The organism is Aneurinibacillus sp. REN35 (genome assembly GCF_041379945.2).
Lineage (GTDB): Bacteria > Bacillota > Bacilli > Aneurinibacillales > Aneurinibacillaceae > Aneurinibacillus.
The window spans coordinates 460,884-576,226 of sequence record NZ_JBFTXJ020000001.1; the positions used below are offsets into that span (position 1 = coordinate 460,884).

The following is a 115,343-nucleotide window of genomic DNA, read 5'->3' on the forward strand; positions in this document are numbered from 1 at the left end:
AATCATCCGATTAACGAAGCCGGATATTGCTTTTGTTGACATTCGGATGCCATTTATTAACGGGATCGACCTCATTAAAAAATTGCGCGCTGACAATGAAGCGGCCTGTACTTCATTCATTATTCTCACGGCGTATTCCGAGTTTGAATATGCCCAGCAGGCACTTCGCTACGGGGCGTTTGATTATTTGCTAAAGCCTGTATCTAGAGAAACCCTTGAAAAAACGATGCTGCGTGTGTCCGACCAATTTGCTGGTATGAAAGAAGAGATGACCCATGCGGCAGTGCAGGAGGAAGAAGATACCGCACAGCGGATACGAGCGTTCATCACATGCTATATCGAAGGCGTGATAACAGAGAGAGAAGCCGTACACAGCATTGTTAGACAAGCACTTGAGATCATCCGTGCTGAATATATGCTTCCGCTAACATTAGCCGGGGTATCGAAGCGCCTGCATGTAAATGAAAGCTATTTAAGCCGTCTTTTTTCGCACGATGTGGGTGTAGGTTTTATCAAGTTTTTAAATCATGTGCGCATCAATGTAGCGCTGGAGCTAATGAAGGAACCCGGGCTTCGGATTAGTGAGATTTCTCAAATGGCAGGGTTTGATAATGTAACGTATTTTGGAAGGTTGTTTAGAAAACATACGAAGCAATCCCCGAGTGAGTATAAACATCACCTTCACGCAGTTGGAGTGAAGCATGAAAGGTAAATGGCCGCATCTTTCCTTTCGCCAATCGCTGCTGACCAAATTCGTCTTTGCCTTTGTTGCTTTTCTGAGCATACCGATTCTGGTGTTTCAGTTTCTCCTGTTTCATTCCTGGATGGATACATCGGTAGCGCTTGTTGTAAAACAGCATGAAGTGAACCTATATTATATCAAACAAAAAATTGAACGTACGCTCCATGCGATCGAAGAAGAAAACGACACGCTATATAAAATGACAGGCAATGAGGCCTTTTTGTTTGCGGAGATCGGAAAAGTAGAAACGATCGAGCAATTGCGGGGGAATCCGTATGTTCTAGATGCCTTGGATCGGGTGAAGAACCAGCTTTTTGATCAGTCCCCAGGCAAAAATGTATACAGCTTTCTATCGATGGATGGTCAACTGCTGTATCAGCGTACCGATATGTCTTCTCTTATTTTAAAGGGGGCGCAGAAAAAAAGTTATAAGCAGGAAGCGTGGTTTCAAGAGGTTGTCGCCAGAGGAGCCGCCAATACGGTGCTCCCTGCACATGCGTCTTTTTTTGTGAGCGATGATTCGCGTCGCTATCTTTCATTTGCCCAGGTGCTTCGCAATCCATATACGCTAGAGTCGATCGGCATCAGTATGATTGATGTCGATCTTACGTTATTTGACTCCCTTGTGCAGGACATTACTACAAGCCCTTACATCGGTGTAGAGATTGTTGGCTCCGATGGTCACCTGCTCTACAGTCGTAATGTAGAACAGGCAGGTGACAGATCAGCGGACTATGTGGAGATGGCAGAGGAGATTCGTCCGTATGGATGGCAGCTTAAAGGGAAAGTGATGAAAAATATTCTGATTGATTATTATCAGGCCTCATTAATACAGAACAATATGATCGTCATTATTGCTACGTTAATCCTGCTCGGCTGCTTTGTGTTGTTCCTCTCTCGCCGCCTATCTCCTCTGTCCCAGTTGGCGGAGATGATGAATAAAGCGAAGCAGGGAAATTTCAAGGTGCGAATTCAGATGGATGGCCGGGATGAATTCAAAGTGCTCATTGCCACATTCAATGAAATGACCACTGAAATTGAGAGATTGTTTCAAGAGAAGGAGAAGGTATATCAAGAAAAGTTGAAATATGAGCTTACCAGTATGGAAAAAATCATTAACCCGCATTTTATGTACAATACGCTCGATGTAATTCAATACAAGGCGGCTGATGAAGATACGGATACCGTATGCGATATGATCATCTCTTTATCCACGATCATGAGGTATACCGTGGAGCGGTTTGATGAGCGGGTCAACTGGCGGGAGGAAGTGCAGTGGCTTACAGACTATTTGTATTTACAAAAACAATTATATGAAGAACGGGTGACATGTCACCTTCTCATAGATGAGGAGGTGCTGCGCTTCACAACCCGCAAACTTATGCTGCAGCCTTTTGTGGAGAATGCATTTATTCACGGATTTGAAAACAAGCTAGAGGACGGGCTGCTCTTCATCAAAGGATGGGTAGAGGCTGACTGCCTTGTCTTCCGCATTGAAGATAATGGAAAAGGGTTTTCCAAGCGGGTGGCCTGGAGGCTGACGCGAGATACGATCGATCTTGTTAAACCCCTGGGGTTTGGTATGTATGTTACAGCGCAGCGCTTTTTGCTAGAGGATGCAAACAATGTGATCGTGATTAATAGTGAGCCTGAACATGGTACCACCATTGAATTAAGGCAAAGAATATATGAATAAAGCAAAAGATGTATGATATTTTATTCGTCGTATTTTTCTTAACATTATGAAAAGGAGGTTGGTGTGCAGATGAAAGTAAGAAAGAAGGCGGTCGGTACGTGGCTTGCGGTCCTCCTGCTTGTTGGAAGCACCGTGGGCTGCGGGAAGACGGAGACGGAAGAAGCAGGAAAGGGTGCGGGCTCGCAGCAAACCCAAAAGGTACGTGTGTTTTTAGCGGATTCTTTGCTGGTCTCTAAATCAAAGGCGGAAGAGATCACCAAAAAGTTCGAGGATGAGCACCCTGCGATTGATGTGCAGTTCGAAACAGTACCGGATGGTAATTTATTTGAGCGGCTGCGTGTGATGGTGGCAACCGATGAAATGCCGGATATCTATCAAATTAATACGGGGCATACGTCGGCTGCACTAGCCAATAAAGGCGGCTATCTGTATGACTTAAAAGAGATGGAATCAATGCAGAACTTCTCCCCAGCCATCCAAAAGGCGGTGCAGGTAGACGGTAAAAGCGCAGCGTTTTCTTTAGGAATCGGGGTATTGGGCTTTCATTACAATAAGGAGTTGCTGGCGGAAGTCGGATTTGCACAACCTCCACAAACGTGGGAAGAGCTGATGGAAGCCGGTGAGAAGCTAAAGCAGAAGGACAAGGCGCTCCTTGTATATGCGTCCAAGTGGCAAACCTCGATCGGTAACGTATTTCATTGGACATTCGGACATCACGCCTTAAAAAACCCAGAATTCCGCAAAGCGTATGAGTCCAATTCCGTTGACTGGAGCAAGCCTGAGAACCATGCGATTTTACTTGAGGGCTATAAACGATTTGCAGAGTTAAATAAATACGTGCTGTCTGGCAGCTTCACGAACGAATACCAGGTGGCCCAGCAGGCTTTCGTGAATGGAGAAGCGGCTATGATCATGGGCGGGACATGGGATGGTGTTCAGATTCGCAACATGGCACCTGATTTGAAAACCGCATTTATGAATCTGCCGTATGCGAAGGAGCAGGAGAACCCGGTTATTTTTACTGCTGAAGACGGGCTTGCCATTAACGCCAAATCGCAAAATCTGGAGGCGGCGAAGACATTTCTTAACTGGCTATTCAGCAAGGAAGCGTACGGACAAATCGTAGCGGCCAAGCAGAATTTTTCTGCGCAGCCTGGTGTAGGAGAGTTGGATGAAGTATATGCGCAGGTTCCAAAGTGGTTGGAGACAAATCGTACCGTTCCTTTTGCCAACATCGGTCCGATGCCGGATACCGTATACATTAAGCTCGGTGAGACAGCGCAATCTACCACGTTTGGCAGTGATGTGGAAAAAGCGGTAGAACAATTCGTGAAAGAATATACGACCAAAAAGAAATAAAGAGAGGATGCTGCATGCAAAACCAACGAACATTATCGAATCTCATGTTTTTATTCCCGGTCTCGATCGTGATTTTCACTTTTCTACTGCTGCCGATGCTCCAGACGCTGTATTACAGCTTTACGGATTGGCAGGGCATAGGGGAATACCGGTTTATCGGATTGGAGAATTATACTCAAGTGTTTCAGGATGAGACGTATCTTGATGCGCTGTGGCGCACGCTGTTTATTGGTACGTCTGCGGCGCTGCTTGCCAATGTTTTCGGGCTGGGCTTAGCGCTGGTGCTGAATCAGGCGCTGAAGACGAAGAATATTCTTCGGGCGCTGTTTTACATTCCGAATGTTGTCCCTGTCGTGGTCGCCGCTTTCGTCTGGCAGTTCATGCTGAGTGGAAACGGCCTGATTAACTCCTTGTTCTCGATAAAGATTCCGTGGCTGGATTCCCCGCAATATGTGGTGTTTTCCATTATCGGCATCTCGGTCTGGCAGATGATTGGACCGATTATGATTGTTTATTTGGCTGCGCTGCAGGGTGTGCCGGATGAGCTGAAGGAAGCGGCGATGGTGGATGGGGCTTCTGCGGTTCGCCGTTTCTTCACCGTTACCGTACCGATGATCGCGCCGGGGATCACCGTGAACGTGTTAATCGGACTGGCCAACGGCATCCGCCTGTTTGATCTGCCGTATGCCCTGACGGGGGGCGGGCCTGCCAATGCGAGTGAAACGCTGGCCATCCGCATCTATAAGTATGCGTTCGAGTCGGCAAATCTCACCTTTGGCATGGCAGCGTCTGTCGTAATGACGGTTGTAGTGCTGATCCTTACCTATTTCTTTGTCGGGCTTTCAACTAAATACGAAAGGAGCACATAGGATGGAAAAGCAGCTGCAGACAACCGGGATGATGCAGGAGTCGGTGCTACAAAGAAAGCGGACACGGATGAGGAAAATCAAGCACGTTGGATTTGAGCTGGTTGTGATTTTCTTGTCGGTACTGTTCTGTATTCCGCTGTATTTAATTGTTATCAACGCGTTTAAAACCAGCGCGGAGATCATTCGACATCCGCTGACCCCGCCCCTATCCTTAGAAGGCTGGGATAACATCTGGCGCGCGTTTGAGCAGGCGGATATTCTCCGGTCGTACTTAGTTACCTTTGCAATCGGAGGGATGACCGTTGTCTATATCGTCTTTGCTTCATCGATTGCGGCGTATGCCATTGCGCGGGGACGCTCGTTTTTCTTTAAGGCAGCGTATTGGGTGTTTTTATCCTGTATTTTGATGCCTGTTCAATCTGCGTTTATCCCGCTTATCTTTCTGTTAAAATACTTTGATTTGTATAATAACCTGTTTGGGATTTCGCTTGTGTATATCGCTGTGTTGGCGCCGTTCTGCATCTTTATGTATACAGGATTTATTCGGGGTATTCCGATCGAGTTGGAAGAGTCGGCTTTTCTGGACGGCTGTTCGCCGATTCGAACCTTTTTTCAGATCATTTTCCCGCTGCTGAAGCCGGTCACCGCCACCTTAATTATTATGCAGTTCATTTATGTGTGGAATGATCTTCTGCTTCCGTTAGTTATCCTGAATCCGAATGATTATCCAACCGTAAGCCTTGGGCTGTATAAATTCTTCGGTGCCAAAGGGCAGGGTGATATGAGCTTATTGTTTGGCGGGATTATTCTTGTGCTACTGCCGGTTGTACTCTTGTTCCTACGCTTTCAGAAATATTTTGTCAAGGGACTGTCTTCCGGTGCGATTAAAGGGTGATGAAGGAGAGGAGAAAAAAATGAAAGCGCTGCAATGGATGGAGAGAGGCACGGTAAAAGTAAACGACCTGCCGGTTCCGACGATCAAAAATCATGAGGTGCTGATTCGGGTTAAAAGCGCAGCCATCTGCGGGACGGATCTGCACATTGTCACAAAGGGCTTTCCGGGTACCGCTCCTCCGCTTACGTTAGGGCATGAGTTTGCGGGCGTGATTGAGCAGATAGGCAGCGAAGTAAGCGGCTGGACGGTTGGTGATCGGGTGGCTGTGGAGCCGATCTCGATATGCGGGCAGTGTGAATACTGTCTGGGCAGCAACTATGATCTGTGCGATTCATTTTTAGAAGCAGGCTTTTCTTATGACGGAGGGATTGCGGAGTTTGTTGTGGCCGATGCGGCACACATCTATCCGCTGCCGGATACGATCAGCTTCCAGGAAGCAGCGGTGCTTGAGCCGCTCGGCAACATTGTCCGGGCGGTGGAGCGTGGACGGGTAGCGGGAGCGCAAAGCGTGATCGTGATCGGGGACGGTTTTGAAGGATTGTTGTTTGCGCAGATGGCAAAAAAATCCGGCGTACCTAAGGTCATTGTGGTTGGGAGGCATGACTACAAGCTGGCCATTGCGAAGGAAACGGGAGCCGATTTCGTCATTAACGGAAAGAGTGAAGATGCGGTACAAGCCGCTCTGCTGCTGACGGAGGGCCGCGGGGCAGAAGTCGTATTTGAGGCGGCGGGTACAGAGCTATCGATTCAGCAGGCGCTGACCCTTGTGAAAAAGGGCGGCCGCATGGTGCTGTTTGGTGTATGTGAGGAGCTTGTGCCGCTTGATGTGTATAAGATTATGCAGCAGGAGATTGAGATCATCGGCAGTGTAGGTCACGCCGGCGTATGGGAGCAGAGCATCCAACACGTAGCGGACCGATCCGCCACGGTAGCACCGTATCTTCGTACGCAGGTTCCGTTTGCCAGCGTGGAGACGGCGTTTCAGCAGATGATCAACAAGGAAATAGAAGCCGTCAAAGTGATTGTAAATATGGAGGCGTAGCATAATGAGCAGAGAAGAAGGACAGGGCCGCGGAAGCGAATTTTTTACGGATAGCGGATTGTGGGGATTCATTCACCGATCCTTTACGAAGTCGATGGGCTACACGGCAGAGGATCTGCAAAAGCCGGTCATTGGCATCTGCAATACGTTCAGTGAATTAAACAAGTGCCATTCCCATTTTCGGGAACTGGTAGAGTATGTGAAGCGCGGGGTGTGGCAGGCCGGCGGATTACCGATGGAATTCCCGACTATCTCCATCGGTGAGCCGTATGTGAAGCCGACGACGATGCTTTTGCGCAATCTGATGGCCATGGATACGGAGGAGATGCTCCGGGCTCATCCGCTTGATGGTGTCGTGCTACTCGGCGGCTGCGACAAAACTGTGCCTGCCCAGTTGATGGCAGCGGGAAGCGTTAATATCCCGGCCATTGTATTGACGGGAGGGCCGATGCTGAATGGTCATCTGCGCGGCGAGACGCTGGGCGCGTGCACGGATTGCTACCGCTTTACCCTAGAACACAAAGCAGGGAATATGACAGATGACGAACTGGATGAAGTAGAGGCATCAATCTGCCGCAGCGACGGACACTGCATGGTTATGGGAACGGCGAGTACCATGGCTTCCGTAGCCGAAGCGCTTGGCATGGCGCTGCCGGGCTGCGCAGCTATCCCAGCTCCGGATTCCCGCAGGCGGCACATGGCGGAAATGACGGGAAAACAGATTGTAGCCCTTGCAAAAGGGAATCTTCGTCCGAAAGACATTATGACGCTGCCTGCATTTGAGAATGCGATCCGCGTTGTGATGGCCAGCGGCGGTTCCACCAATGCCATTATCCACCTTGTTGCCATGGCGGCACGGCTTGGTCTCCATATCCCGCTTGAAACGTTTGATGAACTGAGCGCATCGACGCCGTACCTTGTTAATGTGCGTCCTTCCGGAAAGTATCAGATGGAGGAGTATTTCTATGCCGGAGGGGTGCCTGCATTAATGAAAGAATTAGAGCCGCTGCTGCATGGAGATTGCATCACGGTTACCGGAGCTACCGTCCGCGAAAATCTGCGCGATGTCCAGGTGCATGATAGAGACGTCATCTCCCCGCTTCAGCAGCCGCTTGCAGCAGAAGGAGGTATTGCTGTATTGCGTGGAAACTTAGCACCGCATGGAGCCCTTATTAAGCAGACGGCTGTCTCGCCTGCCCTGCGCAAACACAAGGGGAAGGCAGTAGTCTTTGAATCGGTTGCGGATATGAACGCACGGATCGATGATGAGGCATTGGATGTGGATGAGAATAGTGTGCTTGTACTGAAGAATGCAGGCCCCAAAGGTGCGCCTGGCATGCCGGAGGTTGGGCAGATTCCCATTCCGCAAAAGCTGCTGAAAAAGGGCGTCCGCGATATGGTGCGCATTTCCGATGCACGTATTAGCGGCACTTCCTATGGTGCGCTGATCGTGCATGTTGCACCGGAAGCGGCGGTGGGCGGACCGCTGGCGTTCGTGCGTGATGGGGATGAGATTGAGCTTGATATTGATGAACGCAGGCTTGAAGTATATATCTCTTCAGCAGAACTGCAAGCGCGTAAGCAGGTGTGGCAGCCGCCTGTCTCTCCGTATACACGGGGATACGGCTGGCTGTTTTGTGAGCATGTTCTGCAGGCAGATGAAGGTTGTGATTTCGACTTTTTAGTCCCAACCTCGATTCGGGATAAGAGACGGGGAGCAGCGGAGAGAGAAAGGGAGGAACAGAGATGATTTTTGATTGCCATACCCACGTATTCGGACCGGGGCAGGTAGGGGGTGGCGCATTGGCTGCTTCCCGAAAAGCATGGGGGGAAGACTATGAGATGATCGCAGAGCCGGAACAAAACTGGGCGTGTGTCGGACCGTATGATGGCGCGATTGTTTTGGCATTTGACGCTCCGGCTACTGGCATTGAGGTTCCGAATGAATATGTGGCCGCGTATGTTGCCAAGCATCCTACCCGACTCTTCGGATTTGCCAGTGTAGATCCGAATCGGGAGAATGCGCCCGTTCTGCTTGAGAGTGCGGTAAAAGAATTGAAACTAAAAGGACTCAAGCTCGGTCCTATTTACCAAAATTTTTATCCAGAAGAGAAGCAGCATTTTGCGCTGTATGCAAAAGCGAATGAGTTGGGAATCCCGATTTTATGGCATCAGGGTACGTCATTTGTGCCAGAAGGATATTTAGACGCTTCGCGGCCGGCGCAGCTTGACCCGATTGCCCGCCAATTCCCCGACCTGACGATGATTATTGCTCATATGGGGCATCCGTGGACGGGAGAATGCATCTCTGTCGTGCGAAAAAACCATAATATGTACATGGATTTATCAGCGCTTGGCGGCCGGCCGTGGCAGTTCTATAACGCAATGGCCTTAGCGTTTGAATACGGTGTGCTGCACAAAGTATTGCTTGGTTCGGATTATCCGTTCTTTACGACGGAACAGACCATCAACAGCCTGCGGAACATCAATCACATTGTAGAGGGGACGAACCTGCCGCGTATTCCGGAGAAGGCGATCGAAGACATTATCCATCGGAATACACCGGAGCTGCTCGGTCTGGTGTAGAGCGATGCAGGTCGTCTCTGGTATTCAACAGATTTCCGCATCACTGGACGGCATGCTCTTTCATGCCTATTGGCTGGAGGGAGCCAAGCCGATTTTAGTCGATACCGGTACTGCGGCTGTAGCAGCCGATGTGATTTTGCCACATATACAGCGTACCTATGAGTCGGGACCAGCCTGGATCGTGAATACGCACGCGCATGCGGATCACTATGGGGGCAATGGGGTTATTACCGCAGCGTTTCCTGCTTGCTGTACGGCGGCTCATGCAGCCGATGCCGCTTGGATTGAAGATCGGGAGCTGCATATTCAGGAGATGTACGGCCGCTTTGAGTCGAGTGTCGGTTTTTTTTACAGCGAGTCGCTGAAGAATGAGATTCGCACCGCCATTTCTTCCTGTGTGCGCGTGCAAAGGAAAGTGAAGGCAGGCGATACCGTATCGTCCGGTGACGAGACGTATCAGGTGATTCATACGCCGGGCCATTCCCCTGGTCATATTGCCCTGTATCGGAAGCGGGATCGGGTGCTGCTTCTCGGGGATGCGATAGTAGGCAGCGGCCAGTATGCGAATGGGAGACTGAACGCACCGCCCACGTATGATAGCCTTCCACACTACCAGGGGGTGATTGCAGCCATTGAAAGATTGGCACCGCATTATTTGCTGCCCACCCATTTTCCAGTGATGGAGGGGGCGGATGTGCAGCGGTTTGTGAAGGAGACAAAAGAATTTGTTTCCACCCTGCATGCTTTTCTTCTGCATCAAATCAGCAGAAGTACACAGGGACATGCGGTGCTTGAGCTGGCTGAGCTGGCCAATGACCATCTTGCGCCTGCCGAACTGGGGTATCAGTGGATTGTGCCTGTTATGGCGCATTTGCGCACGCTTGAGGCAGAAGGGTATATTACATTCGTAAAAAGTGACGACGGCGTTCTTTATATATACAGGGCATAACATGATGAAAAGACAAAGGAGAGAGAACAGATGATTACGGTACAGTTTTTACAGGGGAAGCAGTGGCGCTTAGGTGTCAAGACAGAGCAGGGCATTGTGGATGTAGCAGCCGCCATGAAGCAAAGCGGTGAACAGGATGCGCGCATTCCTGATAGTGCGCATGCGCTTGTTACAGGAGGTGCGCAGGCGATGGAGGGGCTGCAGTCCCTTCTGCAGTCTATCGGTAAAGAAGCGCTTGCTGCGTGTACGCTGCAGGAAGAGACGCTGCAGTTCGGGCCATGTATTACGCATCCCCAGAAAATTGTCTGCGTGGGACTCAATTACAAGCGGCATGCGGAGGAGTCGGGCATGAACCCGCCGGGTGAGCCGCTGTTATTTAGTAAATTTGCCAATACGTTAGCCGGTCACAAGCAGACGATTACGATTCCTGCTGAGGCAAAACAAATGGATTATGAAGCGGAGCTTGCCATTGTCATTGGACAGACAGTCAGCAACGTAGCAAAAGAAGACGCCTTATCCTATGTATATGGATATTGTACCGCAAACGATGTATCCGCCCGTGATCTGCAGTTTGTAAGCTCTCAGTGGCTGCTTGGCAAGACGTGCGACGGATTTTGCCCTGTAGGTCCTTACTTGGTAAGCAAAGACAATATCGCTGACCCGAATCGTCTGGCGATTACGACGTTGGTGAACGGAGAGATCCGTCAGAACTCGAATACGTCAGATATGATTTTTTATTGCGACGAGATCATTAGCTATATCTCCAAGTATATGACGTTATATCCCGGAGACCTTATTCTAACAGGCACGCCGGAGGGGGTCGTATTCGGTCAGAAGGAAGGGGAGCAAGTATGGCTGAAGGATGGAGATGAGGTGGTTGTAGAGATTGAAGGAGTAGGCCGGCTTGAAAACCGATTTGAGATGGCGAAATAAATAACGATACAAAAGCGGCATCTTCGCTATAGCGAAGATGCCGCTTTCTCTTTATCTTGGCAGGGTAAACGTTGCTGTATTATTTGCAAATAAGGCCTTCCCATCTTTGCCGTGGAATGGACCGAATTCAAGTTCGAATGTCTTAAACAGCCCAAATTCGTCTTTTCTAAATAAGAATACATGATACTTCTCGCCCTGTGCTCCGGCCTTAATCTCCTGCGGCGTACGCGGCTCGGCCATGCCGTCTGAAATCGCGGTTCCTCGGTTCTTATCGACATGTAATTTGGAGCTAAGGCTAGATACGCTGATCGGAGCGCTTGATTTATTATCAAGCTTGAATTTGACCGTGACAGCCACAATGCCGCTATCTCCGAAGTTGCGGAAGCGTTCTTTATTCGCGGATGTAGGGAGTATCTCCGTATATTGTACACCGTCAAGAGTTACGCTGACATCACCCACTTGTTTTGTTTCGTTAATTCCTGCTTTCTCAAAAATCATTTTCTTATCTGCTAGATTATCTGTTGTTAGCCGATCCGGATAGAAGGCAGGCTGATTGGCCGTTTGCTGCTTTTGTTCCTCACTGTATGTAAAATCAAAGATTGCATTTCCTTTAAAGCTGCCTTTGAACTTCGGATTGTCCGCTGCGCCGCCTTCAATAATGAATTTAGGTTTAACTGTTTTGAGAGAATCGAACTCCTGATTGGTTAAGGTAAAGGTTACGAGCCCTGTAATTTTCTCACCTGAAGCAAATTTAGATGCTTCGGTCTCTATTTTAGAGCGCAGCTGCTCCTCCTTTGGTACAAAGGTTTTGTTTATGTCAGACGATATGTAATCAAATTCATTAGTGACCTGGATTCGATATGGATTCGTATAGTACATGGCTTTGCCTGTGCTGTTGTCAAGCGTAACTTTGGCTGTGACCACATAGCCATCGGTTTGGTCATCAAACGGAATCGTTGCTTCTTTTTTCATATTGGTGACTTTAACGATTTGATATTCATCAACAGATACAGTAAACCCGTCCATGTTGTGTACATAGTTCGGTTGTTTGTTTGTATATACGATAGTAACAGTGCCGCCTGATTCTTTAGCGATATGAGGATTTAGTTCTTCATCAGCACCTGTTGAGGTAGAGGTTGCACTTGCGGGTGGTTCCGCTGTTTTTTCCGGACTGTTCTGGACTTTTTCCTCCGTCGCCGCCTGCGGCTCATTCGCTTCTTTTACACCGGCCGCCGGCTCTTCTTTTCCACATGCCGATAGCAGTAGGGCTGCAGAAAGAAGGGTGGTTCCTAGTAGTTGCTTTTTTCTCACATTGTCACGACCTTTATTTTTGTATAGTTTACGTACCCCTATAAAATAAAATATACAAAAAAAACCTTTCTAGCTATATATTTATTCATTTTCAGGAATAAAAACCCATATATGGAACGTATGATTGCTGCATGTGTAAGGTCTCAATGTCTACAAATGATAAAGCAATATGCTTGAACTCCTACTATATTTTGGTTTTGGATTCATAGAAAAATAGGGCTTTATACAGTCTGGCTATCCCTTCTTGTATTTCCTCGTGTGTGAGATGTCCGTAGCCCAAAATGAGTCGGTTGGGATGTGTGTCTTTTACGATGGTGTGATCTTCAACCGGATAGACCGCGACATCAAATTGGTCGATCACTTCAAGAATCTCTTTTGTGAAGCGGATGTTCTTATGCTCAATCACCAGGTGCAGCCCCGTTGCATGACCAACAATGCTGACGCTGCCTGAAAAGGTTTTTTGTAAGCAGTTAATGAGACAATTCCTTCGGCTTTGATAGATTTTCTTCATCCTTGCAATGTGCCTCTCCAAATGTCCCTCAGCGATAAAGCGGGCAAGAATAAGCTGATTTAGCGACGGGGTATGCAGATCCAAGAACCACTTCAGCCTGCGTCCTTTTTCAATGAGATGGGCAGGTAAAATGAGATAACCCATTCGCAGAGCCGGTGACAAAATTTTGCTAAACGAGCCAACATAGATGACACGCTCCGGGTCTAGTCCTTGAAGTGAGCTTACGGGCGACCCTTCATAGCGAAACTCACTATCATAATCATCTTCAATAAGATAGCAATTGTTCTCGCGTGCATAGGTAATCAATTGAATACGCCGTTGGATGGGTAAGGCGCCTCCGATCGGAAACTGATGAGAAGGAGTGACAAACACAAACTTTGGCTGGGCTTGTACGGGCAGCAAGGATGTCTTCATCCCATGCTGATCAACTGGAATGGGATGGAGTACAGCACCGGCGGCTGTGAAGATGGTTTGGATGTCATTCGTAATCGGGTCTTCAATCAGTACGCTGTCACCTGATGACAAAAGCAGCGTAGCGACGAGCGTTAAGGCCTGGGTGGCGCCGGAAGTGATCACAAGCTGTTCCGGCTGGCAGTCTACGCCCCTTGTTTTGCGTAAGTGATGCGAGAGTACGTGCCGTAATTCGGGCCGCCCCTCGGGCATATCGTAGCCAAATGCGGAAGCAGGAGCATCCTGCCAGATCGCATGTGACAGCTTGGCCCATGTTTTACGGGGGAATAGCCCCAGTGCCGGTATACCTGAACGAAAGCTGATACGATTGCCATTTTTCTTGTCAGGTTCGTGCCAATGCAGGGATGGGGGGCTTGGGAGTTTTTTGGGTGGCTCTAAATAGGCACCGCAGGCAACAAATGTACCCGCACCTCTTCGTGTCTCTGTAAACCCTTCGGCGAGCAATTGATCATACGCTTCTAAAATGACATTCCTTGATACCTTTAATTCAGCCGCAAGCTCCCGCGTTGAGGGGAGTTTCTCTCCTGCATGAAGCTCTCCGCTTAAAATTTTTTCCCGTATTTGTTCATAGACCTGTCGAAGCAGCGGCAGATCCAGCGAACGATCAAGGGGTATCCACAGCATACCGTATATCCTCCTGATAAAAGTGGTACTATCAAAGTTTATATGAAGTGGTACTCATATCGACCATTTTATCATGCTACCTTTTACGTATGCAGATAAAAAAAAGGAGATGAATAACGTGATGACAGCAGAAGTTCAAGCCGCTCACGCCCTTAGATCCATTGCGCGAAAGGAGTCGATGAAGTCCTATGTACAGCAATCATCTGAACTCTATCCGCTATTGTTGAGAGCAGCCAAACGATTTATCAGTGGTGAAAGCAGAGAGGAGGGAATCGCAGCGGCACAGGAGCTGAATGCAAAAGGATATGGTGTTTCGCTGGAATACATTGGGGAGAATGTGGCGGAGAAAGAGGAGTGCCACAAGGCAAAAGATGAGCTTTTGCTTCTGATAGAAGAGCTCGGCTCGCTGTCTATGAAACAGGTCGTTTCATTTGACTTATCACATATCGGCCTGCTCATACATCGTGAAGCGGCGTATGCTCATGCAGTAGAGCTGGCAGAACGAGCAAAAAAATACGGCATGACGCTTATGATCAGCATGGAGGAATCAGCGAAAACAGATGACATTCTTTGGGTCTATAAAAAAATCGTGGAGAAATATTCCCATGTGGGAATCACGATCCAGGCCCATCTCCACCGTTCGGTGAACGATATGAAGGAGCTGTTGTGCCTGCCGGGGAAGATTCGTATTGTTAAAGGGGCTTTTCAGGAGCCGACCGATACGGCGCTGCCAAGATCTGAAGAGTTGAATACCCGCTATCTTATGCTCGTAGAACAAGCCATAAAAGCGAATCATCCCATATCAATAGCCACTCATGATGAGGAGCTTATGAAAGAAATGAAGCGTCGTCAATACGTTAGCCATCCTCATGTAGAAGTGGAAATGCTCTACGGAGTCCGTCCGGATCTGCTGCGTGATGTAAAAAATGAAGGGCATGATTGCAGAGTGTACATAACATATGGAACAGACTGGTATTTATACTTGTGCCATCGAATCGCTGAATATCCCGAAAATATATATCGTGCTCTTGTTGATATGACCCAACCATCCGCTGCAGAAGGAAGTACATTCTATTGAATGAACAGCACCTTGCCCATGTGAAAATTGTGGTGGCGATGTCGATTGTAGGAAGCTCTGTTGTAGCAGGAAAGCTGGTTGTACAAAGTTTCCCCGTATTTTTAGCGGCGGAGCTCAGATTTCTTATTGCAGCTATGTTAATGGTGCCGTTATTGATCAAGCTTGAAGGCTTTCCTTCTGTGACGAAGCGGGAGATGTGGCTGTTGTTTTTGCAAGCGGTATGTGGTGTGTTTTTATTCAGCATTTTTATGTTATATGGACTTACGCTTACAACAGCGTTAGAGGGAGGGATGATTGCAGGTACGCTTCCTGTGGTAACCGGTGTGCTTTCCATCCTACTATTGAAAGAAAAAGTAGACAAGAATGTACTCATCGGCGCTGGATTCGCGGTTGTAGGGACTGTAATTATGCATGTTTGTGGGGCGGATTCATCTATGGAACGAGGAGCTTCTTCGCTGCTCGGGAATTTGCTTATTTTTGGTGCGGTGATAAGTGAGGCACTGTTTATCATATGTGGGAAGTTTGTTTCGCAGCGAGTGACTCCGCTTGCCATTTCAACGATTGTAAGTTTCTTTGGGGCGGTTTTATTTTTGCCCTTTTCTCTTTATGAAGGTAGCCGGTTTGCGTTTACGGAAGTAACCCCGGCGGAGTGGGGATATATCTTGTATTTTGGAATCGTGGTCACTGCTATTGCGTTTATCCTTATGTATCAGGGAATCACAAAGGTTTCTGCAAGCACAGCAGGCGTGCTTACAGGCGTTGTACCCATTAGCAGTGCCATGCTTTCTGTTTTTCTCTTAGGTGAGGAAGTCTCGTATGCCCATCTCATCGGCATCGGATGTATAATCGCAGCGATATATTGGCTTGCCAGACAATCGGCGAAGCATACAGAGAGTGTGCATGGATAAGGAAAAAACGCGGCCGGACGGGATTTTCCCCCATCTGTCGCGTTTTTTCTTTTTCGTCGGCTGCTTATTTCACAAAATGATGTGTCTCATAATATTGCTCTATGATAGCGGCACCTTCCTGATACAGATCGCTCTCTACACCGCCTTCAACCAGGGCCTCTGTAAGATCGGCAAGTGAATCGAGCGCGTAGGCCAACGGCCAATGCACACCCGGATCAGCCTTCATGATCTCACCGTAGTGGTGTAAATACTTCACTAAGAAGCGTTCAAGTATGAAATGGCGCACGAGATTGTGTTCAAGCAAATAGTCACGCAGATGCATATCGGTAGTGAAGGCTGCGAATTGCTCCAGGCCGTGCTGGCCGCATGCAATGCCAGCGCGCACCGCTGCGATGTCCAGCGTTTCATCGCACCAGCCGTATTGTGTGATGATGTCATACATATCTTTTGCTTCAAACACTTCGTGCTCCATGTCATGCCATGTGATATAGCGGGTATACAGGGGGAGATAGGTGCTTTCATACGCTGCCAGATGGAAGGCCGGGTTGCGGGCGGCCGGATTTTCTTCATCCAGCCATACAGGATGCCCATTTCTAGAAAGCTGAATGAGCGCATCTGCATAGTGCGCAGCCGGTTCGGTTAATCCATAGACAAAAATTGCTGTTCGCCAAAATTCCCGCTCTGCAATGCATGTACCATGAAAAGAAATATCGAGCGGGAATGTTCCGTATTCTTCCGCGTGATTTGTTACATACGGAATGTACTCATTGATGAGCATGTCAATGGCCTGCGCATAGGCATCCGCATGTTCTTGATTTTCAATATGCAGTGCTGCGGTATGCGTACCGGTACGTGTATCAATGATAACGTCCATATGTATGTATGATCTCCTTTTTTGAATGGTGCTCAATTACGTATGCGTTTCTACATCGTCCCATTCCTGATCCATGAATCGTATCAGCCAATTCAAGGCATAATGCCGCTCCATGACCACGCCTCCATCGAGATTTCCGGATGCAGCAGTTCCATCGAGGTGGGCCTGGCGCACCGCCCAATGCAGCCGGAAAATCAGATCCCCTTCGTCCAACAGCTCCTCTTTTGTTCGCAAAACAGCCTGCTGTATGAAGCTTTCCGTTGTACGATCCGCCATTTGCTGCACCGCAAAGGGAACATCACAAATCGTATCAGGGTAGGCTAGAGTATCGACATAGCCGAGCGACCAGAGCAAAACCCAGTAACACTCATACTTCCATGTGAATTGAATGCGGTCATGCTTACTTGGGTTTTCCTCGTATATAAACGCTTTTTCACCCGGGGTGAACGAATCTGCCAGATTGTACTTTTCTACTAAATCCAAAACGGTTTCCTGTTCTAACCCTTCTCCTTTCACAGCGGTAAGGCATACACACAGCGCCCGCTTAGCAACCTCCTCGACGGATCGCATGGGAAAGTCATCCTCGATCACCGGCAGATGGGGATTGATCCGAACACCATGCTGGGCGAGGACTTTTTCTGACCGTTTCTTTCTTTTGGATGGTTTGCTAAGAAAAACATTCATAGAATATCTCCTTTAATATATTTCTGTATTTTGCGGCTTGCCGTAGATTGGTTAATCCCCAGCATATCAGCAACTTTATATGAGCTTGTATTGATGTCATACGCCATGCGAATCAACTGCTTTTCCATCTCTTCCTGTGCCTGTTTAAGCGAACAGATTTCCATTACTTTCACAACGCAGCCGCTGTCTGTTTCTTTATATAAAATGTCTTCCGGCAGATCGTCAAGTGTGATGCTGTTTTCTTCGCAGGTCACAACCATTCGCTCGATTGCATTCTCCAACTCCCGGACATTGCCGGGCCAACCATAGTGAATCAGCGCATTTTCTGCTTCTAGGGAGACGCTGATCGACAGACCGTATTTTTCATTATATTTTTTGAGAAAATAGTCAATCATGTAGGACACATCCTCAGGCCGAGTTCGCAGAGGCGGGATGTGGATGGGGACAACATGCAGGCGGTAAAATAAATCCTCGCGAAATTGTTTGTTTTCAACCAGTTCTTTTATGTTTTTGTTCGTCGCAGCAATAATGCGCACATCAATATCGATCGATTTTGTGCTTCCCAGAGGATCAATTTTTCGATCCTGAAGCACCTTAAGCAGCTTGACCTGCAGATGGAGCGGCATTTCCGCGATTTCATCGAGGAAAAGCGTGCCGCCGTTCGCCTGCTCGATGACTCCTTTTTTTCCTTCTTTTTTGGCGCCGGTAAAGGCTCCGCTATCGTACCCGAACAGCTCTGATTCAATCAGCGCCTCAGGAATGGCCCCGCAGTTAATGTGCACAAACGGGCCGTCTTTGCGCAGGCTTTTGTGATGAATATTTTTGGCGAATACTCCTTTGCCTACGCCGGATTCTCCGGTAATCAGAATGGTTGAATCGACAGCGGCGATTTTAGTAATCATCTTCATGATTTTTCGCATATTGGGCGAAACCGCGATAATGTCTGCAGGCTGTTCATGAAAGCTCTGCAGCTCTTCCAATTCAGATTTGTATGTCTGGACGATTGCTGCACTGCGCTCTATTTTTTCTTTGAGGTGCCTGATCTCCGTGATGTCCCGCGAGTTAAAAATAATGCTCGTCATCTCGCCGTCCGCATCAAACACCGGGTTTGCAATCACATGGACAGTCTTTCCCGTTTTGGTGCGCTGAATCATGGATACCTTCTCTTTCCGCTCTTTTACAATGGGATAGAGAGCGGGGGAGAAGAGACCGTTTCGTTCAAGTTCATTTACGTGCTTCCCGATGAGCTGGCTGCGTTCAAGACCGTACAGCGCTTCACCGGTTGAATTAACGAACAATGTTTTTCCGGAACCATCCGTTATAAAAATCTCATCCAAAGAAGAATCCAGAATCTGTTCAAGCTGTAAGGGAAGACGAATGAGAGTCTCGAATTGATTTAGTATAGGATCGTTCATAACAACCCCCCTCTTTTCTATGGAGCTTGATGTTCTATCAGCGCTATTTTTCAGAATTATTATAACACACATACCCTTTCATACAGCAGATATGCTTTTCTGTGTGCATGACATTCCTCTCGGATTACCAATGGGCAAAAGCATTACCAATCATGCATTCATGCATTACTTTGCGGTATGGCCGGGTGCGTGGTTGGTTTTTCTATGAGAAATACGGTTGGCATGGAATTTGAATGGAGTAATAGAGTGAACAGATGCATGCACATCATTCAAATATGTCGAGGGAGGAATAGCGTGATGGATATGATGCAAACAGCCGCTGCCGCGGCATCAAAAAAGAAATACGACGAACTTGTTGAGTTGGACAAGAAACATTTTCTACATCCCACATCTTCGATCCAGCAGCAGCAGGAACGAGGTCCCGCTTTTATTTTTACGGAAGGGGAAGGGATTTATTTAAAAGATATAAATGGTCATACGGTCATTGATGGCTTCTCGAGCCTATGGAACGTAAACATTGGACATGGGCGGGAAGAGCTGGGGAAAGCAGCGATGGAACAAATGACGACATTAGGCTTCAGTTCCAGCTTTGCAACGTTCAGCCATGAACCAGCGATTCGCCTTGCCGCTAAAATTGCAGAGATTACGCCAGGCAGCCTAAATACGATCTTTTTTACGTCCGGTGGGTCGGAATCAAATGATACCGCATTCAAATTGGTACGCCATTACTGGAAGCTGAAGGGACAACCGGAAAAAAAGAAGGTGATTTCCCGTACAAGATCCTATCATGGGGTCGCGATGGGAGCGACGAGCGCGACCGGCCTTCGTCCATTCCGAGACTTTAGCACATCACCGGCTCCCGACTTTCTCTATGTCGACCACTTTTCCACTGAGGCGCTGCGCAAGCTGATTGAAGAGGAAGGTCCGGAGACGATTGCTGCATTTATTTCAGAACCTGTACAAGGAACCGGAGGAGTGATTCTAGCTCCGGAAGATTATTTTAAAGAAGTAAGAAACATTTGTGATGAGTATAACATTTTATTTATCGCAGATGAGGTCATTACCGGATTTGGTCGGACAGGAAAATACTTCGGTATGGAGCATTACGGCGTGATTCCCGACATGATGAGTGTTGCAAAGGGAATTACAAGTGGATACGTTCCGCTCGGCGGCGTCATCCTATCAGAGAAGATGCATCAGGAATTATGCCAGCTTTCTACAGGTATGTTCCTGCATGGCTACACCTATAGCGGCCATCCGACCGCATGTGCCGTCGCATTGAAAAATATAGAGATTATTGAACGGGAGAACCTTATAGAGAATGCACGGGTTATGGGCGAAGAGATGCTGCAGGGCTTTCAGTGGCTGAAGCAGGAGCACGATATAATTGGAGAAGTACGGGGCTTGGGTCTGATGGGTGCAATTGAGATCGTGAAGGACAGAACAACGAATGAAAGGTTTGCGGAACCGGTTACGCCAATGTTGGTGTCCGAGTTAATGACACGCGGCCTGATTTGCCGGGGAGTTACGTATGAAGGAGCGGATACGCTTGTGTTTGCCCCGCCATTAATTATCAATAAACAGCAGGTAAACAAAATGGTAGAGCTCATTCATGAAGCGCTGCTTGCTGTAGAGAAGAAGCCGTTGGTCTAATTAAGAAAGGGAGGGAGTCGTATGATATTGTGTATCTGGGCGGCTCCCTTTTAATCTAAGCAGTTCTAATAAGGATAGGGAGGGAACTATGTACGCTGATGTAGCCTTATTAAATGGGAAAGTCATCTCTATGGATTCGCAAAACAGACAATATGAAGCAATCGCTATAAAAAACGCGCGAATTATTCATCTTGGAACGAGCGAAGAAATACAAGAAGTAATCGGCAGGGATACGCAGGTCGTTGATTTAAATAAAAAAACGGTGCTGCCCGGTTTTATTGACGCGCATCAGCACATGCTTTATTTTGGCTTCTATTTATCACATGTTGACTGTGATAAGACATCGATTGCAGATATGATAGAGGCCATCAAAGAGCGAGCAGCCGAGCTTGCGCCGACTGATTGGATTATCGGTATCGGTTTCAATGAAGTAAAATTCGCGGAAAAAAGATGGCCTGTAACAGAAGATTTCACAGGGATTCAAAATCCTGTGTTTATTACCAGGTATTGTGGTCATGCGGCTGTAGTAAATGATGCCGCGCTTGCTTTAGCGGGCATTGACCGCAATACGATCGCTCCGTTCGGCGGGGAAATTATGAAGGATGGGAATGGAAATGTAACGGGCGTGCTGCGGGAAAAGGCGGTTGACCTTGTTAAGAGAGTAATGCCGCCTTATTCCATAGAAGCGATGAGGAAGGCCATTACGTTAGCGGATCGTCAGTATGTAAGTGAAGGCATTACAGCCGTGCATGAAGCCGGTATGGGTTTTTTTACCGACTCGCTTGCCGAGTTTCGCGTCTTGCAGGAGATGGCATTGGATGGGTCGCTTCGTGTGCGGGTATATGGCATGATTCTTGATCCGTTTTTTCCGCTGTTTAAAGAGGTTGGACTTAGAATGGGATTTGGTCATTCACGATTGAAGCTTGGCCCGGTTAAATTATTTGCGGATGGCACGCTAAACGGCAGAACGGCAGCGGTATCAGAAGAATATCTAGACCCGGCCGGCACATACGGCATGATGGTCCTTACGACAGAAGAGCTTGAAGAGAAGGTGGTGCGTGCGCATGAGGAAGGGTATCAAGTCTCCATCCATGCGATCGGTGATGCGGCTATTGATAAGGTGCTTACCGCATATGAAAAGGCGCTTGCAAAGCATCCCCGTTCCGATCATCGACATCGGATTGAGCACTGCTCTATATCCACGCCTTCGATCATTCAAAGAATAAAAGAACTTGGCGTTATTCCTGTACCGCAGCCAGGTATTCTCCATATTGCGGGGGATGTATATCGAAACGTTCTCAAGCCTCATGTATTTCAAGCTGTCTATCCATTGAAGACATTTATCGAAGAGGGAATTAGCGTCGCAGGGAGTTCAGATTGTCCGATCGTGCCAAGCTCACCGATGTTTGGCATGTATACAGCGATGACGCGCCAGACATCCGAAGGGGTAAGCATCACGCCGGAGCAGCAGATTTCACTGTATGAAGCGATAAAGATGTATACAGTCAATGCTGCTTACGCTTCGTTTAGTGAAGGGGAACAAGGAACATTAGAGCTTGGCAAGCTTGGCGACATAGTGGTGCTGCCGCCTGAATTTATGTCATTTTCAGCAGAAGAGGTTAGAGATACGAATGTGGAGATGACCATTATCGATGGAGAGGTTGTATACGATAAGAGCCGTGTACAGTCATACGCTTCTGCCCTAAGGCAGTAAATACATTCTATGATCATTCGAACAAGGAGGACAAACATTTGGCGGATCAAATGAATACGACCGATTCCACTGACGCCGTTCGCAAACAGCAGGTTCGAAAAGCAGCCATTGCCAGCATTGTTGGGACGTCGATTGAATGGTATGACTTCTTTCTTTATGGAACGATGGCCGCCCTGGTATTTCCAAAGTTATTTTTCCCTCAGTCTGATCCGTATATCGCTATTTTGCAATCGTTTACCGTGTTTTTTATTGGTTTTCTGGCCCGTCCGATCGGCGCGATGATTTTTGGACATTTTGGTGATCGGATTGGCCGAAAGACAACATTAGTAACGACCCTTCTGCTCATGGGAATCAGCAGTACCCTGATAGGTTTGCTGCCCACGTATCAAAATATGGGGATTGCAGCTCCTATTCTTTTGGTGCTGCTGCGGTTTTGTCAGGGAATTGGCGTCGGCGGCGAGTGGGGCGGCTCGGTTGTCCTATCAACGGAATGGAGCTCTAAGAAAAGACGCGGTCTTATGGGGAGTATGACACAATTGGGAGTTCCGATTGGTCTTTTATCGTCGACGCTTGTCGTATCGTTATGCATCTACCTATTTGGCGATCACTTCTTTTCATGGGGCTGGCGAGTGCCTTTCCTAATTAGTATTCTATTAGTAGGTGTTGGACTGTATATTCGGCTTGGTATTATGGATTCGCCGCAATTCTCAAAAATGAAACAGGAGCAGCGTACAGCAAAGAAGCCCGTGCTGGAAGTGATAAAAAAGCATCCTAAAGAAATTGCCTTATCAGCCTGTGCGCGTCTCGTAGAGCAGGTTCCGTTTTATATTTTTACAACCTTCGTAATTTCCTATGGTACAGAGCAGTTGAAATTAGATAAGCAATTTCTTACCAACGCTCTATTAGTGGCTCCGTTCGTTGAATTGTTTACGATTCCGTTTTTCGCTCACTTATCAGATAAAATAAACCGCAAAAAGATATACGTTGCAGGCTGTATCGTAACGATGTTATGTGCCTTTCCGTTTTTTGCTCTGATTAATACAACCATCCCCGTGTGGGTGGTGCTTGCCATCGGCTTCTCCATTGTGGGACCCACGATGGCGTACGGCCCTCAAGCGGCTTTAATTGCGGAGAACTTCCCCGTCCATCTCAGATACAGTGGAGCCTCGCTGGGCTATCAATTAGCTTCGATTATTGGTGGGGGGCTCGCCCCGTTAATCTCGGTCTACCTATTGCATAAATACAACAGCACCGTCCCGATCAGCATCTACATCATCATTGCGTGCCTTATCTCTTTAGTGGCTGTCACGATGCTAAAAGATCGTTCCAATCAGGAACTTGAGGAAGATGCAGACGACAGTCAGACAAGCAAGATGGAGTTGTCTCTAAATAATAGACAGAAAAGTGTGTGAAATGTTATGAAAAGAAAGAATCCCGGGCTTTGTAAAGCCCGGGATTCTTTTATGCGTCCATTTTATAGTTAGATACAGGTTTTTCACCAGGTTTAGGAGCCAAATGTTTTAGTTTGTTTTTCAAATAATCTTTTAAAAATTCACGTTTTTTCTTCTGCTTTTTTTCGCGGTTTTTCATAGGAAATCACCACCCTTACGCTTCTAGACAGAGACGGGTTATCTTCATTATACCTCTTTTATTCGCTCGAATCTATATAAATTGACAAAATAGATCGACAGTTTGATTGATAAATAAAGTGAAGAAGCGTTGACATTCCTATTCGAAATTGATAATCTTTCTCAATGAAACAAGTTGTGTTTTTGTACATAATGCTGAGGTGCAAAAATTTGAAAACACTAGACAAATTAGAAACATTTATCGTATTGGCGAATTGCCGTTCCTTTACGGAAGCTGCCAAGCATCTATACTGTTCGCAGCCAACTATCAGCAATCACATCCAGCAGCTTGAGGAGATGCTTACAGCCACGCTTTTTTACCGTTCGGGGAAAACGGTTGAATTAACGAAGCAGGGTGAGATTTTGCTTACATACGCTAAACAGATTACCCATCTTTTCGCGGAAGCATCGGATAAAATAAAACACGCAGCCCGTCAAGAGCATCACATATTGTCTGTCTATGTTAGCAACTACATTGCAAGCTATTACTTCTCGGATATTTTTACGCAATTTCATCATCTTTTTCCGGAGCAATTTTTGGAGATGAATACGTATTGCTATGATGAGTTAAAACGCTGTCTGCTTGAAGAAAAGACTGATTTTGCACTCATGCTCCTTTATCCTGAGGATAGCTATATTAAGCCTCATTTCGACACGTCTGTTCTATTTGAGGATGAATTTCCGCTTGTGCTTCCCGCTGATCATCCATGGACAAAAAGAAAGCTTCTGTATTGCCGCGATTTACAGCATGAGACCATTCTTCTGCCGCAAAGCCTGTATTTGCAGCAATATATTATCACCCAATTGCAGCAGCGCCAAATCAATGTTCGTTTTTTGCAAATGAGTAATTTTGAAATGATTAAAAAAGCGGTGGCATCCTATCATGGTATCGCATTTCTTCCATATGGATCGGTAGCCGATGAAATCAAAGCGGGGAAGCTGGCTATACAGGCCGTTTCATCGCTGCAGATGACGCGAAAAAATGGCTTTGCGGTACGTAAAAATGCACAACTTACCGAGGCGGAAGCCGCGTTTTGCACAAATGCGGCACACTATCTTCGCTCTGTATGAAAGACGCTCTGTTGAGGGTCTTTTTTTGTTATATCAATAGTAGACATGCGTTATTACATACTATAATCAGCCTATTTAAAAATATAATAGAAGGCATTAAAGAGCGATGATACGGGCAAATATCAAAAATCATGGAATTAATTGATATTGATTTTTATTATCAATAATACTAATATATTCACGTATTTACTATGCAAACAAGTTTTAAATTTAGAAGGCATTGAAAATATGGAATCAGACATCAGTGCAGGAAAAGGAGGGAGACGTCTGTCTTATTATAAATAATAATGATTATTAATATCATATATTCGAAGGGGTAACACCGAACGATATGACATTCAACAAGGGAGTTGCAGGCTTTTTTGCGAGAGGACACCACCCGGTTCCAGAAGGTGCTGATGTATTGCTTACGCTGCCGGGAGGAGAGCCTATTACATATATTGACCGCACAACTACGAGGGGCACGATCCTTGTTCATTCCGGAAACGATTTGTTTGGCTATCGCGATTCCTCCACAACGACGGGGCGTATCGGCCGTCAGCTGCTGGCATGGATTAGACAAGAGCATAGAGAAATCGAGGAGAGGAGCTTGAAGGTATGAGGAAAATTGCTGCTTTATATGGAGGAACCTCACAGCATTACCGAACGCTGCATGAGCCCAAATATCATCGTTACTTCGATACACTCATTTATCTCCCTGATCTCAAGCACACCTCGCTTCATACATTTGATGTGCTGCTACTGCCCTCCCAGCTTCATATGGGGCTGGTTGTGGAGACCAAAGAGCAAATCAGGGAATTTGCTGAGCAGGGCGGTGCTTTATATTGATAAAGTTAGCACGGCAGGGATATGGATTGTAACAACTCTTGACCCCAACTATCATTATGGTTCCTATTTTATGCCGACAACAGAGCGTTTCCTTGATGGTTTTCTGCCCTGGCTTGCAGAAGGAGAATTCTAGTGATTCGCATTTACGGTCTGCATAAGCAATACGGGGAGCATACCGTTCTCTCGGATGTAAACCTGCATCTCAAGGCGGGAGAATTCGCTTTTCTGAAAGGATGTTCGGGTTCAGGGAAAAGCACACTGCTGAAGCTTTTGTATCAGGATATAGAAGAGTATACGGGACGCATCGAAGTGGAGGGCGAGGTGCTTGGAAAAGGCCAGCAAGAGATTACAGCGCGTGGCGATTGTCCGAGCGCTGCTTAACCGTCCGGGCATTCTTCTGGCAGATGAGCCTACGGGAAATCTAGACACAGAAACTTCGATGAGGATTTTACAATTGCTTCGGGAGCTTCAGCAAGAGGAGAAGATGTCGATGTTGATCGTGACTCATTCAAAGGCTTTGATTCAAGCATTTCCAGCTATAATATGGCGCATGGAGAATGGACAGGTACAAAGACATGCATATAGTTAAGTATTATCTACGGGATGCAAGGGAAGGGATACGACGAAAAATGAGGGCCACCGCAGCTGCGGCCGCCCTCATTTTTATAGCAGCCGCTCCTTCAGTACACAGGAAGTGGCACATATTGTCAATGATCAGAATCTGTATAAGGATATACAGCTTTCTGCAGCAAAGGATGAAATTGTGTACTTACACGGGCTTGGTGTTATTGCCGCTGATCATGGCACCCCCTTATTCAAACCACAGGAAAAATTGACACGTGCTGACCTGGCGTATTGGATTGGATCGTTCCTGCATCTAATGGGCGATGACCGTCATGTGAAGCCAGAGGATCTTGCAAAAGAGGCAGTAAAACAGGGATATGTATCTTCACTGCAGGGAAATGCAACGTATAAAGATGTGAATCATGCGTATTTTGAAGGGCAATTAAAAGTTGAACAGCCTGACGGCGAATTGACACGAGAGGAATTTGCCTTGTTCGTAGCCAAGAATCGTACGCAGAACGTTAATGGCAAAACATTATACGATATAGCTGAATATGAGCCGGGCCCAGCCGGTATCGTAGAGGCGGTTAGCGTTCAAGAAGCGAAGGGGGCTGAGGGAAGCACAGGGAAAATCTATTCCTTAAAGGTAAATGGAAATAGGTTCGTACTAAGTGCTCATCCAAATGTTTTGCACGGAGCCGTTGATCCGTTTACTTGGGAGGGAAAAAGAATTACAGAATCCTGGCTGATGAAGGTGGACAAAGGGGAGCAGCATATTCAACTGCTTACTTTTGCACAGAATTCTACGGTGTCGCATTCAGTAAAGGAACAAGGGACAGCTGGTATTCAGGAGAATCATGCTGTAGGCGTGCAAGCCGATTCCAAAACAGCATCTCCACTTATACTGGCAGTGGTGGGCATATTTTTTGTTTGCCTCGTATTCTTATTATTTGTAAAGAAAAAGAGAAGAAATGAATGAAGAGTGTCGGAGAGGTAGAGCGTTCATCTGTTCTGCCTCTCCTCTATGTCTTATCATTATGCCTATTACTATCTTCGTGTAAGTAGAAAGGAGGGTGTAAACATTGGTTATGGCAGACTTGGTAGCAAATTAAGCATCATTGCTGCTTGTAGGGCAAGCCAAAGTTCGGCCACGTTGCCAGTATCATCGAGTCGACGTCCTGTGATTTGTTCAATTCGGTTAATACGATAGACTAGTGTTTGCTTATGAATATGTAGTTTCTTAGAGGCGCTTTGCCAGGAGCGATTTTCATGTAAGTAAATATATAGTGTCATGGCTAATTGGCTGTTATTTCTAGCATCATATGCTAGCAGGTCACCGATAACCTGTTCTACAAGTTCCCGACATTCATTCCTGCTTCGTGGTAAAAAAGGAGACACTGGTGATTCTTCATTATAGTAGACGAGGGACTTTTCGTGCGTCTCTGCTGCGCGTAATGCCCATAGTGCCTCTTGATATGCTTCGGATATACGAGAAGGACGTCCGAGAACATTACTAACTCCTATGCGTACGTGCGTCGGTAATTCAGCCTGCAAACCAGAAATCGTATCTGTAGCGGCAGGTAGGAGGAACAGAAGGATAGAACCCCGGCGAGTTAACAGATGAGGAATACTCCGAGCATGCAATTGCAGATGAAGCCACGTATGCTCAAATGGCTCTGCTCCTGCTGAACAGGCGACAATACATTGTGGTTCCTCTCCAAGTTCATATTCAGCCAATAAAAGATGGGCAGCATCAGCGCTAAGCCGACCGTCTATGAGGCCTGTCATGATTTCAGATCCTAATCGCCGCTGACGTTCATGCAGCGCTGTATCCTTCTCAACGACTAATCCGACAATGGTTGCGATATGGCGTAACACGAGGTTGTCGGGAATATCTGTTGACCTAATAACAGCATGCAGAAGTGCAGGCCGAGAAGCGGGGACGGACAGCTGCATAACAGTGGTTTCTCCCCATTCTATACGTTGAGGAAACGAATGAGAAATAGCGTTTATATGTATGTGCTCAAGTAATTCCGCCATTGTATTTGGTAGTTTGATATCGCGAAATAATGATTGTCCGTTAGTCGGGTCGAGTACATATAATGTACAGTTAATCATTTCACCTAGCATTTTCAATATGGTTATAGGAGAAGTGTTGTGAATAGACTGACGAGCCATCTCGTATATGCGCAATGTTTGAACCACTCGTGCATGCTCTTTATGCGTATTTGCATTTGCTACAGCTCGTGAAAGGGCAATCCATGGAACCTCATATGCTGTCAACAAAACAGGAAAGGCGTTGCGATCGGCTTCAGCTAACAAAGAATTAGTTAGCTCAGGGGCATACAAGCCTTCTGCGATAGCAATACCGCTTGCACCTGCATGTGCCAAGCGCTGTAAATATGTCTCTTGCTCCTGTGCAATTCGGGGAATAGCGAGACCAGTAGTCATAATTAACTCGCCGCCGGTTAGCCATGGGGTAGGATCATGCAGTTCACATACGTGTGCCCATGTAATCTCGCGTTCTAAGCCGGTAGTGCCTGCGATAACTTCCGTATACAAATGTGGATCATTAACTAATTCACGTACAGTGATTGTCATAAGCATTCATCCTATCGTATGAAGTTGGTGATAAAGTTTGTTCTTCTAGCGTATTGTTTGCATCTTATTCCACGTACTATACTGAATTTACTGATTATACTGATTTTTATATGAAAGTATATCAAGTATATCATTTTGGAATTGGAGACGAAAGGAAGCAGTATCCATACGGCCTAGTGCTGTAGTGGATAGTAGAGGTTGAAGAGAAACGAATGAAGAAGGAGGAAGACAGATGCTACGAGTTGGAATTGATGTTGGAGGAACCTTTACTGATCTTTTTGCGTGGGAAGAAGGAGCAGAGGGGGCTACTCGCATACGTACAGCGAAGGTGCTATCAACCCCACATGATCCTGTGATTGGATTTATGAATGCGCTTGCAGAGGCGGGGATTACGCCTGCTGAGATCGGTACGATCATTCATGGCACAACGATTGGGACGAATGCCTTAATTGAGCGAAAATATCCTGAACCGGCACTCGTGACGACGGCAGGATTCCGCGATACCTTAGAAATTGGGCGCCAGCGCCGCCGCCACCTTTATGATCCCTACCAAGTCAAATCTCGTCCTCTCATTCGTCGAAGTCGCCGCTTCACAGTGAATGAAAAGCTAGGCGCTGATGGAACAACGGTAAAGCCGCTTGATCATGATGAAGCACAACAAGTAGCTGAGCATATCGCTGCCCTTGGTATCCAAAATGTGGCCATTTCTTTTATTAACTCCTATGTTGACGGTCGGCATGAACAGGAGATGCGTGATATCCTGTTGCAGTTGATTCCGGATGCGCGTATCGCCTTATCTTCCGAAACACGTCCTAAGGTCCGTGAACTAGGCCGTTTTGTTACAACCGCTGTACGAGCTGCTTTATTTCCTGTTGTGAGTGACTATTTTACCCGCTTGGAAGCACGCCTGGCTGAGGCAGGGTCAACCGCACCACTCTTTATTGTTAAGAGTAATGGAGGAATGATGCGAAGCACAACTGCCAAAGAACGCCCTGAAGAACTAATTGAATCTGGACCTGCAGGCGGTGTTGCCGCAGGCGGCTTTCTCAGCACGCTGCTGGGTATACAAAATATGATTGTTACAGACGTAGGTGGTACTAGTTATGAGGCCTGCCTGATGGAGAACGGCCGTGGCTTGGTAACAGACGAATACGAGCTTGAATGGGAAATGCCAATTATTACTCCAATGCTTGATATTCGGAGTATTGGTGCAGGGGGTGGTTCGATTGCATGGATTGATCAAGGAGGATCGTTACGTGTCGGCCCACAAAGTGCGGGAGCGGACCCAGGTCCTGCCTGCTATGGTCGTGGCGGAACTCGACCAACTGTAACAGATGCAAATCTTGTGCTTGGACGTCTAAATCCGACATTAAGCGGCAAATTCCAGCTGGATTATGAGGCTGCGGTAACGGCTATTCGTACGGTTGCAGAACCGCTTGGCTTATCTGTTCTCGATTGTGCGGAAGGTATCATTGAGATTGTATGTGAAAATATGGCAGGTGCCATCCGTATGGTGTCAACTGATCGTGGACGTGACCCGCGAGATCAAACACTGGTATCTTTTGGTGGAGCAGGTGGGTTGCATGCATACAATGTTGCACGTGCCGCCGGCATTAATCGAATTCTGATCCCTCCTTTTGCGGGTGTTGCTTGCGCGTTTGGCGCTACTACGATGGAGGTGCGACATGATCTTGAAGCAACCTTCTATATGCCGGTTGAGGGACTTAATCCAATTGAGTTAACGCGAGCATTTGACAAGCTAGAGAAAGAATGCCGCCATTTGTTGGAGACTGATGGGATAACAGCACAGCAGATGACATTTGAGCGCAATGCCCTGATGCGCTATATCGGTCAATCGTATGAAGTGCCTACACCGGTGCCCATTGGTGATCTTGATGCCGCTATGGTCGCTGAGGTTGCTGCTTCCTTCCACGGGGAGCATGAACGTGAATACGGCGTCTCATCGGAATCTTTCCCAGTTTCTTTTGTCACCTTGCGTGTGACAGGATATGGACAAATAGTTAAACCGGAGGCTAACGATCTGGCAGAGGTGCTTGGAGAGAGCGGCTTAAGCAAGGAACATGCGGCTAAAGAGCAGCGGGAGGTTTACTTTGGGGGACAGCATTACATGGTAGAAGTCTATGACCCAACTCATCTAAGTGAAGGTCAACTCATATATGGACCGGCAGTTATTGAACAGCCTGACAGTGGAATCGTTCTGCCGCATCATGCATTGGCACAGGTAGATCAGTACGGCAATATTATCATCACTACAGAGGAGGGTATACGATGACAACCATTAATACAGGAACTGTTCAGCGTCAGCTTGATCCCATTACCTTTGAAGTTTTGCGTCGGTCGTTCGAGTATACATGCGAACGAATGAGCTTGGTGTTACAAAAGGCGTCATTCTCACCAATCATTTATGATATGGTTGATTATTCCAATGCTATTTTTGATCCGGATATCAATTTAATTGGTCAGACGGCTAACTGTCCTGTTCATATTGCGGCCATGCATTTCAGCGCACGTGCTTCACTTAAGCGATTTCCAATTGAAGAGCTCGGCCCTGATGATGTCATTATTCTTAATGATCCTTATGAAGGTGGTACCCATACTCCTGACGTTACAATGACGATGCCTGTATTCTATGAAGATGCGCTGCTTGGCTTTGCGGTAAGCCGGGCGCATTGGACCGATGTCGGCGGTGGTTTTGATACGCACATTGCCGGAGAAGGGCTGCGTCTGCCTCCATCGATGCTGTATAAGGGAGGCGAGCCTAATACTGAATTGATTAATATTATTAAGAATAGCACGCGTACCCCTCAGTACATAGAGGGCGATATTCAAGCGCAATTAGGTGCGCTGCGGGCAGCGCGTGATGAGTTTATTCGCCTTGCTGATAAATATGGGGCTGATGTTGTGCGACAGGGCATGCGTGAAGTTCTTGATTATACTCAGCAGATGACGAAAGAAGCAATTAGCCAAATTCCTAACGGTGTTTACAGGGCAAGTGATTATATTGATAGCGACGGATTTACTGATACGCCTATCCAACTGCACGTCACATTGACTGTTACTGAAGATCGGATTGAGGTCGACTTTACAGGGAGTGATCCTGTTGCCGTTGGTCCTATCAATTCGCCGTATGCGAATACAGCCTCGGCTGTCTACTACTCGCTCAAGTTCTTTCTCAACCCGGAAGCACCAGCCAATGCCGGTATGTATCGTCAGATTGATTTGATCATTCCAGAGAACACTTGGTTAAACCCGCAGTGGCCAGCTCCAACGCTCGGATGTACGACGGTCGCTTCTTCTAAGGTCACGGCAGCGCTCTGGATGGCGCTCGCTCAGGCGATCCCTGATCGCATTGTGGCTCCAACCTGTTCTGATGCTAACTGGTTTGTAGCAAGCTCGGTTGATCCTGCTACTAATGAACTGCATGTATTTACAGATTTGCCTGCAGGAGGATGGGGTGGTACGCCAACACATGATGGTATGCATGTAACGATGGATCCACTTGGGAACTGCCAGAATCTCCCTGCTGAAATTGCTGAGCTTCTATTTCCAGTGCGTTATAATGCCTATGAAATGCGGACCGATTCGGCCGGCGCAGGGCGCTACCGTGGTGGCGTGGGAGTGCGACTAGAAGTAGAATTTCTTGGGCGTGGGGAGATGATCTGGATGGAGTGCTCGCGAACACGTGAAGGATCTCCAGGCGTTAACGGAGGATTGCAATCGGCACGACAGCGCCAAATGCGCAAAGACAGAACAGGTGTGCTAGAAACAATTGGTGGATTAGCGGAAGATGGCACGTGGCATCCGCAAATGTTAGGTGGTATTCACTTTCAGCCAGGTGAGTCGTTCGTCTTCGAGAGTACCGGTGGCGGGGGATGGGGCGATGCCCTAACCCGTGACCCTGAGCTTGTTGCCCGAGACGTACGAGATGATATTGTTTCAAGGGAGAAGGCTGCCAGCCTATATGGTGTTGTGCTTACAGATGATTTGTTGGTTGACGAACTGGCAACCAAAGTGAAACGAACACAGGCCCGTAGTCAATCATAGAACAGGTTAGCTGTGTATCATTTGCAGTCTTACTATATTGATGTATTTATTTTATATGGAGGTAGGGATAATAATCTCTACCTCCTTCATAATAGCTGCATTGTTGTATAAGCATCTTATTTGTGAAGGGATGAAAGAGCAATGGCTCATTTTAAACACTTATTTACAAAAGTTATCATTGGTAATACAGAGTTGAAAAATCGAATTTTGAGTACCGCTCATCAGACGAATCATGTGATAGACGGCATACCTACATCAGAGATGACAGCGTATCATGTTGCCCGCGCTAGAGGAGGAGTGGGGCTTATCTTTCTTGAGGCAGCAGCGGTGCATCGATCAGGGATGCTGACCAGCCACACGATTGCAGGGTATGACAAAAAAGTAGTACCGGCTTATTCAGCAATTGCTGAACAGATGCATTCATATGGAACAAAGGTATTTGCTCAACTGTTTCATGGGGGTAGAGAAGTAATATCAAGTGAGTATCGCCATGCAGCGTGGGCGCCCTCAGCGGAACCAAGTCTGCGCTTCGGAGCGATGCCTAAGCCAATGAATCTGGAAGAGATTGAGGAAGTAATCGCTGGGTTTGCGTTATCAGCCAGATTAGCTAAAGAGGCCGGGCTTGATGGAGTGGAAATCGCCTGTTCTCATGGATATCTACCCGCGCAATTTTGGTCTAGCCATACGAATCATCGAACCGATCAATATGGTGGTTCCTTTGCGAATCGTATGCGTTTTATTCTTGAAGTATTGGAGCGCGTATGGAAAGCCGTAGGTGAAGATTTTACGGTAGGAATTCGGATCAGTGCAGAAGAAATGACCATGGATGGTACGACGATAACAGATGCGATAACGATCGTTGAGTACTTGGTAGAGCGAACGAGAATTGATTTTATTAATGTCACATCTGGAGATTCCAGCACGTATGCAGGCTCTACTCATATTGCTCCTCCTTCACCTATGAAGCATGCATATAATTCTCCTCATGCGTTTAAAATTCGGATGGCTGGCGCTGTCCCTGTCTTTGTAGGAACGCGGATTGTTGATCCTGTAGAAGCAGAGCAGATCGTAGCTGCGGGAAAAGCGGATGTTGTAGGGATGACACGGGCGTTAATTGTAGATCCAGAAATGCCAAACAAAGCACGAGAAGGTCATCTTCAATCTATCGACGCTTGTCTGGGCTGTCTTCAGGCTTGCATTGGGCATTATCACAAGGGTCTTGCCATTGGATGTGTTCAAAATCCGATGGCTGGTAAGGAAGAAGGATTGCTGCCACTGCTTGAGCAGTCGAGAATGAAGCAGGATGTAGTTGTGATCGGAGCAGGACCAGCCGGACTGCAAGCAGCTTTATCTGCTGATGCTTACGGTCACAAGGTTACCCTTATTGATCAAAACGAAGCGATTGGGGGGTTGCTGCGAACCATGCGCCGGGCTCCGATGCGCCAAGAAGTTGCAGAAACCATGCTAGATAACTACGCTCGGAAATTGGCACAAAGTAATGTGAATATGGAATTGGGTCGTATGATCAGCCGAGAAGATATGATAGAAAGAAAGCCGGATGCTATTATTTGTGCTGTAGGCTCTAGACCTTATTTCCCCCATGTGGAAGGCGTCAATGATTCACGTGTTATAACGGTGGACAATCTTTTTGGTAGTGATCCGTGTGAAGTAGGACACCGGGCAGTCGTGTTTGATTTTGGAGGCGATTGGCCTGGAATCGAGGCTGCGCTATTTCTAGCAGAAAAAGGCCATGCTGTAACGCTTATCTCTGCTAAACTTTATATCGGTCAAGAGATACATCAGTATCTTCGTAATGAATATCTAAAGAAACTCTATCAATTACGAGTTCAACTTCGACCGCATTATGATTTTGGCGGGATTCGTGATAACCATATAATGATTCGAAATCTATTCTCACATGAAGTAGAGATGGTGGGAGAGTGGGATACGGTTATTTTATCGCTAGGTCGTGTGCCGAATGTTGAGCTGTATGAACAAGTCAAGGACGCAGCTCCCATTGTCCGGCAGATTGGCGATTGCCTCGCACCTCGTACGATAGAAGAAGCGACCTACGAGGGTCTTCTATCGGCGTTAGAGGTGGGGGTTGTTTCAACTACAGTTCAGATCTAGGAGGAAATACATCAAAGACAGTCGCAAAAAAAGTAAATGATATGGTCGGAGAGGTAGAGCATTCCTGTGTTCTGCCTCTCCATCTGAGCTATTTAACCGTATGTAACGCTTGGGAGAGAGAAGAGGTAATGATCATGTTTTCAAAAGAGAGCCCTAATTGAATGGCTGTCTGTGCAATTTCCGGTCGTATCCCAGATAATGTAGAGGTAACGCCCAATAGTTTGAGCGCTTTAATTATATTAAAAATCTGATCGGCTACCATCGTGTCAATAATCGCTACCCCTGACAGGTCGATAAAAAGGTGTGCAATACCCTGACTTGCGCACTGTGAAAGTGTGTTTTCTAGAATTAATTTAGCTCGTGCTGTATCAATATCCCCTACTAAAGGAAGCAATGCGGTGTTGTTTTGCAGCTTGATAATGGGGGAACTAAGCTCGTTTATCACTTTCTTTTGAACGAGTAATTTGGTCGATGTATTCTTATGATATTCTTCAATAAAAACACCGATGGAGAGGTTGAACGCTTTAACCGTGATATCATACCAGGAAAATATTTGATGCATCTCCACGCGATCTTCTTGTAAAAGGATAAATCTTTTAATGTACTTCAATACAATTTCTTGGCACTTCATATATTCTCTAACAACATAATGGAGGGGGGTATCTAAGTGTTTGGGATCTTTTGCTATATTTTCTGACCATCGTTTAAAATCGGAATAAAGATAGTTTTCATCTTTAATGAAGATTTTATAGAAATGAAGAAAGTAGTCTTGGTTTTGTTCCTTTAACTCATTAATGATTCTAGTGTCTGAGGAGACATACATGGACTCAGGGTCATTATCTTCGACCGAATTATACCAATCCTCTGTTAGCTGAGGAGAGTGTGCCAGTAAAAAGTCATATAATTCTTGATTTTTCTGCATGTCATTTCTCCTTGATTTTTATGTATGGAAGTGAGACAAGATACTTTCTATCAGTGTAATTCTTTTTCTCTTTTATCTCAACAGGAATACGAATACAGCAAGTGTTATGTTGACATTTTAAACATTTATGTTTAGTATGTTGGTATATTGATGGTGTTGTACAATGCTACATAATCTTTTAAAGGGAAAAGGAGCTGTTGAACATGTACGATATTGCCATTATTGGAGCGGGTCCTGCTGGAGCGAGTGCTGCGTTATTTTCTGCAAAGGCCGGGAAAAAAACATTGGTGCTTGATTCGGATAAAGGTATGACAAAACGAGCATGGATTGAAAATCATTATGGAGTAATGGAACTTACGGGGCCTGACATGGTTGACATAGGGAAAAAACAGGCGAGTAAATTTGGCGCCGAAATCATTGAAGATACGGTAACAAATATCGTCAAAACGGATACAGGCTTTCAGGTTGAGGCAGAGCAAGGTTCATTTGAAGCACAGCACGTAGTCCTTGCCACAGGAATTCTTGTTGACCTGGCGGAAGCCGTCGGACTCAAAACAAAGGCCGGCACAGAACCGCGTATTAAAACGGTATTGGATGTAGATGCGGCAGGTAAAACAAACATTGATGGTATTTGGGCAGCAGGAACCGTTGCTGGTGTGAGTGTCCACAGCATTATTACCGCAGGAGACGGTGCTAAGGTAGCGATCAACATCATTTCGGAAATAAACGGAGAGCGCTACGTAGACCATGACGTATTAAAAGCGTAATTTTTGATAGCGAACTCGCTTTTTTTAAAGGCCGACCTAGAATCAGGTCGGCTTTCGTTATCTATTCTATTTGAGGAAAAAGAGGTTGTATAATGTGTTCATATCAGCGGAAATGCCGCCCTATTTTTTGTTTCCGCTTACATCGCATGCGTAACATCATCTTATCTATCGGTACGCTTCAAAGGTAATCGTTTGATTAGCAGCAATCGGCTTGCTTCCATAGTTGTAATCAGCAGACACGATGATAGAGGAGAAGCCTATTTTTTCGAGCAGAAGTGTAAATTCTTCAATACCATACCAAGCGAGTGGAAAGCGTTGAAGCTCGGTTTGCAAAAGTTTCCCCTTTCTCCATTTTTCATAGCGTAAATAAGAAACGGAGTGTTGGGTAAGATAATCCACGTCAATAAGCTTAGATTCAAGCGTAATGATGTCATTTTGTGGTGTTGTCCATGTCTTGGTTGTCGTTGTGCCTATTTGAAAAGTGGATGGTAGAAAAAGATCCATGATAACACGTCCGCCTGGTGCAAGATGCTTGTAAAAGCGTGTTAGCGCATCGATTGCCTCACTGCGTTTTTCCAACAGAAGAAATGAACCGGCAGGAACGATAATAGCTTCGTATAGGCGCGGAAGAGAGAACGATTGCATCGTTGTGTTATGTAACGTGGGGTAAAACCCCCTTTCGCTACAACGGGCATAGCATTTTTCCATCATTTCAGGCGAGTTGTCGAATCCCTCTACATCAAGTCCGGCCTCGAGAAGGGGAATAAGCATACGGCCTGTTCCGGCGGCTGGCTCAAGAATTTTTCCTGTGCAGTTTTTGAGCCGTTCTCTGTAGAACTCCACATCTCCAAAAGAATGTCCGATCGGTTTATCGATATCATATACCTCTGCAGCAAGTTCACTGTATGAACTAAACATTGTACAATCCTCCTGTGTTCGTTGTGAGATTGTTTTATTGGATGTGTAGATTGTAAAAAAAGCGCCTCTGGTACCCAGGGCGCTCGCTTTATGTATCTAATTATAGCATCATGGAGTGGTTGCTGGAAGCGGAGCGATTGTATACCCGTTTGTCTTTAGCCACTGAATAACTTCTGGCAGTACCTTAGCGCTTTGCGCGCGTTCATGCATCAGAATGATTGCGCCAGGTTTTACATTGGTTTTGATATTGGTTAGAATTTGCTCCGGATGTTTTGCTAGCTTCCAATCTAGGCTATCAACCTGCCAATACATAATATATTTCTTCGTTTCTTGGGAGGCTTCTTTCGTAGCGGCATTGACAGAGCCGTAGGGCGGACGGAAATAGGTGATCGGATGCCCGATTTTCTTAGCAATAAAATCAGTAGATCCGCTCATTTCCTGCTTTTGTGCCTCTTTATTTTTATTGCCTAACCGTTCATGATACATCGTATGAGAGCCGATAATGTGGCCGTTCTCTACTAGTTGTCGCCCCCATCCCCCGGATTCGTCAGTCATATTTTTGCCTACCCAGAAGAATGAGCCCCGCACATTATTTTTTTCTAGAATCGAAGCAATTTCTTTCGTATAAGGGCCTGGGCCGTCATCGAAGGTTAAATATACAGTTTTTGAGTTGTTTACGGGAATGTTGCTGATTAGCTTTCCGAACGGCAGTGCTGCCGCAGGCTGGCTAACGGGAGGTTTGGTACCCGTTTTTTCGCTAGGAGTCTTCTCGTCTGCCGGCTTTGCTGCAGGCTGATCGACTGTTCCCGCATCATTTTTTTCTTTGTTCGTGGGTTCTTCTTTTGTAGCGGGTACATCAGTTTCCTGTGGCTGCTTTTTCTCGGCTGCTTCTGCAGCATTCACACTTGCCGTTGAAGCCGGGTGAGATCCGCGAGCATAGGCAAGAGATCCGTCGCTTGCGCTCGTAACTAGGTAATTTACAATGATAGTAATGATGCATAAAAAAGAAAGACAGAAGATGACAAGTAGTTTTGTCTGCTGGTGCCTTTTTTTCTGCAATTCTTTTTTTCGTTGCTGTAACAAAGCCGTTTCCCTCTCTCCGTACAATTTTTCTATGATGAAGTCTATGAAAATTGATGGAATAGATGTGCTATTCATCAAGTATAGTGTATATATGTATAGTAGGTAATGCAGGTAAAAAAAGGGTTACAAAAAAGTAACAGGTTGTACACGATAGAATGAGAATGCCAATCCTTTTTGAAGTTTTTGGCTGCGATATATAGTGTACCACGGATGGGTGAAAAGCAGCGCAATAAATTCTAGTTTATGGATAAATATAAGTCGATGGTAATACACTGGTTCTATGATAAGCTCGGCCGATGTCCTTAAAAAATAGTTCGAGCCTGACCGCGAAGATAGACGCATGCAGGCGCAACCGTAGCGGGTGGAGCCTGTGACGTGGTGTAAAGTAGTAAAGGAAGCTGTTGCTTTGCTAGAGTGAATTTGATAGAAATAAGAGTAGTGTTGAATGAAAAGAGAGGCGGGTGACTCAAGTGAAATTGGCAGAAGCGATTTTAGAGCGGGCGGATGCTCAAAAAAGACTGGAGCAGTTACAAGAACGCTTAATACGGAACGCCTACGTTCAAGAAGGCGACCGTCCACACGAGAATCCGGCCGATCTGCTGCAGGAGATTGATCAGGTTGCAGAGAAGCTAGAAGCGATGATTAAAAGAATTAATCAGACAAATGCAAAAGAAATGCTCGCTCCATACGGTACGATCAGTGATGCGCTTGTACATAGGGATGCGATTATGCGAAAACGCAGCATTCTTGAATCGCTAGCAAGAGAAGCGGCGATAACGAATACACGCTACAGCCAATCCGAAATTAAGATGGTTGCGACGGTAAATATCAAGGAGCTGCAAGCAAGCATTGACCAGTTATCCAAGCAGTTTCGTGAAGTCGATACGGCGATCCAGCAGAAGAACTGGACGGCGGATGTAGTTTCATAGATTTAAAGAGTAGAAGAAAGAAGGTAGCCGACTGAAATAGTGTGTGCAAAACAGCTCAATTACATGGTGGCAGCGTGGGGCGCGCTCGGGTTCGACTCCCGAAACAAATTATGCCCAGTACATGTTACAGGCGTACCATTTTTGCTAACATATTATAACCATGCACAGGATTTGAGTCGGTGAGGGCGGGGATGGGGTTTACAGTATAGTTTTTTGAAAAGGCCCGGACAATGGACACGCATAAAGTGTCCGTTGTCCGTTTTTTATTATGATGATGTAAATAAAAACGTCAGCTATGGGGGAGTAAGAATGGAGATAATTGAAGCCTATACGCTTCGCGCATTTACAAAAGCGCAGCAGGGAGGGAATCCGGCCGGAGTGGTTCTTGATGCGGATGCGATGAGCGAAGAAGCAATGCAGCAGGTGGCGGCTCGCCTTGGATTCTCAGAGACCGCATTTATCCTATCTTCTGTATGTGCCGATCGAAGAATACGGTTTTTTACGCCGAATGCTGAGGTAGACTTATGCGGCCACGCTACAATTGCTGCGTTTTCTTTATTGACAGCACAGCAACTGATTGGTTATGGCTTGCATACGATTGAGACGAAGGCTGGCGTATTACAGGTTGAAACACAGGAGGGGGGAGAGATCTTTCTCGCGCAGGCATCTCCGTGTTTTGCAGAAAAAGTGGACCGAGCCCGAATTGCGGCCTCATTACGGATACAACAAGATGACCTTATCCATGATCTTCCGTTACAAATTGTTTCCACAGGATTGCGTGATATTTTCATTCCCGTGAAAAGTCTTGCTGTGCTGCAGGCAATTGAGCCCGATTTTGCGCAGATTGCGGAAGTAAGCAGAGCCTATGCTGCGGTGGGATACCATGTGTTTACATTAGATACCGGGACGGAAGCGATAGCCCGGTGCCGAAATTTTGCTCCACTGTATGATATTCCAGAAGAAAGTGCGACCGGCACGGCAACAGGGGCGCTTAGCTGTTACTTGTATCAGTATGGCAAGGTTGAGGCTAAACAATTGCCGCGTCTATTATTCGAACAGGGATACACCATGAATTGCCCCTCGGATATTCAAGCGAAGATAGCGGTAGATTCGCAAGGAGAGATTGTCAGCGTACATGTGGGTGGCATGGCGTCTACTGCTGAGCGGAAAAGTATTCTATTGGTATAGCTGTAGTGTAAAATCATAAACGAAAAAATGATGGTAGATAACCTCACATGAATCCCTGCTGCTGCGAATGGTTTCGCTATAATGAGAATACATAGCCGACGCGTTATGGATAAATACACAAAGGGGTGTCCGTGATGAGGATGTGGAGTGCATTCATTCTTTCCGTGTTATGTTTTATGCCGCAAGAAGTGTTTGCGGCAGAGGAAGTCGAGCAGGTAGCCAAGTCAGCTGATTACCTGTGGATTATTCTATCTGCCATACTGGTTATTCTCATGCAGCCGGGATTTGCGCTGTTAGAGGCAGGCTCAACCCGCATGAAAAACGCGGGGCATGTAGCGGGTAAAACGGTCTTCGCCTTTGGACTTTGTTCCCTTATCTTCTGGCTCGTCGGCTTCGGTGTGACCTTTGGTGAGGGCAATGCGCTAATCGGCCTCTCGGGATTTCTTTTGAGTGGAATGGAGGAAGTAGCCGGTATACCGGTTGAAATTTTCTTCTTGTTTCAATTGGCATTTGCCGGTGTATCGCTGGCGATTACGTTCGGTGGGTTTGCAGAACGTGCGAAATTATCCGTATATCTACTATTTGGTACATTGTTTACCATCCTGATCTATCCGGTTATTGGTCACTGGATTTGGGGTGGCGGCTGGTTGGCAGAACACGGCAAACAGGATTTTGCAGGTTCGACCGTAGTGCATCTGACAGGAGCTACGGCAGCGATTGTTGCTACGATGTTGCTCAAGCCGAGATTGGGTAAATTCAATGCAAACGGACGCCCGAATTTGCTCCCGGGTCATAATCAAGTGTATACGGTCCTCGGTGTCTTTATCCTCTGGATCGGCTGGTTCGGGTTTAATGCGGGCAGTACATTGAGCGTGGGCAGCGGCCTCTTCGGTCATGTGGCGATGATCACACAGTTGGCTACAGCGGCAGGTGCGGTGTTTGCGCTCTTGCTTTCCTGGATGCATACGGGTAAGGCCGATATCACAGCGATGCTAAACGGGACGCTGGCTGGTCTTGTGGCTATTACAGCTTCGTGCGCATTTGTTGAGACCTGGGCAGGTGTCGTGATTGGTGCGATTGCTGGAATGCTTACGTATGCAGCTTCCATCTTCATTGAGCGAAAAGGGATTGACGATCCGATTTATGCAGGTTCCGTACATGGTGTGGCTGGAATCTGGGGAACGCTGGCTAATGGATTTTTTGCCTCACCTCGTCTGGTAGAGACAGTGGGGGTAGGTCAACCAGGTCTATTCTACGGTGGTGGATTCCACCAATTAGGTGTGCAAGCAATTGGCGTGCTGGCATGTCTGGTGTATGTGGCGGCTGTCTCTTATGTATTGATCGCGGCGATGAAAGCGACGATCGGTATCCGTGTATCGGAAGAAGAGGAGATTCTAGGACTGGATCTAAGTGAACATGGGGCGTACGGCTATCCAGAGCACTTACAGGATAGCGACCTGCCGTCTAGGTCTTTTCAAGCTTCAACCGCCCCATTAAAAAACAGCGTATAATTAAGATGTGGTATGCTGGCCCGGGATTGACGGTATGTACCGTCAATCCCGGGCTAGTTTAGGTTTATGCGAATAACTTTTTTCTTATTTTGAATTTTCCTATATAATGAAAAGGATGGATTAGCCACATACATAGAGAGGGAGTGGAAATGATGGCGATAGATACGAACGCAGTGATTGGGTTTGTCGGTATCGGCGTTATGGGGAAAAGTATGGCAGGTCACCTGTTGAATGCGGGCTATCGAGTGCATGTGTACAATCGTACAAAAGCGAAGGCTGAAGAGTTGGTGAAGCAGGGGGCAGTATGGAATGATACGGTAGCTGCGCTATCGGCCGAAGCGGATGTAATCATTACAATGGTTGGCTACCCAAAAGATGTGGAAGAGACGTATCTGGGTGCAGAGGGCATCCTAGCACATGCCAAAGAGGATGCGCATGTGATCGATATGACGACATCAAGTCCGCTGTTGGCGCGTAAAATCTATGAAGCGGCCAAAGAGAAGAATATCCATGCGCTTGATGCACCGGTATCCGGCGGAGATATCGGCGCTCGCGAAGCGCGGCTTGCTATTATGGTCGGTGGTGATGAAGCAGCGTTTGCTTCTATGTACCCGATTTTTGAGAAGATGGGTGCCAATATTGTGCATCAGGGGCCGGCAGGTTCCGGACAGCATACGAAGATGTGCAATCAGATTGCCATTGCGTCCGGGATGATTGGTGTGTGCGAAGCGATGGTATATGCCAAGCGAGCGGGCCTTAACCCGGAGAATGTGCTCAAAAGCATCGCTACCGGCGCCGCCGGAAGCTGGTCGCTTAGCAATCTTGCGCCGCGTATGCTGCAGGGCGACTTCGCACCTGGTTTTTATATTAAGCATTTCATTAAGGATATGGGCATTGCGCTGGAGGCAGCAGAAGAGATGGGCATGATGACACCGGGATTAAAGCTAACGAAGTCTCTGTATGATGAGCTGGCCGAGAAGGGTGAAGAGAACAGCGGTACGCAGGCATTGTACAAGCTAATTGACGAACAGATATAAAGTAAGAGTGGAAAAAGGCATGCCGTTTTGCAAATGGCATGCCTTTTTTGGTACATCGGCTACACAATATAGACGTATTGTAGTTTCGGGTTTTTGTTGTTCTTCTCATTCGGGTATTCGAAGCCAAAATAGACTGAATGTGTGCCGGATTTGTAGAAGACCATGTAATCACCGTCGCTACCGTATTCTTTGACCGGCTTGCCAAGTGCTTTTTTCACCTGTTCTAGCGTGTATGTCTTCAACTGCGGATCATAGGATGTGATCATACTGACTGTTTTAGCCGGTTCATCAATGCTGAACATAACCCCTTTCTTTTTATAGAAAAGAAAACCCGTATCCTGTTCTTCCGGCTTTCCCCATTGTGAGAGAATGGTGTTCTCCTTTGCGCCGAGAGCGAATTCACTATTGGTGACTTTGCCTGCAGCCGCACGATTCATAACCTGCTGCAGAAGGGTTTCTTGTTTGGTTTGTTTAAGCTCGATATAGCGGACGATTTTGTCACTGTCATCATATACATAAGCCAGCGTATAGCTGCCTGCCTGATAGATGGCTTGGATGAGGTTTTCATCCGGAATGCGATTCTCCTGAACCGGTGCGCCCAGTTCCTTTTTCACTTGCGTAATGTAAATCATCTGGAATTTAGGATGATCGGAAGAAATAAAGGTCACCTGTTGGCTGTTTGGATCAAGTAGGAACGTGACAGAATGCTGTTGATAGGTTAGAGATGTGTCGCTGCTTTCGGCATCCGGTTTGCCCCATTGTTTGATAATGGTTTCCTTTTTCGTTCCAAGACCGAAATCGTAAAAGAAGACCTTGCCCAGTTTGGCTTCTTGATAGATTTCGCTTGCCAGCGTTATTTTTTCGCTTTGTTGTGCGCCATTTGCCCCTTGTTTAGGCGATTGTGTATCAATGCTTGTTTGATCAGCAGATGGTGCTTCCTTTTGCACCGGATTGCTTGGCGCAGCTTCATTCTGCGGCGGATCGACGACAGGCTCCGTGCTTGCTTGCTGATCAACTGTAGTAGGTGCAGCGGCAGGTTCTGCAGCGGGTTGACAGGCTGGCAGGAAAAGCATCGCTGCTAACAGGGCGGCTGGCATGCTGTTTTTTCTCAACATGGGTATAAAACTCCCTTCGTTTGTTGTTCTTCTTTTAGCATTACTTTGTTTTCCCGCTAACAGGGATGGCTTGATTGAAATATTCTTCTAGTGTAATGCCGCGGCGGACAATTTCCTTTGCCGCCTCTTTACCGACGTAGCGGATGTGCCATGGTTCATAGGAGTAGCCCGTGATTGCTTCTTTCTCTTTAGGGTAGCGGAGAATAAAGCCGAATCGGTGCGCATTTTTGGCTAACCATTTCCCTTCCTTGGTTTTTCCGAGACGCTGCTCCAATGCATAGCCGACGCTGGCGCTTGAGATATCCATGGCCAGGCCAGTTTGGTGTTCGCTTTGACCTGGGTATGCGCTTGTACGGTTGGCGGCTGCTTCGCCTTTTTGCTTGGCGTTCCGAGTGAAAATAGCCTTCTGGGTTGCATAGGATCGATAGCCTGAGACGGCTTTCAAGTCAATTTTTTCTCGCTTAGCCTGTGCGAACAACTCTTCAAGTGCGCGGGCGGCCGAGCGGCGAAGCTGTTTTTTTGGATGGTTCCCGGCAAAGGAAAAAGGCACATTCGGTACAACGAGGTCGGCGGGTTCATAATTTTCCGGCAGGTTCCGTTTTTTATTAACGAGAACCATCACGCTTGCTGCATTCGTGACGATGATTTTATCTGAAGAGGAATGGGTTGCTTGCTTTGCCGGTTTTGTATGTTGCTCTGTATTCCTTGAAGAAACAGTGGAAGAAGCTGGCTTATTCTCCGGTTTTGGCTGTAGTGTTTTCGCTTGTTGCTGCTCGCTTGAAGCCGGTGTCGACTGTGCTGACGCTGTCAGTGGAGTTTGAGCTTCGTTCGCGTTTTGACTGGTTGCAGCGGGCGGTGTAGACTCTGGGATGGCCTGACATGCTGATAGCATGAGAGCAGGCAGGAGAAGCATGGCAGGCCATTTTTTCTTGTATCGCATAAAATAGTCTCCTTCACTCGTTGTTCTAGGGCAGCATGCAGTACCCTCTCTTTCTATGTATGCAGACGTACGATGTGCAAAATAAGTTCCGATTCATAAGGAAAAACGTTCCTATTTCCTATTAGCTAACTAGCTATAAGTAAGAGGCGGCTTTCTTACTATAGGAAGGTAAATTCTAATACTTAGTTTATCTAGAAAAACAAACGTATGAAACGGTTTGCATGTCGGTGTATGTGTAGATAGAAGTGACACTCAACACGCGTCTGGTGCCGGGTTTATCTCCTTATGATGTTATGGAGCAGATCAAAAAGGTCATTGATGATCCAAGTATAGAAGTGAAGCTTGCTACGGACATGAGTGAAGAGGAAGCAAAATACGCTTGTTCAAGTAGCGCAAAAACAAAAAAAGTGAGGGTTATACAATAGATAGAAGAAGGGGCTGTCCCATAAGTGATGGGCAGCCCCTTTCGTTGTTGTCTTATCGTTCATCGATAGCGTCGTCGAAACGGCACTCTTCAAGAGGAATAACCTTTGTCTTTTTCACTTTTTTATAGCCAAGCCACAGCAGAAGAAATAGCGGCAGACCGATATAGGAGACCAAGACACCGTTCCAATCGATCTGATCTCCCATGAATGCTGTGTAATTCTGTCCGAGAATGACGATCATACAGAGTACAAAAGCAAAAATCGGGCCGAATGGGAACCATTTGGCACGGTAGGGCAGATCACGCAAGTCCCGCCCCTGTACAACGTATGCACGACGGAAGCGATAATGGCTGATGGCGATGCCAAGCCAAGCGATAAAGCCGGACATTCCCGAGGCATTCAGCAGCCAAGTATATACAACTCCGTCTCCGAAGAAGGAAGCAAGGAATGCTACCATACCGACAGCGGTAGTCGCCAATAATGCATAGACCGGAACGCCGCGACGATTGAGATGACTGAATAGCTTCGGCGCTTTGCCTTCCTTGGCCAGCACATAAAGGATGCGGGTGGAGGCATACATACCTGAGTTCCCGGCAGAGAGAACGGAAGTCAGAATTACCGCATTCATTACAGAAGCGGCAAAAGCCAATCCTGCTTTTTCAAAAATAATTGTAAACGGACTTTTTGCGATGGTCTCGATATCGCTGCTGACCAGGCTTGGATGCGTGTACGGCAGCAGCAATCCGATCATGAAGATGGCGAGAACATAAAACAGGAGGATACGCCAGAATACCTGCCGGATCGCTTTTGGAACATTCTCCTTTGGATTGTCGCTCTCACCGGCAGCAACCCCGAGCAATTCCGTTCCCTGAAAGGAGAAGCCGGCTGCCATAAAAATACCCAGCAATGCCATGAAGCCGCCATTGAACGGCGCGTTATCGACAGTAAAATTCGAGAAGCCGACCGCTTCACCGCCCATAATCCCAAATACCATCAAGAGACCGATTCCGATAAAAATAATAACCGTAACAACTTTAATAAGAGCAAACCAATACTCGGATTCACCATAGGCCTGCACGGACAGATAATTCAGGCCGAACATAAGAAGCAGGAATAGTGCGCTCCATAAAAATGAGGAGCTATCCGGAAACCAGAACTTGATCAGCAGCGTACTTGCCGCCAGTTCGGCTGCAATTGTAATCGACCAGTTATACCAATAATTCCAGCCGAGTGCGAAGCCAAGCGATGGATCAACAAAACGGGACGCGTACGTACTAAAAGAGCCGGGTACCGGCATGTACGTAGCCAGCTCGCCTAAGCTGGTCATGAGAAAATATACCATAATGCCAATGGCGACATAGGCTACCAGCGCTCCGCCCGGTCCCGCCGTACTGATGGCACCTCCACTGGCAAGAAACAACCCGGTTCCGATCGATCCGCCAAGAGAGATCATAGTGAGGTGGCGCGCTTTCAGTCCGCGCTTCAACTGCCGCTCAGAAGAATGCGAGGCATTCGGGGTAGACTCTGCCACGGTTTGTTGCGATACATTGTCTTGCACGTAGAAACACTCCTTCTGTAAAGATGAATAAAGGGGAAGGAAAGGAGTGGGAAATATAAAAAAATACCGCCAAGGAATTGTCGGCGGTATTTCTAAATAACCCGCATCATACCTTCCATGAAGATAGCACACCACGTTTGCCCGGAAAGCAAACATGACAGTCCCGTTCCTGTTCGATAACGGACCCAACCGATGTACTCGAAGAAGTACACCAGCTTCGGCGGCTGTTCCTTTCCGGGGATTTCACAGGCAATCTTCGTGCCTCCTGCCCCGTACTGATAACAGTCGCGACCTCTACCTCACCGTTGATGATGAGGATTGTCGTGTATTTATTTTGAAAACAATGTGTTAAGTATATAAAAGATTAGGTGATTAATCAACAAGTTTTATTTTTCTATCAATTTACTTTTATGCGGCATGCCTCTCATTGTGCTGTGCCTTTACGCCGCGAATGCGGTCTGTAATATATCCGATAAGCACACCGGCCAACGCCGGAAGCACCCATCCGAAACCTTCCTTGTACAGCGGAAGAAAAGTGAAGGCGCTAGACAATTTACCGGCAAAGAATAATGTGTTACAAGTATCCAGTATGCTAAAAAGTCCTACAAGTACAACAGATACTGGATAGATAGACGGCGCATTGGCGATATAGCGATGCGTCAGCGCGAGCAGAATAAGTGTAATCGCTATTGGATATAAAATACCTAGAACAGGAACCGATACGCTGAGGATCTGTGTCAGTCCGAGGTTAGCGATACCAAAGCTTACAACCGTAAGTACTGTAGCCCACATGCGATAGGATAGCCGGGGGAATACAGAAGCGAAGAATTGGCTGCAGGATGTGATGAGTCCGATGGATACACATAAGCAGGCAATCGTAAACGTAAGGCCAAGCAGCAGTGTGCCGCCTGCTCCGAACAGATGATTCATCATTAACGTTAGAATTTGAGCGCCATTCTCAGCTTCTCCGGCGTTTGGAGTGACTGCTCCAAGGTATCCGAGAACCAGATAAATGACGGAGAGCAATAGCCCGGCTCCAAGTCCTGCATACATCATCGCCCGTGATAGCGCGCGTCCTTCCTGTACACCGCTTGCCTTCAAGGTATTGGCAATTACGATGCCAAAAGCCAGTGCGGCGAGTGCATCCATTGTCAGATAGCCATCAAGGAATCCTTGAAAAGCAGGAATCGAGCCATAGTTTCCTTTAGGGGTCGACAGCGTATCCATCGGCGTTAGAAAGCTTTTGACAAAAATCAGTGCAATAAGAGTAAGCAGAAGCGGCGTAAGCAGCTTGCTGAAGCGGTCGATCAACTTCGACGGAGATAAGCTGAGCCAATAGACCAGGCCGAAGAAGACGAGTGTATAGAGTGCCATTGACAGCGTACCTGTCTTAAGAGCTTCCGGCAAAAAAGGCGCGGCTCCCATCTCGTAAGCCAAGCTTCCGGCGCGTGGGATGGCTAATCCAGGACCGATCGATACGTAGATAAGAAACGGAAATAAGAAGGCGAAGGATGAGTGAACCCGCCCGGTAAGCGTACGAAAACCACCGGCTTTAGCAACAGCCATTACGCCAAGGATCGGAAGCCCCGCTGCTGAGAGAACAAAACCGGCAAGAGAAAACGCGAGGTGATCACCTGCGGATTGGCCGAGGAACGGTGGGAAAATTAAGTTTCCCGCTCCAAAAAACATGGAAAAGAGCATGAAACTTACTAACAGAATGTCTTTTTTTGATACGTGCGTCATAACAAATTCTCCTTCTCGTGGTGCGTATATAATTGAGTAAAATAAATATACCGATGTGCCGTATGCGGCAGGAAAGACTTGACATTTATTTTTGTTTCTGCGTAGACAGATATGAAAGGCATTGTACCAATTTCGTATCCAAAAAACTAGTTGATTTCCTAAATTCGAAATAGTAGATGTAGTTAACGGTTTCATCGCACGTCTTTGGAACCAGGAAAATGATAAAATGGCAGAAAAACGTATGGTTTGATACAATGCAACGAGATAGCGGATGGACGTACAGGCGGCTTCAGATTCGCAGGAGGGTGTATGTTCCGTTATATGGTATTTTATAAGGAAGAAGAAGGTGGACATGACTTTACGTTTGTAGAGGCAGACAGCTTGACGCAGGCGGTAGAAGAAGCGTATGCAAGCCTGCCGCAGCAGGTCGTCATTACAGACATTGGTCAAGTTGGCTGTGGAAGGTCATAGAGTAAAGGGGTAGGTGGAAGTAACGCCTGCCCTTTTTTATGCGAATGCACATACATTATGCGAATCTACATAATGGATAGTGTTTGTAGTCAGCAGATTATATGTAAGACTTCCTATTTAATCGACTGATTAGATTAAATATTTGAAATAAATAGAAGTATAAGTCTATTTTGGCATAAAACTTGCTTTTTAAATTAAAGTGTGACAACAGGTAGAGGCAATTGCAGAAAAGGAACGAGAAGGGGGATTGCAATGGCAGACGAAACAGCTAACCGGACAAAAAGAGACACATCTTCAAGCACAGAATTTTCCCGCACACTAACGTTATTTCCGCTCGTTGTGCTGGGGCTTGCTTATATGGCCCCTATGACGGTGTTCTCTACGTATGGGGTTGCTGCGCAGGCGACGCATGGCATGGTGCCTGCCGCTTATGTTACAGCACTTGCAGCGATGCTGTTTACCGCTTACAGTTATGGGCGCATGGTGAAAGTCTATCCATCAGCCGGATCTGCGTATACGTATACGCAAAAGACGATCAGCCCACATCTCGGTTTTCTTGTAGGCTGGTCGGTGCTAATGGATTATTTGTTTTTGCCTATGATTAACTTTTTGCTTGCTGGAGCCTTTTTACATGCCGCTTTTCCTGTTATTCCGGCCTGGGTGTGGACGCTGGTCTTTATTGCAGCCATTACGGTGGTCAATGTATTTGGCATTCGGTTAGCTGCTCGGCTCAACCTTGTTTTGATCTCGTTTCAGTTTCTTGTCACCATTATTTTTCTCTCGCTGTCGATACGCGGACTAACGCAAGGCATGGGAGCAGGTACTTTGTTCTCTGCCCTTCCGTTTTATGATCCGGACGTGTCCTATTCGTTTGTGCTTGCTGGAGCCTCGATACTCTGCCTGTCGTTTCTAGGTTTTGATGCGGTCACAACGTTATCCGAAGAGACGGTGGAGCCAAAGAAAACTGTGCCTAAAGCAATTTTTCTTATCGCGCTGATTGGTGGGCTGTTGTTTACTTTCGTTTCCTACATCACGCAGCTGATTTATCCGAATTTTACCTCATTTAAGGTGGTGGATTCTGCTGCATTTGAAATTGCTCAGTATATTGGCGGGTCGCTGTTTGCAGCGATTTTTCTAGCCGGGATGATTACATCCTGTGTGGCTTCTGGTTTGGCTTCGCATGCGAGTGCCGCACGCTTGCTCTATGCGATGGGACGGGAACGGGTTCTTCCTGCAAAAGTATTTGGCTTCATTCATCCACGGCTGCAAACACCGCTCAATAATGTGCTGTTAATTGGCGTGTTCTCTCTCTCGGCGCTCGTAATGGATTTGGTCACAGCTGCTTCATTCGTCAACTTCGGCGCACTGGTTGCCTTTACCTTTGTGAATGCATCGGTTATTTTTCATTATTACATTCGTGAGAGGCGGCGCAGCATGGGAGGGTTTATCTTATATCTGCTGCTCCCGCTCATCGGTGTCGGATTTAACATCTGGCTGTGGAGTAATTTGGATCGTAACTCGTTGATGCTTGGTGGGCTGTGGGTTGCTGCCGGTCTTGTATACTTGCTCATCTTGACAAAAGGCCTAAAAAAGCAGCCGCCGCAGTTTCACTTTGAAGAAATAGAAGAAGGGGCTGATCATACACGGACACAGATTTCATAAAATATATCAATCATCTAAGGAGGGCATAGCATGAAGCCAAGCGGTTTTGTATTTCACGAAGATTATGTAAAGCACGATACAGGCACTCAAACGTATACACTGCCCAATAAAGAGACCGTTCAAGTCGGTCTGGAGTTCGAGAACCACTATCGTGTTCGTTATATTAAAGACATGCTTGAGAAGAGTGGTTTGCTTGCACAGATGGAAGCGTTCACGCCAAAGCCAGCGAGTGAGGAAGATTTGCTGCGTGTCCATACGCCAAGCCATATTGCACATGTGCGTGAGGTTGCACAAAAGGGACTTCGCGTCTTCGGACCGGAAGCATACGGCTGCCCGGTCTCAGAGGAGATTGCCCGGCTGTCGGCAGGCGGTGCACTAAAGGCGGTTGATATTGCGATGGGAGCAGAGCCGGGACTTTCGCAGGCCTATGCGCTGATTCGTCCGCCGGGACACCATGCATCTAGCGATCAGGCGATGGGTTTTTGCCTGTATAATAACGTGGCGATAGCCGCTCGCTACGCGCAGGATAAGTATGGACTAAGCCGGGTTGCGATTGTTGATTGGGATGTACATCATGGTAATGGAACGCAGGATATTTTCTATGAAGATGAGAGCGTTCTCTTCATCTCCCTGCATGAAGCGGAGTATTTCCCGGTGGATACCGGCGCTGCCGAAGAGGTCGGTGCAGGTGCTGGGACTGGATATAATGTTAATATTGCGCTTCCTTCTGCGACCGGAGAGGAAGGCTATCGGCACGCATTCGAGCATATTGTTCTCCCGGTGCTGCGTGAATATAAGCCGGAGCTTCTGCTTGTCTCAGCCGGTCAGGACCCGAATGGGCTTGATCCGCTGTCCCGCATGATGGTCATGCGTCCCGGCTTCCGCTATATGGCAAAGGTGCTGCGGGAGACCGCCGAAGAAGTATGCGGCGGACGCATCGCTGTTCTGCAGGAGGGCGGCTATAGTCTTCCGTATTTGCCCATAGCCACACTTGGTGTGATCGAAGGATTGCTGGATGTTGAGACACACATCGAAGATCCGCATGTCATTCCTGCGCGTCCGCTTACGGAAGAGGCGAAGAATGCTGTATCAGCGAGCGCTGCCGCACAAGCGGCCTACTGGAACTGCCTGCGGGATACAATGCAGGTGAAATCATAAGCGATACAGAGAGTGGATCGGAGGGTATGACATGAATACCAAGGTAACGATCGGATTGATTCAAGCTGCATGCGGAGAAGACAGAGAGGCGAATGTGGAGGCTGCCATATCTTCTGTACGGGAAGCAGCCGTCCGTGGAGCGCAGATCATCTGCCTGCAAGAGTTATTTGATGCCCAGTATTTTCCCCAGACGGTTGATGTTAAGGGCTATGAACTAGCTGAGCCAATCGGTAGCGAGACGCTGCAGCGGATGGGGCGCTTAGCACAAGAGCTTGCGGTTGTGCTGATTGTACCGGTCTATGAAAAGGCGGCCCGCGGCTTGTATTTTAATAGTGCGGTAGTATTTGATGCGGATGGAACGTATTTGGGAACAACACGAAAAAATCATATTCCTGACGGCCCGCAGTATCATGAGAAGTATTATTTTGTTCCGGGCAATACAGGCTATCCGGTATACAAAACCCGCTATGGAACGATTGGAATCGGCATTTGCTGGGATGAATGGTTTCCTGAGGTAGCGCGAATTCTGGCGCTGCAAGGAGCCGAGATTTTGTTCTATCCGTCCGCGATTGGCTCTGAGCCCGACCATCCTGAATTCTCAACCCGTCATATTTGGGAGAAGGCGATCTCGGCCCACAGCATTGCCAACGGCGTATTTGTGGCCGCTGTAAACCGGGTCGGTATTGAGAGGGAGATGACATTTTACGGCGGAAGCTTCATCAGCAATCCGCTCGGTGAGATTATGCAGTCACTGGACGCTGACCAAGGAATTCTGCTGCAGGAAGTAAACTTAGCAGAGATTGACTTTGCCCGTAACCTGCTTCAGTTCCTGCGCGACCGACGACCCGATACATATGGTTTGCTGCAACAGCAGGAATCTATCCCCGTCCGCTGTTCACCTGCCAGTCGAATAATGGAGAGGAATTAAAGAGAAAACCCGGTTCAGCCGTCTAAGCTGATACCGGGTTTTGTTGTGTGATACAATAAAAATGAACAACACGTCTTCTATTTATACGATCACTTGATTTCTCAAGGTTTTCTTCAACTCTTTTTTGAGGCGTGGATCGACAGTTTTAGCATCCATAATCTGTCCGTATGCCCGGCGCAAGGCTGGCCAGTAAAAGGCGTTATTGCGCTCAGGTTCCGTCTCCAAAAATTCGATGTAATGCTTAACTGCTTGGTCGGTGAGCGGTTTTTTCAGCATTTCATCTGTGACGTATACCATCTTTCTTTTTTGTTCATCTCTGTACGCGACATATGAGAAACCGACAATGATACTGAACATTAAAAGTATGCATAGGAACTGCATCATCGCTTCTTACCTCTTCTTTCATCTTGACATGATCTTTGTATTAGCCATGCCACAGCATAGCAGAAAATATACGTTTTTGCACGCTAAATTTCATTATTTAACAAAATCTTCAAGAATACGTTATCGTGGGAAGTGTGGTAAATCCATTATGTTTATACCCAAGAGCCATTTTACTCAGACAGCCATTCGAAAACGAGTCAAAACTCAGAAGATTTCGCCTGAGCAGGCAGCCGTGCGCTTACGTTCGCTACAGGCACAGTTTGTACGGATTGGAGATAACGTGCGGATGAAGCGCTGCGAGGAATTGCTGCAGAAGGCGGAGAGCGCGGAGTTCACCATTGCTTTTTGCGGGCATTTCTCAGCAGGCAAATCAACGATGATCAATGAGTTGATGGGCGAAGACCTGCTGCCGACCAATCCGATTCCAACCAGCGCCAATGTGGTGAAAGTAAAGACGGGGCCTGCATATGCTGCCGTGACATTCAAAGGACAGGGGAGCAAGGTATTTCCTTATCCGTATGATCATAAAGAGATTCAAGCATATTGTACGGACGGTGATCAGGTGAATCGTGTTGAGATTTCCCATCCGAATGACCAGCTTCCAAAAGGGGTGGCGATTCTTGATACACCTGGCATTGACTCTACAGAAGATGCGCACCGTGTAGCCGCTGAATCCATGCTGCATACAGCAGATATTGTATTGTATATGACCGACTATAATCACGTACAGTCCCGGTTGAATGGCGAATTTATTGCTATGTTGCAGGAAAGAATGAAGCCCACATGGCTTTTGGTCAACCAAATTGATAAGCATGTGGCATTCGAAGTGGATTTTGCTGCGTTTGCCGACAGGATCACCACAGCGTTTGCAGGACGAGGCATCGCTACAAATGAACTTTTTTTCACAACCGTTCGTGAACCCAAGCATCCGCATAACGATCTGTCGCGTTTGAAAGAGCGTCTTGCCAGCGCGATTGCCGAGGCGCCTGTTAGAATCGTAGACACCGTGCTTACGGAGGCGCATCTGCTTGTGCGTGACCATCTTGCCTGGCGCGAGGCCGCCAGACAGGAGGAAATCGACGGATACAAGATGACGCTTGGGGATGATCGCTTCTCGGATGAGGAACGACTTGCTCGTGAGCAGGCGGAGACAGCCGCACGGGAACAGGCGCTAACCGATGAGATAGAGCGCTTCGAACAGGAATTCTGGGCTCAATTTGACCAGTTGTTTGCGAATGCAAATCTAATGCCATATCATACGCGTGAGCTGGCTCGTTCGTTCGTCGAATCCCAGCAGTTGAGCTTTCGTGTCGGACGACTGTTTTCAAACCGGCGGACCAAGGAGGAACGTGCGCGGCGCCTGACCCGTTTTCATAAGGAGGTAAGTGAGAATGCGGCGACATATATTGATATTCATTTAAAGAAGCTGCTGCTTGATCATTTGCTGCGCTTTGAGATTGAAGAGGAGCATCTGCGTCGCTCGGTTTATGAGATGCAGGTTCCACTTACGGAGGAGCTGCTGCTTAGCGTTATAAATCGCGGTGCATTGTTCAGTACGGAATATATGGTCCGCTACGGCTCTTTTGTGATTGAGGCGATACGTAAGCAATATGCTGAATCGACAAAGCAGCTGATAGCGGAAGTGGTACGGTATTTGCAAAAGCATCAGCAACAGAAAAAAGAGAGACTGGCCAATAAACGATGGGAGCTGGAAGAGAAACGGGCAGCGCTGCAGGCGCTTCGCTCTATTGAAGCTGGACAATGGCGTGCCTATGAGGAGCTGCTTCATGTCCTTGCCGGAGCAGAAGAGACAGAAGAAGGGCCAACCTCCGGAGAAATGAAGGAACAGGGGAAAGCCCGTGCCTTTCAAGCGTCTGAACAGGCGTCGCGGACATCTCGGGTGCTGCCGCGCGTACATATTGGACGTGTGCAGGAGAAGCGGCATACGAAACGGACACCACATAAAGATATGCGAGCCCATGTACATCAAGCAATAAAGGCCCTTAAAGCAAGCGCGCAAACGCTGCATCCCCTTCCTGGATTTCAGCGGATGGCAGAAGACATGCAGGAACGTGCGCGGCGCATGGATGGACAGCAATATACGATTGCATTATTCGGGGCTTTCAGTGCCGGCAAATCCTCATTTGCGAATGCGTTGTTAGGTGACAGTGTACTCCCCGTCTCGCCGCATCCAACCACTGCCGCGATTAATCATGTGCTGCCGCCGACAGCTGAACATCCGCACGGTACTGTTCTTGTTGTATGTAAAGATGAAGCACAAATCCTAAACGATATGAATCAAGCGCTTGAAATTGCGGAGCAGCAGGTACGTTCGATAGAAGAACTCGGCGTGCTGCTTGATGCGCATGAACAATACATACAGCAGGCAAAAGAAGCGGAGCAAGAGGAGGATTCGGTAGAGGGAGAGGGCGCAGAGAATGAGGACGAGGAGCTGCGCGACCCGTTGGAGTTGCTTCGGGACGAACAGCTCTACTTTCTCCAGGCAGTATATCGTGGCTGGCCGCAGATGCATGAAGGATTAGGCACGGAGCGAGCGGTCACACTCGATGAGCTGTCGCCGTTTGTAACTATAGAAGAGCAGGCATGTTTTGTAGAGCGGGTGCTGCTGTATTATGATAGTCCGCTGACGCGTCAAGGCGTTATCCTTATCGATACACCAGGTGCAGGGTCCATGAATGCCCGTCATACGGACGTGGCGTTCAGCCATATTAAGCATGCGGATGCGGTCGTGTTCGTGACATACTATAATCATGCCTTTTCGCGTGCTGACCGTGAGTTTCTTATTCAGTTGGGCCGCGTAAAAGAATACTTTGCCAAAGACAAGATGTTTTTCATTATCAATGCCTCTGATTTGGCTGCGACGGAGGAAGAGGTTAACGGAGTGCTTGCCCATGTGGAACGCAACCTGCTAGCCTGCGGTATCCGAAATGCCCGACTCTATCCTGTATCCAGCCAGATTGGCATGCTCTCAGCACGTCAGGCGCAAGGGGTATTAACCGATGAAGAGGAAGTGTTGTATCGGAAGCTGACAGGCGTCGCTCCTGACGCTGCATTGCTTGCACCTGAGGCCGGCCGATTTTTCTCAGGTGTATCACTGTTTGAAGAGGATTTCCGCTCCTTTGTGGCTGATGAGCTGGTAGCCGCGGCAGCAGGAGCAGCGTATGAAGAGGTAGGACGCGCTCTTCGTATGCTTGGCTCTTGGCGCAGTGAGGCGAAAGCGGAAGAGAGGGAGCGTATCTACAGAGAAGAGCAGACACGCCGGGCTTATGACAAGACCCGAGCAGCGATAGAAGCTGTAGACACCGATATTGAACGAGGGCTGATCGCACAGGAGATTGAAGAGCTGACCTATTATGTGAAACAGCGGGTATTTTATCGGTACTTCGATGAATTTAAATTAATCTTTAACGTTCCGGCATTTTCAGATAAGACGCAAAGCATGGAAACGCTGTTGCGCCGGTACACAAATGAGATGATTCGGTTTGTGGCATTTGATTTGGCGCAGGAGATGCGGGCGACGTCGCTGCGCATGGAGACGTTTCTTACCCATACGCTTGCGGGCATTCATCGGCGCGTGGAGCGGGAGGTTGGACGTCATGATGAAGGGCTTGTTTTTTCTTCCTATACCACATGGGATGTTGCTTCTCCATCCTTTGCACCAGGTCTGCACGAATGGAATGCGACAACGTTTGCAGACTTGTTAGCGCCATACAAAGACCGTACGACATTCTTCACCGAGGATGGCGTCGTGAAGTTGCGTGATGAGTTAGAGGCGCGGCTTCGTGAGCCAGTTAGCGCGTACGTTACTGCATGTGAGCAGCAAATGAAAGAAGTCTATCTTCCCTTATTTGATAAGGAAATAACCCGGATGCATAAAGAATGGGAAAGGCTGGTGCACGAATACTTCGAAGGCAAGCTCTCCGTATTGGCGGAAGCAGGAGATGCCCGTGCGCTTGATGAAGCATATGAGGCAGTGCGCAAGCATTATGGGAGTCAAAACACATAAATACTGTACAAATATTGTCTAATTCGCTATACTAAAGGGGAATAAAGTATGTCCCCTTTTAGCCATTCTATCGTGGTAGTTAGTGTGGCTTGGTGATCGCCCCGGATTCGGGGCTTTTTTTGTGCGCGCAAAATGATAGGAGGAAGAGGTGAGAGGATGCAAACGATGATAGAAATATGGGGGAGTATGCTTGCTCTGGTATGGACGGTATTGGCTGTTCTTGCCCTGCCCGGCTTGCTGCGTATTCCAAGGCTGCCGGATGCTGTCGAGAAAAGAGAGGAAGGCCCATTGATCTCGGTAATTCTTGCTGCTAGGAACGAAGAAGACAAAATTGAGCAAACACTCTTATCTTTACTAGAAAATAATTATGTAAACTTTGAAATCGTTGCTGTAGATGATCGATCTGATGATTGCACCGGTGAAATAATGGAGAAGGTGTGTCAAAAGTCTCCACGGCTTACTGTGATCCATGTTACGGATCTGCCGAGCGGATGGCTGGGCAAAAATTATGCCCTCTACCTTGGCGCGCAGCAGGCGCGGGGCAAGTGGCTGCTGTTTACAGATGGCGACGTATGGTTTGCATCGGATGCGTTGTCCCGGGCTGTCTATTATGCCGAGAAGCATGATGCTGATCATTTGGTCATACCTCCGCGTATGAAGTTGAGGGGATATTGGCTGATGGGGCTTGTCGCGTTCTTTATTTTTAATCTTACGCTCTTTTTTCGTCCGCAAAATGCCATCAATCCACGCTCCCAAGCACATATGGGGGTAGGAGCATTTAATATGCTGCGGCGTGATGTATATGAAGCAGTTGGAACGCATCAGGCGCTTGCGCTTCGTCCTGATGATGATTTACGGTTAGGACGATTGGTAAAAGAAAAGGGGTTTCGTCAGCATTTCATCCCAGCCCGTCACTTTGCTGAGGTGGAATGGTATCCGACGCTTACAGAAATGGCACATGGGCTTGAGAAAAATGCATTGGCCCCATTTCGCTATTCCATCCCTCTGCTTCTTTTTGGCATGCTTCCTTTGTTCCTATTGTATGTCTCCCCGTTTGTTGCGCCGTTCGCTACAGAAGGGGGACTGCGGCTGATATACTTGTATTGTTTGGGAGTGATGTTTGCTCTGTACGTGCTCACTGGCGTATTCACGCAGCTGCCTGTCCACCATTTTCTTACACTTCCGGTTTCGGTTCTGTTGTTTATTTATATGCTCGTTCGGGCAGCGTTGCTTGCCTGGCGTCGCGGAGGGATTCATTGGCGCGGTACGTTTTATTCGCTTAAAGAGCTGCGCAAACAGCGGTAATCTAACCATAGAGCCAGAGCATCTCTTCGTCAGCCATCGAAGGAATGTGCTGGCTTTTTTTGGCATCGATATTGCATATATCTAATGAGTAGCAGCAGAATACTAGGAGGGATAGCGTGTCTGTCGGAAAGAAAGTCATTATGGCTGATGTATCGTTATTAGGAATTGCTCTTGCGTGGGGGTATACATTTGTTTTGACAAAGGATTTATTGAATGAAACATCTCCGTTGTTCCTTACGGGAGCACGATTTCTTCTCGCCGCATTACTTCTTTTATGTTTTAAGTATAATGCCTTAAAAAAGGCAGGCTGGAACGTCTGGAAAAGAGGCATACAGTGCGGGATTCCACTATGGGCCGGCTTTGCGCTGCAGACAGTGGGAATTGCGCATACAACACCGGGCAAGGCAGGCGTACTTACCGGCACGGTAGTCATTATCGTTCCGCTGCTTTCTTTTATTATCATGAGATCTGCTGTACCCAAAGGGGCTGTTATCGGAAGCTTGCTGACATTCTGTGGTCTGGCGCTGCTTTCGTGGGACGGAGGTACACTGTACATGAGCGGCGGGGATTTGCTGGTTCTCTTATGTGCCGTATGTTTTGCCATCCATATTTTATTGGTGGATCGTATATACAAGCAGAAGGAGTCGTTTGATGATCTGATTTTTATTATGATTCAGCTTCTCGTCGTAGGTGTCATCAGCTTACCGCTTGCCTTTTGGTTTGAGCCGCTTCCGCAATTGCTGAGTGCGTATGGCTGGTTTGCCTTCGGATTTGATCTATTGATTGGCACGCTGCTGGCCTATATTGTCCAGATCAAGGCGCAGCAGTATTCACCACCTGCCCACGTGAGCCTGCTGCTTTCACTGGAATCCTTTTTTGCCTTTCTATTTTCATGGCTGCTGTGGGGTGAGGTGATTACCAGCTCGATTATCATCGGTATTTTTCTTATTCTGTTTGGCATCCTTGTTACGGAGGCGTCTAGTATTTTTCGTCCACTAAAGGAAACGTCTGCAGGAAAAGAGGCAGACATCAGATAATTGTCTTTTGCCTTGGAGTGGCGTAACATTGATAGATATAGGATGTGTCATGGCGGCAGTGGAATCGCAAATTGCAAAATTATCGCTAAAAAGTGTTGACTCTGAGGGCTGAATGTTGTGTAATGGTGTTACCAAAATACGGAAGGGTGAATAGAGTACATGATTCAATAATCCTGACTTACGAAAACAATCGTGATAGATAATATGAATAGGCTCAGCAGGCTTATCTCTTCTGTTATACCTGCCTGTCTTCTTTTCTATTATTTATAGCGAACGTTTCTCTGAGGTAGGATTATGATGATGTACATTACATAGAGGTAAAGATAGGCCGCTGCATGAAGAAAATAAAGCGCCTTCTTTCGTCTATAGTTACGTCGCCTCCTGCCTCGGAAATGAGCGTAGGAGGCTTTTTTGTGTGAGCATGAACAAAATACAAGTGAGGGGGATGTAACATGAGTTTCCATATGAAAGAATACAGCGTGCCAACGTCTGATTCGGGACCTTATGGTATTGCTGTAACACGGGATGGAACAGTATGGTTTACCCAACACAAGGCGAACAAAATTGGCTGTATAACCGAGAAGGATGAAGTGAGAGAATTTGATATTCCGACACCGAATGCTAGAGTGCTGTGTTTAGCTGCTTCATCAACCGGTGATATTTGGTTTACGGAAAATAACGCTAATCAAATAGGGAAACTGACAAAGTCAGGTGATATTTTGGAGTATCCGCTTCCTCAAGTAGACTCTGCTCCTTATGGAATAGCCGAGGGGGCAAACGGAGAGATCTGGTTTACAGAAATGAATGGCAATCGCATAGGTAGATTGACTAGCGAAGGGGCGATTGAAGAATATGAACTGCCAACGAAAGCTTCCTATCCTGCCTATATTGCGCTAGGTTCAGATGGGGCGATGTGGTTTACACAAAATCAAAATAACATGATCGGGCGAATTACAGCAACGGGAGAGCTGACACAATATCCTTTGCCTACGAGGGGAGCGGCCCCTGTCGGTATTACCGGCGGACAGGATGGTGCGCTTTGGTTTGTGGAGATCGCGGGAAATAAGGTCGGGCGCATTGCTGCTTCCGGTGAGATTGAGGAGTACGAGATTCCAACGCCGAATGCTCGTCCTCATGCGATCGCAGCCGGAGCAGAAGGGGAACTTTGGTTTACAGAATGGGGAGGAAATAAAGTCGGGCGGCTTTCAGCCGATCGTGTGATCACTGAATATACAATCCCAATAGAAAATGCGGAACCGCATGGTATTGTATGTGACGCAGAGGGAGCGATATGGATTGCTTTAGAATGCAATAAAATTGCTCGGATACAGATACACAATCCAAGAGAAATGTAAACTATGCAGAACGGGGCTTTCTCATGAGGAATGGGTCAGCCCTGTTTGATTGAAAATTACACGTTCAAAAAACAGTAGTTGCAGAATTTTATGGTCTATCAGGTGATGAGTTCTGGGATGATAATTAGGAAGTAATTATTTTTATTATATATTGTACACACGGTACATGTATATGCTAATATTCAAATATACATTTGAATATTTGAAAAAAGGGTGTGTCGTATGAACAACGTATGGAACCGAATCATTTATAAAGCGTGGTCTCCTTTTTATGACCGCATTTTTAATCAAGGAGTATTTTTACATGCGCGGCGCAGCGTGTTTGAGCCGATCATGTTTCCTCCGGGAAGCAAGGTTCTGTTTGTCGGGGTGGGAACAGGCGCGGATTTGCTGCTGCTAGACAAAACAAACATCAGCATCACAGCGACAGATATTTCTTTGAGTATGCTTAGCAAAGCCAAAGAAAAAGTGAAGCAGCATCCGTCTATCTCCTTTTTGGAGATGGACGCACAGCAGCTTCACTTTGAAGATGGGACATTTGATTTTGTGATCGCATCATTGATTCTTTCGGTAGTCCCTGATGCAAATCGATGCATGCAGGAGATGATCCGAGTCGTTAAACCGAGCGGGAACATCATTATTTTTGATAAGTTTATGCCAGAGAGTGGGCGCATCTCTTTTGTGAAGCGATTGATGATACCGATAGTCAGGCTATTAGGAACAGACATTTCACGCAGCTTTGAAGCGATAAGCAGTCCCCATGCAGACAAGGTAGTGATCAAGGAAGATACCCCGATTCTCTTCAAAGGCATGTATCGAAAAATTGTCTGTGAACGCCTAGCTGATGCTCCACTTCTTATTCACGATTTGCGAGCATAGAGACACAGGAATTTTCGCTATGCTTCGCTTTGGCAGTAGTAGATTCAGTGGCTCCGTCTTTTGTGATATCTTTCTCACAAAACTGGTCGAGACTGCCATGTAGTTTCCTTTTACCATAATAGTAGGTTACCGTTGGCTCATCCTTAAATATAACCATATAGTGTGTATGATAATAATCCTTATTGATTGACATTTTGGGTGCGATCGTATGTTGTTCAAGTATCGCTTCTGGATTATGTCCCATGTTGTGTAAATGTTTTACTGTCTCTTGTTTTATAAAATAATTCATCCAGGGAATTCCATGGTTTAGTATATAGATCAAAGCAAAGGGAGAGAGAAGAATCATTCCTAATATGAAAAACAAAATAACCTTCCAACCGCGTCTTTTCATTGTTTGCTCCTCTGGTTTGGTTCTGTACCCTCATTGTAAAGTAGAATGCGAGAAGGATAAAGAGTATAATATCCTCATTTTTACAGGTAAACATTGTAATTATTAATTTTCTGAATATAATTAATATTATTCTCTTTGCATGATTTACCATGAGACGTGCATACCATAAATAACTGGAACATTTCGGAAAGGGGATCACGCATGAAGCGAAAGGTAGTAACCGCAATGACAATTGCAGCCGTGACCGTATCAACTTTATCTGTACCGTTTCTTCCGCTGCGTTCAAGCATCATATATGCGGCTGAAGCCACACAGAATGGACGAGCACCCGAGTATAAGACGCGCGCAGAGATTCCGGCGCAGTACAAGTGGAAGCTTGAGAATATCTATGCGAATCGAGCAGCCTGGGAAGGGGATCTTGCGAAGCTGACCCAACTGGCGAACAATTTTTCGAAGCATCAGGGAAAGCTGAGGCAATCAGAGGACGCATTGTTGAAAGCGCTGCATGATCTAAGCGAATTGCTGCGACTTCGTGACAAGGTATACGTCTACGCTTCGATGGGCTTTGATGTGAATTCGGCTAATTCGTCATTAAAAGAAGTGCTGGACAAGGCGGAAGGGGCGAGTGCGCTGACGGGAGAGAAGACTGCCTGGTTTACCCCGGAGCTGCTTACCATTCCACAGGAGAAGATAAAAGGGTATCTGGCAAAACAGGAGTTCGCTCCTTACAAAGTGTTCATAGAAGATGTGGAGCGAACCAAGCCCCATACGTTACATAAAGATATGGAAGAACTTCTGGCCCAATTCTCGCCGCTGGGACAAAATCCGGAGAGTGTATACTCTGCGCTCAGCAAGGATGTTACATTCCCAAAAATTAAAGACGAATCAGGCAAAGAGGTGCAGTTGACCCGCGCTAATTTTGTTTCCTATATGGAAAGTAAGGACCGCAATGTCCGTAAAGCCGCTTTTGACGCCTATTATAAAGCGCTAGAAGGATTCCAAGATACATTTGCGCAGACGCTCGCCGGTCAGGTGAAATCGAACAATACATACGCAAAAGCGCGCAAGTATAAGAGCGCATTAGAAGCAAGCTTAACGCCCAACAATGTACCGCCTCAGGTGTATGAGCAATTAGTTGCCAGTGTCAATAAGGGATTGCCGCAGCTGCATCGATATATGGAATTAAAAAAGAAAATGCTTGGAGTAAGTGAGCTGCATATGTATGACATCTATACACCGATCGTCAAAGCGGATCATTCGTATATTTCATATGAAGATGCCAAGAAGCGTGTCATCGAAGGATTGAAGCCAATGGGAGGGGAATACGGAAGCGTGTTATCATCTGCATTCAAGAACGGATGGATCGACGTGTATTCAACGGATGATAAGCGTTCCGGTGCCTATCAATCCGGCGCGTACGATACGCATCCGTATGTGCTTTTGAACTATCAGGGAACAAATGATGATGTATTTACGCTTGCGCATGAACTTGGGCATGCGATGCATACGTATTATACGAACAAAAGCCAGCCTTATATGACATCTAACTATCCGATTTTCACAGCGGAGGTGGCGTCTACGCTGAATGAAGCGTTGTTGTTTGACAGCCTGTATGCAAAGGCGAAGACCAAGCAGGAGAAGATGTATTTGCTCAATCAGCGCTTAGAGAATTTCCGTACGACGCTGTTCCGTCAGACACAATTCGCTGAATTCGAGAGATTGATTCATGAGAAAGAGCAGGCAGGCGAATCTCTCAATGCGGAAGCGCTTAAGAAAATGTACTTTGATATCAACAAAAAATATTATGGCAAAGCGTTAGCTGATGATGAGGGAATTGCCATGGAATGGGCTCGCATTCCGCATTTTTATTACAATTTCTACGTATATCAGTATGCGACAAGCTTCGCGGCATCCGCCTCGCTTGCTGAACAAGTGCAGGGCCACGGTCAGCCAGCTGTAAAGCGGATTCAAGAGAAGTTCCTCTCGGCAGGGAATTCCGCAGCGCCAATCGATGTATTAAAAGCGGCAGGGGTTGATGTATCCACATCAAAGCCGGTCGATGATGCGATAAAAGTATTTGAAGAAACACTAAATGAATTGGAGAAGCTGGTAAACGAAAAATAATGAAGGAATTTACAGTGGACCCTCCGTGCCTTGTGTGCGGTGTGGTCCGTTTTTTTGCTATACTATGAATAGAATATATCACCAGAGTTTAGGAAAGGATGGAAGTCCGTGAAAAACATTGCAGCCCTGCTTGTACTATTTGCGCTTGTCGGTGGCGTGCTGTATGGTACGATGGGCAAAAAGGAAACAGATGAACAGACACCACCGACGGCTGCATCCAGCGGAGAGGTTAGCGCAGAAAAAGCAGAACCCGCTGCAAAAGTCGGAGTAAAAAAGGGCAATCTGGCACCGGATTTTACGTTGGATACGTTAGACGGCAAGACAATACGTCTCTCGGAGCTGCGAGGTAAGACCGTCATTATGAATATATGGGCGACATGGTGTCCGCCATGCCGGAAGGAGATTCCAGATATGGTGGCGTTCTATGAGAAGGCAAAGGGTGAGCAGGTGGAGATTTTAGCTGTGAATCTGACAGAAACAGAAAGCAGTATACCCAATGTCAAGCGCTTTGTGGAAGGGATGGAGATGCAATTCCCAATATTATTGGACAAAAAATCAAAAGTCGCCAATCTGTATGAAGCGACGGTTGTACCGACCAGCATCATCATTGATAAGGATGGGATCATCCAAGACATCGTGACCGGACCGATGACCCAAGCCATGATGAAGGAGCTTGTCGCAAAATCAAAGTAATACATATCCCATCTTCTCACGATGGCAGGACTTCGTGAGAAGATGGGATTTTTATTTGGGATGAGCCGATAGCTACTAACAAAAAGATAGTGTGAAAAGGAAAAAGCTGATATGCTTAGGAGAATAAAGTAAAAGAGAGAAGAGGAGATGGGCGGGGTGTGGAAGTTCTATCTGCTGCTTTTATGCACGAGTGTGCTATGGGCGGGGAATTTTGTTGCCGGAAAGTTTCTTGTGGGTCATGCGTCGCCGCTTGTGCTGACCGATATGCGTTGGATTGCGGCTATTATTTGCTTGATACCGATCGTATGGTGGAAAGATAAGAAGCTTTTGCCGGCGCGTCAGGCGCTTGGATCGTTGATCTGGATGGGATTTACGGGTATTGTTCTATTTAATTTATTTATGTTTCTTGCGCTTGAACGTACAACAGCCGATAATGTCGGGCTTTTATCTGCACTCAATCCGGTGGCGATTGCCATCGTTTCGTTTTTTTTGCTGAAGGAGAGGATGTCAGGGCGTCAGATTATTGGCATGCTCGTATCCTTGCTTGGTGTTGTGGTTGTAATTTCGCATGGGGATATTGGTCGTATCCTGCGGTTTCATCTTAATGTGGGTGATGTATACATGATTTGTGCGGTGGCGAGCTGGGGTTTTTACTCAGTGGCTGGACGGCGGGCGATGCAATACGTATCTCCGTACATGTCTACGCTATGGGCCGGTATATTTGGTGTGATGATGCTGATTCCCTTCACCGCCACATCGTTTACAATTGTGAACCCGGACCCCGCTTTTTGGATTGCGACCGTGTATGCGAGTGTCGGGGCGACAGTGCTTGCGATGCTGTTCTGGAATATTGGCGTGCAACGGGTGGGAGGAACGAAGTCAGGCGTCTTCCTGAACTTTAACCCGATCTTTACCGCCATGCTATCCTTCTGGCTGCTTGGTGAGGTGATGACGGCAGTGCAGTATGCCGGAGCCGTTTTGGTGATTTGCGGCGTCTACTTGTTTACTGCGCCGTCACGCAAAGTCAAGCCAAGGGCGTCAACAGAGCCTGTGAAAGCAGAGGTGTAGAAGGTGAATACAAGTCTGGTTACAAATTATAAAATTCTTTGGATTATTTGTTTCGCTCATCTGCTCAATGATATGGTGACAGCGATTGTACCTGCGATGCTGCCGCTATTCAAGCGTTCGATGGATCTGTCTTATATGCAGCTTGGTGGAATCGTCTTCGTTGCTACGGTTAGTGCGTCTTTTTTACAGCCGTTGATCGGCCTGTTCACAGATAAACGTCCGATGCCGTACCTGCTGCCGGTCGGTGCGCTGATTGCCGGTTTTGGCGTCGTAGGAATTTCGCAGGCGATGACATATGAATCTGTGCTGTTGATGGTTCTCTTGATTGGGATTGGTTCGGCGGTATTCCATCCGGAGGCTTCAAAGGTTACACATATTGCTGCCGGTGTGCGCAAGGGAATGGCCCAATCGATTTTTCAGGTTGGCGGCAATGCCGGACAAGCGCTTGGGCCGCTTGCCATTGCCATGCTGTTCATTCCGCTGGGGCAGGCTGGTGCGCTCTGGTTTATTATTCCGTCGATGTTGACGATTGTTAGCCTGTCTATGGTAGCACGCTGGTATCAGCTGCGTATTCCCGAGATTGCAATCAAAGGAAAGGCCATGGACGGGGAGAATCAATACGGGGCGCTCACATTGCTGGTGGTTGTGGTGATGATGCGTTCGTGGATTCACAGCGGGATTGCCAGCTTTCTGCCGCTCTACATTACAGAAGCGCGCGGGCTGTCGATTGCAACGGCGCAGTATTACGCATTTGTTTTCTTAGTGGCCGGCGCGCTTGGTACATTCCTTGGTGGTGCACTATCCGATAAATTCAGCGAAAGGAAGATCCTTCTGTTTTCTATGGCAGGTTCGATCCCGTTTACGCTTCTGATCCCGTTTTTGGACGGATGGCTGTTATATGTGAATACGTTCGTGCTAGGCTTTATCAGCTTAAGCAGCTTTGCGGTCACGGTGGTATATGCGCAGCGGCTTGCACCGGGCAAGATCGGTCTTGTATCGGGCCTGATGATTGGGCTTGCGATTGGCGCGGGCGGTGTCGGTGCGACGGTGCTCGGATTTCTTGCAGATAAGATCGGATTGATCACAGTAATTGAATTGCTTATTATTTTCCCTATTCTCGGTGTCGTGCTAGGGTTCAAGCTTCCCGATATGGGAATACGAGGAAGCAAACCGCCTGTACAAGTAGACAAAGCCGACAACGTACGCAATTTTGGATAAGTAGATAGGACGTGCCGATCAATATTCTGATCGGCACGTTTTTTAGTAAGAGAGAAAAGAAATCCTGCTTACACAAGACTTTTCCAATACGACCATGCGGTAAGATAGTGCGACAAATCTTGCGGATGATGCTTCCTGCATGCTGCCAAACGACAATAGAGAGCAATCAGCACTTCCTCCCGCAGCCATGCAGGATCGTTAGCTCTTGCGGGATACAGATGGATAGCGGCAGGTATGATCGCATCAAGAACCAGCTCATCCGGTGAGGAACAGAATGCGAATGTAAGGTCATATATAGGTGGACCAAGTACCGGGATGGGGTCGATGATCCCTTGCAGGTCTCCCTGACTATCAAATAAAAAGTTATGGATGCCGCAGTCTCCATGAAGCAGATAAGGATCAGCATTCCCGCATAGTCTTGAGGAATCTTGTGCTGCTTTTTGTACCATCTCAAAGTCTGTGTCAGGTACACAACCTGAAACGAATGGCTTCGCTTCAGTAATGCGTTTGATGAGAAAGTCAGACCATGATGAAGATGGCTCATCTGCCCAGCCCCAGCCGTATAAACTCCTGCACGGCTGATAGAAGTGAAACAGATGGGTAGAAAGAGTATGCAATAACTTGGTTTTTGCGCCCGGATGGTAGTTATGGTTGTCTGGTATGTATGTATAGATAACGTATCGCTGCATTGGATCGACATAGTATAGATCCGGCAGGATAGAAACATGTTTGTATGCAGTAAGAAATGCGGAAGTGACTTCAATTTGTTTTCTGTCCTCCGTTTTAATTACAAAAAGCGCATTGTTATCACATGATAGGATGCCAACTATGCTGGCAGTCGTTCCAGACATGGAGGTAAAGGTAACATTTTCTTGCGGGAGTACTTTTTTTTGCTGCAGTTCTTTGATGAAGGTTTGGATAGCGCTGTCCATGCTTGCGTCCTTCTTTCTAATGGATTGTTTTATAATAAAAGAACGCAGCCAAAAAGGATGCGTTCATCTTTGTATACTTATTCGTGCTGGCTGATGCATGTCTTGACTAGCGTGACAGGGAGTGCGGCGTAAGCAGAGAAGCACGCGTCGATAAGAGGAGCAGAATGACCGCACTATTAATCAAAATCTCCGGCACAAGATAGGAAATGTTATACAAAAGAGAATACCAGGCGACCGGCATGCCTTCAGGTGCAAAACTCCCGAACCAGATGACACCGGAAGCGAAATGGCAGGTGAAGCGAAGCACAGCGGCAAGCGTAATGCCTGCTACCGCGCGTGCAAGCGTGGTAGTTTTACCTGCGATGCGGGCGGCGAACAACCCGGACAGCCCAATTGCGGCATACGGGATTGGGTAGTCAAGCAGCACCTGAATCGGGTGATAGATGGAGCCGCCAATCATCAGTTTTAGCAGACCAACAATTAGTCCGGCGATCAATCCGGCCTTTATGCCGCGGCGAAAAGAGAGCAGCACAATCGGAATCATCACAAGTGAGATGGAACCGCCCTGCGCCCAGAAACCGCCAAATTGGATAAAACTCAATGCATATGCCATTGTAGCCATGATCGCTGTCTCTACCATAATAAGCAATCGTTCATTTCTCATTATTTGATCCTCCTTCTATGTGTAATCAATGCAAAAAAAGCGCCCTTCCCGCTGTCGAGAAGTGCGCATGTGCACATCGTTTGAACTTTCCTACGCTGGCATCATCCAGATCAGGTGAGTAAGGGTTCTGAGTGCGGGAACTCAATCTCAGCCGACAGGCGGCACCCCCAGTTCAATATCGTATGGAATTATAACGTAAAAGACTGGATTTATTGTAGCATATTCTATACACCTGGCAAAGTCTGTGCTGTGAAAAAAGAAGTGTACAGAAAGAATTTAGAAAAATCTATATGATACATCAATTAAAAAAAGTTAGGATTTGCTTGTCAGAAATCCTTTAGTATGGTATAACTTCATCTGTCTACCACACTAAAGGGGGAACCGGAGTTGTTTAATGCAGTTGTTGTGTCTGTGTTCGTCGTTGTGGTGTTGTCTCTGCTGCGGATCAACGTTATATTCGCGTTGATTGCCGCTTCAATTACGGCTGGTCTGATTGCAGGATTGCCGTTGACGGAGACGATTTCTACAATGATTAATGGAATGAGCGGACAGATGGAGACCGCGCTTAGCTATGTACTGCTCGGAATGTTTGCGGTCATGATTGCGCGTTCGAATATTACATCGATTCTTGTAAAGAAATTAATTGGCATATTGCGAGGCAAGCGGGGAGTGTTGCTTGTGACGATCGCTGTTGTGGCGAGTTTATCGCAAAATGCGGTCCCTGTGCATATTGCTTTTATTCCTATTTTAATTCCACCGCTGCTCTCTTTATTTAACCAGATGAAGATTGACCGCCGCGCGATTGCCTCTGCGCTGACATTCGGCCTGCAGGCACCTTATATTATGATCCCGGCAGGATTCGGTCTGATCTATCATCGTATTGTCGTCAATGAGATGGAGAAGAATGGAATGAGTATGGGGTTATCCATGTTTCCTAAAGCGATGCTTATTCCGGGTCTGGGGATGATACTAGGCCTTCTTGTTGCTTTATTCATTACGTATCGTAAGCCAAGAAAATATATCGATAAAGAAAATGTACTTGCTCCTTCAACCAATCAGGAAGAATCGACCACATTTACTTATAAGCATGCGTTAACGCTTGTATCGATTGCAGGGGCATTGAGCGTTCAACTATGGACAGAATCGCTTGTGCTTGGCACACTCTCAGGTATTCTATTAATGTTTCTCTTCCGTGTGGTTCGTTTGCCGGAAGGTGATGACGTAGTACAGCGGGGCGTAGCGATGATGGGATTCATTGCTTTTGTTATGCTGCTTGCATCCGGCTATGCTTCGGTGCTTCAAGAGACAGGTGCGGTGAAAGAGCTGGTCGCAGCAAGTGGAGATGCGCTGCAGGGCAGTCAATTGATCGCTGCTGCACTTATGCTCTTGATCGGGCTGCTTATTACGATGGGAATCGGTTCTTCATTTGGAACGGTGCCGATTATTGCTGCCATTTTTGTTCCGCTCTGTTCTGAATTGGGCTTCTCTATGCTGGCAACGGCTGCGTTGATCGGTACAGCGGGCGCGCTTGGCGATGCGGGATCACCTGCTTCAGACAGTACGCTTGGGCCAACTTCAGGGTTGAATGCTGACGGACAGCATCATCATATATGGGATACGTGTGTACCGACATTTTTGCATTACAATATTCCGTTATTTGTTTTTGGTCTAATCGCAGCTATGGTATTATAAGAAAAGCGTCGAGTCCGCTTAGGCGAGACTGCGACGCTTTTTTATAACGTAAGAAGCAGGCTATGCGATTTTTAAGCTAACAACGAGAACAACACCCAATACAAGGACGGCAGAACCAGCCATCAGGCGTACATAATTGGCAAGCATTTTCTTGCGCAGTTTCGCATTGTCAGCCCCTGCTTGATTGAGCACTTTTTTCTTAAAGCGATTGCCGTAGAATGTAATCAGACCGATGGAGAGCAGAACGATCAGCGATCCGGTATCTTGCATGAAGCGCAGCCAGAAGGCGGTCTCTTGTCCCATCAAGCCTAAGTTGAGCATCATCATAAGACCGCTTACCATGACGATGAGTGCACTTGGATTTAACAGCCAGTTAACGATTGTAATGAGGGAGCGAACAATGCCTTCTGTTTCTTGTGAGCCGCCTCGCTTATTAAGGGTGTACAGAACGAGAGCTAAAGAAAGCAGTCCGCCGAACCAGATGGCAAGACTTCCAATATGCAGGAAATAATAGAGCGAATGCATAAATGTCCTCCTTCGTATACTATGAATAATCAAACCTGACTATTTTTACACTATTATTATAAGGTTAATTGATTTCTATAGTCAAGCTTGATTATAATGAGAATAACTAGGAAAAAGGGGATGTAGAAATGGATGAAAGAGCGTTGCTGCTGCTGGGGCTATTAAAGAATCAGAGTCAGCACGGCTATCAAATTAATGAATTTATTGAAAGAAACCTAGGAAAAGTTATGGATTTGAAGAAAGCAACGGCCTATGCAATTCTGCATCGTTTGCATGAGGCCGGTTATGTTGAGTTCTATACGGAACAAGAAGAAAATCGCCCGCCACGCAAAGTGTATTCCATTACCAAAGAAGGCGAGGAGCAGTTTTATCGGCTGCTGCATGATGATCTAGCGCGCTTAGAGCATGGGATGGCGCTTCCAGGAGATATAGGTTTGATGTTTCTTGATTATCTTCCGCCAGAAGAAGCGCTGCGCAGTCTTGAAGTGGGGCTTGCCCATATAGAAGAGCAGATTCAATCATATAAGCAGGTACCTGAGCATAAGCACCAGCCCAGTGTGGACTTGGCGATTGACCGCCGTCGCAGGCTGATGCAGAGCGATCGGGATTGGCTTTTCGATACGATTGAGAAGCTGCGTGAGCGCACAAAGGCATAGAAAAAAGGAGTGGATTTACCGCTCCTTTTTTCTATAGCTTGGTAATGAAGTTGCATTATCTTTTATTCGTAGGATGCTTCGAAAATACGCAGCACTTCATCGGCCGAGAGATTATGCGTGCTAGCGATTGAATCGGTGTCATTTCCGTTTACTCGAATGGTTTCGTCAGCCAGAAGGCGTAAATCTTCACGTTTAATTCCAACACCTTTTAGCGTATCATAAACGCCGATTTCTTTATACCAGTGTATAAGTGACTCAATCCCGGCCTTTGCTGCAAGGGTATCATCCTCCTCGGTGATGCGGAAGACGTTGCGGGCCAGCCGCGCCAGTCGGTGCGGTCTGTCCTTGAGGATGATCTGCTCGAAATACGCAGGTGTGATGATAGCAAGACCGCGTCCGTGTGAGATATCATAGTGAGCCGATAAGGTATGCTCCATGGCATGAACAGGGAACGGGCCGCCGCGCCCTGCGCTGGCGATTCCGATAAGGGCAAGCGTGCTCGTCCACAAAAGATTGGCGCGCGCCTCATAGTTTTCCGGGTCATCCAAGGCTTTTTTGGCGTAGATGAGCGTATTGCGCATCAGGCCTTCCGTCAGCTCGTCCTGTACGTTCGCATGCTCATCCCCTGTCATATATCCTTCATACAGGTGGGTAAACATATCCGCTGCCCCGTCTGCTGTATAGGAAGCTGGTACAGTATAGGTCAGCTCCGGATCAAGGATGGCCGCTTTCGGGAAGAGAGCGGGTCCGCCAATACCTGCCTTTTCCTTTGTCTCCCAGTTGGTAATGATGGCGCCCGAGTTAGCCTCCGAGCCGGTTGCCGCCAATGTAGGAATCGTAATAATCGGCAGCGCTTGTTTGATTGGCAGCAGTTCCTTCCATTTGCTTGCTTTGCTGCCCCGAATATATTCATGTATGGGTCGGCCAGATAACGTTATAGCAGCAATTGCTTTGCTCGCATCCATAGCGGACCCGCCGCCAAGCGCAAGAATAAGCTCACATTGTTCCTCGCGTGCAATGCGACCTGCTTCGTCAATGGTAGTCGCACGCGGATTCGGTTCGATACGATCGAATAGAACATAGTCTATTCCTGCTTTTGTTAGCGAGGCAACTACCTTATCGAGTGAGCCGGTTTTCTTTGTAGAGGAGCGTCCGGTTACCAGCAGTACCTTTTTGGCATATTGCGCAACAATGTCCCCGGTTTTTTCTACTTCCCCTTTTCCGAAATGGATGCGGGTTGGCATATTCAATGTGAAATTTAGCAAGATAATGGCCTCCTTCATATATAATTTTGCTAAGATAGTGGCATCATAGTATCTTTCCCTTTTTGAACACCATTTCATCGTCTCATACTTACTTTTTCATAGCAAGTTTTTCCTCAATTCGGATAGGCTAAAGACAAAGGAGGAATGCATCGGATGAATTGGATCTATTGGATTGCGCTGTTCAATACGAAGTTTCAAGCGAGCTGTCTTGTGAAACGGATGGAAGAAGATTGGTGGACAAAAGGGTATCGCAGTCCGCGGATTGTTGAGATTTTCCGGGTAAAAGATGGACGATATGGAGTTCGGTATATGTGGTAATACAGATGAGCTATTCTATACAGCGAATGGCTTGTCCATGTTGTACCAGAGATAGGAGGTAGTATCAGCATGAGTGTGCTGCGTCAGCTAATTCAAGTAGAGACATATGAAGGGGAGATGGGTATTGCCAAGCTTGCCTTATATGAAAGGGACAAAGAGTATAAGCTGGTGCGCTATCACGTGAGCGTGGAGGGAGAAGAGGAGAACTTCCTTCTTTATAGCGGCACGGATATACAAGTAGGATTCGAAAAGTTTACGGGCGAGAGACGCTTGCTCCGCTTTAGTGGATATACTCCGCTTTATCCAGGGGAAGCAAGCCGGACTCAGACGGAATGGAATCAAGATATGTTAGCCTTATCACAAGACTATTATAGTCCCGATGCCCTGGGTCTGCTTAAAGAATGGCGGAGAAAGAAGGCTGAAGAGCAGCATACAGCACCGTATATGGTACTTGAAGATAAGGTGCTTCTGCTGCTTGCCACCTTTATTCCCCGAACAAAGGAAATGTTTTTGAGTTTGCCGCATTGCGGTGAAAAAAGATGGGAGCAGTATGGTCCAGAGTTACTTGCACTGCTAGAAGGGCAGACGGCATCGTTTCATATTCCACAGGCTGTCGCAGAGAGTGCCAAGCCTAGTCGCAGTCAGAAGCAAGAGCGGCAGGTTCTCTTGCTGACACGCATACAGGAAGGGGTACCGGAATTGGATACGTTGGCTAAGGAGCTTGATGTATCTCCCAATACGGTAATCGGTTACTTAGAGCAACTTATTGAAGACGGATATGATATTGGTGCATATGTGTATTCTCTCACCGAATCGGTACCGTATGAGGCGATTATGGCTGCGGTAGAGAAGATAGGAGCAGAGAAGCTAAAGCCGATCTATCTTGAGCTGAACGGCGATGTTCCGCCATATGAAGCTGCGATTTCTTATCAGCAGATTCGGCTTGCGCTTGTAAGAAGGAAACTGGAGCATAGTTCGCCTGCCTAATTTACATACGTTCATTTACCGGATAGCCTTCACGCAGCAACCGATTGGTAATGGCGTGAATATGCGCTCGATCATTTGTTTCGAGTTCTAGTTCGATTTCTGTCTGTCCGGGTACGATGCGCGGGCTGATACGACGATGATGGATGGATATAACATTGGCTTTTTCTTCAGCCAGCAACGCAAGTAGGTGGTTTAGGCTGCCGGGTCTGTCGTGGACGGTTGTTGCGATGCGGATATAGCGGCCGGACTCGATAAGGCCATGCTCGATGATGCGAGACATGAACGTTACATCGACATTGCCGCCGCTTAGGATGACAGCGACCTTTTTACCGGCAAGCGGCAGGCGTCCGTAGAGAAGCGGTGCAAGGGCGATGGCGCCTGCCCCTTCTACCAAAAGCTTGCTTCGTTCCAAGAGATAGAGCATGCTGCGTGAAATCTCAATATCCTCTATCAGAACGATGTCGTCTACATAGCGTTCCACCAGACTATAGGTAAGGGCGCCTGGCTGCTTGACGGCAATACCGTCGGCAATTGTACCGGTGCTGGTTGTGAGCGTGGGCTGTCCGCTGGCAAGCGACGTACTCATGCTGGGACAGGCAGCCGCTTCCACACCGTATACTTTTACGTGTGGTGCCAGCGTTTTGACTGCTGTGGCAATGCCCGCAATTAATCCGCCCCCTCCAATAGGACAGAGGATGGCTTCAACATCCGGGAGCTGCTCGAGTATTTCGAGTCCGATTGTTCCCTGTCCCTCAATCACATGTGGATCATCGAACGGATGCAGGAGAATGGCGTTCGTTTTTTTTTGTATAGCCCATGCGTGAGCAAGCGCCTCATCGAAGGAATCTCCGTGAAGAAGTACCTGTGCGCCGTATTTTTGTGTCGCTTGAATTTTGCTGAGCGGCGCTCCCTCTGGCATGATGATTGTACTTGCCATGCCCGCCTGCGTGCTGCTGAATGCCACCCCCTGCGCGTGATTTCCAGCCGATGCGGCTACAATACCCCGCGCCTTGTCCTGCGGCTGTAGAGCCGCAATTTTATTGTAAGCCCCACGCACCTTGAATGAACCGGTCTTCTGCAGATTCTCAAGCTTCAAATGGACATGGGAGCGGGCGATTTCGCTGAAGGTGGTGGAGTAATCAAGCGGAGTATGGTGAATGATGGGTGCGATGATTTTTCTTGCCTGCTGTATGCCTGCGATTGTAACCATACGAACCCCCTTCTCGTATAAATGTACTTTATTATAATGCGATTGTAGTGAAAAACGTCCGTCCATGATTTATTTGTTTAAAAAATGGGAAAAGGATGCATTGGAGTGCAGAAGAGATTGCCGTATGTTTTATTTCTCTGTTTATTTTTGGCATAATGGAGGAGAAGAGAGGGAATATACATCAGGAAGACCACATTCACGAAAGGGGATATGGAACGGAATGAGCAACAATACACTTGAACAACGCGCAATTAATACCATCCGCATTCTTTCAATTGAGGCGATCGAGAAGGCGAATTCGGGACATCCGGGACTTCCGATGGGAGCTGCTCCGATGGCGTACGCGCTGTGGACAAAATTCATGAACCATAATCCGGCAAATCCAGCTTGGGTGAATCGTGACCGTTTCGTTCTGTCGGCGGGACATGGTTCGATGCTCTTGTACAGTCTGCTTAACCTGACGGGATATGATGTGTCGCTTGATGATTTACAGAGTTTCCGTCAATGGGGCAGCCGGACACCGGGTCATCCGGAATACGGACATACACCGGGAGTGGAGGCGACAACAGGGCCGCTTGGTCAAGGCATCGGCATGGCGGTTGGTATGGCGATGGCCGAACGCCACCTGGCAGCCACATATAATCGCGAGGGCCATGATATTGTTGATCATTATACGTATGCGTTATGCGGGGACGGAGATCTGATGGAGGGTGTGGCAGCAGAAGCCATCTCTCTTGCCGGTCATCTGCAGCTTGGCCGTCTGATTGTTCTATACGATTCCAATGATATTAGTCTTGATGGTGAACTTGCCCATTCGTTCTCCGAAAATGTAGGAAAGCGTTTTGAATCATATGGCTGGCACGTGCTGCGTGTGGAAGAAGGCAATGATGTGGAAGCCATCTCGCAGGCCATTGTCGAAGCCCAGAAAGAAATAGAACGACCGACTCTTATTGAAGTGCGGACGACCATTGGTTTTGGCAGTCCGAACAAAGGCGGCAAGTCGGCGGCGCACGGTGCTCCGCTCGGCCTTGATGAGGTAAAGCTGGTGCGTGAAGCGTACGGTTGGGAACATGAATCATTTGAGTTCCCAGAGGACGTACGTGAGCACTTTATCGAAGTGAAGACAAAGGGTCAGCAGGCAGAGAAGGCCTGGCAGGAGCGTTTTCATGCCTACAAAAAGGATTATCCAAAGCTTGCTGAACAATTTGAGCAGGCGATGCGCGGTGAGCTGCCCGCCGAGTGGGAAGCGGCACTTCCATCCTTTACACCTGCTGATGGCAAAATTGCAACGCGCGAGGCATCAGGCAAAGCGATCAATGCCATTGCGAATGCGGTTCCATTTTTTTTAGGCGGATCTGCCGACCTGGCCTCGTCCAACAAAACAGCCATTAAAGAGGAAAAACACTTTAGGAAGGGGCAGTATGAAGGCCGCAATATCTGGTTCGGAGTGCGTGAGCATGCGATGGCAGCCGCATTAAACGGCATGGCGCTGCATGGCGGCGTAAAAGTATACGGCGGTACGTTTCTTGTGTTTGCTGATTATTTACGGCCGTCGCTGCGCTTATCTGCACTGATGGATATACCAGTGATATATGTCTTCACGCATGATAGCATCGCGGTTGGAGAAGATGGTCCGACGCATGAGCCGATTGAACACATACCGTCTTTGCGCGTCATTCCGAATATGACTGTGCTGCGTCCTGCTGATGCAAACGAAACCGTTGCTGCATACAAGCTTGCGGTAAGCCACAGTAAGGGTCCGGTGGCGATGATTCTCTCCCGTCAGGGGCTTCCGGTATTAGAAGGTACGAGGGAGAGAGCGATGGAGGCTATTGCACGCGGTGCGTATGTCCTCTCTGATACGGATGGTACGCCCGATGTGATCTTGATTGCGTCCGGCTCTGAGGTAAGTCTTGCGGTGGAGGCGAAGCAAAAACTAGAAGAAAAAGGGCGTCAGGTTCGCTTGGTTAGCATGCCAAGCATGGAGCTCTTTGAGCAGCAGCCGCAGGCATATAAAGACGAAGTGCTGCCACCTAATGTAAAAGCGCGGGTAGCGATCGAGATGGCTTATCCGCTCGGCTGGGAACGCTATGTCGGAGATATGGGCCTCGTGCTTGGCATTAATACGTTCGGTGCCTCTGCACCGGGTGAGAAGATTATGGAAGAATATGGATTTACCGCAGATAATATCGTTACACTGGCAGAACGTGTAATAAAACAATAGTCCTGCTTTTGGCACCTTTCTCAATAGTGGGAGGGGTGCCGTTTTGTTATATACAAGTGAAGATTACGTAATTTTGCTTTACATTCCGAAACGGGGTGTGATATTTTAGCGAGGTAAAAGACAAGCCGTGCTGTTTGTGTAATAGTATAAGGGGGAGACGAAACGGTGGAACAGCTGCTTACTATTTTCACGATTAACATTGTATATGTGTCTTTTTTCACGGTTCGCATGATTATGGTGATGAAAGGCCAGAAGCTGCTCGCTTCATTGCTCAGTACGGTAGAGATTTTTGTATATTTAATGGGCCTCTCGCTCGTGTTGGATAACCTGGATAATCCGCTGAATCTGGCTTCTTATTGTATCGGCTGGGGAACCGGCGTATATGTAGGCAGCAAAATTGAAGAGAAGTTGGCGCTTGGTTATGTAACCGTGCAGATCGTGCTTGATTCTGCACAGACAGATATCAGCCGGGTACTGCGCGAGAAAGGGTATGGTGTAACCAGCTGGGAGGCAAACGGTAAGGACGGACAGCGTGTTGTCATGCATGTGCTGGCTAAGCGGAGAAATGAGAGAAAGCTGTATGATGCCATTAAGGATTTGGCACCTAAAGCGTTCGTCATCTCCTATGAACCCAAATTTTTTCATGGTGGTTTCTGGACAAAACGCATTACTAAATAAATGTACAATGAGCAGACACAGCCGGGATTCTCTTTTAATAAGAGACCCGGCTTTTATCATGATAGGCCGTTGTTCCATGAAGAAATCAAGTATAAAATAGGGAAGAAACGTATTCGTAGGATGATGAATTTAACACGATACAAGGAGTCGACAACGTGAAAGTTATTATTGCGGAGAAACCGGATCAGGCGACGAAACTGGCCGCTCCATTTACATCTAAAAAGCATCAGGGGTATATCGAAGTGCAACCTAACGACATATTTACGGACGGCGCCCTCTTCACATGGGCAGTGGGGCATATTTGTGAGCTTGTAGCGCCAGAAGAATATGATCCGGCATGGAAGAGATGGAATCTCGCGGCACTTCCGATGATTCCCGATCAGTTTAAATATAAAGTAATGAAAGCGAAAGCACAGCAATTCCAGATCATCAAGAAGCTGCTTGCGCGACCGGACGTCCATGAAATCATTCATGCGGGCGATGCCGGGCGGGAAGGTGAGCTGATTGTTCGGGTGATCGTGCAGCAGACCAGAGTAAAGAAGCCGATGAAGCGTCTGTGGATTTCCTCCCTGACAGAGAAAGCAGTACGCCAGGGATTCATGCAGCTGCGCGATGAGGCGGATACCCGCGATTTATACTATGAAGCGTACAGCCGGGCCTGTGCCGATTGGGTGGTCGGTATGAACGCCTCCCGTGTATATTCGCTGCTGATGAAGGAGAGAGGCATCCACGACGTGTTCTCAGCCGGGCGTGTACAGACCCCGACACTCGCGCTGGTGGTAAAGCGAGAACAAGAAATCCGTAATTTTACCTCAGAGCCGTTCTGGGAGGTATTCGCCCGTTTTGATATAGAAGGCAAAATCTATGATGGACGTTGGGAGAAGGAAGGGGAATCAAGGCTTAGCGACCCGAAGATGGCGGAAGCGATTGCGGCTTTCTGCAAGGGAAAGCCTGCGGCCGTGAAAGAAGCACAGACAGAGCGAAAAGAGTTTCAACCGCCGTATTTGTTTAATTTGTCCGGCCTGCAGGCGACCGCCAACAAGGCATATAAATTTCCACCGAAAAAAACGCTCGATGTAGCCCAGCAGCTGTACGTCAAAGGCTACATCTCCTATCCGCGCTCGGATTCAAGCTTTGTTACCGAAGGAGAGGCACAGACCTTTCCAGAGATTTTGGATAAGCTGAGCCGCAAGCCAGACTATGCGTCTTATTTTCCGCTGCCGGTTGCTTCCCTGCTGTCGAACAAACGCTATGTCAACGCAAAAAAGGTAACCGATCACTATGCGATCATTCCAACGGAACAAGTACCTGCGTTAGAGAAGCTGGGAGAAGATGAACGAAAAGTGTATGACTTGATCGTACGCCGTCTTATCGCCGCGCATTATGAATCGGCGATTTTTGATTATACTACCGTGCACACGCTTGTGGATGAACGGGCGGACTTCGTCTCCAAAGGCAAGCAGCAGATTCGCGAAGGGTGGCGTGTCGTACTGTTCGGTGAAGGAGCGGAAGAAGAGGATGAGCCTCTTTTGCCCTCTCTTCTGGAGGGAGAGCGTGGAGTGGTGAAGCGTGCTGCAGTAAAGGAAGGAAAAACGCAGCCGCCGAAGCGCTATACAGAAGGACAGTTGATCACACTGATGAAAACTGCCGGCAAGCATCTTGAAGACCAGGAACTGGAGAAGGTGCTCGCAAAGGCGGAGGGACTTGGCACGGAGGCGACACGGGCCGGCATTATTACCATGCTTAAGGACCGGCGCTACATTGAGGTGAAGAAAAATCAAGTATCCGCTACATCCAAAGGGATGCTCTTAATCGAAGCGATCGGTGATAAAATCCTTGCTTCCCCGGAGATGACGGCACGCTGGGAGCAGCGGTTAAGCGAGATCGGACAGGGCAAGGCGTCAGCGGGGGAGTTCATGGAGCAGGCAAAAAGGCTTGCTGCCAAAATCATTGAAGATGCGGTGGAGCAATCCAAAAGCTGGACATTTGAACATATTGATATTGATGAAGTGAAGGCCAGCGCGGACAGCCGCAGGGGAAAAAGAAAAGCACCTGCCATCGTCGGTGCCTGCAAGCTGTGCGGAGGTGAAGTGGTGGACAAAGGCACCTTTTACGGCTGTTCTACTTATGCGAAAACAAAATGCAGCTTTACTTTCTCGAAAAAAATTCTCGGAAAAACCATTTCACAGGCGAATGCTAAAAAGCTATTGAACAGTGGGACGACCGATATAATCAAAGGTTTCAAAAAGGGAGACAAGACGTTTGATGCTCAACTGACATTGGATGAAAAAAGCGGGAAACTCACATTTTCTTTTCCTGCTTCCCCTTTGTATAATGATAGGAAAATACAAGGTGAATCTAAATGAGAAGAGAGGGATGAGTATGCCAGGAGCGCCGAAGCAGCCAATCGTAATCATAGGCGGTGGAATGAGTGGGATGATGGCGGCCCGCACGTTGATGGAAGCCGGAGAGGATCAGGTTATTGTGTTGGACAAAGGGCGCAGCGGGGGCGGCCGATTGGCAACCCGACAGATTGCGGATGCAACATTTGATCATGGCGCTCAGTACTTTACGGTGCGAACGCAGGAGTTCGCAGAGCACGTTGCCGCATGGAAAGCAGAAGGGTGGGTGAGTGAGTGGTTCGGCTCTCCCCATGTACGCTATCGGGCGGAAGGCGGCATGAATCGTCTGATGCGACACCTTGCAGAGCCGCTTGATATTTGTGTGCGCGTACGGGTAACAAGCATTGAGCCGGAGGCCGGTGGGTGGCTGCTGCATTGGGTGTCAGAAGAGAATGAATACGTACCGCAGACATATGACGAAGTGCTTCCAGAGGAAGTATATGATCCGGGTAATAAAGCAAACATCCGCGCCCGCGCTATTATCGTGACGGCCCCGCCGCCTCAGGCACTGTACTTGTTAAAGCAGGGCGGATGCCAGGTAGGAGAAGAGGTGGCCCAACAGCTCGCGCAGGTACGCTATCTTCCATGTCTAGCCGCTCTGCTTACACTTGACGGTCCATCTGCGATAAAGGCACCGGGGTATGCGCGAGCCAACGATCCAAGCGATGCCATTCAGTTGGTAGTGGACAACTATCAGAAAGGCGTCTCTTGTGAACCGGCCCTTACTGTATATGCATGCGGTCGGTGGTCACGTACTCATTTTGATGAGCCTGATGAGAAGATTCTGGCGCAATTGATTCAAGAAGCACAAATGTTTCGTGGGTCATCTCAAATTATCGGCGCCCAGTTAAAACGGTGGCGCTTCTCGCTGGCGGAAACAACCTATCCGGGACGATTTGCGGATCTAGGCCTTCCATCCCCGGCTATCATAGCGGGAGATTCGTTCATTGATCCGCAGGATGCGGGACAGCATGCTCGGATAGAAAGCGCTGCACTATCGGGTATTGCCGCTGCAAAGAGGTTGTTGGAAGCGCTGTAAGTATACTAAGTTTTCCTTAGACTGCATACCTACTAATATAGACATTTTTTGCAAATTTTAATAAAATAATGTGTGACTATAGAACTAATGGTAGTTAATGAGATTTGCAAATAGAAATATAGAGGTGGGGGAAGCCCATGCAGAACAAAATGACAGCTTCGCCACAATACACAGAGCAGGACTATAGAAATCTATTAGAGATTCTGCATAACGTAGTGTATAAAGTGCGTCGTGAACCAGACACGGAAGCAAGATTTGTTTACACGATGTTTGGCGGCAAGGTAGCAAAAGTGCAAGGGCTGACAACCGAAGTAGTATGGGGGCGCACACCGCAGGAGTTATTTACACCGCAGATGGCGTCTTATTTGCAGCAGCAGTATGAGAAGGCTTGGGCGGATCAGAGTGTGATCCATGAATGGTCCTGCGGAGACGAGATGCATTATGTTACGCTGATGCAGACGAAGGATGAAGCGGGCGAGAAAGAGCTGATTGGCTGCTCATTCGATCTTGGATTATGCCGTCAGGCGCAGCGGATGGTCGAGCATATGAAGAAGTATGATACGCTAACCGGACTGCCGAATCAGCTTGCATTTGATGAATATTTTACCCAGGCGGTCCGGGATGGAGAGAAAAGCGGGCAGACATTTACGTTGATGATCTTTGATATTGATAAATTCAAGATGCTGAATGCTGCCATTGGACGTACGACAAGTGATGAAGTGCTTGCCCATGTAGCGGAGAAGCTGTCGCGAATTTTTGATGAGCGGGCCACGCTTGCGCGGATGAGCAAGGATAACTTTGCTGTGCTGTGGAGAAATACCACCCGCGAGGAAGCGCGAGTAAAGGCGAATGAAATTATCGCATTGCTTACGACACCGATCCAAACGTGCACGACAGATATCCATGTAACGGCAAGTATTGGACTTAGCTTCTATCCAGAGGATGGCAATGACCCCGAAGAGCTTCTAAAGAAGGCGGAGATGGCGATGTATCGTGCCAAAGAGGTTGGCGGCAACTGCCATTGCTTCTATTCAGAGGATCTTCTGCGCATCGGAGAGCAATGGGTGCTGCGCAGTGAGCTGCGTAATGCGGTACAGCGCGATGAACTGTTTTTGCATTATCAGCCGCGTTATGCGGCCTGCGGTACGAAGCTGGTTGGTATGGAAGCGCTTGTTCGCTGGCTTCATCCTGATAAGGGAGTGTTGTTTCCGGGAACATTTATTGATGCTGCGGAGAAGACGGGGCTTATTCTCGACGTCGATCGCTGGGTATTGGAGAAGGCATGCACACAGATGAAACAGTGGAAGGAAACGGGGCAGGTGGAAGCTTCCGTTTCGGTGAATCTCTCTTGCCTGCATTTTAAGGAACCGGGTTGCGTTGAGATGATTATGGATATATTGCGCAAGACGGGGCTTGAGCCGGAGTGCCTTGAGGTAGAGTTGACCGAGAGTATTTTTGTTGAGGATGCAGACATTGTGCTTGAGGTGATGTGGCAGTTGAAGAGCTTAGGCGTTCGCATTGCCATTGATGATTTTGGCACAGGCTACTCCGCTCTGCATTATCTTAATAAATTCCCATTCGATACGTTAAAGATTGATCGCTCTTTCCTTGAGAATGTGACGGTATCTGAAGTCGATGAGATCATTCTTCTCACAGTTATCGAGATGGCGCAGAAGCTTCAGTTGAAGGTTGTGGCTGAAGGTGTAGAGACCGAAGAGCAGCTTCGGTACTTGTGCGCTCATGCCTGCGATGAAGTGCAGGGGTATTTGTTGAGTCGTCCCATTCCAGAAGATGCAATGGAAAAACTATTGTTTTCCGCATACAATTGATTCATTTCTTCCCTCTAATCAGGTATGATGAAGAAGATACGCCTCTTTCGTATTAACTTCGATCTTGAGTAGGGGGATTTGTTTTTTTTATGAGTCTGTTAACTGTGGAAGGGTTAAGCCATACATTTGGCGACCGTACGTTATTTAAAGATGTATCGTTCCGCCTGCTGCCGGGTGAACATGTCGGTTTGGTCGGCGCAAATGGCGTAGGTAAATCAACGTTAATGAATTTGTTAACTGGACAGCTTGTACGTGATACCGGCAAGGTGGAGTGGACGCCGCGCGTTCGTTACGGCTATCTTGATCAGCATACTGTGCTAACGCCGGGCAAAACAATTCGTGACGTGCTAAAAGACGCATTCCTGCCGCTTTTTGAGCTGGAAAAAGAATTGATGACCATCTCTGAAAAAATGGCGGAGGCCACGCCGGAGGAGCTTGAGAAGCTGCTCGAAGAGATGGGAGATATCCAGGAACAGCTTGATGCGAGCGGCTTTTATTTGATTGATGTGAAAGTAGAAGAAATGGCCAATGGCTTAGGTCTCAGTGCAATCGGTCTGGATCGTGACGTGGCATCTCTCTCCGGCGGCCAGCGGACGAAGGTGCTGCTTGCTAAGCTGCTGCTGGAGAAGCCGACCGTTCTGCTGCTCGATGAGCCGACAAACTATCTAGACGTGGAGCATATCAATTGGCTGAAGACGTATCTGAAAGAGTATCCGTTCGCCTTCATTCTGATCTCTCATGATACGGAATTCATGAATGATGTGGTACGTGTTATCTACCATCTTGAATTCTCAAAGCTGACCCGCTACAGCGCTACGTATGAGAAGTTTCTAGAGATGGCGGATATGAATAAGAAGCAGCATATCAGCGCGTACGAACGCCAGCAGGAGCACATTAAGAAGACGGAAGATTTTATTCAGCGCAACAAAGCGCGCTACTCGACCAGCGGCCGGGCCAAAAGCCGACAAAAGCAACTGGATCGGATGGATCGCATCGACCGTCCGGAAAATGCGCCGAAGCCGACCTTCATCTTCAAGGAATCGCGGGCAAGCGGCAAGACGGTATTTGAGGCCAACGATCTGGTGATCGGCTACGACCGTCCGCTGCTGCCGCAGATGAACGTTACGGTGGAGCGCGGGGAGAAAATCGCGATCGTGGGCTGCAACGGCGTAGGTAAATCTACACTGCTCAAGACGATCCTTGGCAAAGTAAAGCCGTATGCGGGATCTGTGTATCAGGGCGACTTTTTATACCCGTCCTATTTTGAACAGGAAGTAAAGGCGGGGGGCGTTACGGCGCTTGATGACGTATGGAACGAGTTTCCAAGCATGAACCAGCATGATGTACGGGGCGCGTTGGCACGCTGTGGGCTGAAGAATGAGCACATTAACCGCCCGCTCAATATGCTGAGCGGAGGAGAGCAAGCGAAGGTGCGCCTGTGCAAGCTGTTGATGAATGAGAGCAATTGGCTTTTGTTTGATGAGCCGACCAATCACTTGGATGTTGTGGCAAAAGACGAGCTGAAGCGGGCGCTCAAAGAGTATAAAGGCACGATTCTTCTCGTCTGTCATGAACCGGAATTCTATGAGGATTGGGTAACTCGTGTATGGGATGTCGAGGAGTGGGCGACAAAAGTAAACGCATAATGACGATGACGGTTGTCTTTAAGGGAGGGGCGGTCCATAGGGCTTGTCTCTCTCTTCTTGCATTGTAGGAGGAAAAAGGGGAAAATGAAGGAAATTACTGCGGGCAGGGAGTGGCGGAATTGAAAGAACAGCAAGAACGATGTGTGGCCTGTGGTATGCTGGTTACAGAATGTGTCTATGCCGTCTATGCCGGCAAGTCAACCGGGAAAAAAGGCGAAGATGAAGATGTGGCTGGATTCCTGTGTGAGCCATGCGGCCGCAAGCATAAAATGAAACCAATACGACCTAAAAATCCGTTCGCCAAGCTTGCAGGCCTTACATTGGAAGAGAAGGCGGATTGAACAAAGACGTAGAAAAGGGGTGAGTGGTTGTTGCGAAAATGGATCGAAGAAGAAGGGAAGCGCTGGGTAGAGAAGGGCATTATCACTGAGGAACAAAAGGAACAGATTGCCGCGCTGTACCCATATAAAAAGAGTGCGGGGGAGCGTCTGCCTATCTTTGCCGCCATTTTGGTTGGCGCAGGGATTTTGACGTTTGTCGCGTCGAACTGGTCGGCGATTCCCCAACTGCTGCGTCTCTGCATTATTCTTGCGGCGTTGGGTGGATTTTATGTGGCGGGCTACCGGACCGAGCAGAGAGGATCACGCTCCCTCGGAGTCTCGCTGCTCTCTCTTGGTGTTATTACATTTGGGGCAGGTATTTTTTTGACCGGACAAATGTTTCATCTGGTCGCATACGACGCGCGCGCGTTCATTATCTGGTCGCTGCCTGCGGTGATCCTGGCTTTGCTGTATCGGGGTCATCTGCTGTATTTTCTTACCCTGTTTATTTTGCATGCGGGTCAGTTGTATAGCACGGTGTCCTTTGGGCAGTTCAGCTGGCTGCTGTTGATTATTCTGGTGGTGGGCGCAGGTGCATATGCGCTGCGCAGCAGGGAGCGTACGATTGTGGCGGTATGGACGCCCAGCGTGCTGCTTCATGTCCTCCTGTATTTGATTTCGGCAGAGCATGCGCTCGGCTGGTTCCTGCTTGTGGCCGCGGTGCTGTATGCAGGCTTGGATTTCCTACCGGATCGCCATGTGCGGATCGCCGGACAGTTGGGAACGCTGACGTCGTCCTTTTTCCTTGCCGTATTTTTTATCTTTTTCCTCGGAGAGATGGACAATGAACCTGTGCCGTCTGTGCCGCTGTTTTTCGTCCTGTTCATTGGCTCTGCGGCGCTTTCGCTGCTGGGCAAGCGCAGGCATGGCGAGACGGTCTCCATGTATGAATGGGTGATCTTTCTGCCCTTCTTCTACTGGCCGGGAATTGGGGATGTGCTGTATTTACTGGCGCTGTTTGTGCTCTCAGGCTATCTGTTGTGGTCAGGCTATCGGGAAGAGTGGAGCGGCAAGGTTACGATGGGAACGCTGCTGTTTTTATTGAGCACATTTATCGGCTATATTCAAGTGGCATGGTCCTTCCTGCCGAAATCGCTATTTTTCCTCGTGGGAGGCTTGCTTTTATTCGCGTTGAATGCGTTTTTGCAGAGACAGCGGCGCAGGCTGCTTGCAGATGAGGAGAAGGGAGGTGGCCGGCTGTGAAGCAGAGAAAATCGCTGGCATTTGGAGTGCTTCTAGTGCTGCAGATCCTGTTTCTGACAGGAATGGCCGCCTCATACTATGCTGTGGATTCATTCGGCACCGAGGTTCGGCTAAAAACTGCTCCGGTCGATCCTAGGGATTTGTTTTATGGTGACTATGTTCAGCTTTCCTATGAGATCAGTGAGCTGCCCTGGTCCATGTGGAAAGGGACAGAAAAACCGGCGGGCGGGCAGACTGTATACGTAGTGGTGCACCGGGAAGGTGAGCATGATACGGCGGTCGGTGTATATCCGGATAAACCGGACACTCAAGCAGGCGAAACCGTGCTTCCGGCACGCGTTCAGCGCTGGGGCAGCGAAGAGCAATTGAATCTTGTCTATGGATTTGAACGCTACTACGTTGAAGAAAATACCGGCAAAGAGCTAGAAGAAAAACGGGAACAGGCCACAGTGACGGTAAAGGTTGCCCCGTGGGGACAGCCAAAAGTGACCGGTCTGACATTTGCGGGAGAAAAACGATAAGAAGCGGATGCGCTCGCTTCGTTTCTATGGTATACTAAGAAAAAATGCGCGGCAATGAAGCCTCTGTCTATTAGACAGGGGCTTTTTGCGTACATAACGAGGAGGAAGATGGCACGATGGAGGAGAAAAAGCGCTTCATTCAAGAATTTGTACCGGGCAAGCAGATTACGTTAAGTCATTTAATTGCCAATCCGGACCCTGATATGTTTGAGAAATTGGGAATTCCTCAGGCGGGTGCGATCGGTATTCTAACATTAACCCCGAGTGAGACGGTGATTATTGCAGGTGATCTTGCCACGAAGGCCGCACATGTAAGTCTTGGATTTCTTGATCGATTCACTGGAAGTCTAGTATTGGTTGGCAGCGTCTCTGAAGTGGAGACGGCGATGCAGCATATTAATGACTTTCTTGAACACAAGCTGGGTTATACGCCTGCAAGAATTACGAAATCATAGCGGAAGGAGATAAGAGATGCCAAAGCAACACCGCGCCATGCTGATTGGAGCCATCGGGGCAGGGAAGTCAACGCTGACGAATGCACTGCTTGGGCGCAAACAGCCTGCTGTAAAGACACAGGCGCTCAGCTATCAGGATTGGATTGTGGATACACCAGGTGAGTATACAGAAAATCCAATGTTCTATAAGAATCTGATGGCTACAGCGCTCGAAGTCACTCATATACTATTTATTCAGGATGCAACCAATTCAAAGCCGGTCTTTCCTCCGGGATTCGCTACGGGCATACCGAAGCTTGCAATCGGGGTTGTTACCAAGGTGGATGCACCGGGGGCTGACGGAGCCCGTGCCGCTGTGCAGCTGCGCCAAGCAATGCCAACCGGACCGATTCTCCTGGTATCTGCTTATACAGGTGAAGGACTAGAGCACATTCGCTCGCTGGTAGAGTGCGCCAATTACTTACAGATGAAAGAGTATTGCTTGAATTCCAAATCAATAAATATTTCCGATATGTAACCCTTTACATTAATAATAATCTCTAGTATGATAATGGTAGTAAATGAATAGGAAACAGGCAAAGGCGCCTATCAACAGGGAGAAAGTGTGCATGTTGAAGGAGCCTTTTTTGTTCAAAAAGGGGTCTTTCATATGACGAGTGCACTCGATACGCAGCATATACAGCAGTTATGCGAGCAGTATACTTCTCTTACGGAAGAAGAGATTCGCATAATTATACGTAAAAGCGAGGCGCTGCAGATGATTGCGGACGTGTCGCAGGCAAATGTATTCATCGATTGTCCAATGAAGAATGAGAATGCCGTCATCGTTGTCGCTGAAGCGGTGCCTGCGACGACACACTCCTTATATCAAGAAAGTGTTGTAGGCAAGGAGGTGTTCGCATCATACGAACCGGCCGTGTTCCGCACGTACCGCACCGGAAAGCCAGCTCTGATGAATCGGGCGCTTACCCAGGAAGGACAGCATGTTAAACAGAATGTCGTGCCTATAAAAAACGATAACCAGCAGACGATTGGCATGCTAATCCTTGAGCAGGATATCACCTTGCAGGTTAAGCATGAGAAAGAATTGGCTCTTCTATCAGAAACGACGCAGGATTTCAGCCGCACTTTCTGGGATTTGATCGCAAAGGAGCAGTCCATTCCCGATGTGATTGAAGAAGCGCTACTGCTTCTGAATGAAGAGGGCATGCTTTTGTATGCGAACAATTCGGCAATCGGTTTGTTTGAATCGTATAGTGAGAGAACGCGCGAAAACTATCTGCATGTCGATATTGGAACGATTTTGCCGTTCATGGAGAAGGGCGATTACCTGCATGATGGGGTGATTCAGCGCGAAGTTCATACACAAAAGGCGGTATACATTCTGCGCAGCATCTGTCTTCAGCAAAAAGAGAAAAAACGGCGCCTGCTCGTATATTTGCAAGATATTACTGATTTAAGGGACAAGGAGCGCCAGCTAATGGTCAAATCAGCGGTCATCCAGGAGATTCACCACAGGGTCAAAAACAATTTACAAACAGTTGCGGGTCTTCTGCGTTTGCAGATGAGACGGGGGGTGCCTGATGAGGCAAAGGGGCTGTATCAGGAGTGTCTAAACCGAATCGTGAGCATCGCTACTGTGCATGAAGTGCTCTCATATAACGGGATTGAGAGAGTAGCTATGCATCAGGTAATTGAGAAGATTTCGCGCATGTTGGTCTATAATATGACATCTGAAGAATGCCGTGTAGACGTACTGATGGATATTGAAGAGATTGCGCTGCAATCGAAGCAGGCGGTATCACTTGCCTTAATTCTGACAGAATTAGTGCAGAATTGCTTAAAGCACGGATTTACCGACCGGACAAGCGGGAGAGTATGGATCGAGTTTAAGGTGGAGGGCGAGAATATCCGGCTGCGTGTAGATGACGACGGCAAAGGATTTGAAGCACAGTCTGCCACTGACCAACTGGGGCTTGAGATTGTCCGGAACTTAACACATTTTGATTTGGAAGGGACATTTGAGATTATGCAGAACGCTGAAGGCGGCACGCGGGCAAGCGTAACGTTTCCGGCAGAACAGGGGGAATGACACGGTGAGCAAAGGCCGGATTATGGTCGTTGATGATGAATCGATCCTGCGTATGGACATTAAAGAAATGCTGCAGGAAGCCGGGTATGAGGTTGTCGCCGAAGCTAATAACGGAGAAGCTGCGATTGAGTTATCCGCCCGGCATGTTCCCGACCTGATTGTTATGGATGTAAAAATGCCTAAAATGAACGGAATGAAGGCGGCCCGGATTATCAATCGCTCGTTTGAGATTCCTACGCTTCTTTTGACCGCTTATACGGAGGATGAATTGATTACAGAAGCCAAAGAAGCGCACATTTTTGGCTATTTGGTCAAGCCGATTACGGAAAGAGACCTTATTCCCGCAGTCGAAGTGGCGATTGGCCAAGCCCAGCGTGTGCAATCGCTTATGGGCAGCATCAAAGAAATGGAGCGGAAAATAGAGGTGCGCAAACAGGTAGAACGGGCCAAAGGTGTGCTGATGGACGTCTATCAGCTCAGCGAAGAACGCGCTTATCAGACGATGCGTACGTATTGCATGAATACGCGCAAAACGATGGGGGAAGTGGCTGAGCATATTCTAACAAATCGTACGCTTGATGTACGATCGGTACTATAAAATGATGAAGGAAGTAAAAAAGCATATCACAGGCAAAGGCGCCTTATGTAATAAGCGGAAGCGGGCTTATTATATAAGGCGTCTTTTTGTATAAAAATCTCGTAGGAAGGAGGGGCCTAATGCGCCAGCTACATCGGGAAACAGAGCAAATCATCAGTGCAGGCATCGATATTGGCACAAGCACAACGAAGCTTGTCATTAGTCGTTTTTCTTTAATGAATACGGCAGGAGCGAGCCATGTACCGCGCATCGAGATTGTCGATACAGAGATCATCTACAAAAGTCCGATTCATCGCACGCCGCTTGCTACGGGAGATGATATCGATATTGCAGCCGTCTTCGCTTTAGTACGCAAGGAGTATGCACAGGCGGGCATTCATGAACACGAGATTGAGACGGGTGCAGTTATCATCACAGGCGAGAGCGCAACGAAGCGCAATGCCGAGGAGATGGTGCGACGTCTCTCCGATGAGGCCGGTGAGTTTCTCGTAGCAACGGCAGGTCCTGATCTAGAAGGTATGATCGCTGCAAAAGGATCGGGCGCCTATGAACATTCAAAACGGAGCGGACGCACTGTCGCTAATATTGATATAGGCGGCGGTACAGCGAATATTGCTGTTTTTCAGGCCGGTGTGTTCAAAGGCACATGCACGCTCCACATCGGCGGCCGCTTGATTGAGTATGAGCAGGGGCGCATCCAAAAAATTTCAGCACCGATTCAGCAACTGCTTGCTAGGAAGGGATGGGAGCTTACGGTAGGCGATTTGGCCGCATCCCCTATCATAGGGCAGTTGGCAGAGGCGATGGCAGAGACGCTTGGCCGTATTCTAACTGGCCATGTTTCTTTAGATGACGAGGTGCTGCTCGTAGGTCATCCGCCGAATTGGAATGCGACAGTAGAAGACGTTATGTTCTCCGGCGGTGTAAGTGAATGCATCTATCATCTTGAGCCTGTGGAGAGCGGGGGGGAACAGCTCTTCTATGAGGATATGGGTGTGCAGTTGGCTGAGACGCTGCGCAATCATCCATCGCTTCAAGCGTGGAAATGGATGCGACCAGAAGAGACTGTCCGTGCAACGGTGCTTGGAGCAGGAACGCAGACGACGGAAATCAGCGGTGCGACGATTCAAGTAGCCAAAGAGGCGCTGCCGCTCAAAAATCTGCCTGTTCATCGGATTTCCTTTGATAAAGAGACGCATCATTTGCGTGAGAAAGTATTGCGGGGATTTGATTTGGCGGTGGAATTATATGATCCACACCATGAAGGACGGAATTTCGCCGTGTATCTGTCTGATATTCCGTATATTCGCTTTCGTGACATACAGGAGGTGGCAGCTTCCCTGCTTGAAGGGCTGCATCAGCGCCCAAATACTGCCGAGCCGCTTGTTGTTGTAACAGAGAGCGACATAGCCAAGGTGCTTGGCCAGTCTCTGCTGGCTATGCAGGCAGAGCGCAGGGTTTTATGTATTGATCAAGTACGGGTGGAGAATGGCGATTACCTTGACATCGGACGAATGCTGCACAGCGGCGTGGTGCCGGTGGTCGTCAAGACGCTCGCGTTTCATTCGTAAGAAAGGAAGGGGTAAGGATGAGGCTTACAACAATGCTGCAAGGACAAACTTATGAATTTGCGAACCTCAAAGAATTATTCGCCAAAGCCAATGAAGAAAAATCCGGAGACCGGCTTGCAGGCTTAGCGGCAGAAACAGTGCAGGAGCGCATTGCCGCTAAGCAGGTGCTTGCCGCAATTACGCTTGAAGATATAAGGAATCATCCGCTTCTTCCGCCGGAGGAAGACGAAGTGTCGCGTATCATTGACGAGCAGATCAACGATACGATTTATGCGGACGTTAAAGGTTGGACGGTTGCGAAGCTGCGTGAATACATTCTTGATGACCGTACAGGTGAGCGCGAGCTGAATCGGCTGAGCCGGGGAATAAGCAGTGAGATGATTGCGGCAGCAGCCAAGTTAATGTCTAATCTTGATCTGATTCATGCTGCCAGTAAGATCGAAGTAATTTCCCGCTGCAACATTGCAATCGGGCAGAGAGGGACGCTGGCATCAAGGCTGCAGCCGAATCACCCGACAGACAGTGTCGATGGAATGCTCGCATCTTTAAAGGAAGGCTTGTCCTATGGCGTAGGTGACGCGGTGATCGGCATTAATCCGGTGGATGATTCTATCGAAAGCGTTAAGCGGCTTTTGCATGCGACACATGAATTTATCGAGAACTGGAACATTCCGACACAAAACTGTGTGCTCGCCCATGTCACCACACAGATGAAGGCGGTGGAGAGAGGAGCGCCTGCTGCAATGATATTCCAAAGCATTGCCGGAACCGAAGCGGCAAACCGCTCCTTCGGTATTACCGCCTCCCTGCTCGATGAAGCCAAGCAGATGATTATGGAAAAAGGAACAAGCCGCGGTCCACAGCGCTTGTATTTTGAAACAGGGCAAGGTTCGGAGCTGTCCGCCGAAGCGCACCACGGCATTGATCAGATGACGCTTGAAGCCAGAAATTACGGATTTGCCAAGAGGTTTGATCCATATATTCTCAATACGGTTGTCGGCTTTATCGGACCGGAGTACTTGTATGACAGCAAGCAGGTCATCCGTGCGGGGTTGGAAGATCATTTTATGGGCAAGATGCATGGCATTCCGATGGGCGTTGATATTTGCTATACCAATCATATTCGTGCTGATCAGAACGATATTGAGGATCTCGGTGTACTGCTGACTGCAGCCGGCGTCAATTTTATTATTGCAACACCGATGGGAGATGATTGCATGCTGAACTACCAATCGATGAGCTATCACGATATTGCAACGCTGCGCCAGACGTTGAACAGGAAGCCGGCGCCAAAATTTGCCGCTTGGCTTGAGTATATGGGCATTACAGAAGACGGTAAGCTAACGGCTCGCGCAGGCGATCCGACAATTTTTGCTGAATAGGAGGGATGGATATGGATCAGCAGCTAATCGAAACTGTGACCCGCTTGGTAATGGAGAAGCTGAAAGCTGCAGAGGGCAAGGATGCACCGGCCTCCCCCACTTCATTGCAGACGATGGAGAAGAAACGTACCTTCGGCTCCGTAAAGATATGGAATCATGTGGAAAGCGAGCAGCAAGCAGCACCGCATACGCCACCCTCCAGGACCTCTCCGACCCCGAAAGCCGCGCCGACAAAGGTGTCAGAGACGGAAGCTTCAGGGGTTGAGAAACCAAAGAATACAGAGCAGCTACGAGAGCTGATGAAGCAGACGCCGGCACGTATCGGGATCGGTCGGGCTGGACTGCGGCCAAAAACGAATGCATGGCTCACCTTTCGCTATGATCATGCGGCCGCTGTTGATGCGGTGTATGGGACGGTAGCAGAAAATGTTCTAAAAGAGCTTGGCGTATTCACTGTCACGACCCAGGTGGACAGTAAGGAAGAGTACATTTTGCGCCCGGACCTTGGGAGGCGTTTAAGCGATGAAGCCAAGGAGGCGCTTCGCAAGCGCTGCAAGAAGAAACCGAAGGTACAGATTGTCATCTCGGACGGACTTAGTTCGCAGGCGGTTGAAGCCAATGTAGAAGATGTGTACCTGGCACTTACACAATCACTCACTACGTTAGGAATTGAGATGGGTACCCCGTTTTTTGTGGAGCGGGGACGTGTAGCGGTTATGGATGACATCGGCGAAGTGCTAGAGCCGGATGTTGTGGTCCTGTTGATCGGGGAGCGCCCGGGGCTTGTAAGCGCAGAATCGCTAAGCGCGTACCTGTGCTATCGTCCGCGCAAAGGCGTCGTAGAAGCAGACCGGATGGTAATCTCTAACATTCACGCAGGCGGCATTCCTCCGGTCGAAGCTGGAGCGTATTTGGGAGAAGTGATCCAGAAGATTTTGAAATACGAAGCGAGCGGTGTGTCGCTCATTCAAAAAGAACAGTAGGGAAGGAGGGAGAGAACGTATGAATCTTCAGCCGATTAAAGCGGATGTGCTGGCGGTGCGCATGATTCCGAATGTGGACGCAGCGCTTGCAGAAAAGCTCGGACTGGTGTCTGGACAGCGCAGTGTAGGCATACTGACGGTTACGATTGATGATATCGGCTATACAGCGCTTGATGAGGCTACCAAGCGGGCGGAGGTGGATGTCGTCTATGCGCGCTCGTTCTATGCCGGGGCGGCCCATGCTTCAGGTCCGCTTTCGGGGGAATTTATCGGAATGATTGCCGGGCCTACTCCAGATGAAGTAGAAAGCGGACTTGAGGCCGCGCAGCATATCATCCAACATGACGCGCATTTTGAAGCGCTCAATGAAGATGGTTCGCATGCGTTATATGCTCATGTGATTCCTCGGACCGGCACGTATTTGTCCAAGGTTGCAGGCATTAATGAAGGTGAACCGCTGGCTTATCTTATTGCCCCGCCGCTCGAAGCGGTATATGGCCTCGATGCAGCACTCAAAGCAGCCGATGTACAATTGGCCGCCTTCTATGGACCACCTTCGGAAACGAATTTCGGCGGCGGGCTGTTGACAGGTTCGCAATCAGCGTGCGAGGCGGCTGCCGCAGCCTTTCGCGATACGATTATTCGTGTGGCCCAGAATCCCTTGGTTTGGTAGAAAAGCGGAAAGGAGTGATCAATTGTGCAGCTAGATAAGGATTTGCAATCGCTGCAGCTTATGCGGCATGCGGTTCGCCGGGCGAAGGCAGCCCAGCAGGAATTTAAGGGCTATTCACAAGAACAGGTGGACCGCATCGTCAAGGCAATGGCCGATGCAGCCTATGAGCAGGCCTATGAGCTGGCGCGGTTGGCGGTGGAAGAGACCGGACTTGGTATCGTCGAGCATAAGGCGATTAAGAATCAGGTTGGCTCAAGGGATGTATATGAATCCATTGCAAGCGTCAAAACAGTTGGCATCGTCCGTGAGATTCCGGAAGAGAAAGTGGTAGAAATCGCTTCACCATTCGGTGTGATTGCAGGCATTGTTCCAGTAACCAATCCCACATCCACTGCCATTTTCAAGAGCCTGATTGCACTCAAGGCACGCAATGCGATCGTATTCAGTCCTCATCCGTCAGCGGCACGCTGTACGATTGAAGCGGCGCGTGTCTGCCTGAAGGCGGCTGTGGCGGCAGGAGCACCGGAAGGTATCATCGGCTGGATTGAAGAGCCGACGATGGAAGCAACGGAAGGGCTAATGAAGCATAAGGATGTCAATCTCATCCTGTCGACCGGGGGAAGCGGTCTGGTACGGGCCGCATACAGCTCGGGTAAGCCGGCTTATGGAGTTGGTCCCGGCAATGTACCGGTCTATATCGAAAAAACAGCAAATACAGCTAAAGCCGTACAGCGCATTATTGACAGCAAGACGTTTGATAATGGCACGATTTGCGCATCAGAGCAAGCGGTTATTGTCGATCGCAACGTGCGGGAGCAGGCGCTTAGAGGATTTCGCAACGGCGGCGCCTATATCCTGAGTGAAGAAGAGAAAAAGAAGGTGGAGAATGTCATCTCCCCGGTGCGCGGGAAGCTTAATTCTGCGATTGTAGGCAAAAAAGCAGCCGTAATTGCTGAGATGGCGGGCATTCGTGTACCGGCAGGGACGACTCTTCTGCTTGCCGAGGAAACGGAGGTGCATAAGGAAGTTCCTTTCTCCATCGAGAAGCTATCTCCTATCCTTGCCTTATATACGGTAGGCGGCTGGCAGGAAGCGAGTGATCTTTGTGAGAGATTGCTTGCGCTCGGCGGCCGCGGGCATACGCTGTCACTGCACACGGAAGACGAAGAGATAGCTCGTGCAATGGCGCTTCGTCTCCCTGTCTCCCGCATTCTCGTCAATACCCCATCTTCTCTTGGTGCTGTTGGGGCAACGACAGGACTTGCCGCTTCCATGACGCTTGGCTGCGGTACATTCGGTGGTAACATTACCTCCGATAACCTGAGCGCACACCATCTGATGAATCTCAAACGCCTCGCCTATGGAATCAAGGACATAACGGTTCCAAAGGCAGGCAGCGGTAGTGGAGGTACGAAGCAAACAGCATCCTCCATCCAGAGTGAAGAGGAACAAATTCAGGAAGTGGTTGCACAGGTGCTTGCTAAGACTGGACAGATTGGCCGTGTGGATAAACACACTGTCGCGGCACTGGTCGATCAGGTGCTTGCAAAATTATAGTAAGCAAATAAAATAATGATCCAAATGAGGAGGAATAAATCATGGCAAGAGAATTAACGGCACTCGGAATGATTGAAACGAAAGGACTGGTTGCTTCCGTAGAGGCGGCTGACGCGATGGTAAAGGCGGCAAACGTACACTTGGTTGGAAAAGTACATGTAGGCGGCGGATTGGTTACCGTATTGGTCCGCGGCGATGTAGGTGCGGTCAAGGCTGCTACGGATGCGGGTGCAGCAGCGGCGCAGCGCGTTGGAGAACTGCTGTCTGTTCACGTCATCCCGCGTCCGCACAATGAGCTTGAGAGCATCCTGCCAAAATTTGAACCACAGCAATAATGTCATACGATACAGCCCTCATTGAACGCATCGTTGCGGAGGTGCTTGGCCGACTTCAGCCCGGGGCAGGCGGGAGGAGTGAAGTCAAGCCTGGACTGTTGCTTGTCTATCCGAGTGAGTTTGAGCCGCAGGCTGTGAGCGTCGTAGAGAAAGAATTACAGACAGAATGGAATGTCTATCATGCCAATGTAGCGGAGGTAGAACAGGTTTCGCTGCAGCGCGATGTCAAGCGCTTGGTCTTTTTGCAGGCTGACCAGGATTTGCTTATGCGTGGTGCGCTCGGATTAACCGGAACAGTAGAGAGCCAATTGTTGGCTGAAGGTCTGCTTCAAGGCATTCCTACTTTATTGGTTCCCTGTGCCTCGCTGAAGTGGCTCTTGGATCAAAATACAGGCATGGCCGTGCTTCCTGCAACGGCCAAGCGCTACCGGCAGCATTTGCGCACGCATGCAGCGGAGTTGGTGTCATTTGGTGCAGCGCTTGGCTCTATGGCTGATGTACTCGCTCTCTCCGCAGAAGCGATACAGGAGACGGAGGCAGAAGGCGATGGCGGTAAAGTACGCAGGGAGCGAAGCGCGGTCTTTGCGGGTAAGGTGCTGACGCACAGCGATATACAAAAGACAAGAGAACATACTTTGTACGTGTCGCCGTCTACAGTTGTTACACCGCTGGCGAGGGATGCGGCACGGACCAACGGCGTAAGCATTCAAGTGGACGAGGGGTGAGCGCGTCATGCGCATGGGAACGGTCATTGGAAACGTATGGGCAACGCGCAAGGAGGATGGACTGACAGGTCTTAAATTTCTTTTTGTTCAGCTCGAAGATACAGCCGGCGCGCCGATTGATGCGCCGGTGATTGCCGCTGACCGCATTGGCGCAGGCATTGGTGATACGGTAATGATCACGACGGGCAGTGCTGCCCGGTTCGCCATTCCCGAGCGAGATGTGCCTGTGGATGCGGTCATCATCGGCATAGTGGATTCAATTGATGTGGAAAGCAGGTGAATGAATCATGGCAAAAGCGCTTGGTATGATTGAAACAAGAGGACTCATCGGTTCGATTGAAGCAGCCGATGCGATGGTTAAGGCGGCTGATGTGCGATTGCTGTCGCAGGAGAAGGTGGATGCTGCGCTTGTAACGATTTTTATTGAAGGCGATGTGGGCGCGGTGCAGGCTGCTTTGGAAGCGGGAAAGGCAGCGGCTGGGCGGGTAGGCGAGCTGGTGTCAGCCCACTTTATTCCCCGTCCGGATGATGAGGTGCATGCTGTATTAAAAAAGCCTGAATCGGCTGAACCCGTATCTTCTATATCTGAAACAGTAGAGAAGAAGGTGGGGAGAGGGGCCGGAAATCGCCGCAAAAAAAATGAGGAAGATACACCGACCTTGCCCGCACCATCTGAAGTGGAAGAAGAAGCGGATAAGCGTCAGGATTGATAGGATAAGGGAGGGGGAAGGTAGTGGATGAGACTCTCGTGTATTGTGAAAGGCACACGCTATTCATTCACATCGGTTACGGAAGTGCTGGCCAAAGCCAGTGAAGAGAAGTCGGGCGATCGGATGGCGCGCATCGCAGCGGAATCAGCGCTTGAACGCATGGCGGCCAAAGTCGTGCTCAGCGAGCTGACGCTGGCGGATATGTATGAACATCCAGCTCTTCCGTATGAGCAAGATGAAGTCACACGTATCATCTATGATGATTTGAATCTTTCTATTTATCATGACATAAAGGGTTGGAGTGTGGGAGAGCTGCGCGATTATATTTTGTCGCATGAAAGCGGTACGCATGCACTCACCCGTCTTGGGCGCGGGCTGACAAGCGAGATGATTTCCGCCGTAGCTAAGCTTATGTCGAGCATAGATCTGGTTATGGCATCACAGAAAATTAGGCCCACAGCACATTGCAACACACTGATTGGGGAGAGCGGACGCCTGGCTTTTCGCTGCCAGCCGAATCATCCGAATGATGATCCGGAAGGGATTCTCTTCTCTATGAAGGAAGGCTTATCTTATGGCTCGGGTGATGCGGTCATCGGCATCAATCCGAATGTTGATACGGTAGAATCGGTCTCCCGTCTTCTTCATATGTCACACGACTTCATACAAAAATGGCAGATTCCCACCCAGAATTGTGTGCTGGCACATATTACCACACAGATTCATGCGCTGAAGCGCGGCGCGCCGATTGCTCTTATGTTCCAGAGTCTTGCAGGTACACAGCAGGCAAACGATGCGTTTGGGGTCAATGCTGAGCTGCTTGATGAAGGGGTAGCTCTTATGCGGCGTCAAGGTACATCAGCGGGTCCTAATGTAATGTACTTTGAAACCGGCCAAGGCTCTGAAGTCTCACTTGCAGCGGATAGCGGTGTGGATATGCAGACGCTAGAAGCCCGAACATATGGATATGCGCGCCGCTGGCAGCCGTTTATGGTCAATAATGTGTCTGGATTCATCGGGCCTGAGACACTCTATGACGGGCGTCAGATGATCCGCGCCGATCTAGAAGATATATTCATGGGCAAGCTGCACGGTCTGCCGATGGGAATCGCCCCAACGTATACGAATCATATGCATGCCGACCAGAATGATCAGGAGATCGCGGGCATGCTTACAGCACTTGCGGGCGCTAACTTCTATATGGGCGTACCGGGCGGAGATGACGTCATGCTCAATTATCAAGATACAAGCTACCATGATGATGCCAGCCTGCGTGAGATGCTGGGTCTGCGTCCGTTAAAAGAGTTTGAGAAATGGTTGGAGACAATGGGGATTATGGAAGATGGGCGTCTAACTGATCGGGCAGGAGACTTATCGATTTTTGAGTAGAGGAGGTGAGTGGATTGAACGAGGCAAGGGTAGAACAAATCGTAGAACAAGTACTGCGCGAGCTTACGCGCAAGTTTGCGGCGTCACGCGAGGAAAACGTAAATATGGCAAAGAATGAATCGGACGTGCCGCCAATCGATGATGTGATCTTGTTCCCGGAGGAAAAGGAGATGGGCGTTTTGCATCCGCATATGCTGCAGACGATAGAACGAGCGCAGCGGAGTACGCCGGCCCGCATCGGGATCGGACGCGCCGGTACAAGAATGCGCACGCGCAGCTACCTGCAATTCCGCATCGATCATGCTGCGGCGCAGGATGCAGTTATGAAGGATGTAGCGCATACATTTGCTGAGGAACTTGATTTGCCTATACTAACAACGCAGGCAGAAGAGATGGATACGTATCTAATGGATCTAGATAAAGGGCGCAGGCTCTCCGATGAGTCGGCGCGTTGGCTTGCCCAACATGGGGATAAACAAAAAAATGTGCAAATTCTTGTCTGTGATGGACTTAGTTCATCTGCTATCGAGGCAAATGCCCGTGATTTACTAGGATCGCTCATGCAGGGGCTGAAGTTAAAAGGCGTAAGTGTCGGTCGTCCTCTTTTTGTCAAAAGGTCCCGTGTCTGGGTACAGGATCATGTTGCGTCGATTGTCGATTGCGATGCTGTTATCTCCCTCATAGGGGAGCGGCCGGGACTTGCTACGGCGGAGAGTGTAAGCGCCTATATCATCTATCGACCGGGACAGCATACTGTAGAGGCGGATCGTACGGTAATTTCAAATATTCATAAGGGCGGCTTTCCTCCAGTGGAAGCGGGTGCGCATCTAGCAGACCTGCTGCATGACATGATTGCCGAGCAGGCAAGCGGCGTCACATATATGCGAAAGAAGAATAGTCGAAATAGTTAGTTAATACCCATTTTCGTATCCATGTAAAGGAGGGTTGGATGTGGCACAATTCGGGAATTATGTGATTTATGTAATGATGGTGGCGGCAGTAGCGGGTGCCATTGCGGCAATTCGTGACAGTGAAAAAGGGCTGGGCCGTGAATTTATGGAGGGTTTGCATTCCGTCGGATATATTTTTGTTCCCGCTGCGGGGATTATGGCGTCCATTCCGTATCTATCGCAGCTCATTCAAGCCGTATTCGGCCCTTTATTTCATGCAATGGGGGCTGACCCATCCATCGCGGCAACCTCGATCATTGCCATGGATATGGGCGGATATCAGCTTGCAGAGAAGCTTGCCCAGACCAAAGAAGGCTGGATTATGGCGACCATGACAGGCTATATGGCAGGAGCAACCATTGTATTTTCCATTCCGATGGGGCTTGCCATGCTCGATAAGCGCGACTACAAATATATGGCACTTGGTGTCATGTCAGGGATTTTGACCGTACCGATCGGTGTGTTTATTGCCAGTATCTTAATGCTTGTATCCGATGCGAAAATTCGTGAAGTCATTGCAACAAATGGAGAAGCGACCTATCAGCTTGCCCTTAGTTTCGGACAAATTATGTTGAACTTATCCCCACTTGTCATACTTGTGGTACTTATCGCTCTTGGGCTGCGTTTCTTCCCGAATGTGATGATCCGAGGATTTATCTGGTTTGGTAGAGGCATTGACGCCTTTATTAAGCTGGTATTAGTCGCGTCCATTGTTGAATACTTTACCGGCTTCTTCAGCATGATTTTTGGCGGCTGGGGCTTTGATCCGATCATTGCAGACGATGAGAATCCGGTACGCGGTCTTGAAACGGCAGGCTTTATCGGTATTATGCTGGCCGGTGCCTTTCCGTTTGTGTATCTTGTCCGTAAATACCTGGCCAAGCCGCTCGAAGCCGTTGGCGGGAAGCTGGGACTAAGTCCGGTAGGCAGCGCCGGTTTTTTGGCTACAATGGCTAATATTCTAGCCATGTTCCGTCTTGTAAAATCTATGCCTCCCAAAGATAAAGTTGTTAATATTTCATTCGGGGTGTGTGCAGCGTTCCTTTTGGGAGACCATCTTTCATTCACAGCCAATTTTCAGCCTACGATGATTCTGCCAATTATTATTGGCAAACTTGGAGCTGGAGTGATTGCTGTACTTTTCGCCTATTGGCTATCGGTGCCAAAAGCCTTGGAGTTGGAAGCGCGTGATCGCGCGGAAGGAATCATTGGCGAGCGAGAATATTTAGACCCGAATGAGAAGGTAAACATCCCGCTAGAGGGGGATGAACAGCCGTACGATCCGAAGTTGAGCGGACTGTAGCGCATTGAATTTGCATGGAGTAGCAAGCGGCCTTATTGAACCGTTACGGATGAGATGAGGTGCGCTTGCTATTTTTTTCGTGTAAATTCGGGTGCAACCATTTGAAAGAAGCGCGTAGAAAATGTTAAAATGCAATGTAAGTTGATTTTGGGCAAGCTTTACAAGGCAGCATTTTTAGGAGGTTTATGGATGGAAATCACGGTTAAAGTGAACAGGTACGTTGATTCATTAAAAGAAGTTACATACTATCTTGTATCAGTAAATGCAAAAGAAGGACTTCTTCGCAATGATAGCATCGATAAGGTGCTTGGTACGAGCTATCGCGATCTTGCCCTTGAGCATGGCGGGTTTATCGAGAACGGAAATGAAGTATACTTTCATACGCACGAAGAAGCGGAAGAGATGCGCGGGATTTTAAGAGAAATGCTGCAGGCACGCTACAATCAGACGATGGATGAAGAACTGGCAGAGCATTATGCGGAATGGGACGTATTGGAGACAAGCGAGGGCGTCGCCATTATTGCAAAAGATTTTCTGGATCAGAACGAGCAGCCTGTTATGGTAGTCATGAGTGATGATGTATATCTGCTGCAAATGCCCGGAACGGATACTATGTATGTAAATCTAGCAGGATACCGCGAGAATGAAGAAACATATCGTGCGGAAAGCGAGCAGCTCAAACATCCGATCATGTCGCTTGGCGATAAGGACATTGTGCGGGTGGAAGAGGATGCGGACGAAATTCTCGATTGGGATCGGCTTGAAGAAATCTCTGAGATATATAAGCAATATGTAAACACGCGTAAACAATCGCTGCGCTACGTAAAATAATGTAAACATGAAATCCCGTCGATGTATGGCGGGATTTTTTAACAGGAGGAAGATGCGATGAAGGTTAGCATTCTATGGGAGTATAAAGCGCCGCGGCAGAAGAAGAGCACTGCATTTACTTCGCAGATTATAGAAGCGACAGAGGCATTGCAGCTTGCTAAAGACATCGAGAAAACAGGCCGCATGGAGTCGATAGCTTTTGAAGATGAGAGTGGAGAGTTGTGGACGAAAAAGGAACTTGAAAAGCTGCTCAAAGAAATCGAGACGGAGCCGCACCATATCGTTGTGTATTTTGACGGAGGCTACAATAAAGAATATCGGGTAGCTGGTCTTGGCGCGGTGATTTATTTTGAGCAGACAGGAAAATCGTATCGAATTCGGAAGAATGAATCGGCAGAAGCGATCGAATCGAATAATGACGCCGAGTATGCGGCCTTCTGGCTTGCGCTCCGTGAACTTGAAGCGCTCGGTGTGCATCATCTGCCCGTTGTCTTCCGCGGTGATTCGCAGGTTGTGATCAATCAGTTGGACGGCGAATGGCCCGTGTTTGAAGAAGGGGAGAATCGCTGGGTGGATCGCATTGAAGCCAAGCTGCGCGAGTTGGGGCTGAAGGCGCGCTATGAGGCGATCGGCCGCGCTGAGAACAAGGAAGCGGATATGCTTGCAGGGCAGGCGCTTAAGGGTGAGTTGATTTTTAGCCGCAAGCAATTATAATATAAGCCCAAAACGTGTACAGGTATTTTCTTTTTTGTCGCAAAAGTATAATATATGAGTATTCGAAAAATAGAAAAAAACGTCAAGGACAGCCTTGCAATACAGAAGTGGGGGACAGAGAGATGAAGGTAGCAAAATTCGGAGGTACATCTCTGGCCAGCGCCGCACAGATTAAAAAAGTATGTGATATTGTGCTCGCTGATCCAGAAAGAAAAATTGTGATTGTTTCAGCACCGGGAAAACGGGACAAGTCGGATACGAAAGTGACAGATCTGCTCATTGCATTAGCAGAGAAGTACGTTGCGGAAGGTGAAGCGGAAGCGGAACTTGCCGCTGTCGTAGATCGGTACCGCGACATCGCGGAAGGATTATCGCTTCCAAGAGATATTGTGGATTTGATTGAAGCTGACTTACGGGAGCGCCTTACGCTTGACCGCAGTCAGCCAGACATGTTCATGGATGCAATGAAGGCGAGCGGAGAAGACAATAACGCAAAAGTTGTAGCGCATTATCTTGTAAGCTTAGGCGTGCAGGCAAGCTATGTTAACCCAAAGGAGGCCGGTCTGTTCGTAAGTGAAGAGCATGGCAATGCTCAGGTCTTACCGGAGTCCTATGAGAATCTAAAGGCGCTTCGTGATCGAGAGGGTCTGTTGATTTTCCCTGGCTTCTTCGGTTATGCTCCGTCTGGTGAATTGGTGACCTTCTCGCGTGGCGGCTCCGACATTACGGGCTCTATTCTTGCAGCGGCTGTCAAAGCTGATTTGTATGAGAATTTTACCGATGTGGATTCCGTGTTCGCCGCTAATCCGAATATCGTAGAGAATCCGACATCCATCCAGAAGCTTACGTACCGTGAGATGCGTGAGCTATCCTATGCAGGCTTTTCTGTATTCCATGATGAAGCGCTTATTCCTGCGTTTCGGGCTGGCATACCTGTCTGCATAAAAAATACGAACAATCCATCTGCTCCAGGGACGATGATCGTATTTGAGCGGGAAGGCAATGGCAATCCGGTGGTCGGCATCGCCAGCGCATCAGGTTTTTGCAGTATTTATGTCAGCAAATACTTAATGAACCGTGAAATTGGTTTTGGACGCCGTCTGCTTCATATTCTTGAAGATGAGCAATTGTCTTATGAACATATTCCATCAGGAATTGATGATATCTCTGTTATTTTACGTGATGATAAAATTGACGATGCGATGGAAGCGCGTATTACAGAGCGCATCCGCACAGAGCTTGCCGTCGATGATCTTGTGTTCGAACGCGAGATGTCGATGATTATGATTGTAGGAGAAGGCATGCGCCATAATGTAGGGACGACAGCACGCGCAGCCGGTGCGCTGGCGCGAGCTCGTGTAAATATCGAGATGATTAATCAAGGCTCTTCTGAAGTAAGCATGATGTTTGGGGTTAAAGCGATGGATGAAGAAAAAGCGGTACGTGCCATCTATGAAGAGTTTTTTAATGAGAAAGCACTGGATGCAGAGGAAAGCACTAAAGAAGCGTTCAGCTTGCGCTAGCTATGATTATATGGTGAGGGGGGAAGCGCAAAGCTAGAGTCTCGTATAGAGACTTGGATGCGGCTGCGCACGGTGATGATGTATATGGTCATTTATGATGCCATGACGGATTTTGGTTTTTTGTACAAGAAGGTCCAAGAATTCGCTTCGCTTGAAGAAGCCAAGGCCTTTGCGTCCGAGAAGAAAAAAGAAGGCGCACAAAATATTAAAATCGCACAGGAAGTTATGAGTCTGTGAGACACAGCAATGTCCCTCTATCGGGCCGAATCAGCTTTCTGGTGTTGTTGATGTGCCTGTGTGCAGTACTTCTTGTCGGGTGTGGAGATAAAAAAGAGAACATCATCTATGTAGGTCAGTCAGATAACTGGAAAGCGATTCTGACAGCAGTGCATACGCCTGGTACAGACCGTGAACAGCAAATTCTTCGCCTCTCTTACAAGTCAGCAGATATTGATTCTGTATACAATGTTCGTTATCAAATGTCGGGACTTACCCAAGAAGTAAACGGCAAGGAAGACAACATGAATAATAAGAGCGGCATTGTATCTCGTATGGAATGCACGGCATGTAAGCTAACGGACGAGAATCAGGCATTTACAGTAACAGTGGAGTGGAGTCCGAACCGCAAAGAAACGTTTCCACTCACGTTTATACGGAAGGAATAGAACGCTCCTTCTTCACATATTTTGTTCGCCCGTGGACAAAATAAAAGTGAAGGAGGGGCTTTTTTTATGATTGAAGTAAAATTACAGCCAACTTGTTCTCATACAATGTACTTTGATGCGGTAAAAGGGGGCCGGACATCTTTTGTGCTTGAAGATGAAACGCTCACCGCGCACCTTTCCGAAGCTGAGTTCTCTACATTTCTTAAAGATAATAATTTAATTTCGTATCGTGATGCCTTAAAAAGTTACGAAAGCGGTGAAATCGTCGGACGCTTTGCAAGCGTTGAATGATTGTCACATCCTGCTTGAAGCTCCTACTTGAGCCCTTGTCGGGGCTCTTTTTGCTATATATTAGAAATTTACACCTTTTATACAGTGTAAAAAGATATGGAAAAATGATGGATAAATCATTATTATGATCTTAAAGGATTAATTAATGTATTAAAATGAGTATAAAAGGTCTATTGAAGGAAGAAACAGGAAGAGAGCGAGGGAAGCATGGTGACGTCAAGCTATATTGATTTTTTTACAGACCGTCGCGGTAAGGTTACCGCCTGCATGGTTAATACATACATAAACGATCAACAGCATTACGCCGTCAGAATTGAGTTGGGCAAAGAGTACATTGTACGTCCATTAAATGCGTTGAAAAAAAAGCATCGGGACCGCCGCTGCATCGTAATCGGCTTCATACAGGATGACACAGGTGTACCTATTGATGCCCGTGTTAAATTTCTCGATACGAATCGGACAGGGAGAGTAAGCATTCGCGACCTGGCTGAACCGTCTGGAGAGGAAGTGGAGCGAGGGGAAGACTCCTGAGCATTAGTGAGGGCGTGCGCCATGCGCACGCTCTTTTGCTGTGGAGAAAAGGGATTTGACAGCCGAACAGCGAAAAGGAAACAAGAGAGAAAGAGAAAAAGGAGAGAGCTATGTATAAGACAGTGATTACACCGCGTATGTCCGAGACAAATGGAACAGGTCATATCAGCAACACAGCACTTCCCGTTTGGTTCGAAGCTGCGCGTACTGACATCTATAAGCTGTTTAATCCGACAGCAGATATGCGAACGTTCCCGCTGATTATTGTTACGATGCAGATTGATTTCCAGCGACAGTTGTACTTCGGGGAAGATGTGGAGGTGCGCGGTTGGGTGGAACGTATCGGCAGCGCGAGCTTCACGCTTTATGAAGAAGCGCATCAGAAGGGACAAGTGTGTGCCACAGGAAAAGCAACCTATGTATATTTTGACTACGAAACTCAGAAATCGTGTCCCATCAGCACGGAAATACGGCAGGCGCTGGCCGTCCACCTGCTTTCTACGAAGCCGGAGAAGATAAAGCCTTGATCATTTCCTCTACGCTGCCTGCGATGGTAGCGTAAGGCCGCCCCTGCTCTATTTGACTGCACAGCAGACGAATGCGTGAATAGAGTGTCCGACTGGACGTAATATATACGGAATAGCCAGGGAATTGACGAGATACGGCCGTTTGTACATCCTGCTCAATGGATTTTTTGCTGCGTGTATAATTACTCAGACGAAGGCCAACGATAATATCCTTCTCGTAGACGATTGCAGATGCGCTTGCTACGCCAAGAATGCTGCGCGCTGTTTGCTCGGCAAGCACGCTTGCATTCATCTGTGTCTCATTTATAGGGTTGGCATTCACATGACTTGGGCCGACAGGACTGCTTGAGCGAATACTGCAAGCACCCATAATAAACAAGCACCAGAGAGCGGACAAAACAATGAATGTACAGGTTCTCTTTTTGCGCATGATTCTCACCTCTTCCCCATTTTGTCCGTTCTTTCTGGCTTATAGTCACAAAAGTATGTGCTATGTCATTTTGCTTGTATAATAAGTAGGGTGAATATACACTGGAAATCGTGGGTATGTAAGTAAAGTAAAGAGATTGCAAAAAAATGGAGGATCGTATGCGTTCAATAGCATTACACACATTACAGGCGGTACGCGATGAGCTGCTCGCTCATCCGATGTATAAACAGATGACAACCCCTGCTCGGGTACGGGTGATGATGAAGCATCATGTATTTGCGGTATGGGATTTTATGACGCTATTAAAACGGCTGCAGCGTGAGGTTACATCCGTGGAAGTGCCGTGGATGCCGTATGAGACACCTGCTTATACGCGTTTTATCAATGAGATCGTATTAGGCGAAGAATCGGATGAAGATGGTCGAGGCGGGTATGCCAGTCATTTTCAGTTGTATTTGGAGGCAATGGATGAAGTGGGAGCGGATACCGCGCCGATTTATGCCTTCCTTAGAGCGCTGGGGGATGGGGAAGATTATCAGGAAGCGCTGAAACAGGAGTGCATTCCTGTATCTGTGCGTGAATTTGTCACCTATAACATGTATACGGCCATGAACGGATCGGTGCATGAAGTGGCTGCCGCTTTCTTCTATGGACGTGAGGATTTGATTCCGGACATGTTTGAACTGCTGGTCGATGCATTGGACAAGGAAGGGGCGAATAACGGTCGTTTGGACTATTATTTGCGCCGTCATATTGAATTGGATGGAGACGAGCACGGGCCGCTGGCACAGAAGCTGCTCGATAGCCTATGCGGGCAAGATGATCGCAAGACAGAAGAAGCGCTGGATGTGGCACGTCGTTCGCTGCTGATGCGTGGAAGGCTGTGGGATGGTGTGCTTGCTGAAATTAAGCAAAGAGGGATATAAATAGTGATAAAAGAAACCGGGCTGTCCATAAGGGCAGTCCGGTTTTTTTGTGCGTGCTGCCGGACCTTGGCATTTTGTACATAATTTCGCTCGTTCTTATTCAAAATAAACCTAACTTCCGCCATGAATAGAGAAGTGGGGAAGTGGAAGGGAGAGTGTCCATGGTTCCATCCACCTATAAGATCAATACGCTAGACGCTATTCTTTTATTGATGGGCTTTTCAGGGATATTAGCGCACGTTATTGTCATACCATGTATATTCAGAGCGGCCGGGAGGGATGCTTGGATATCCATCCTTGCCGCAGGAGTCATTTTATTTATTTGGTTTGGCCTGATTTACTTTATTATGAAAAAAACGCAGCAGAAGCACCCGATTGTGTGGATTAAGCAGCGGTTTGGAAAGCCAATGGCTTGGCTTGTTGCGGCTTTGGTCGTGATCCATCTGCTGTTAACCAGCTTTATTACGCTAAAGGACACAACTACATGGGCGAATACGTCCTTTTTGGAAGCGACACCTATATGGGCGATTCTGCTTTTGCTTGCACCGATTTGCTTCATAGGCAGTTGTTCCGGTATACGTACGCTGGCGGTTGCTAACGGGGTTCTTTTGCCGTTTGTTATTTTTTTAGGCTTTTTTGTCTCCGCAGGAAACATTCCAAGAAAAGATTATGCGTACATTCTGCCGGTCTTTGAACACGGCTATCAACCTACTCTATTGGGGATGATGTATGTGGCCTCCGGTTTTGTGGAAGGTATGCTGCTTGTCTTTTTTCAGCATCACCTTAAATCAAAAGTTAAATATTCAACCTTTATTGTGCTAGCTATTATCTTCATTGTTCTTACGTTAGGTCCGACAACCGGAGCGATCGCAGAATTCGGCGTCTTTGGATCGAAGGCGCTTCGTTATCCTGCGTATGAAGAGTGGCGGCTGCTGTCCTTTGGCAAGTATTTCGAGCGTGTAGACTTTTTCTCTATCTACCAGTGGTTGGTTGGCTCTTTTATTCGTCTCTCATTCAGCTTGTATTTGATGGCGGAAGTGCTGGAGATCCAACCAGGTAAAAAACGCTGGTATTTTCTTGCTATCGTTATGCTCCTTCTGGTTGCAGCGGTTCTTCTCCCAATAAGCGACATGATATTTCTTGAGTTGTTGTATAAGTGGCTGCTCCCGGTGCTGTTTGTTATGATGCTTTTCCTATCGCTTTTACTTGGTGTCCTTTCGCTTGTGAAAAAGAAGGAGAAGGTGAGAGAAGCATGAAAAAATGGCGATTTAACAGAGAATCCAAGAAGCAGGAACAGGCAGCTTCTCCCACCACACCCGTTTTTGTCACAAAAGATCTTGCCGTAAATAAACAAATAATCGAAGCTGTATTTGCCTCCTGTCATGATGTAAAAAATCAGCCGCTTCTCTTTGCTACGAGCGGTGGGAGCATTGAACTTCTTGTCGTGTATTGTGAAGGTATGACAGATAAGAGGCGTACGAATGAAGAAATTCTCCCTATGCTTAGGAATTGGTTCGCTAACAAAACAATAAAAGAAGTAGTAACAGCCCAACTGCCGCAATCGTGGGCAATTTCCGATGCGACAGAGGAAACGGAGTGGGCCAAAATAACAAGGGAAGTATTGGATGGGAAGCTGGCGATTTTTATTAACGGAATAGCTGCCGTCTACGTAGTGGATACATCGCAACATCCGCAGCGGACTCCTGATGAATCCAATACAGAAGTATCGGTGCGCGGACCAAGTGACGGATTCATTGAGGAGATCGGGATAAATGTGGCGCTCATTCGCAAGCGGCTATTAACGCCTTCCCTACGCTATGAACAGTTCATTGTGGGCAGAAGAAGTCAAACAAAGGTGGGCCTTCTTTATATATCTGATGTGGTAGACCAGCAGGCTCTTGAAGAAGTGAAGCGCAATCTTCAAAGCATTGACGTCGATGCTTTGGGCAGCAGTGCACAGCTAGAGGAGCTGGTTGTCAATAGGACGTACATGTTTTTTCCGGTTCTTGACTATACGGGACGACCTGATTTTGCAGTATCAGGACTTTTGCGAGGCCGCTTTGTGATTGTTGTGGATGGTGCACCGACTGTACTGATTGGTCCGACGAACCTTTTCGTCATGTTGAAGTCACCGGAAGACAATAATTTGCTCTACATTATTCCGTCGTTTGAGATTTTGATCCGGCTTATGGGGCTGATTATTGCTTTATTCCTGCCGGGATTCTGGGTTGCGCTCTCGTCCTTCCATCAGGACCAAATCCCGCTGCCTCTTCTTGCGACGTTGTCTGAATCACGCAGAGGAGTACCGTTTCCTGCACCGATCGAAGCGTTCATTATGCTGTTCATGTTTGAGCTCTTTAGAGAGGCGGGACTGCGCCTGCCAAGTAATGTCGGGCAGACGCTATCAGTTGTTGGGGGGTTAATCATTGGGGATGCCGCCATCCGCGCCGGGTTGACAAGCCCGTCGATGGTAGTTCTTACGGCGATTGCGTCCGTGTCCGGATTTACCCTTGTGAATCAATCCTTAACAGGAGTTGTATCCATCGTTCGTTTAGTCGTTCTTTTTCTATCCGCCATCTTCGGTTTATTTGGCTTTATTTCTAGCATATTGCTTCTGGTGCTCTATCTTGGAACAGTCCAATCATTTGGAATTCCATATCTGGCTCCTGTTTCCCCGTTCATTCCAGGTGAGTTCTTGTCTGCTTTTGTCCGTCGTCCATGGAAACTAATTAAGCGTCGTCCAAGTTTTCTTCAGGGGGAAGATCGTACGCGGCAGGGAGATAACCAGGAATGAAAAAGAAGATAAGTAGTTGTATAATTGTTTTTCTCCTGTTCCCTACGTTGTGCGGCTGTTGGAGCATCAAAGAGATAACGAATATGTATTATGCTCACACGCTTGGCATCGATTATAAGAAAGGGAGTTATACAATATACGTCTCGCTTCTGTATTTTCCCCATTTGGCTAAGGCGGAGAGCGGAGGCCAGCAAAGCAGCAGCTCTCGAATATGGATTGGTAAAGGGAAGGGGCGGACCGTTGATGAGGCGATTCATGATATATATAAGACAAGCGACAGGCGCATTTATTGGGGGCATATGGAGACGCTTGTGTTCACGGATGAGGCACTTAAATACGGTGTAGATGAGGTAGTGAATTTTCTTGCTCGTTACAGTGAAATCCGCTACACACTATGGATGTATAGTACGCGGGAGCAGCCGGATAAGCTGTTGGCAACCATTCCGATTTTGTTTGAATCTCCTGTATTTTCTGTTCTGGGCTCACCAAATGATCGGTATGAACAGCGCTCCTATGTGGAGCCAAAGTCCATGCAGGAGGTATTACGAGAAAATCACAGGCTGTCTACGACCGCCCTGCTTCCAGAACTAAGTATTAGCAAGGGGAGATGGGAGAGCGAAAAGCAGAAGTTTGACGCGTTGATGATGGATAGTGTGAACGTATTGGTGGAAAATCGTTGGAAGGGAAGAATCTCGGGCCGGGGGCTGAACGGATACCGTTGGATGAATGAGAACAGCAAGCGGATGCTTTTGACAGGCTCATTAGGCAAGGATAAGCTATTTGACGTTATCTTTTATAACCCGAAAGTAAAGGTGGATTATACGATTAAAGGGGATAGGATTGTTTGCAATGTGCATGTAAAAACCCATGGAGCTATTCTGGGTGTCACATCGGCCCTTACGGAGAGAGGCATACGGAGAAAAGCAGAAGCAATGATTGCCGAAGAGATTCGCCACACGTATGAAGAAGGGATCAAGATAAAAGCCGATTTTTATTCTCTTCTAAATGGACTCTATATTAAGAGGCCTAAGGAATTTCACAGATTGACGGCAAATGGGCGCTTTCCGCTGACAAAGGAATCGCTGAATATAAAAGTAACGGCAAATATTAAGACATCTGAGCAGCTCCGGCTGAAAGGGGGAGCTCCTCTTACAAAAAAAAGTGCGCCAAATGAATCTGAACCTGGAAGTAAATAACATGCCTCTATAGTCAAACTAAAGATAAACATAACAGGGGCTTCCCGTCGCAATGGGTCAGCCTCTGTTATATTTACATGCTGCTGCCCTTTAAAGAGCTAGCGCTGCTCATGTTCGGTAGAGAAGTATAATGATTGGACACGGCGCACGGTATCCTCAAGTGTGTTCGGCACCTGAATGATGGAATATCCCATCAAATACGGAGAACCGGGGGCGCGGAGGACGATTTTGGCGATCAGCCTGCCGTCGTATTCGTAGAAGAAAATATTATAGCTTTTATAGCGCCGATTCATATGATGGAGCAAAAAATGTACGGCAATCTGCACATATTCCGCCATTTTATGCAGGTTCTTTCGATCGCTGAGCACAACGTTGAATTCGGTGAATCCTCCACGCGGCCGGGTTGATAGGTTGAATTCGACACCGGGGGCCTGATCAATAAGCAGACCTGCGAATTGTTCGGTACGCAGATGTTCCCGGTAGTCATCGTCATACAGACCTACAAGCTGCATATGGGCATGATAGATGGAGCCGCCTGAATGAATACCGTGGTTCTTAAAGAAGATCACGGAGCGGTATTTTTTACTGGCTTCCAGTGCTTCCCAATTTTTTATGGCAAATTCGAACAGCGCATGCAGGTGAGCTTTATCATACGTTGATAGGTCATCTTCACATGTTTGTGTCTCGATCAGTACCATTTGATACGCACGCTCAAGCGTTTGGAATTTGTTCTCGATTAATAAGAAAGGGCCGCTTTCGTTTAACACGACGCCCTCTGTACGGATTGTCTTCCGATCACAGAATGGGCAGCTGTCCTCGGTATTCCACAGTGTAGACGGCTTGGTCCGTGCCACGCCTGATTGAAAGTTCATATATGTATACATAGACCATCCTCTTTATCTCTATAAGATTTGATGTACATCTAAAATGATACTGAATTTTTTTCGAAATGGAAATATCGGCATACACTTTCCCTATTATCCCCCTTTCATGATGTGTGTAAAAAGGCTACAATAAGACTCGACACAACACTGAAGAACGGGAGATAGACAGAGATGGAGTTTACTGTACGCTTTCTTTCTTTTTTCGTCGTCCGCGGTGAAGCGGAGGGAGCAGAGAAAGGACATAAGCATTACCAAACCTTAGGTGAAGTTGAATACATAAATAGCGCTCTTAAAGAATTCTTAGATGGTGAGTTTAGCCGCATCGCCAAACGCAAAGTGGAGCGCAACCCGAAGACGGAGCAGGCACCGACAAAAATCGGCCGCTTCATTGTGGAGCCGGAATACGAGCTTGATAGCAACCCGAACTTTAACCTGTTCTCTCGCCTGCGTCATGCCTCTGATAAGGAAGAATTCCGGCGGGAGAGTGAAGACTTGGTACGTGCCTATATGCATACAAGTGCGATTCGTGGTGGCGCACTGATTATTGTACAGGCCAAGCTCACCAAATATTTTGATGACCCGTTTGTTTTCGTATTAAAATGTGATTTTGAGCCGAAAATTGCTACGGTAACGGATGAACGCAGTCTTATTAGTGAGGTTGAGATGGCGATCAGCGCAAAAAATATGAAATCCATTCAATACCCTCATATGCCGGAAGAGGGGATGGTAGAGGAGTGGGAATTGAAAATTCACCAGTCATCCCATGCCCGGTATTTTGAAGATTTCTTGAAATTCGTTGAATATGAACAATCGCTGCCCGAAATTGTCAATACGCAAGTGATGGGAATGGTGCAGCAGTATATTGAAGTTGCTTACGAGGAAGAAAGCCAGGAACGCAAGCAGGAAGAAGAAGCAATGGAGATCTGGGCGGCAAGCGAGAAGCGTGAACTGCAGGAGAAGTGGTCCAATGAGCAGGTTGTCGAGGCTGCGGCTGCGCTTACGGAACAGAAGCCGGATTTGGAGATGAAGCTGAAGTTAGACCATGTTAGCGTGAAGGCTTTGCTTGCCGACTTTGGAGAGAGCCTCCATATTGCAAAGCT

General features: G+C 47.8%; 107 protein-coding genes, 1 pseudogene and 2 riboswitches (2 of these 110 cut by a window edge). Of the genes and pseudogenes, 85 read left to right on the top strand and 23 right to left on the bottom strand.

The window, feature by feature from the left end; genetic code table 11:
• From AB3351_RS02245 to AB3351_RS02290, 10 genes are all read left to right on the top strand, one after another.
• Nucleotides 1-712, top strand: the 3' portion of a protein-coding gene (locus AB3351_RS02245) for a response regulator transcription factor (protein ID WP_371145485.1). The gene continues 122 nt to the left of window position 1, outside the view; only the last 712 of its 834 coding nucleotides appear in the window; the start codon falls outside the window, past its left edge; its stop codon occupies nucleotides 710-712.
• On the top strand, nucleotides 702-2,438 hold the full coding sequence (locus tag AB3351_RS02250) for a cache domain-containing sensor histidine kinase (RefSeq protein WP_371145486.1): 1,737 nt from the start codon (nucleotides 702-704) through the stop codon (nucleotides 2,436-2,438). Before AB3351_RS02245 ends, AB3351_RS02250 begins: the two co-directional genes overlap by 11 nt.
• Before the next feature lie 69 nt (nucleotides 2,439-2,507).
• Nucleotides 2,508-3,797, top strand: coding sequence for an ABC transporter substrate-binding protein (locus AB3351_RS02255; RefSeq protein ID WP_371145487.1), 1,290 nt, complete (start codon nucleotides 2,508-2,510; stop codon nucleotides 3,795-3,797).
• Between the two features lie 14 nt (nucleotides 3,798-3,811).
• Nucleotides 3,812-4,666, top strand: coding sequence for a carbohydrate ABC transporter permease (locus AB3351_RS02260; protein ID WP_371145488.1), 855 nt, complete (start codon nucleotides 3,812-3,814; stop codon nucleotides 4,664-4,666).
• 1 nt (nucleotide 4,667) lies between these two features.
• Nucleotides 4,668-5,561: a carbohydrate ABC transporter permease gene (locus AB3351_RS02265; RefSeq protein ID WP_371145489.1), complete on the top strand. Its 894-nt coding sequence runs from the start codon at nucleotides 4,668-4,670 to the stop codon at nucleotides 5,559-5,561.
• 19 nt (nucleotides 5,562-5,580) lie between these two features.
• On the top strand, nucleotides 5,581-6,603 hold the full coding sequence (locus AB3351_RS02270; RefSeq protein ID WP_371145490.1) for a zinc-dependent alcohol dehydrogenase: 1,023 nt from the start codon (nucleotides 5,581-5,583) through the stop codon (nucleotides 6,601-6,603).
• Between the two features lie 4 nt (nucleotides 6,604-6,607).
• Nucleotides 6,608-8,353, top strand: a complete 1,746-nt coding sequence (locus AB3351_RS02275) for an IlvD/Edd family dehydratase (protein ID WP_371145491.1) — start codon at nucleotides 6,608-6,610, stop codon at nucleotides 8,351-8,353.
• The gene (locus AB3351_RS02280) at nucleotides 8,350-9,189 is read left to right on the top strand and encodes an amidohydrolase family protein (protein ID WP_371145492.1); all 840 of its coding nucleotides are present in this window, start codon (nucleotides 8,350-8,352) and stop codon (nucleotides 9,187-9,189) included. Before AB3351_RS02275 ends, AB3351_RS02280 begins: the two co-directional genes overlap by 4 nt.
• 4 nt (nucleotides 9,190-9,193) lie before the next feature.
• Nucleotides 9,194-10,138, top strand: coding sequence for an MBL fold metallo-hydrolase (locus AB3351_RS02285; protein WP_371145493.1), 945 nt, complete (start codon nucleotides 9,194-9,196; stop codon nucleotides 10,136-10,138).
• A gap of 30 nt (nucleotides 10,139-10,168) precedes the next feature.
• Nucleotides 10,169-11,071, top strand: coding sequence for a fumarylacetoacetate hydrolase family protein (locus AB3351_RS02290; protein ID WP_371145494.1), 903 nt, complete (start codon nucleotides 10,169-10,171; stop codon nucleotides 11,069-11,071).
• Nucleotides 11,072-11,122: 51 nt separating this feature from the next.
• Here AB3351_RS02290 and AB3351_RS02295 read toward each other — a convergent pair whose 3' ends face one another.
• Nucleotides 11,123-12,382: a DUF5068 domain-containing protein gene (locus AB3351_RS02295; protein WP_371145495.1), complete on the bottom strand. Its 1,260-nt coding sequence runs from the start codon at nucleotides 12,380-12,382 to the stop codon at nucleotides 11,123-11,125.
• Between the two features lie 184 nt (nucleotides 12,383-12,566).
• The gene (gene pdxR, locus AB3351_RS02300) at nucleotides 12,567-13,988 is read right to left on the bottom strand and encodes a MocR-like pyridoxine biosynthesis transcription factor PdxR (protein ID WP_371145496.1); all 1,422 of its coding nucleotides are present in this window, start codon (nucleotides 13,986-13,988) and stop codon (nucleotides 12,567-12,569) included.
• A 118-nt stretch (nucleotides 13,989-14,106) separates the two neighbouring features.
• Here pdxR and AB3351_RS02305 point away from each other — a divergent pair, with 118 nt between their 5' ends.
• Nucleotides 14,107-15,066 carry a proline dehydrogenase family protein gene (locus AB3351_RS02305; RefSeq protein WP_371145497.1) on the top strand — a complete coding sequence of 320 codons (960 nt, stop codon included), beginning with the start codon at nucleotides 14,107-14,109 and terminating at the stop codon, nucleotides 15,064-15,066.
• Nucleotides 15,063-15,974, top strand: coding sequence for a DMT family transporter (locus AB3351_RS02310; RefSeq protein ID WP_371145498.1), 912 nt, complete (start codon nucleotides 15,063-15,065; stop codon nucleotides 15,972-15,974). The genes AB3351_RS02305 and AB3351_RS02310 overlap by 4 nt, the downstream gene beginning before the upstream one ends.
• A 64-nt stretch (nucleotides 15,975-16,038) precedes the next feature.
• Here the strand turns inward: AB3351_RS02310 and AB3351_RS02315 are convergent, their stop codons facing one another.
• From AB3351_RS02315 to AB3351_RS02325, 3 genes are read right to left on the bottom strand one after another with little or no spacing between them, the layout of a single operon-like run.
• Nucleotides 16,039-16,848, bottom strand: a complete 810-nt coding sequence (locus AB3351_RS02315) for a hypothetical protein (protein ID WP_371145499.1) — start codon at nucleotides 16,846-16,848, stop codon at nucleotides 16,039-16,041.
• Between the two features lie 36 nt (nucleotides 16,849-16,884).
• Nucleotides 16,885-17,532, bottom strand: coding sequence for a DUF4272 domain-containing protein (locus AB3351_RS02320; RefSeq protein WP_371145500.1), 648 nt, complete (start codon nucleotides 17,530-17,532; stop codon nucleotides 16,885-16,887).
• Complete coding sequence (locus tag AB3351_RS02325; RefSeq protein WP_371145501.1) at nucleotides 17,529-18,947, bottom strand: sigma-54 interaction domain-containing protein; 1,419 nt, start codon at nucleotides 18,945-18,947, stop codon at nucleotides 17,529-17,531. Before AB3351_RS02325 ends, AB3351_RS02320 begins: the two co-directional genes overlap by 4 nt.
• A 297-nt stretch (nucleotides 18,948-19,244) precedes the next feature.
• On the opposite strand from AB3351_RS02325, the gene AB3351_RS02330 reads away from it, so the two are divergent.
• From AB3351_RS02330 to AB3351_RS02340, 3 genes are all read left to right on the top strand, one after another.
• The gene (locus AB3351_RS02330) at nucleotides 19,245-20,600 is read left to right on the top strand and encodes an aminotransferase family protein (protein ID WP_371145502.1); all 1,356 of its coding nucleotides are present in this window, start codon (nucleotides 19,245-19,247) and stop codon (nucleotides 20,598-20,600) included.
• A gap of 88 nt (nucleotides 20,601-20,688) precedes the next feature.
• Nucleotides 20,689-22,314, top strand: a complete 1,626-nt coding sequence (locus AB3351_RS02335; protein ID WP_371145503.1) for an amidohydrolase — start codon at nucleotides 20,689-20,691, stop codon at nucleotides 22,312-22,314.
• A gap of 50 nt (nucleotides 22,315-22,364) precedes the next feature.
• Entirely contained in the window at nucleotides 22,365-23,726 is a 1,362-nt protein-coding gene (locus AB3351_RS02340; protein WP_371145674.1) for an MFS transporter, read from the top strand.
• A 49-nt stretch (nucleotides 23,727-23,775) separates the two neighbouring features.
• Here AB3351_RS02340 and AB3351_RS02345 read toward each other — a convergent pair whose 3' ends face one another.
• Nucleotides 23,776-23,904 carry a hypothetical protein gene (locus AB3351_RS02345; protein ID WP_371145504.1) on the bottom strand — a complete coding sequence of 43 codons (129 nt, stop codon included), beginning with the start codon at nucleotides 23,902-23,904 and terminating at the stop codon, nucleotides 23,776-23,778.
• Nucleotides 23,905-24,113: 209 nt separating this feature from the next.
• Here AB3351_RS02345 and AB3351_RS02350 point away from each other — a divergent pair, with 209 nt between their 5' ends.
• The 6 genes and pseudogenes from AB3351_RS02350 (at nucleotide 24,114) to AB3351_RS02375 (ending at nucleotide 27,384) form a co-directional block, all read left to right on the top strand.
• Nucleotides 24,114-25,013 carry a LysR family transcriptional regulator gene (locus tag AB3351_RS02350; RefSeq protein ID WP_371145505.1) on the top strand — a complete coding sequence of 300 codons (900 nt, stop codon included), beginning with the start codon at nucleotides 24,114-24,116 and terminating at the stop codon, nucleotides 25,011-25,013.
• A 331-nt stretch (nucleotides 25,014-25,344) separates the two neighbouring features.
• Nucleotides 25,345-25,614, top strand: a complete 270-nt coding sequence (locus AB3351_RS02355; protein ID WP_371145506.1) for a hypothetical protein — start codon at nucleotides 25,345-25,347, stop codon at nucleotides 25,612-25,614.
• A pseudogene (locus AB3351_RS02360) lies at nucleotides 25,611-25,974 on the top strand (hypothetical protein). The gene AB3351_RS02355 and the pseudogene AB3351_RS02360 overlap by 4 nt, the downstream one beginning before the upstream one ends.
• Nucleotides 25,974-26,222 carry an ATP-binding cassette domain-containing protein gene (locus AB3351_RS02365; RefSeq protein ID WP_371145507.1) on the top strand — a complete coding sequence of 83 codons (249 nt, stop codon included), beginning with the start codon at nucleotides 25,974-25,976 and terminating at the stop codon, nucleotides 26,220-26,222. Before AB3351_RS02360 ends, AB3351_RS02365 begins: the two are co-directional and overlap by 1 nt.
• Complete coding sequence (locus AB3351_RS02370; RefSeq protein WP_371145508.1) at nucleotides 26,167-26,430, top strand: FtsE family protein; 264 nt, start codon at nucleotides 26,167-26,169, stop codon at nucleotides 26,428-26,430. The genes AB3351_RS02365 and AB3351_RS02370 overlap by 56 nt, the downstream gene beginning before the upstream one ends.
• A gap of 105 nt (nucleotides 26,431-26,535) precedes the next feature.
• Nucleotides 26,536-27,384: an S-layer homology domain-containing protein gene (locus AB3351_RS02375; protein ID WP_371145509.1), complete on the top strand. Its 849-nt coding sequence runs from the start codon at nucleotides 26,536-26,538 to the stop codon at nucleotides 27,382-27,384.
• Nucleotides 27,385-27,491: 107 nt separating this feature from the next.
• On the opposite strand, the gene AB3351_RS02380 is transcribed toward AB3351_RS02375, so the two are convergent.
• Nucleotides 27,492-29,006 (bottom strand): PucR family transcriptional regulator, encoded by a 1,515-nt coding sequence (locus AB3351_RS02380; protein ID WP_371145510.1) that lies wholly within the window; start codon nucleotides 29,004-29,006, stop codon nucleotides 27,492-27,494.
• 232 nt (nucleotides 29,007-29,238) lie between these two features.
• Between AB3351_RS02380 and AB3351_RS02385 the strand changes: the two genes are divergently transcribed.
• The 3 genes from AB3351_RS02385 to AB3351_RS02395 all read left to right on the top strand — a co-directional run bounded on the left by AB3351_RS02385 (nucleotide 29,239) and on the right by AB3351_RS02395 (nucleotide 35,201).
• On the top strand, nucleotides 29,239-31,299 hold the full coding sequence (locus tag AB3351_RS02385; protein ID WP_371145511.1) for a hydantoinase/oxoprolinase family protein: 2,061 nt from the start codon (nucleotides 29,239-29,241) through the stop codon (nucleotides 31,297-31,299).
• Nucleotides 31,296-33,071 (top strand): hydantoinase B/oxoprolinase family protein, encoded by a 1,776-nt coding sequence (locus tag AB3351_RS02390; protein ID WP_371145512.1) that lies wholly within the window; start codon nucleotides 31,296-31,298, stop codon nucleotides 33,069-33,071. Before AB3351_RS02385 ends, AB3351_RS02390 begins: the two co-directional genes overlap by 4 nt.
• Nucleotides 33,072-33,212: 141 nt before the next feature.
• Nucleotides 33,213-35,201 carry an oxidoreductase gene (locus AB3351_RS02395; protein ID WP_371145513.1) on the top strand — a complete coding sequence of 663 codons (1,989 nt, stop codon included), beginning with the start codon at nucleotides 33,213-33,215 and terminating at the stop codon, nucleotides 35,199-35,201.
• Between the two features lie 88 nt (nucleotides 35,202-35,289).
• Here the strand turns inward: AB3351_RS02395 and AB3351_RS02400 are convergent, their stop codons facing one another.
• On the bottom strand, nucleotides 35,290-36,123 hold the full coding sequence (locus AB3351_RS02400; protein ID WP_371145514.1) for an STAS domain-containing protein: 834 nt from the start codon (nucleotides 36,121-36,123) through the stop codon (nucleotides 35,290-35,292).
• A 203-nt stretch (nucleotides 36,124-36,326) separates the two neighbouring features.
• Between AB3351_RS02400 and AB3351_RS02405 the strand changes: the two genes are divergently transcribed.
• The gene (locus AB3351_RS02405) at nucleotides 36,327-36,890 is read left to right on the top strand and encodes an FAD-dependent oxidoreductase (RefSeq protein WP_371145515.1); all 564 of its coding nucleotides are present in this window, start codon (nucleotides 36,327-36,329) and stop codon (nucleotides 36,888-36,890) included.
• Nucleotides 36,891-37,055: 165 nt separating this feature from the next.
• On the opposite strand, the gene AB3351_RS02410 is transcribed toward AB3351_RS02405, so the two are convergent.
• Together AB3351_RS02410 and AB3351_RS02415 are read right to left on the bottom strand one after the other, a co-directional pair.
• Nucleotides 37,056-37,808: a class I SAM-dependent methyltransferase gene (locus AB3351_RS02410; protein ID WP_371145516.1), complete on the bottom strand. Its 753-nt coding sequence runs from the start codon at nucleotides 37,806-37,808 to the stop codon at nucleotides 37,056-37,058.
• A gap of 108 nt (nucleotides 37,809-37,916) precedes the next feature.
• Nucleotides 37,917-38,891 (bottom strand): polysaccharide deacetylase family protein, encoded by a 975-nt coding sequence (locus tag AB3351_RS02415; RefSeq protein ID WP_371145517.1) that lies wholly within the window; start codon nucleotides 38,889-38,891, stop codon nucleotides 37,917-37,919.
• A gap of 461 nt (nucleotides 38,892-39,352) precedes the next feature.
• Here AB3351_RS02415 and AB3351_RS02420 point away from each other — a divergent pair, with 461 nt between their 5' ends.
• From AB3351_RS02420 to AB3351_RS02435, 4 genes are all read left to right on the top strand, one after another.
• On the top strand, nucleotides 39,353-39,820 hold the full coding sequence (locus AB3351_RS02420) for a DIP1984 family protein (RefSeq protein ID WP_371145518.1): 468 nt from the start codon (nucleotides 39,353-39,355) through the stop codon (nucleotides 39,818-39,820).
• 309 nt (nucleotides 39,821-40,129) lie between these two features.
• The gene (locus tag AB3351_RS02425; protein ID WP_371145519.1) at nucleotides 40,130-41,008 is read left to right on the top strand and encodes a PhzF family phenazine biosynthesis protein; all 879 of its coding nucleotides are present in this window, start codon (nucleotides 40,130-40,132) and stop codon (nucleotides 41,006-41,008) included.
• 176 nt (nucleotides 41,009-41,184) lie between these two features.
• Entirely contained in the window at nucleotides 41,185-42,519 is a 1,335-nt protein-coding gene (locus AB3351_RS02430) for an ammonium transporter (RefSeq protein ID WP_371145675.1), read from the top strand.
• 152 nt (nucleotides 42,520-42,671) lie between these two features.
• Nucleotides 42,672-43,556, top strand: coding sequence for an NAD(P)-dependent oxidoreductase (locus AB3351_RS02435; RefSeq protein WP_371145676.1), 885 nt, complete (start codon nucleotides 42,672-42,674; stop codon nucleotides 43,554-43,556).
• Between the two features lie 59 nt (nucleotides 43,557-43,615).
• Here the strand turns inward: AB3351_RS02435 and AB3351_RS02440 are convergent, their stop codons facing one another.
• Complete coding sequence (locus AB3351_RS02440) at nucleotides 43,616-44,671, bottom strand: DUF4309 domain-containing protein (protein ID WP_371145520.1); 1,056 nt, start codon at nucleotides 44,669-44,671, stop codon at nucleotides 43,616-43,618.
• Nucleotides 44,672-44,711: 40 nt separating this feature from the next.
• Complete coding sequence (locus AB3351_RS02445; protein WP_371145521.1) at nucleotides 44,712-45,611, bottom strand: M15 family metallopeptidase; 900 nt, start codon at nucleotides 45,609-45,611, stop codon at nucleotides 44,712-44,714.
• 245 nt (nucleotides 45,612-45,856) lie between these two features.
• On the opposite strand from AB3351_RS02445, the gene AB3351_RS02450 reads away from it, so the two are divergent.
• The gene (locus AB3351_RS02450) at nucleotides 45,857-46,036 is read left to right on the top strand and encodes a hypothetical protein (protein ID WP_371145522.1); all 180 of its coding nucleotides are present in this window, start codon (nucleotides 45,857-45,859) and stop codon (nucleotides 46,034-46,036) included.
• Nucleotides 46,037-46,088: 52 nt separating this feature from the next.
• Here the strand turns inward: AB3351_RS02450 and AB3351_RS02455 are convergent, their stop codons facing one another.
• Nucleotides 46,089-47,567, bottom strand: a complete 1,479-nt coding sequence (locus AB3351_RS02455) for an amino acid permease (protein ID WP_371145677.1) — start codon at nucleotides 47,565-47,567, stop codon at nucleotides 46,089-46,091.
• 143 nt (nucleotides 47,568-47,710) lie between these two features.
• Nucleotides 47,711-47,899, bottom strand: a riboswitch (Lysine riboswitch).
• A 103-nt stretch (nucleotides 47,900-48,002) separates the two neighbouring features.
• The gene (brnQ, locus tag AB3351_RS02460) at nucleotides 48,003-49,337 is read right to left on the bottom strand and encodes a branched-chain amino acid transport system II carrier protein (RefSeq protein ID WP_371145523.1); all 1,335 of its coding nucleotides are present in this window, start codon (nucleotides 49,335-49,337) and stop codon (nucleotides 48,003-48,005) included.
• Nucleotides 49,338-49,646: 309 nt separating this feature from the next.
• Here brnQ and AB3351_RS02465 point away from each other — a divergent pair, with 309 nt between their 5' ends.
• The 4 genes from AB3351_RS02465 (at nucleotide 49,647) to AB3351_RS02480 (ending at nucleotide 53,556) form a co-directional block, all read left to right on the top strand.
• Complete coding sequence (locus tag AB3351_RS02465; protein ID WP_371145524.1) at nucleotides 49,647-49,808, top strand: hypothetical protein; 162 nt, start codon at nucleotides 49,647-49,649, stop codon at nucleotides 49,806-49,808.
• 252 nt (nucleotides 49,809-50,060) lie between these two features.
• Entirely contained in the window at nucleotides 50,061-51,470 is a 1,410-nt protein-coding gene (locus tag AB3351_RS02470; protein WP_371145525.1) for an APC family permease, read from the top strand.
• Between the two features lie 30 nt (nucleotides 51,471-51,500).
• A complete protein-coding gene (locus AB3351_RS02475) occupies nucleotides 51,501-52,628 on the top strand; it encodes a class II histone deacetylase (RefSeq protein WP_371145526.1) in 1,128 nt (375 codons plus the stop codon).
• Nucleotides 52,629-52,659: 31 nt separating this feature from the next.
• A complete protein-coding gene (locus tag AB3351_RS02480) occupies nucleotides 52,660-53,556 on the top strand; it encodes a carbon-nitrogen hydrolase (RefSeq protein ID WP_371145527.1) in 897 nt (298 codons plus the stop codon).
• An 81-nt stretch (nucleotides 53,557-53,637) separates the two neighbouring features.
• Here AB3351_RS02480 and AB3351_RS02485 read toward each other — a convergent pair whose 3' ends face one another.
• Nucleotides 53,638-53,940: a hypothetical protein gene (locus AB3351_RS02485; protein WP_371145528.1), complete on the bottom strand. Its 303-nt coding sequence runs from the start codon at nucleotides 53,938-53,940 to the stop codon at nucleotides 53,638-53,640.
• A gap of 148 nt (nucleotides 53,941-54,088) precedes the next feature.
• Here AB3351_RS02485 and AB3351_RS02490 point away from each other — a divergent pair, with 148 nt between their 5' ends.
• The 5 genes from AB3351_RS02490 to AB3351_RS02510 all read left to right on the top strand — a co-directional run bounded on the left by AB3351_RS02490 (nucleotide 54,089) and on the right by AB3351_RS02510 (nucleotide 62,543).
• Nucleotides 54,089-57,967, top strand: a complete 3,879-nt coding sequence (locus AB3351_RS02490) for a dynamin family protein (RefSeq protein WP_371145529.1) — start codon at nucleotides 54,089-54,091, stop codon at nucleotides 57,965-57,967.
• A gap of 156 nt (nucleotides 57,968-58,123) precedes the next feature.
• Nucleotides 58,124-59,272 (top strand): glycosyltransferase family 2 protein, encoded by a 1,149-nt coding sequence (locus tag AB3351_RS02495; RefSeq protein ID WP_371145530.1) that lies wholly within the window; start codon nucleotides 58,124-58,126, stop codon nucleotides 59,270-59,272.
• Nucleotides 59,273-59,388: 116 nt separating this feature from the next.
• Complete coding sequence (locus tag AB3351_RS02500) at nucleotides 59,389-60,309, top strand: DMT family transporter (protein ID WP_371145531.1); 921 nt, start codon at nucleotides 59,389-59,391, stop codon at nucleotides 60,307-60,309.
• Between the two features lie 452 nt (nucleotides 60,310-60,761).
• Nucleotides 60,762-61,664 (top strand): Vgb family protein, encoded by a 903-nt coding sequence (locus tag AB3351_RS02505; protein ID WP_371145532.1) that lies wholly within the window; start codon nucleotides 60,762-60,764, stop codon nucleotides 61,662-61,664.
• A gap of 222 nt (nucleotides 61,665-61,886) precedes the next feature.
• Nucleotides 61,887-62,543, top strand: coding sequence for a class I SAM-dependent methyltransferase (locus AB3351_RS02510; RefSeq protein ID WP_371145533.1), 657 nt, complete (start codon nucleotides 61,887-61,889; stop codon nucleotides 62,541-62,543).
• On the opposite strand, the gene AB3351_RS02515 is transcribed toward AB3351_RS02510, so the two are convergent.
• Entirely contained in the window at nucleotides 62,521-62,934 is a 414-nt protein-coding gene (locus tag AB3351_RS02515) for a DUF3139 domain-containing protein (RefSeq protein WP_371145534.1), read from the bottom strand. The two genes, AB3351_RS02510 and AB3351_RS02515, sit on opposite strands and share 23 nt — an antisense overlap.
• A 201-nt stretch (nucleotides 62,935-63,135) precedes the next feature.
• Here AB3351_RS02515 and pepF point away from each other — a divergent pair, with 201 nt between their 5' ends.
• The 4 genes from pepF to AB3351_RS02535 all read left to right on the top strand — a co-directional run bounded on the left by pepF (nucleotide 63,136) and on the right by AB3351_RS02535 (nucleotide 68,037).
• Nucleotides 63,136-65,058: an oligoendopeptidase F gene (gene pepF, locus AB3351_RS02520; RefSeq protein ID WP_371145535.1), complete on the top strand. Its 1,923-nt coding sequence runs from the start codon at nucleotides 63,136-63,138 to the stop codon at nucleotides 65,056-65,058.
• A 108-nt stretch (nucleotides 65,059-65,166) separates the two neighbouring features.
• Entirely contained in the window at nucleotides 65,167-65,751 is a 585-nt protein-coding gene (locus AB3351_RS02525; protein ID WP_371145536.1) for a redoxin domain-containing protein, read from the top strand.
• Between the two features lie 156 nt (nucleotides 65,752-65,907).
• A complete protein-coding gene (locus AB3351_RS02530; protein WP_371145537.1) occupies nucleotides 65,908-66,819 on the top strand; it encodes a DMT family transporter in 912 nt (303 codons plus the stop codon).
• A gap of 3 nt (nucleotides 66,820-66,822) precedes the next feature.
• Entirely contained in the window at nucleotides 66,823-68,037 is a 1,215-nt protein-coding gene (locus AB3351_RS02535; protein ID WP_371145538.1) for an MFS transporter, read from the top strand.
• Between the two features lie 68 nt (nucleotides 68,038-68,105).
• Here the strand turns inward: AB3351_RS02535 and AB3351_RS02540 are convergent, their stop codons facing one another.
• Complete coding sequence (locus tag AB3351_RS02540) at nucleotides 68,106-68,969, bottom strand: phosphotransferase (RefSeq protein WP_371145539.1); 864 nt, start codon at nucleotides 68,967-68,969, stop codon at nucleotides 68,106-68,108.
• 106 nt (nucleotides 68,970-69,075) lie between these two features.
• Nucleotides 69,076-69,633 carry an energy-coupled thiamine transporter ThiT gene (gene thiT / locus AB3351_RS02545; RefSeq protein ID WP_371145540.1) on the bottom strand — a complete coding sequence of 186 codons (558 nt, stop codon included), beginning with the start codon at nucleotides 69,631-69,633 and terminating at the stop codon, nucleotides 69,076-69,078.
• A gap of 70 nt (nucleotides 69,634-69,703) precedes the next feature.
• Nucleotides 69,704-69,812: riboswitch (TPP riboswitch) on the bottom strand.
• Between the two features lie 208 nt (nucleotides 69,813-70,020).
• Here thiT and AB3351_RS02550 point away from each other — a divergent pair.
• Nucleotides 70,021-71,325, top strand: a complete 1,305-nt coding sequence (locus tag AB3351_RS02550) for a Na+/H+ antiporter family protein (protein WP_371145541.1) — start codon at nucleotides 70,021-70,023, stop codon at nucleotides 71,323-71,325.
• 60 nt (nucleotides 71,326-71,385) lie between these two features.
• Here the strand turns inward: AB3351_RS02550 and AB3351_RS02555 are convergent, their stop codons facing one another.
• Nucleotides 71,386-71,850 (bottom strand): hypothetical protein, encoded by a 465-nt coding sequence (locus AB3351_RS02555; RefSeq protein ID WP_371145542.1) that lies wholly within the window; start codon nucleotides 71,848-71,850, stop codon nucleotides 71,386-71,388.
• Nucleotides 71,851-71,978: 128 nt separating this feature from the next.
• Here AB3351_RS02555 and AB3351_RS02560 point away from each other — a divergent pair, with 128 nt between their 5' ends.
• Nucleotides 71,979-72,506, top strand: coding sequence for a helix-turn-helix transcriptional regulator (locus tag AB3351_RS02560; protein WP_371145543.1), 528 nt, complete (start codon nucleotides 71,979-71,981; stop codon nucleotides 72,504-72,506).
• Nucleotides 72,507-72,568: 62 nt separating this feature from the next.
• On the opposite strand, the gene AB3351_RS02565 is transcribed toward AB3351_RS02560, so the two are convergent.
• Nucleotides 72,569-73,771: an iron-containing alcohol dehydrogenase gene (locus AB3351_RS02565; protein ID WP_371145544.1), complete on the bottom strand. Its 1,203-nt coding sequence runs from the start codon at nucleotides 73,769-73,771 to the stop codon at nucleotides 72,569-72,571.
• 153 nt (nucleotides 73,772-73,924) lie between these two features.
• Between AB3351_RS02565 and AB3351_RS02570 the strand changes: the two genes are divergently transcribed.
• Together AB3351_RS02570 and AB3351_RS02575 are read left to right on the top strand one after the other, a co-directional pair.
• Nucleotides 73,925-74,089 carry a hypothetical protein gene (locus AB3351_RS02570; RefSeq protein ID WP_371145545.1) on the top strand — a complete coding sequence of 55 codons (165 nt, stop codon included), beginning with the start codon at nucleotides 73,925-73,927 and terminating at the stop codon, nucleotides 74,087-74,089.
• 69 nt (nucleotides 74,090-74,158) lie between these two features.
• Nucleotides 74,159-75,076, top strand: a complete 918-nt coding sequence (locus tag AB3351_RS02575) for an HRDC domain-containing protein (protein ID WP_371145546.1) — start codon at nucleotides 74,159-74,161, stop codon at nucleotides 75,074-75,076.
• 1 nt (nucleotide 75,077) lies between these two features.
• Here the strand turns inward: AB3351_RS02575 and ilvA are convergent, their stop codons facing one another.
• Nucleotides 75,078-76,286: a threonine ammonia-lyase gene (gene ilvA, locus AB3351_RS02580; protein WP_371145547.1), complete on the bottom strand. Its 1,209-nt coding sequence runs from the start codon at nucleotides 76,284-76,286 to the stop codon at nucleotides 75,078-75,080.
• Nucleotides 76,287-76,506: 220 nt separating this feature from the next.
• Here ilvA and tkt point away from each other — a divergent pair, with 220 nt between their 5' ends.
• From tkt to AB3351_RS02745, 33 genes are all read left to right on the top strand, one after another.
• Entirely contained in the window at nucleotides 76,507-78,510 is a 2,004-nt protein-coding gene (gene tkt, locus AB3351_RS02585; RefSeq protein ID WP_371145548.1) for a transketolase, read from the top strand.
• A 165-nt stretch (nucleotides 78,511-78,675) separates the two neighbouring features.
• The gene (locus AB3351_RS02590; protein ID WP_371145549.1) at nucleotides 78,676-79,188 is read left to right on the top strand and encodes a DUF2179 domain-containing protein; all 513 of its coding nucleotides are present in this window, start codon (nucleotides 78,676-78,678) and stop codon (nucleotides 79,186-79,188) included.
• A 155-nt stretch (nucleotides 79,189-79,343) separates the two neighbouring features.
• Nucleotides 79,344-81,554 (top strand): DNA topoisomerase III, encoded by a 2,211-nt coding sequence (locus tag AB3351_RS02595; RefSeq protein ID WP_371145550.1) that lies wholly within the window; start codon nucleotides 79,344-79,346, stop codon nucleotides 81,552-81,554.
• Nucleotides 81,555-81,570: 16 nt separating this feature from the next.
• A complete protein-coding gene (locus AB3351_RS02600) occupies nucleotides 81,571-82,629 on the top strand; it encodes an NAD(P)/FAD-dependent oxidoreductase (protein ID WP_371145551.1) in 1,059 nt (352 codons plus the stop codon).
• Between the two features lie 137 nt (nucleotides 82,630-82,766).
• Nucleotides 82,767-84,458, top strand: coding sequence for a putative bifunctional diguanylate cyclase/phosphodiesterase (locus tag AB3351_RS02605; RefSeq protein WP_371145552.1), 1,692 nt, complete (start codon nucleotides 82,767-82,769; stop codon nucleotides 84,456-84,458).
• 89 nt (nucleotides 84,459-84,547) lie between these two features.
• Nucleotides 84,548-86,104, top strand: a complete 1,557-nt coding sequence (locus AB3351_RS02610; protein ID WP_371145553.1) for an ABC-F family ATP-binding cassette domain-containing protein — start codon at nucleotides 84,548-84,550, stop codon at nucleotides 86,102-86,104.
• A 119-nt stretch (nucleotides 86,105-86,223) separates the two neighbouring features.
• The gene (locus AB3351_RS02615; protein WP_371145554.1) at nucleotides 86,224-86,445 is read left to right on the top strand and encodes a hypothetical protein; all 222 of its coding nucleotides are present in this window, start codon (nucleotides 86,224-86,226) and stop codon (nucleotides 86,443-86,445) included.
• Nucleotides 86,446-86,475: 30 nt separating this feature from the next.
• On the top strand, nucleotides 86,476-87,687 hold the full coding sequence (locus AB3351_RS02620; protein WP_371145555.1) for a DUF2157 domain-containing protein: 1,212 nt from the start codon (nucleotides 86,476-86,478) through the stop codon (nucleotides 87,685-87,687).
• The gene (locus AB3351_RS02625; RefSeq protein WP_371145556.1) at nucleotides 87,684-88,208 is read left to right on the top strand and encodes a GDYXXLXY domain-containing protein; all 525 of its coding nucleotides are present in this window, start codon (nucleotides 87,684-87,686) and stop codon (nucleotides 88,206-88,208) included. The genes AB3351_RS02620 and AB3351_RS02625 overlap by 4 nt, the downstream gene beginning before the upstream one ends.
• A 116-nt stretch (nucleotides 88,209-88,324) precedes the next feature.
• Entirely contained in the window at nucleotides 88,325-88,663 is a 339-nt protein-coding gene (eutS, locus tag AB3351_RS02630; protein WP_371145557.1) for an ethanolamine utilization microcompartment protein EutS, read from the top strand.
• 16 nt (nucleotides 88,664-88,679) lie between these two features.
• Complete coding sequence (locus AB3351_RS02635; RefSeq protein ID WP_371145558.1) at nucleotides 88,680-89,180, top strand: EutP/PduV family microcompartment system protein; 501 nt, start codon at nucleotides 88,680-88,682, stop codon at nucleotides 89,178-89,180.
• A gap of 132 nt (nucleotides 89,181-89,312) precedes the next feature.
• Nucleotides 89,313-90,755, top strand: coding sequence for a sensor histidine kinase (locus AB3351_RS02640; protein WP_371145559.1), 1,443 nt, complete (start codon nucleotides 89,313-89,315; stop codon nucleotides 90,753-90,755).
• A 4-nt stretch (nucleotides 90,756-90,759) separates the two neighbouring features.
• Nucleotides 90,760-91,353 (top strand): ANTAR domain-containing response regulator, encoded by a 594-nt coding sequence (locus AB3351_RS02645; protein WP_371145560.1) that lies wholly within the window; start codon nucleotides 90,760-90,762, stop codon nucleotides 91,351-91,353.
• 119 nt (nucleotides 91,354-91,472) lie between these two features.
• Nucleotides 91,473-92,924 carry an ethanolamine ammonia-lyase reactivating factor EutA gene (locus AB3351_RS02650; RefSeq protein WP_371145561.1) on the top strand — a complete coding sequence of 484 codons (1,452 nt, stop codon included), beginning with the start codon at nucleotides 91,473-91,475 and terminating at the stop codon, nucleotides 92,922-92,924.
• Nucleotides 92,925-92,941: 17 nt separating this feature from the next.
• Nucleotides 92,942-94,306 carry an ethanolamine ammonia-lyase subunit EutB gene (locus tag AB3351_RS02655; protein WP_371145562.1) on the top strand — a complete coding sequence of 455 codons (1,365 nt, stop codon included), beginning with the start codon at nucleotides 92,942-92,944 and terminating at the stop codon, nucleotides 94,304-94,306.
• A gap of 11 nt (nucleotides 94,307-94,317) precedes the next feature.
• Nucleotides 94,318-95,289 carry an ethanolamine ammonia-lyase subunit EutC gene (gene eutC, locus AB3351_RS02660; protein WP_371145563.1) on the top strand — a complete coding sequence of 324 codons (972 nt, stop codon included), beginning with the start codon at nucleotides 94,318-94,320 and terminating at the stop codon, nucleotides 95,287-95,289.
• A 19-nt stretch (nucleotides 95,290-95,308) separates the two neighbouring features.
• Nucleotides 95,309-95,962 carry an ethanolamine utilization microcompartment protein EutL gene (gene eutL, locus AB3351_RS02665; protein ID WP_371145564.1) on the top strand — a complete coding sequence of 218 codons (654 nt, stop codon included), beginning with the start codon at nucleotides 95,309-95,311 and terminating at the stop codon, nucleotides 95,960-95,962.
• A gap of 24 nt (nucleotides 95,963-95,986) precedes the next feature.
• A complete protein-coding gene (locus AB3351_RS02670) occupies nucleotides 95,987-97,519 on the top strand; it encodes an acetaldehyde dehydrogenase (acetylating) (RefSeq protein ID WP_371145565.1) in 1,533 nt (510 codons plus the stop codon).
• Nucleotides 97,520-97,560: 41 nt separating this feature from the next.
• Complete coding sequence (gene eutM / locus AB3351_RS02675) at nucleotides 97,561-97,854, top strand: ethanolamine utilization microcompartment protein EutM (protein ID WP_371145566.1); 294 nt, start codon at nucleotides 97,561-97,563, stop codon at nucleotides 97,852-97,854.
• Nucleotides 97,854-98,579, top strand: a complete 726-nt coding sequence (locus AB3351_RS02680) for a hypothetical protein (RefSeq protein WP_371145567.1) — start codon at nucleotides 97,854-97,856, stop codon at nucleotides 98,577-98,579. The genes eutM and AB3351_RS02680 overlap by 1 nt, the downstream gene beginning before the upstream one ends.
• 7 nt (nucleotides 98,580-98,586) lie before the next feature.
• Complete coding sequence (locus tag AB3351_RS02685) at nucleotides 98,587-98,859, top strand: EutN/CcmL family microcompartment protein (protein WP_371145568.1); 273 nt, start codon at nucleotides 98,587-98,589, stop codon at nucleotides 98,857-98,859.
• 7 nt (nucleotides 98,860-98,866) lie between these two features.
• On the top strand, nucleotides 98,867-99,289 hold the full coding sequence (locus AB3351_RS02690; protein WP_371145569.1) for a BMC domain-containing protein: 423 nt from the start codon (nucleotides 98,867-98,869) through the stop codon (nucleotides 99,287-99,289).
• Nucleotides 99,290-99,316: 27 nt separating this feature from the next.
• Nucleotides 99,317-100,678, top strand: coding sequence for an ethanolamine ammonia-lyase subunit EutB (locus tag AB3351_RS02695; RefSeq protein ID WP_371145570.1), 1,362 nt, complete (start codon nucleotides 99,317-99,319; stop codon nucleotides 100,676-100,678).
• Nucleotides 100,679-100,692: 14 nt separating this feature from the next.
• Nucleotides 100,693-101,589, top strand: coding sequence for an ethanolamine ammonia-lyase subunit EutC (gene eutC / locus AB3351_RS02700; RefSeq protein ID WP_371145571.1), 897 nt, complete (start codon nucleotides 100,693-100,695; stop codon nucleotides 101,587-101,589).
• 40 nt (nucleotides 101,590-101,629) lie between these two features.
• On the top strand, nucleotides 101,630-102,931 hold the full coding sequence (gene eutH / locus AB3351_RS02705; protein ID WP_371145572.1) for an ethanolamine utilization protein EutH: 1,302 nt from the start codon (nucleotides 101,630-101,632) through the stop codon (nucleotides 102,929-102,931).
• Between the two features lie 189 nt (nucleotides 102,932-103,120).
• Nucleotides 103,121-103,762 (top strand): hypothetical protein, encoded by a 642-nt coding sequence (locus tag AB3351_RS02710; protein ID WP_371145573.1) that lies wholly within the window; start codon nucleotides 103,121-103,123, stop codon nucleotides 103,760-103,762.
• Nucleotides 103,763-103,819: 57 nt separating this feature from the next.
• Complete coding sequence (locus tag AB3351_RS02715) at nucleotides 103,820-104,476, top strand: reverse transcriptase-like protein (protein ID WP_371145574.1); 657 nt, start codon at nucleotides 103,820-103,822, stop codon at nucleotides 104,474-104,476.
• A 122-nt stretch (nucleotides 104,477-104,598) separates the two neighbouring features.
• Nucleotides 104,599-105,999: an aspartate kinase gene (locus tag AB3351_RS02720; RefSeq protein ID WP_371145575.1), complete on the top strand. Its 1,401-nt coding sequence runs from the start codon at nucleotides 104,599-104,601 to the stop codon at nucleotides 105,997-105,999.
• A gap of 57 nt (nucleotides 106,000-106,056) precedes the next feature.
• Complete coding sequence (locus AB3351_RS02725) at nucleotides 106,057-106,236, top strand: hypothetical protein (protein ID WP_371145576.1); 180 nt, start codon at nucleotides 106,057-106,059, stop codon at nucleotides 106,234-106,236.
• Entirely contained in the window at nucleotides 106,233-106,664 is a 432-nt protein-coding gene (locus AB3351_RS02730) for a hypothetical protein (protein WP_371145577.1), read from the top strand. The genes AB3351_RS02725 and AB3351_RS02730 overlap by 4 nt, the downstream gene beginning before the upstream one ends.
• Before the next feature lie 66 nt (nucleotides 106,665-106,730).
• Entirely contained in the window at nucleotides 106,731-106,955 is a 225-nt protein-coding gene (locus AB3351_RS02735) for a hypothetical protein (RefSeq protein WP_371145578.1), read from the top strand.
• 207 nt (nucleotides 106,956-107,162) lie between these two features.
• Nucleotides 107,163-107,486 carry a hypothetical protein gene (locus tag AB3351_RS02740; RefSeq protein ID WP_371145579.1) on the top strand — a complete coding sequence of 108 codons (324 nt, stop codon included), beginning with the start codon at nucleotides 107,163-107,165 and terminating at the stop codon, nucleotides 107,484-107,486.
• Nucleotides 107,487-107,596: 110 nt separating this feature from the next.
• Nucleotides 107,597-108,013, top strand: a complete 417-nt coding sequence (locus tag AB3351_RS02745) for an acyl-CoA thioesterase (RefSeq protein WP_371145580.1) — start codon at nucleotides 107,597-107,599, stop codon at nucleotides 108,011-108,013.
• Here AB3351_RS02745 and AB3351_RS02750 read toward each other — a convergent pair.
• Nucleotides 107,985-108,443: a YhcN/YlaJ family sporulation lipoprotein gene (locus tag AB3351_RS02750; RefSeq protein ID WP_371145581.1), complete on the bottom strand. Its 459-nt coding sequence runs from the start codon at nucleotides 108,441-108,443 to the stop codon at nucleotides 107,985-107,987. The two genes, AB3351_RS02745 and AB3351_RS02750, sit on opposite strands and share 29 nt — an antisense overlap.
• Before the next feature lie 158 nt (nucleotides 108,444-108,601).
• On the opposite strand from AB3351_RS02750, the gene AB3351_RS02755 reads away from it, so the two are divergent.
• The 4 genes from AB3351_RS02755 (at nucleotide 108,602) to AB3351_RS02770 (ending at nucleotide 113,359) form a co-directional block, all read left to right on the top strand.
• Nucleotides 108,602-109,369: a DUF3050 domain-containing protein gene (locus tag AB3351_RS02755; protein WP_371145582.1), complete on the top strand. Its 768-nt coding sequence runs from the start codon at nucleotides 108,602-108,604 to the stop codon at nucleotides 109,367-109,369.
• A 161-nt stretch (nucleotides 109,370-109,530) separates the two neighbouring features.
• Nucleotides 109,531-110,625: a GerAB/ArcD/ProY family transporter gene (locus AB3351_RS02760; protein ID WP_371145583.1), complete on the top strand. Its 1,095-nt coding sequence runs from the start codon at nucleotides 109,531-109,533 to the stop codon at nucleotides 110,623-110,625.
• Nucleotides 110,622-112,163 carry a spore germination protein gene (locus tag AB3351_RS02765; RefSeq protein ID WP_371145584.1) on the top strand — a complete coding sequence of 514 codons (1,542 nt, stop codon included), beginning with the start codon at nucleotides 110,622-110,624 and terminating at the stop codon, nucleotides 112,161-112,163. Before AB3351_RS02760 ends, AB3351_RS02765 begins: the two co-directional genes overlap by 4 nt.
• Nucleotides 112,160-113,359: a Ger(x)C family spore germination protein gene (locus AB3351_RS02770; RefSeq protein WP_371145585.1), complete on the top strand. Its 1,200-nt coding sequence runs from the start codon at nucleotides 112,160-112,162 to the stop codon at nucleotides 113,357-113,359. Before AB3351_RS02765 ends, AB3351_RS02770 begins: the two co-directional genes overlap by 4 nt.
• Before the next feature lie 98 nt (nucleotides 113,360-113,457).
• Here AB3351_RS02770 and AB3351_RS02775 read toward each other — a convergent pair whose 3' ends face one another.
• A complete protein-coding gene (locus AB3351_RS02775; protein ID WP_371145586.1) occupies nucleotides 113,458-114,243 on the bottom strand; it encodes a DUF4931 domain-containing protein in 786 nt (261 codons plus the stop codon).
• Between the two features lie 171 nt (nucleotides 114,244-114,414).
• Between AB3351_RS02775 and AB3351_RS02780 the strand changes: the two genes are divergently transcribed.
• A protein-coding gene (locus AB3351_RS02780; RefSeq protein WP_371145587.1) for a DUF3900 domain-containing protein crosses the window boundary here: on the top strand, nucleotides 114,415-115,343 show its 5' portion. It continues 172 nt past the right edge of the window; only the first 929 of its 1,101 coding nucleotides appear in the window; it begins with the start codon at nucleotides 114,415-114,417; its stop codon lies beyond the right edge, outside the window.

What these genes read in the sequence shown, in the direction of transcription:
- AB3351_RS02250 (WP_371145486.1), top strand. Translation starts at nt 702, where the DNA reads ATGAAAGGTAAATGGCCGCATCTTTCCTTTCGCCAATCGCTGCTGACC.
- AB3351_RS02255 (WP_371145487.1), top strand. Translation starts at nt 2,508, where the DNA reads ATGAAAGTAAGAAAGAAGGCGGTCGGTACGTGGCTTGCGGTCCTCCTG.
- AB3351_RS02260 (WP_371145488.1), top strand. Translation starts at nt 3,812, where the DNA reads ATGCAAAACCAACGAACATTATCGAATCTCATGTTTTTATTCCCGGTC.
- AB3351_RS02265 (WP_371145489.1), top strand. Translation starts at nt 4,668, where the DNA reads ATGGAAAAGCAGCTGCAGACAACCGGGATGATGCAGGAGTCGGTGCTA.
- AB3351_RS02270 (WP_371145490.1), top strand. Translation starts at nt 5,581, where the DNA reads ATGAAAGCGCTGCAATGGATGGAGAGAGGCACGGTAAAAGTAAACGAC.
- AB3351_RS02275 (WP_371145491.1), top strand. Translation starts at nt 6,608, where the DNA reads ATGAGCAGAGAAGAAGGACAGGGCCGCGGAAGCGAATTTTTTACGGAT.
- AB3351_RS02280 (WP_371145492.1), top strand. Translation starts at nt 8,350, where the DNA reads ATGATTTTTGATTGCCATACCCACGTATTCGGACCGGGGCAGGTAGGG.
- AB3351_RS02285 (WP_371145493.1), top strand. Translation starts at nt 9,194, where the DNA reads ATGCAGGTCGTCTCTGGTATTCAACAGATTTCCGCATCACTGGACGGC.
- AB3351_RS02290 (WP_371145494.1), top strand. Translation starts at nt 10,169, where the DNA reads ATGATTACGGTACAGTTTTTACAGGGGAAGCAGTGGCGCTTAGGTGTC.
- pdxR (WP_371145496.1), bottom strand. Translation starts at nt 13,988, where the DNA reads ATGCTGTGGATACCCCTTGATCGTTCGCTGGATCTGCCGCTGCTTCGA.
- AB3351_RS02315 (WP_371145499.1), bottom strand. Translation starts at nt 16,848, where the DNA reads ATGGACGTTATCATTGATACACGTACCGGTACGCATACCGCAGCACTG.
- AB3351_RS02320 (WP_371145500.1), bottom strand. Translation starts at nt 17,532, where the DNA reads ATGAATGTTTTTCTTAGCAAACCATCCAAAAGAAAGAAACGGTCAGAA.
- AB3351_RS02325 (WP_371145501.1), bottom strand. Translation starts at nt 18,947, where the DNA reads ATGAACGATCCTATACTAAATCAATTCGAGACTCTCATTCGTCTTCCC.
- AB3351_RS02330 (WP_371145502.1), top strand. Translation starts at nt 19,245, where the DNA reads ATGGATATGATGCAAACAGCCGCTGCCGCGGCATCAAAAAAGAAATAC.
- AB3351_RS02335 (WP_371145503.1), top strand. Translation starts at nt 20,689, where the DNA reads ATGTACGCTGATGTAGCCTTATTAAATGGGAAAGTCATCTCTATGGAT.
- AB3351_RS02340 (WP_371145674.1), top strand. Translation starts at nt 22,365, where the DNA reads ATGAATACGACCGATTCCACTGACGCCGTTCGCAAACAGCAGGTTCGA.
- AB3351_RS02345 (WP_371145504.1), bottom strand. Translation starts at nt 23,904, where the DNA reads ATGAAAAACCGCGAAAAAAAGCAGAAGAAAAAACGTGAATTTTTAAAA.
- AB3351_RS02355 (WP_371145506.1), top strand. Translation starts at nt 25,345, where the DNA reads ATGACATTCAACAAGGGAGTTGCAGGCTTTTTTGCGAGAGGACACCAC.
- AB3351_RS02380 (WP_371145510.1), bottom strand. Translation starts at nt 29,006, where the DNA reads ATGACAATCACTGTACGTGAATTAGTTAATGATCCACATTTGTATACG.
- AB3351_RS02385 (WP_371145511.1), top strand. Translation starts at nt 29,239, where the DNA reads ATGCTACGAGTTGGAATTGATGTTGGAGGAACCTTTACTGATCTTTTT.
- AB3351_RS02390 (WP_371145512.1), top strand. Translation starts at nt 31,296, where the DNA reads ATGACAACCATTAATACAGGAACTGTTCAGCGTCAGCTTGATCCCATT.
- AB3351_RS02395 (WP_371145513.1), top strand. Translation starts at nt 33,213, where the DNA reads ATGGCTCATTTTAAACACTTATTTACAAAAGTTATCATTGGTAATACA.
- AB3351_RS02400 (WP_371145514.1), bottom strand. Translation starts at nt 36,123, where the DNA reads ATGCAGAAAAATCAAGAATTATATGACTTTTTACTGGCACACTCTCCT.
- AB3351_RS02405 (WP_371145515.1), top strand. Translation starts at nt 36,327, where the DNA reads ATGTACGATATTGCCATTATTGGAGCGGGTCCTGCTGGAGCGAGTGCT.
- AB3351_RS02410 (WP_371145516.1), bottom strand. Translation starts at nt 37,808, where the DNA reads ATGTTTAGTTCATACAGTGAACTTGCTGCAGAGGTATATGATATCGAT.
- AB3351_RS02425 (WP_371145519.1), top strand. Translation starts at nt 40,130, where the DNA reads ATGGAGATAATTGAAGCCTATACGCTTCGCGCATTTACAAAAGCGCAG.
- AB3351_RS02430 (WP_371145675.1), top strand. Translation starts at nt 41,185, where the DNA reads ATGCCGCAAGAAGTGTTTGCGGCAGAGGAAGTCGAGCAGGTAGCCAAG.
- AB3351_RS02435 (WP_371145676.1), top strand. Translation starts at nt 42,672, where the DNA reads ATGGCGATAGATACGAACGCAGTGATTGGGTTTGTCGGTATCGGCGTT.
- AB3351_RS02440 (WP_371145520.1), bottom strand. Translation starts at nt 44,671, where the DNA reads ATGTTGAGAAAAAACAGCATGCCAGCCGCCCTGTTAGCAGCGATGCTT.
- AB3351_RS02445 (WP_371145521.1), bottom strand. Translation starts at nt 45,611, where the DNA reads ATGCGATACAAGAAAAAATGGCCTGCCATGCTTCTCCTGCCTGCTCTC.
- brnQ (WP_371145523.1), bottom strand. Translation starts at nt 49,337, where the DNA reads ATGACGCACGTATCAAAAAAAGACATTCTGTTAGTAAGTTTCATGCTC.
- AB3351_RS02465 (WP_371145524.1), top strand. Translation starts at nt 49,647, where the DNA reads ATGTTCCGTTATATGGTATTTTATAAGGAAGAAGAAGGTGGACATGAC.
- AB3351_RS02470 (WP_371145525.1), top strand. Translation starts at nt 50,061, where the DNA reads ATGGCAGACGAAACAGCTAACCGGACAAAAAGAGACACATCTTCAAGC.
- AB3351_RS02475 (WP_371145526.1), top strand. Translation starts at nt 51,501, where the DNA reads ATGAAGCCAAGCGGTTTTGTATTTCACGAAGATTATGTAAAGCACGAT.
- AB3351_RS02480 (WP_371145527.1), top strand. Translation starts at nt 52,660, where the DNA reads ATGAATACCAAGGTAACGATCGGATTGATTCAAGCTGCATGCGGAGAA.
- AB3351_RS02485 (WP_371145528.1), bottom strand. Translation starts at nt 53,940, where the DNA reads ATGATGCAGTTCCTATGCATACTTTTAATGTTCAGTATCATTGTCGGT.
- AB3351_RS02490 (WP_371145529.1), top strand. Translation starts at nt 54,089, where the DNA reads ATGTTTATACCCAAGAGCCATTTTACTCAGACAGCCATTCGAAAACGA.
- AB3351_RS02495 (WP_371145530.1), top strand. Translation starts at nt 58,124, where the DNA reads ATGCAAACGATGATAGAAATATGGGGGAGTATGCTTGCTCTGGTATGG.
- AB3351_RS02505 (WP_371145532.1), top strand. Translation starts at nt 60,762, where the DNA reads ATGAGTTTCCATATGAAAGAATACAGCGTGCCAACGTCTGATTCGGGA.
- AB3351_RS02510 (WP_371145533.1), top strand. Translation starts at nt 61,887, where the DNA reads ATGAACAACGTATGGAACCGAATCATTTATAAAGCGTGGTCTCCTTTT.
- AB3351_RS02515 (WP_371145534.1), bottom strand. Translation starts at nt 62,934, where the DNA reads ATGAAAAGACGCGGTTGGAAGGTTATTTTGTTTTTCATATTAGGAATG.
- pepF (WP_371145535.1), top strand. Translation starts at nt 63,136, where the DNA reads ATGAAGCGAAAGGTAGTAACCGCAATGACAATTGCAGCCGTGACCGTA.
- AB3351_RS02540 (WP_371145539.1), bottom strand. Translation starts at nt 68,969, where the DNA reads ATGGACAGCGCTATCCAAACCTTCATCAAAGAACTGCAGCAAAAAAAA.
- thiT (WP_371145540.1), bottom strand. Translation starts at nt 69,633, where the DNA reads ATGAGAAATGAACGATTGCTTATTATGGTAGAGACAGCGATCATGGCT.
- AB3351_RS02555 (WP_371145542.1), bottom strand. Translation starts at nt 71,850, where the DNA reads ATGCATTCGCTCTATTATTTCCTGCATATTGGAAGTCTTGCCATCTGG.
- AB3351_RS02560 (WP_371145543.1), top strand. Translation starts at nt 71,979, where the DNA reads ATGGATGAAAGAGCGTTGCTGCTGCTGGGGCTATTAAAGAATCAGAGT.
- AB3351_RS02570 (WP_371145545.1), top strand. Translation starts at nt 73,925, where the DNA reads ATGAATTGGATCTATTGGATTGCGCTGTTCAATACGAAGTTTCAAGCG.
- AB3351_RS02575 (WP_371145546.1), top strand. Translation starts at nt 74,159, where the DNA reads ATGAGTGTGCTGCGTCAGCTAATTCAAGTAGAGACATATGAAGGGGAG.
- ilvA (WP_371145547.1), bottom strand. Translation starts at nt 76,286, where the DNA reads ATGGTTACAATCGCAGGCATACAGCAGGCAAGAAAAATCATCGCACCC.
- tkt (WP_371145548.1), top strand. Translation starts at nt 76,507, where the DNA reads ATGAGCAACAATACACTTGAACAACGCGCAATTAATACCATCCGCATT.
- AB3351_RS02600 (WP_371145551.1), top strand. Translation starts at nt 81,571, where the DNA reads ATGCCAGGAGCGCCGAAGCAGCCAATCGTAATCATAGGCGGTGGAATG.
- AB3351_RS02605 (WP_371145552.1), top strand. Translation starts at nt 82,767, where the DNA reads ATGCAGAACAAAATGACAGCTTCGCCACAATACACAGAGCAGGACTAT.
- AB3351_RS02610 (WP_371145553.1), top strand. Translation starts at nt 84,548, where the DNA reads ATGAGTCTGTTAACTGTGGAAGGGTTAAGCCATACATTTGGCGACCGT.
- eutS (WP_371145557.1), top strand. Translation starts at nt 88,325, where the DNA reads ATGGAGGAGAAAAAGCGCTTCATTCAAGAATTTGTACCGGGCAAGCAG.
- AB3351_RS02635 (WP_371145558.1), top strand. Translation starts at nt 88,680, where the DNA reads ATGCCAAAGCAACACCGCGCCATGCTGATTGGAGCCATCGGGGCAGGG.
- AB3351_RS02640 (WP_371145559.1), top strand. Translation starts at nt 89,313, where the DNA reads ATGACGAGTGCACTCGATACGCAGCATATACAGCAGTTATGCGAGCAG.
- AB3351_RS02650 (WP_371145561.1), top strand. Translation starts at nt 91,473, where the DNA reads ATGCGCCAGCTACATCGGGAAACAGAGCAAATCATCAGTGCAGGCATC.
- AB3351_RS02655 (WP_371145562.1), top strand. Translation starts at nt 92,942, where the DNA reads ATGAGGCTTACAACAATGCTGCAAGGACAAACTTATGAATTTGCGAAC.
- eutC (WP_371145563.1), top strand. Translation starts at nt 94,318, where the DNA reads ATGGATCAGCAGCTAATCGAAACTGTGACCCGCTTGGTAATGGAGAAG.
- eutL (WP_371145564.1), top strand. Translation starts at nt 95,309, where the DNA reads ATGAATCTTCAGCCGATTAAAGCGGATGTGCTGGCGGTGCGCATGATT.
- eutM (WP_371145566.1), top strand. Translation starts at nt 97,561, where the DNA reads ATGGCAAGAGAATTAACGGCACTCGGAATGATTGAAACGAAAGGACTG.
- AB3351_RS02680 (WP_371145567.1), top strand. Translation starts at nt 97,854, where the DNA reads ATGTCATACGATACAGCCCTCATTGAACGCATCGTTGCGGAGGTGCTT.
- AB3351_RS02685 (WP_371145568.1), top strand. Translation starts at nt 98,587, where the DNA reads ATGCGCATGGGAACGGTCATTGGAAACGTATGGGCAACGCGCAAGGAG.
- AB3351_RS02690 (WP_371145569.1), top strand. Translation starts at nt 98,867, where the DNA reads ATGGCAAAAGCGCTTGGTATGATTGAAACAAGAGGACTCATCGGTTCG.
- AB3351_RS02695 (WP_371145570.1), top strand. Translation starts at nt 99,317, where the DNA reads ATGAGACTCTCGTGTATTGTGAAAGGCACACGCTATTCATTCACATCG.
- AB3351_RS02710 (WP_371145573.1), top strand. Translation starts at nt 103,121, where the DNA reads ATGGAAATCACGGTTAAAGTGAACAGGTACGTTGATTCATTAAAAGAA.
- AB3351_RS02715 (WP_371145574.1), top strand. Translation starts at nt 103,820, where the DNA reads ATGAAGGTTAGCATTCTATGGGAGTATAAAGCGCCGCGGCAGAAGAAG.
- AB3351_RS02720 (WP_371145575.1), top strand. Translation starts at nt 104,599, where the DNA reads ATGAAGGTAGCAAAATTCGGAGGTACATCTCTGGCCAGCGCCGCACAG.
- AB3351_RS02725 (WP_371145576.1), top strand. Translation starts at nt 106,057, where the DNA reads ATGCGGCTGCGCACGGTGATGATGTATATGGTCATTTATGATGCCATG.
- AB3351_RS02735 (WP_371145578.1), top strand. Translation starts at nt 106,731, where the DNA reads ATGATTGAAGTAAAATTACAGCCAACTTGTTCTCATACAATGTACTTT.
- AB3351_RS02740 (WP_371145579.1), top strand. Translation starts at nt 107,163, where the DNA reads ATGGTGACGTCAAGCTATATTGATTTTTTTACAGACCGTCGCGGTAAG.
- AB3351_RS02745 (WP_371145580.1), top strand. Translation starts at nt 107,597, where the DNA reads ATGTATAAGACAGTGATTACACCGCGTATGTCCGAGACAAATGGAACA.
- AB3351_RS02750 (WP_371145581.1), bottom strand. Translation starts at nt 108,443, where the DNA reads ATGCGCAAAAAGAGAACCTGTACATTCATTGTTTTGTCCGCTCTCTGG.
- AB3351_RS02755 (WP_371145582.1), top strand. Translation starts at nt 108,602, where the DNA reads ATGCGTTCAATAGCATTACACACATTACAGGCGGTACGCGATGAGCTG.
- AB3351_RS02760 (WP_371145583.1), top strand. Translation starts at nt 109,531, where the DNA reads ATGGTTCCATCCACCTATAAGATCAATACGCTAGACGCTATTCTTTTA.
- AB3351_RS02765 (WP_371145584.1), top strand. Translation starts at nt 110,622, where the DNA reads ATGAAAAAATGGCGATTTAACAGAGAATCCAAGAAGCAGGAACAGGCA.
- AB3351_RS02770 (WP_371145585.1), top strand. Translation starts at nt 112,160, where the DNA reads ATGAAAAAGAAGATAAGTAGTTGTATAATTGTTTTTCTCCTGTTCCCT.
- AB3351_RS02775 (WP_371145586.1), bottom strand. Translation starts at nt 114,243, where the DNA reads ATGTATACATATATGAACTTTCAATCAGGCGTGGCACGGACCAAGCCG.